This window comes from Citrobacter sp. RHBSTW-00029, from assembly GCF_014104295.1.
Lineage (GTDB): Bacteria > Pseudomonadota > Gammaproteobacteria > Enterobacterales > Enterobacteriaceae > Citrobacter > Citrobacter youngae.
This window is the reverse complement of sequence record NZ_JABXRT010000001.1, coordinates 3443782-3559124: the sequence shown is the minus strand read 5'-3', so window position 1 is coordinate 3559124 and position 115343 is coordinate 3443782. Positions and strand designations below refer to the sequence as shown.

The 115343-nt window shown below is 52.7% G+C and carries 105 protein-coding genes, 3 tRNA genes, 2 pseudogenes and 1 other annotated feature (2 of these 111 only partly in view); of the genes and pseudogenes, 61 read left to right on the top strand and 49 right to left on the bottom strand.

The genetic code is table 11. The annotated features are described in order from the left end of the window. A protein-coding gene (locus HV041_RS17275) for an aromatic amino acid transporter (RefSeq protein ID WP_061067148.1) crosses the window boundary here: on the top strand, nucleotides 1–151 show its end. Its footprint begins 1115 nt before the window's first position; the window shows 151 of its 1266 coding nt (coding positions 1116–1266); the start codon falls outside the window, past its left edge; the stop codon is at nucleotides 149–151. Between the two features lie 458 nt (nucleotides 152–609). Here HV041_RS17275 and HV041_RS17270 read toward each other — a convergent pair whose 3' ends face one another. Beyond that, nucleotides 610–2163 (bottom strand): L-lactate permease, encoded by a 1554-nt coding sequence (locus HV041_RS17270; protein ID WP_115643950.1) that lies wholly within the window; start codon nucleotides 2161–2163, stop codon nucleotides 610–612. Between the two features lie 556 nt (nucleotides 2164–2719). Between HV041_RS17270 and HV041_RS17265 the strand changes: the two genes are divergently transcribed. Genes HV041_RS17265 through HV041_RS17255 form a run of 3 tightly spaced genes read left to right on the top strand, consistent with a single transcriptional unit; the run spans nucleotide 2720 to nucleotide 5562 of the window. Beyond that, nucleotides 2720–3439, top strand: a complete 720-nt coding sequence (locus tag HV041_RS17265; protein WP_005134137.1) for a (Fe-S)-binding protein — start codon at nucleotides 2720–2722, stop codon at nucleotides 3437–3439. 10 nt (nucleotides 3440–3449) lie between these two features. Further along, nucleotides 3450–4877 (top strand): LutB/LldF family L-lactate oxidation iron-sulfur protein, encoded by a 1428-nt coding sequence (locus tag HV041_RS17260; protein ID WP_121585423.1) that lies wholly within the window; start codon nucleotides 3450–3452, stop codon nucleotides 4875–4877. Continuing rightward, nucleotides 4870–5562 (top strand): lactate utilization protein C, encoded by a 693-nt coding sequence (locus HV041_RS17255; RefSeq protein ID WP_121585424.1) that lies wholly within the window; start codon nucleotides 4870–4872, stop codon nucleotides 5560–5562. The genes HV041_RS17260 and HV041_RS17255 overlap by 8 nt, the downstream gene beginning before the upstream one ends. A gap of 49 nt (nucleotides 5563–5611) precedes the next feature. On the opposite strand, the gene gntP is transcribed toward HV041_RS17255, so the two are convergent. Then, on the bottom strand, nucleotides 5612–6955 hold the full coding sequence (gntP, locus tag HV041_RS17250) for a gluconate permease GntP (RefSeq protein WP_003033260.1): 1344 nt from the start codon (nucleotides 6953–6955) through the stop codon (nucleotides 5612–5614). Between the two features lie 259 nt (nucleotides 6956–7214). On the opposite strand from gntP, the gene uxuA reads away from it, so the two are divergent. From uxuA to HV041_RS17225, 5 genes and pseudogenes are all read left to right on the top strand, one after another. Further along, nucleotides 7215–8399 (top strand): mannonate dehydratase, encoded by a 1185-nt coding sequence (gene uxuA, locus HV041_RS17245; RefSeq protein ID WP_003837169.1) that lies wholly within the window; start codon nucleotides 7215–7217, stop codon nucleotides 8397–8399. Nucleotides 8400–8478: 79 nt separating this feature from the next. Then, a complete protein-coding gene (locus HV041_RS17240) occupies nucleotides 8479–9954 on the top strand; it encodes a fructuronate reductase (RefSeq protein ID WP_121585425.1) in 1476 nt (491 codons plus the stop codon). A gap of 132 nt (nucleotides 9955–10086) precedes the next feature. Continuing rightward, nucleotides 10087–10857: pseudogene (gene uxuR, locus HV041_RS17235) on the top strand (Uxu operon transcriptional regulator); the annotation flags it as partial. 642 nt (nucleotides 10858–11499) lie between these two features. Beyond that, nucleotides 11500–11703: a hypothetical protein gene (locus HV041_RS17230; protein WP_071887314.1), complete on the top strand. Its 204-nt coding sequence runs from the start codon at nucleotides 11500–11502 to the stop codon at nucleotides 11701–11703. A gap of 121 nt (nucleotides 11704–11824) precedes the next feature. Then, nucleotides 11825–12817, top strand: coding sequence for a porin (locus tag HV041_RS17225; RefSeq protein WP_121585426.1), 993 nt, complete (start codon nucleotides 11825–11827; stop codon nucleotides 12815–12817). A gap of 642 nt (nucleotides 12818–13459) precedes the next feature. Here HV041_RS17225 and HV041_RS17220 read toward each other — a convergent pair. The 6 genes from HV041_RS17220 to HV041_RS17195 all read right to left on the bottom strand — a co-directional run bounded on the left by HV041_RS17220 (nucleotide 13460) and on the right by HV041_RS17195 (nucleotide 18492). Then, nucleotides 13460–13711, bottom strand: coding sequence for a DUF3343 domain-containing protein (locus HV041_RS17220; RefSeq protein WP_086523573.1), 252 nt, complete (start codon nucleotides 13709–13711; stop codon nucleotides 13460–13462). Further along, nucleotides 13708–14475 (bottom strand): putative 2-hydroxyacyl-CoA dehydratase activator YjiL, encoded by a 768-nt coding sequence (yjiL, locus tag HV041_RS17215; protein ID WP_061067157.1) that lies wholly within the window; start codon nucleotides 14473–14475, stop codon nucleotides 13708–13710. The genes HV041_RS17220 and yjiL overlap by 4 nt, the downstream gene beginning before the upstream one ends. Nucleotides 14476–14484: 9 nt before the next feature. Further along, on the bottom strand, nucleotides 14485–15636 hold the full coding sequence (locus HV041_RS17210) for a double-cubane-cluster-containing anaerobic reductase (protein ID WP_048212810.1): 1152 nt from the start codon (nucleotides 15634–15636) through the stop codon (nucleotides 14485–14487). A 95-nt stretch (nucleotides 15637–15731) separates the two neighbouring features. After that, nucleotides 15732–16196: a GNAT family N-acetyltransferase gene (locus tag HV041_RS17205; RefSeq protein WP_121585427.1), complete on the bottom strand. Its 465-nt coding sequence runs from the start codon at nucleotides 16194–16196 to the stop codon at nucleotides 15732–15734. A gap of 13 nt (nucleotides 16197–16209) precedes the next feature. After that, a complete protein-coding gene (locus HV041_RS17200) occupies nucleotides 16210–17490 on the bottom strand; it encodes a DUF445 domain-containing protein (protein WP_121585428.1) in 1281 nt (426 codons plus the stop codon). A gap of 75 nt (nucleotides 17491–17565) precedes the next feature. Further along, entirely contained in the window at nucleotides 17566–18492 is a 927-nt protein-coding gene (locus HV041_RS17195; RefSeq protein WP_121585429.1) for a LysR family transcriptional regulator, read from the bottom strand. Nucleotides 18493–18711: 219 nt separating this feature from the next. Here HV041_RS17195 and HV041_RS17190 point away from each other — a divergent pair, with 219 nt between their 5' ends. Further along, nucleotides 18712–19944 (top strand): dicarboxylate/amino acid:cation symporter, encoded by a 1233-nt coding sequence (locus tag HV041_RS17190; protein ID WP_121585430.1) that lies wholly within the window; start codon nucleotides 18712–18714, stop codon nucleotides 19942–19944. A gap of 20 nt (nucleotides 19945–19964) precedes the next feature. Next, the gene (metC, locus tag HV041_RS17185) at nucleotides 19965–21155 is read left to right on the top strand and encodes a cystathionine beta-lyase (RefSeq protein ID WP_121585431.1); all 1191 of its coding nucleotides are present in this window, start codon (nucleotides 19965–19967) and stop codon (nucleotides 21153–21155) included. 80 nt (nucleotides 21156–21235) lie between these two features. On the opposite strand, the gene mdtM is transcribed toward metC, so the two are convergent. The 3 genes from mdtM to HV041_RS17170 all read right to left on the bottom strand — a co-directional run bounded on the left by mdtM (nucleotide 21236) and on the right by HV041_RS17170 (nucleotide 24315). Further along, complete coding sequence (gene mdtM / locus HV041_RS17180; protein WP_116360611.1) at nucleotides 21236–22477, bottom strand: multidrug efflux MFS transporter MdtM; 1242 nt, start codon at nucleotides 22475–22477, stop codon at nucleotides 21236–21238. 323 nt (nucleotides 22478–22800) lie between these two features. Next, nucleotides 22801–23451, bottom strand: a complete 651-nt coding sequence (locus HV041_RS17175; RefSeq protein WP_121585432.1) for a LysE family translocator — start codon at nucleotides 23449–23451, stop codon at nucleotides 22801–22803. A gap of 48 nt (nucleotides 23452–23499) precedes the next feature. Further along, complete coding sequence (locus tag HV041_RS17170) at nucleotides 23500–24315, bottom strand: AraC family transcriptional regulator (RefSeq protein WP_101743006.1); 816 nt, start codon at nucleotides 24313–24315, stop codon at nucleotides 23500–23502. 185 nt (nucleotides 24316–24500) lie between these two features. Between HV041_RS17170 and HV041_RS17165 the strand changes: the two are divergent. Then, nucleotides 24501–24878: pseudogene (locus tag HV041_RS17165) on the top strand (ISNCY family transposase); the annotation flags it as partial. A 51-nt stretch (nucleotides 24879–24929) separates the two neighbouring features. On the opposite strand, the gene HV041_RS17160 reads toward HV041_RS17165, so the two are convergent. Continuing rightward, nucleotides 24930–26342 (bottom strand): PLP-dependent aminotransferase family protein, encoded by a 1413-nt coding sequence (locus HV041_RS17160; RefSeq protein WP_115601044.1) that lies wholly within the window; start codon nucleotides 26340–26342, stop codon nucleotides 24930–24932. 177 nt (nucleotides 26343–26519) lie between these two features. On the opposite strand from HV041_RS17160, the gene HV041_RS17155 reads away from it, so the two are divergent. The 4 genes from HV041_RS17155 (at nucleotide 26520) to HV041_RS17140 (ending at nucleotide 29423) form a co-directional block, all read left to right on the top strand. Further along, nucleotides 26520–26684, top strand: a complete 165-nt coding sequence (locus HV041_RS17155) for a DUF1127 domain-containing protein (protein ID WP_071887315.1) — start codon at nucleotides 26520–26522, stop codon at nucleotides 26682–26684. Between the two features lie 146 nt (nucleotides 26685–26830). Continuing rightward, nucleotides 26831–27295 (top strand): MarR family transcriptional regulator, encoded by a 465-nt coding sequence (locus HV041_RS17150; RefSeq protein ID WP_121585434.1) that lies wholly within the window; start codon nucleotides 26831–26833, stop codon nucleotides 27293–27295. A 6-nt stretch (nucleotides 27296–27301) separates the two neighbouring features. Next, on the top strand, nucleotides 27302–28369 hold the full coding sequence (locus HV041_RS17145) for an HlyD family secretion protein (RefSeq protein ID WP_165712944.1): 1068 nt from the start codon (nucleotides 27302–27304) through the stop codon (nucleotides 28367–28369). After that, nucleotides 28359–29423: a DUF2955 domain-containing protein gene (locus HV041_RS17140; RefSeq protein WP_121585436.1), complete on the top strand. Its 1065-nt coding sequence runs from the start codon at nucleotides 28359–28361 to the stop codon at nucleotides 29421–29423. The genes HV041_RS17145 and HV041_RS17140 overlap by 11 nt, the downstream gene beginning before the upstream one ends. 99 nt (nucleotides 29424–29522) lie before the next feature. On the opposite strand, the gene symE is transcribed toward HV041_RS17140, so the two are convergent. From symE to HV041_RS17115, 5 genes are all read right to left on the bottom strand, one after another. Continuing rightward, entirely contained in the window at nucleotides 29523–29867 is a 345-nt protein-coding gene (symE, locus tag HV041_RS17135) for an endoribonuclease SymE (RefSeq protein WP_121585437.1), read from the bottom strand. 215 nt (nucleotides 29868–30082) lie between these two features. Then, nucleotides 30083–31843 (bottom strand): restriction endonuclease subunit S, encoded by a 1761-nt coding sequence (locus HV041_RS17130; RefSeq protein ID WP_121585438.1) that lies wholly within the window; start codon nucleotides 31841–31843, stop codon nucleotides 30083–30085. Continuing rightward, complete coding sequence (locus tag HV041_RS17125; RefSeq protein ID WP_121585439.1) at nucleotides 31843–33312, bottom strand: type I restriction-modification system subunit M; 1470 nt, start codon at nucleotides 33310–33312, stop codon at nucleotides 31843–31845. Before HV041_RS17125 ends, HV041_RS17130 begins: the two co-directional genes overlap by 1 nt. A 74-nt stretch (nucleotides 33313–33386) precedes the next feature. After that, nucleotides 33387–35816: a DEAD/DEAH box helicase family protein gene (locus HV041_RS17120; RefSeq protein WP_121585440.1), complete on the bottom strand. Its 2430-nt coding sequence runs from the start codon at nucleotides 35814–35816 to the stop codon at nucleotides 33387–33389. 95 nt (nucleotides 35817–35911) lie between these two features. Beyond that, nucleotides 35912–37078 (bottom strand): restriction endonuclease, encoded by a 1167-nt coding sequence (locus HV041_RS17115; protein ID WP_121585441.1) that lies wholly within the window; start codon nucleotides 37076–37078, stop codon nucleotides 35912–35914. Between the two features lie 244 nt (nucleotides 37079–37322). Here HV041_RS17115 and HV041_RS17110 point away from each other — a divergent pair, with 244 nt between their 5' ends. Further along, nucleotides 37323–37610, top strand: coding sequence for a BrnT family toxin (locus HV041_RS17110; RefSeq protein WP_182294249.1), 288 nt, complete (start codon nucleotides 37323–37325; stop codon nucleotides 37608–37610). Then, nucleotides 37597–37899 carry a BrnA antitoxin family protein gene (locus HV041_RS17105; RefSeq protein ID WP_121585443.1) on the top strand — a complete coding sequence of 101 codons (303 nt, stop codon included), beginning with the start codon at nucleotides 37597–37599 and terminating at the stop codon, nucleotides 37897–37899. Before HV041_RS17110 ends, HV041_RS17105 begins: the two co-directional genes overlap by 14 nt. A 62-nt stretch (nucleotides 37900–37961) precedes the next feature. Here HV041_RS17105 and yjiA read toward each other — a convergent pair whose 3' ends face one another. The 3 genes from yjiA to btsT all read right to left on the bottom strand — a co-directional run bounded on the left by yjiA (nucleotide 37962) and on the right by btsT (nucleotide 41478). Next, a complete protein-coding gene (gene yjiA, locus HV041_RS17100) occupies nucleotides 37962–38918 on the bottom strand; it encodes a GTPase (RefSeq protein ID WP_121585444.1) in 957 nt (318 codons plus the stop codon). A 12-nt stretch (nucleotides 38919–38930) separates the two neighbouring features. After that, nucleotides 38931–39125 carry a YbdD/YjiX family protein gene (locus HV041_RS17095; protein WP_003830038.1) on the bottom strand — a complete coding sequence of 65 codons (195 nt, stop codon included), beginning with the start codon at nucleotides 39123–39125 and terminating at the stop codon, nucleotides 38931–38933. Nucleotides 39126–39327: 202 nt separating this feature from the next. Beyond that, on the bottom strand, nucleotides 39328–41478 hold the full coding sequence (gene btsT / locus HV041_RS17090; protein ID WP_121585445.1) for a pyruvate/proton symporter BtsT: 2151 nt from the start codon (nucleotides 41476–41478) through the stop codon (nucleotides 39328–39330). Nucleotides 41479–41833: 355 nt separating this feature from the next. Between btsT and tsr the strand changes: the two genes are divergently transcribed. After that, on the top strand, nucleotides 41834–43495 hold the full coding sequence (tsr, locus tag HV041_RS17085) for a methyl-accepting chemotaxis protein (protein ID WP_048212794.1): 1662 nt from the start codon (nucleotides 41834–41836) through the stop codon (nucleotides 43493–43495). 85 nt (nucleotides 43496–43580) lie between these two features. Here the strand turns inward: tsr and HV041_RS17080 are convergent, their stop codons facing one another. From HV041_RS17080 to HV041_RS17070, 3 genes are all read right to left on the bottom strand, one after another. Next, nucleotides 43581–44096: a GNAT family N-acetyltransferase gene (locus HV041_RS17080; protein WP_121585446.1), complete on the bottom strand. Its 516-nt coding sequence runs from the start codon at nucleotides 44094–44096 to the stop codon at nucleotides 43581–43583. Nucleotides 44097–44148: 52 nt separating this feature from the next. Beyond that, nucleotides 44149–45510: an MFS transporter gene (locus tag HV041_RS17075; protein WP_061067180.1), complete on the bottom strand. Its 1362-nt coding sequence runs from the start codon at nucleotides 45508–45510 to the stop codon at nucleotides 44149–44151. Nucleotides 45511–45723: 213 nt separating this feature from the next. Continuing rightward, complete coding sequence (locus HV041_RS17070; RefSeq protein ID WP_003019148.1) at nucleotides 45724–46638, bottom strand: GntR family transcriptional regulator; 915 nt, start codon at nucleotides 46636–46638, stop codon at nucleotides 45724–45726. 137 nt (nucleotides 46639–46775) lie between these two features. Here HV041_RS17070 and HV041_RS17065 point away from each other — a divergent pair, with 137 nt between their 5' ends. Next, the gene (locus tag HV041_RS17065; protein ID WP_048212792.1) at nucleotides 46776–47798 is read left to right on the top strand and encodes a zinc-binding alcohol dehydrogenase family protein; all 1023 of its coding nucleotides are present in this window, start codon (nucleotides 46776–46778) and stop codon (nucleotides 47796–47798) included. 13 nt (nucleotides 47799–47811) lie between these two features. After that, nucleotides 47812–49257 (top strand): tagaturonate reductase, encoded by a 1446-nt coding sequence (locus tag HV041_RS17060; protein WP_121585447.1) that lies wholly within the window; start codon nucleotides 47812–47814, stop codon nucleotides 49255–49257. 43 nt (nucleotides 49258–49300) lie between these two features. Here HV041_RS17060 and opgB read toward each other — a convergent pair whose 3' ends face one another. The 6 genes from opgB to HV041_RS17030 form a co-directional block, all read right to left on the bottom strand. After that, nucleotides 49301–51592 (bottom strand): phosphatidylglycerol--membrane-oligosaccharide glycerophosphotransferase, encoded by a 2292-nt coding sequence (opgB, locus tag HV041_RS17055; RefSeq protein ID WP_121585448.1) that lies wholly within the window; start codon nucleotides 51590–51592, stop codon nucleotides 49301–49303. A 240-nt stretch (nucleotides 51593–51832) separates the two neighbouring features. Continuing rightward, complete coding sequence (locus tag HV041_RS17050) at nucleotides 51833–52324, bottom strand: DUF2501 domain-containing protein (protein ID WP_048212789.1); 492 nt, start codon at nucleotides 52322–52324, stop codon at nucleotides 51833–51835. A 69-nt stretch (nucleotides 52325–52393) separates the two neighbouring features. Next, the gene (dnaC, locus tag HV041_RS17045; protein WP_003019133.1) at nucleotides 52394–53131 is read right to left on the bottom strand and encodes a DNA replication protein DnaC; all 738 of its coding nucleotides are present in this window, start codon (nucleotides 53129–53131) and stop codon (nucleotides 52394–52396) included. Nucleotides 53132–53133: 2 nt separating this feature from the next. Further along, nucleotides 53134–53673: a primosomal protein DnaT gene (gene dnaT, locus HV041_RS17040; protein WP_048212788.1), complete on the bottom strand. Its 540-nt coding sequence runs from the start codon at nucleotides 53671–53673 to the stop codon at nucleotides 53134–53136. 120 nt (nucleotides 53674–53793) lie between these two features. Beyond that, nucleotides 53794–54267, bottom strand: a complete 474-nt coding sequence (locus HV041_RS17035; protein WP_048212787.1) for a threonine/serine exporter — start codon at nucleotides 54265–54267, stop codon at nucleotides 53794–53796. Then, entirely contained in the window at nucleotides 54258–55034 is a 777-nt protein-coding gene (locus HV041_RS17030) for a threonine/serine exporter ThrE family protein (RefSeq protein WP_048212786.1), read from the bottom strand. The genes HV041_RS17035 and HV041_RS17030 overlap by 10 nt, the downstream gene beginning before the upstream one ends. A 443-nt stretch (nucleotides 55035–55477) precedes the next feature. Here HV041_RS17030 and HV041_RS17025 point away from each other — a divergent pair, with 443 nt between their 5' ends. Together HV041_RS17025 and bglJ are read left to right on the top strand one after the other, a co-directional pair. Further along, nucleotides 55478–56203: a response regulator transcription factor gene (locus HV041_RS17025; RefSeq protein WP_061067185.1), complete on the top strand. Its 726-nt coding sequence runs from the start codon at nucleotides 55478–55480 to the stop codon at nucleotides 56201–56203. After that, nucleotides 56164–56853 carry a DNA-binding transcriptional activator BglJ gene (bglJ, locus tag HV041_RS17020; protein ID WP_048212784.1) on the top strand — a complete coding sequence of 230 codons (690 nt, stop codon included), beginning with the start codon at nucleotides 56164–56166 and terminating at the stop codon, nucleotides 56851–56853. The genes HV041_RS17025 and bglJ overlap by 40 nt, the downstream gene beginning before the upstream one ends. 45 nt (nucleotides 56854–56898) lie before the next feature. On the opposite strand, the gene HV041_RS17015 is transcribed toward bglJ, so the two are convergent. Next, the gene (locus tag HV041_RS17015) at nucleotides 56899–57357 is read right to left on the bottom strand and encodes a YbaK/EbsC family protein (protein ID WP_116360623.1); all 459 of its coding nucleotides are present in this window, start codon (nucleotides 57355–57357) and stop codon (nucleotides 56899–56901) included. Between the two features lie 365 nt (nucleotides 57358–57722). Between HV041_RS17015 and HV041_RS17010 the strand changes: the two genes are divergently transcribed. After that, a complete protein-coding gene (locus HV041_RS17010; RefSeq protein ID WP_121585449.1) occupies nucleotides 57723–59066 on the top strand; it encodes a PTS sugar transporter subunit IIC in 1344 nt (447 codons plus the stop codon). Between the two features lie 29 nt (nucleotides 59067–59095). On the opposite strand, the gene fhuF is transcribed toward HV041_RS17010, so the two are convergent. Together fhuF and HV041_RS17000 are read right to left on the bottom strand one after the other, a co-directional pair. Continuing rightward, nucleotides 59096–59884 carry a siderophore-iron reductase FhuF gene (gene fhuF, locus HV041_RS17005; RefSeq protein WP_121585450.1) on the bottom strand — a complete coding sequence of 263 codons (789 nt, stop codon included), beginning with the start codon at nucleotides 59882–59884 and terminating at the stop codon, nucleotides 59096–59098. Nucleotides 59885–59992: 108 nt separating this feature from the next. Further along, nucleotides 59993–61069, bottom strand: coding sequence for a GGDEF domain-containing protein (locus HV041_RS17000; protein ID WP_048212780.1), 1077 nt, complete (start codon nucleotides 61067–61069; stop codon nucleotides 59993–59995). A 253-nt stretch (nucleotides 61070–61322) separates the two neighbouring features. Between HV041_RS17000 and HV041_RS16995 the strand changes: the two genes are divergently transcribed. Beyond that, complete coding sequence (locus tag HV041_RS16995) at nucleotides 61323–61559, top strand: DUF1435 domain-containing protein (RefSeq protein WP_086523828.1); 237 nt, start codon at nucleotides 61323–61325, stop codon at nucleotides 61557–61559. Between the two features lie 39 nt (nucleotides 61560–61598). On the opposite strand, the gene HV041_RS16990 is transcribed toward HV041_RS16995, so the two are convergent. The 4 genes from HV041_RS16990 to rsmC form a co-directional block, all read right to left on the bottom strand. After that, a tRNA-Leu gene (locus HV041_RS16990) sits at nucleotides 61599–61684 on the bottom strand. 32 nt (nucleotides 61685–61716) lie between these two features. Continuing rightward, a tRNA-Leu gene (locus tag HV041_RS16985) sits at nucleotides 61717–61802 on the bottom strand. A 28-nt stretch (nucleotides 61803–61830) separates the two neighbouring features. Beyond that, nucleotides 61831–61917, bottom strand: a tRNA-Leu gene (locus HV041_RS16980). Between the two features lie 139 nt (nucleotides 61918–62056). Next, nucleotides 62057–63088, bottom strand: a complete 1032-nt coding sequence (rsmC, locus tag HV041_RS16975; RefSeq protein WP_121585451.1) for a 16S rRNA (guanine(1207)-N(2))-methyltransferase RsmC — start codon at nucleotides 63086–63088, stop codon at nucleotides 62057–62059. 102 nt (nucleotides 63089–63190) lie between these two features. On the opposite strand from rsmC, the gene HV041_RS16970 reads away from it, so the two are divergent. The 8 genes from HV041_RS16970 (at nucleotide 63191) to HV041_RS16935 (ending at nucleotide 69570) form a co-directional block, all read left to right on the top strand. Next, complete coding sequence (locus HV041_RS16970; RefSeq protein WP_115601026.1) at nucleotides 63191–63604, top strand: DNA polymerase III subunit psi; 414 nt, start codon at nucleotides 63191–63193, stop codon at nucleotides 63602–63604. Then, nucleotides 63573–64019, top strand: a complete 447-nt coding sequence (rimI, locus tag HV041_RS16965) for a ribosomal protein S18-alanine N-acetyltransferase (RefSeq protein WP_003829985.1) — start codon at nucleotides 63573–63575, stop codon at nucleotides 64017–64019. The genes HV041_RS16970 and rimI overlap by 32 nt, the downstream gene beginning before the upstream one ends. A gap of 14 nt (nucleotides 64020–64033) precedes the next feature. Next, a complete protein-coding gene (yjjG, locus tag HV041_RS16960; RefSeq protein WP_048212777.1) occupies nucleotides 64034–64714 on the top strand; it encodes a pyrimidine 5'-nucleotidase in 681 nt (226 codons plus the stop codon). 92 nt (nucleotides 64715–64806) lie between these two features. Beyond that, nucleotides 64807–66396 (top strand): peptide chain release factor 3, encoded by a 1590-nt coding sequence (prfC, locus tag HV041_RS16955; protein ID WP_003829982.1) that lies wholly within the window; start codon nucleotides 64807–64809, stop codon nucleotides 66394–66396. Nucleotides 66397–66695: 299 nt separating this feature from the next. Continuing rightward, nucleotides 66696–67313, top strand: coding sequence for a molecular chaperone OsmY (osmY, locus tag HV041_RS16950; RefSeq protein WP_048212775.1), 618 nt, complete (start codon nucleotides 66696–66698; stop codon nucleotides 67311–67313). A 127-nt stretch (nucleotides 67314–67440) separates the two neighbouring features. Beyond that, the gene (locus HV041_RS16945; protein ID WP_003019081.1) at nucleotides 67441–67602 is read left to right on the top strand and encodes a DUF1328 family protein; all 162 of its coding nucleotides are present in this window, start codon (nucleotides 67441–67443) and stop codon (nucleotides 67600–67602) included. 121 nt (nucleotides 67603–67723) lie between these two features. Then, nucleotides 67724–68797: a patatin family protein gene (locus tag HV041_RS16940; RefSeq protein ID WP_048212774.1), complete on the top strand. Its 1074-nt coding sequence runs from the start codon at nucleotides 67724–67726 to the stop codon at nucleotides 68795–68797. Next, nucleotides 68794–69570, top strand: a complete 777-nt coding sequence (locus tag HV041_RS16935; RefSeq protein WP_121585452.1) for a metal-dependent hydrolase — start codon at nucleotides 68794–68796, stop codon at nucleotides 69568–69570. Before HV041_RS16940 ends, HV041_RS16935 begins: the two co-directional genes overlap by 4 nt. Before the next feature lie 37 nt (nucleotides 69571–69607). Here the strand turns inward: HV041_RS16935 and HV041_RS16930 are convergent, their stop codons facing one another. Next, nucleotides 69608–70471, bottom strand: coding sequence for a YjjW family glycine radical enzyme activase (locus tag HV041_RS16930; protein WP_121585453.1), 864 nt, complete (start codon nucleotides 70469–70471; stop codon nucleotides 69608–69610). Then, entirely contained in the window at nucleotides 70443–71993 is a 1551-nt protein-coding gene (locus HV041_RS16925) for a YjjI family glycine radical enzyme (protein WP_182294248.1), read from the bottom strand. The genes HV041_RS16930 and HV041_RS16925 overlap by 29 nt, the downstream gene beginning before the upstream one ends. Before the next feature lie 261 nt (nucleotides 71994–72254). Here HV041_RS16925 and deoC point away from each other — a divergent pair, with 261 nt between their 5' ends. The 4 genes from deoC to deoD all read left to right on the top strand — a co-directional run bounded on the left by deoC (nucleotide 72255) and on the right by deoD (nucleotide 76836). Continuing rightward, the gene (gene deoC / locus HV041_RS16920) at nucleotides 72255–73034 is read left to right on the top strand and encodes a deoxyribose-phosphate aldolase (RefSeq protein WP_003019042.1); all 780 of its coding nucleotides are present in this window, start codon (nucleotides 72255–72257) and stop codon (nucleotides 73032–73034) included. Between the two features lie 156 nt (nucleotides 73035–73190). Further along, entirely contained in the window at nucleotides 73191–74513 is a 1323-nt protein-coding gene (gene deoA, locus HV041_RS16915) for a thymidine phosphorylase (RefSeq protein WP_121585455.1), read from the top strand. A 176-nt stretch (nucleotides 74514–74689) separates the two neighbouring features. Beyond that, on the top strand, nucleotides 74690–75913 hold the full coding sequence (deoB, locus tag HV041_RS16910; RefSeq protein ID WP_003019037.1) for a phosphopentomutase: 1224 nt from the start codon (nucleotides 74690–74692) through the stop codon (nucleotides 75911–75913). A 203-nt stretch (nucleotides 75914–76116) separates the two neighbouring features. Then, a complete protein-coding gene (gene deoD / locus HV041_RS16905; protein ID WP_000224864.1) occupies nucleotides 76117–76836 on the top strand; it encodes a purine-nucleoside phosphorylase in 720 nt (239 codons plus the stop codon). Nucleotides 76837–76931: 95 nt separating this feature from the next. Here the strand turns inward: deoD and lplA are convergent, their stop codons facing one another. Further along, nucleotides 76932–77948 carry a lipoate--protein ligase LplA gene (lplA, locus tag HV041_RS16900; RefSeq protein ID WP_153070222.1) on the bottom strand — a complete coding sequence of 339 codons (1017 nt, stop codon included), beginning with the start codon at nucleotides 77946–77948 and terminating at the stop codon, nucleotides 76932–76934. A gap of 21 nt (nucleotides 77949–77969) precedes the next feature. Continuing rightward, a complete protein-coding gene (locus tag HV041_RS16895) occupies nucleotides 77970–78611 on the bottom strand; it encodes a YtjB family periplasmic protein (protein ID WP_048212768.1) in 642 nt (213 codons plus the stop codon). Between the two features lie 116 nt (nucleotides 78612–78727). Between HV041_RS16895 and serB the strand changes: the two genes are divergently transcribed. The 3 genes from serB (at nucleotide 78728) to nadR (ending at nucleotide 82385) form a co-directional block, all read left to right on the top strand. After that, the gene (gene serB / locus HV041_RS16890; RefSeq protein WP_101741335.1) at nucleotides 78728–79696 is read left to right on the top strand and encodes a phosphoserine phosphatase; all 969 of its coding nucleotides are present in this window, start codon (nucleotides 78728–78730) and stop codon (nucleotides 79694–79696) included. Between the two features lie 11 nt (nucleotides 79697–79707). Beyond that, complete coding sequence (gene radA, locus HV041_RS16885) at nucleotides 79708–81090, top strand: DNA repair protein RadA (RefSeq protein ID WP_001728171.1); 1383 nt, start codon at nucleotides 79708–79710, stop codon at nucleotides 81088–81090. Nucleotides 81091–81155: 65 nt separating this feature from the next. Then, complete coding sequence (nadR, locus tag HV041_RS16880) at nucleotides 81156–82385, top strand: multifunctional transcriptional regulator/nicotinamide-nucleotide adenylyltransferase/ribosylnicotinamide kinase NadR (RefSeq protein WP_121585456.1); 1230 nt, start codon at nucleotides 81156–81158, stop codon at nucleotides 82383–82385. 99 nt (nucleotides 82386–82484) lie between these two features. Here the strand turns inward: nadR and ettA are convergent, their stop codons facing one another. Continuing rightward, nucleotides 82485–84152 (bottom strand): energy-dependent translational throttle protein EttA, encoded by a 1668-nt coding sequence (gene ettA / locus HV041_RS16875; protein WP_061067197.1) that lies wholly within the window; start codon nucleotides 84150–84152, stop codon nucleotides 82485–82487. A gap of 332 nt (nucleotides 84153–84484) precedes the next feature. On the opposite strand from ettA, the gene sltY reads away from it, so the two are divergent. Together sltY and trpR are read left to right on the top strand one after the other, a co-directional pair. Then, on the top strand, nucleotides 84485–86422 hold the full coding sequence (gene sltY / locus HV041_RS16870; protein WP_121585525.1) for a murein transglycosylase: 1938 nt from the start codon (nucleotides 84485–84487) through the stop codon (nucleotides 86420–86422). An 88-nt stretch (nucleotides 86423–86510) separates the two neighbouring features. Next, nucleotides 86511–86837 carry a trp operon repressor gene (trpR, locus tag HV041_RS16865; RefSeq protein WP_003837292.1) on the top strand — a complete coding sequence of 109 codons (327 nt, stop codon included), beginning with the start codon at nucleotides 86511–86513 and terminating at the stop codon, nucleotides 86835–86837. A gap of 55 nt (nucleotides 86838–86892) precedes the next feature. On the opposite strand, the gene yjjX is transcribed toward trpR, so the two are convergent. Continuing rightward, nucleotides 86893–87408 carry an inosine/xanthosine triphosphatase gene (gene yjjX / locus HV041_RS16860; protein WP_101741338.1) on the bottom strand — a complete coding sequence of 172 codons (516 nt, stop codon included), beginning with the start codon at nucleotides 87406–87408 and terminating at the stop codon, nucleotides 86893–86895. 174 nt (nucleotides 87409–87582) lie between these two features. Between yjjX and gpmB the strand changes: the two genes are divergently transcribed. Beyond that, nucleotides 87583–88230: a 2,3-diphosphoglycerate-dependent phosphoglycerate mutase GpmB gene (gene gpmB, locus HV041_RS16855; RefSeq protein WP_005123948.1), complete on the top strand. Its 648-nt coding sequence runs from the start codon at nucleotides 87583–87585 to the stop codon at nucleotides 88228–88230. On the opposite strand, the gene robA is transcribed toward gpmB, so the two are convergent. Beyond that, entirely contained in the window at nucleotides 88227–89096 is an 870-nt protein-coding gene (gene robA / locus HV041_RS16850; protein WP_121585457.1) for an MDR efflux pump AcrAB transcriptional activator RobA, read from the bottom strand. The genes gpmB and robA overlap by 4 nt on opposite strands. A 211-nt stretch (nucleotides 89097–89307) precedes the next feature. Between robA and creA the strand changes: the two genes are divergently transcribed. From creA to creD, 4 genes are read left to right on the top strand one after another with little or no spacing between them, the layout of a single operon-like run. Further along, nucleotides 89308–89781 (top strand): protein CreA, encoded by a 474-nt coding sequence (creA, locus tag HV041_RS16845; RefSeq protein ID WP_048212762.1) that lies wholly within the window; start codon nucleotides 89308–89310, stop codon nucleotides 89779–89781. 12 nt (nucleotides 89782–89793) lie between these two features. Further along, a complete protein-coding gene (gene creB, locus HV041_RS16840) occupies nucleotides 89794–90483 on the top strand; it encodes a two-component system response regulator CreB (RefSeq protein WP_121585458.1) in 690 nt (229 codons plus the stop codon). Further along, entirely contained in the window at nucleotides 90483–91907 is a 1425-nt protein-coding gene (creC, locus tag HV041_RS16835; protein ID WP_165712604.1) for a two-component system sensor histidine kinase CreC, read from the top strand. Before creB ends, creC begins: the two co-directional genes overlap by 1 nt. A 57-nt stretch (nucleotides 91908–91964) precedes the next feature. After that, nucleotides 91965–93311 carry a cell envelope integrity protein CreD gene (gene creD / locus HV041_RS16830; RefSeq protein ID WP_061067200.1) on the top strand — a complete coding sequence of 449 codons (1347 nt, stop codon included), beginning with the start codon at nucleotides 91965–91967 and terminating at the stop codon, nucleotides 93309–93311. Between the two features lie 60 nt (nucleotides 93312–93371). On the opposite strand, the gene arcA is transcribed toward creD, so the two are convergent. Next, nucleotides 93372–94088 (bottom strand): two-component system response regulator ArcA, encoded by a 717-nt coding sequence (gene arcA / locus HV041_RS16825; protein WP_001194359.1) that lies wholly within the window; start codon nucleotides 94086–94088, stop codon nucleotides 93372–93374. A gap of 95 nt (nucleotides 94089–94183) precedes the next feature. On the opposite strand from arcA, the gene yjjY reads away from it, so the two are divergent. From yjjY to thrC, 6 genes are all read left to right on the top strand, one after another. Further along, nucleotides 94184–94324, top strand: a complete 141-nt coding sequence (gene yjjY, locus HV041_RS16820; protein ID WP_001541509.1) for a protein YjjY — start codon at nucleotides 94184–94186, stop codon at nucleotides 94322–94324. A 399-nt stretch (nucleotides 94325–94723) separates the two neighbouring features. Continuing rightward, a complete protein-coding gene (locus tag HV041_RS16815; protein ID WP_048212758.1) occupies nucleotides 94724–95410 on the top strand; it encodes a tRNA/rRNA methyltransferase in 687 nt (228 codons plus the stop codon). A gap of 206 nt (nucleotides 95411–95616) precedes the next feature. Continuing rightward, nucleotides 95617–95743, top strand: a sequence feature (Thr leader region). Then, nucleotides 95622–95687, top strand: coding sequence for a thr operon leader peptide (gene thrL / locus HV041_RS16810; RefSeq protein WP_032337689.1), 66 nt, complete (start codon nucleotides 95622–95624; stop codon nucleotides 95685–95687). Its footprint overlaps the feature before it by 66 nt. A gap of 23 nt (nucleotides 95744–95766) precedes the next feature. Further along, a complete protein-coding gene (gene thrA, locus HV041_RS16805; RefSeq protein ID WP_061067202.1) occupies nucleotides 95767–98229 on the top strand; it encodes a bifunctional aspartate kinase/homoserine dehydrogenase I in 2463 nt (820 codons plus the stop codon). 1 nt (nucleotide 98230) lies between these two features. Continuing rightward, nucleotides 98231–99160: a homoserine kinase gene (thrB, locus tag HV041_RS16800; RefSeq protein ID WP_048212756.1), complete on the top strand. Its 930-nt coding sequence runs from the start codon at nucleotides 98231–98233 to the stop codon at nucleotides 99158–99160. Between the two features lie 3 nt (nucleotides 99161–99163). After that, a complete protein-coding gene (gene thrC / locus HV041_RS16795; RefSeq protein WP_048212755.1) occupies nucleotides 99164–100450 on the top strand; it encodes a threonine synthase in 1287 nt (428 codons plus the stop codon). Between the two features lie 84 nt (nucleotides 100451–100534). Here the strand turns inward: thrC and yaaA are convergent, their stop codons facing one another. Then, on the bottom strand, nucleotides 100535–101308 hold the full coding sequence (yaaA, locus tag HV041_RS16790; protein WP_048212754.1) for a peroxide stress protein YaaA: 774 nt from the start codon (nucleotides 101306–101308) through the stop codon (nucleotides 100535–100537). Between the two features lie 77 nt (nucleotides 101309–101385). Further along, the gene (locus HV041_RS16785) at nucleotides 101386–102816 is read right to left on the bottom strand and encodes a sodium:alanine symporter family protein (RefSeq protein ID WP_101741343.1); all 1431 of its coding nucleotides are present in this window, start codon (nucleotides 102814–102816) and stop codon (nucleotides 101386–101388) included. Nucleotides 102817–103090: 274 nt separating this feature from the next. Here HV041_RS16785 and tal point away from each other — a divergent pair, with 274 nt between their 5' ends. The 3 genes from tal to HV041_RS16770 all read left to right on the top strand — a co-directional run bounded on the left by tal (nucleotide 103091) and on the right by HV041_RS16770 (nucleotide 106174). Beyond that, nucleotides 103091–104044 carry a transaldolase gene (tal, locus tag HV041_RS16780; RefSeq protein WP_005124064.1) on the top strand — a complete coding sequence of 318 codons (954 nt, stop codon included), beginning with the start codon at nucleotides 103091–103093 and terminating at the stop codon, nucleotides 104042–104044. Between the two features lie 110 nt (nucleotides 104045–104154). After that, complete coding sequence (mog, locus tag HV041_RS16775) at nucleotides 104155–104742, top strand: molybdopterin adenylyltransferase (protein WP_003018973.1); 588 nt, start codon at nucleotides 104155–104157, stop codon at nucleotides 104740–104742. 124 nt (nucleotides 104743–104866) lie between these two features. After that, complete coding sequence (locus HV041_RS16770; protein WP_121584167.1) at nucleotides 104867–106174, top strand: MFS transporter; 1308 nt, start codon at nucleotides 104867–104869, stop codon at nucleotides 106172–106174. A 34-nt stretch (nucleotides 106175–106208) separates the two neighbouring features. Here the strand turns inward: HV041_RS16770 and satP are convergent, their stop codons facing one another. The 3 genes from satP to HV041_RS16755 all read right to left on the bottom strand — a co-directional run bounded on the left by satP (nucleotide 106209) and on the right by HV041_RS16755 (nucleotide 108075). Then, nucleotides 106209–106775 (bottom strand): acetate uptake transporter, encoded by a 567-nt coding sequence (gene satP, locus HV041_RS16765; protein WP_003018969.1) that lies wholly within the window; start codon nucleotides 106773–106775, stop codon nucleotides 106209–106211. A gap of 154 nt (nucleotides 106776–106929) precedes the next feature. Further along, a complete protein-coding gene (msyB, locus tag HV041_RS16760; protein WP_121584169.1) occupies nucleotides 106930–107637 on the bottom strand; it encodes an acidic protein MsyB in 708 nt (235 codons plus the stop codon). 33 nt (nucleotides 107638–107670) lie between these two features. Then, nucleotides 107671–108075, bottom strand: a complete 405-nt coding sequence (locus HV041_RS16755) for a DUF2541 family protein (protein ID WP_048212750.1) — start codon at nucleotides 108073–108075, stop codon at nucleotides 107671–107673. Nucleotides 108076–108459: 384 nt separating this feature from the next. Between HV041_RS16755 and dnaK the strand changes: the two genes are divergently transcribed. The 5 genes from dnaK to HV041_RS16730 form a co-directional block, all read left to right on the top strand. Beyond that, complete coding sequence (gene dnaK, locus HV041_RS16750; RefSeq protein ID WP_003018959.1) at nucleotides 108460–110382, top strand: molecular chaperone DnaK; 1923 nt, start codon at nucleotides 108460–108462, stop codon at nucleotides 110380–110382. A gap of 85 nt (nucleotides 110383–110467) precedes the next feature. Then, a complete protein-coding gene (gene dnaJ / locus HV041_RS16745) occupies nucleotides 110468–111601 on the top strand; it encodes a molecular chaperone DnaJ (protein WP_182294247.1) in 1134 nt (377 codons plus the stop codon). A gap of 441 nt (nucleotides 111602–112042) precedes the next feature. Then, nucleotides 112043–112807, top strand: a complete 765-nt coding sequence (locus tag HV041_RS16740; RefSeq protein ID WP_048212749.1) for an outer membrane protein OmpK — start codon at nucleotides 112043–112045, stop codon at nucleotides 112805–112807. A gap of 20 nt (nucleotides 112808–112827) precedes the next feature. Then, on the top strand, nucleotides 112828–114321 hold the full coding sequence (locus tag HV041_RS16735) for a sulfatase-like hydrolase/transferase (protein ID WP_121584170.1): 1494 nt from the start codon (nucleotides 112828–112830) through the stop codon (nucleotides 114319–114321). 103 nt (nucleotides 114322–114424) lie between these two features. Continuing rightward, nucleotides 114425–115343: the 5' portion of an anaerobic sulfatase maturase gene (locus HV041_RS16730; RefSeq protein ID WP_121584171.1), read on the top strand. The gene runs 278 nt beyond the window's last position; 919 of the gene's 1197 nt are visible here — the first part of the coding sequence; the start codon lies at nucleotides 114425–114427; its stop codon lies beyond the right edge, outside the window.

Below are 115343 nucleotides of genomic sequence, written 5' to 3'. Positions count from 1 at the left end.
CCTGGTGAAAGCCGCGCGCAAGCGTTTTCCAACCAGCAGCTATACCGCGCCCTGTAATAACACCGTGCTTAACCTGGTGATTATCTGCGGAGCGGTTGTCTATCTGACGGTTGTTCTGGATGTATTTGGTCTGCTGCCAACGTTTCGTTAGCGCGGGGGAGTTATGTTTCTGACATTGCTACGATTTCAGCATCCGCTGGTCTACCGTTTTGCATGGCTTCGTTTGTGGGTCAGGGTGTTAAGGGCGTGCAGGCTGCGTAAGTGAAAGAAGGCGTGCTTTATTCTGCGGTCGCTGCCGGATGCGGCGCTTGCGCCTTATCCGGCCTACAAAAGAGCGTTAAACGTAGGCGGGATAAGCGAAGCGCCATCAGGCATTACACCCGGAAGTAGCGTGGTGGGATCAACGCGGAAAAGGCGTCGAACTTCTTCACCATCTTTTTCCAGAACAACATAACAACAATCCTCGATTTGAAACATCGGCGCTATTGTAGTCAGCGCCGACAAATCGTAAAGCCAGTGACGTCGTTCCGATTCCGGGTCGGTGTAAACCTTTTAGTTCACCATTGCGTCAAATACGATTGCCGCGAATTTGACGGGGTTGACAATGGCTTACGCCATAAACCAGTAATAAAAGAGACCGACTTTCAGGCCGAGGATCACTATGTAGGCACAGCAGTATTTCATGGTGCCAGACATAATCTGGTTGGCCTGACCGTCCATTTTTGTGGCTGAAACCGCAATGGCGATACTCTGCGGCGAAATCATTTTCCCTCCCGTTGCGCCAGAGGTGTTGGCCGCCGCCAGCCAGTTGGGGTCGATATGCAGTTTGCTGGCGGCAATAGTTTGCAGTTTGCCGAACAGAATATTCGAGTTGGTATCGCTGCCGGTAACAAACGTGCCCAGTGCGCCAATCACCGGGGCGAGGAAGACGTATGAGCTGCCGGTCAGATCGACAATCGACTGGGCCAGTGTGGAGATAATCCCGCTGAGATCCATCACCGTGGCCAGTGCGACGATCGCCATAATCGCCACAATGGAATTTTTAAGCTGGAAAATGGTTTTGATAAACACTTCCAGCATCCCGCGCGCGGACGCCCCCTGAATAAAGCCGCCGATAATAGTCGCAAAGATGATCAGCATCCCCGGCGTGGTCACCCATTCAACCTTCAGCGCCAGCGTTTTGCCGTCGGCAAGCGTGAAATGCAGCACCGAGGCCAGTTGTGAGGCTGCGCCTTTTATCGTCGGGAACAGCGGCGAACACAGCAGGATAAAGACAAAAATAAACAGATAGATAGAACCCACGCGGAACAACACTTTTGCCGAGCGCGGCGTGGTTTCGCGGGTATGGCTGACTTCAATTCGCCACTCGGGATCGGTTTTCCCTTTGCGCAGGCGGCTAACCATCGCCACGGCAAACAGACTGACCAGGCTACCGGCAAAGGCGGGTAATTCAGCGCCGAGATGAATAGCGACAAAATACTGCGGAACCAGCGTGGTAATACCGCAAATCAGCGTGATTAAAAATACGCCGCGAATGGCTCTCAGACCGCCGCCAATAATGCAGATAATCACAAATGGCAGCAGGATATTAAACAGCGCAAGCTGCAGAATAATGGTTCCGCCCAGAGTATAAACCGGCAGGTTAACCTGTTCCGCCAGAATTGAAACCGGGATCCCGACCGCACCGAATGCGGTGGGAACGGTATTTGCCACCAGAGAGGCTATTGCCGCCTTCAGCGGGTTGAAACCCAGTGCGATAAGAATACCGATCGGAATAGCGACTGCTGTACCATAACCCGCCGCGGCTTCAAGAAATCCACCAAAGCACCATGAAATCAGCAGCACCTGAATACGCTTATCTTCGCTAATGCTTGCGAGAATATCGCGCAGAATATCTAGCGCTTTGGTCGCCTGCATAACGTTATAACTGAAGATGGCGCCGAGGATCACAATCACAATCGGCCATAATCCCTTCAGTGCGCCATAGCCTATCGCGGCTTTTAGATTCTGTACGGGCATCTCCCAGAACACAGCCGACAGCGCCGCGGTGAATACTAAAGAGATCAGCACGGAATAATGGATAGGCATTTTCAATTTCAATATTAAAAATACCATCAGTAGTAACGGAGAGAGTGCCAGGGCAAACATAAAGTATTCGTTCATTGCTATTCCTGATTGGTTTATTAAACCTGATTTATATTTATGGCGGGAAGGCTATATTGCCGTGTAAATAAAAGATGCAAACTGAATCGCTTCAGTGAATAAAGTAATTATGATTAATGGTTTTGTAACTATTGTAATCTTTTAATTAAAATTCAATGCCAGGTAAATATACTTAAGAGCAGGCTAAGTACCTATAAATAGTTATTTAATAACCTTTTTATTAATGGTAGTGACAGGAATAGTCAGCACCTGAAACTATTTTTAAGCTGTTCATAACGCGGTGGTTTTCAATATAAAAATGTGAGCGAGGCCGAAAGAAATAAACCAGGGTATTGCATGTACGAGTTGATTGGAGGATTATTTGATTTTGTCATACAAATGAAAATACAGGCATTTAGGATGGTCCTGATATAAGAAGCGGAAATCGACCATCTCAGGAGCATGATCCAACAAACACCATGAACCCAGACATCGGCAAAACCAGCAAACAGAAGACTGGGCGTGATATAGCGATATCAAGCACAATAAACAGAAATGAAGCAATGGAGTAATTATTGTGAATGTAAATTTCTTTGTTACCTGTATTGGTGACGCCCTGAAATCACGGATGGCACGAGACTCCGTATTGCTGCTGGAAAAACTGGGCTGTCACGTTAATTTCCCCGAGAAGCAAGGGTGTTGCGGTCAGCCAGCCATCAACAGCGGTTACATCAAAGAGGCGATCCCCGGAATGAAAAACCTGATCGCCGCCCTGGAAGACAACGACGATCCAATTATCTCCCCGGCAGGCTCCTGCACCTACGCGGTAAAAAGCTACCCGACGTATCTGGCGGATGAGCCTGAATGGGCGCTGCGCGCCGAGAAGGTTGCCGGACGTATGCAGGATCTCACCTCTTTTATCGTCAACAAACTGGGTGTGGTGGATGTCGGCGCCAGCCTGCAGGGCCGCGCGGTATATCATCCTTCCTGCAGCCTGACCCGCAAGCTGGGAGTGAAGGAAGAGCCGCTGACGCTGCTGAAAAACGTGCGCGGGCTGGAGCTGATGACGTTTGCCGATCAGGATACCTGCTGCGGCTTTGGCGGGACGTTCTCGGTCAAGATGGCCGAGATATCCGGTGAGATGGTGAAAGAAAAAGTCTTACATCTGATGGATGCGAAGCCGGAGTTTTTGATTGGCGCTGACGTCAGCTGCCTGCTGAATATTGGCGGCCGACTGCAACGTGAAGGCCAGCCGGTCAAAGTGATGCATATTGCTGAAGTGCTGATGAGCCGCTGAGGGGAAAGAGATGTCGATAAAAACCAGCGATGTAGAGTTTAAACTGCGCATTCGTCAGCAGATCGACGATCCGATCATGCGCAAAGCCGTGGCCAATGCGCAGGAGCGTATTGGTGCGAATCGGCAGAAAATGGTTGATGAGCTAGGCCACTGGGAAGACTGGCGCGATCGTGCCAGTCAGATCCGCGATCACGTTCTGAGCAACCTCGACGCTTACTTGTATCAACTCTCCGAGAAAGTGACACAAAACGGCGGCCACGTTTATTTCGCAAAGACTAAAGAAGACGCTACCCGCTACATTTTGCAGGTCGCACAAAGTAAAAATGCGAAGAAGGTGGTGAAGTCCAAGTCGATGGTGACCGAAGAGATCGGCGTCAACCATGTGCTGCAGGATGCCGAAATTCAGGTGATCGAAACCGATCTCGGCGAATATATCCTGCAGTTGGATCAGGATCCGCCTTCGCACGTTGTGGTCCCGGCTATTCATAAAGATCGCTATCAGATCCGCCGCGTGTTGCATGAGCGTCTGGGGTATGACGGCCCGGAAACGCCAGAGGCGATGACCTTATTCATTCGCCAGAAGATCCGCGAGGATTTCCTCAGTGCCGAAATCGGTATTACCGGCTGTAACTTTGCCGTGGCGGAAACCGGCTCTGTTTGCCTGGTGACCAACGAAGGCAACGCGCGCATGTGCACTACGCTGCCGAAAACGCACATTGCGGTGATGGGCATGGAGCGTATCGCGCCGACCTTTGCCGATGTGGATGTGCTGATCACCATGCTGGCGCGCAGCGCCGTGGGCGCGCGTCTGACGGGCTACAACACCTGGCTCACCGGCCCACGTGAGGCGGATAACGTCGACGGCCCGGAAGAGTTCCACCTGGTTATTGTCGATAACGGGCGCTCGCAGGTGCTGGGCTCAGAGTTTCGCGATGTGCTGCGCTGCATCCGCTGCGGGGCTTGTATGAACACCTGCCCGGCGTACCGCCACATTGGCGGACACGGTTATGGTTCTATCTATCCCGGCCCTATCGGCGCGGTGATCTCTCCGCTGCTCGGCGGCTATAAAGATTTTAAAGATCTGCCATACGCCTGTTCATTATGCACGGCCTGTGACAGCGTTTGTCCGGTTAAGATTCCGCTGTCAAAACTGATCCTGCGTCATCGCCGGGTGATGGCCGAGGAGGGCATTACGCCGAAAGCCGAGCGACGGGCGATCAAAATGTTCGCCTACGCCAATAGCCATCCGGGGCTGTGGAAAGTCGGGATGATGGCGGGCGCACATGCGGCGAGCTGGTTTATCAACGGTGGCAAAACCCCGCTCAAGGTTGGCGCGATTGGTGACTGGATGGAGGCGCGCGATCTGCCTGATGCCGACGGCGAGAGCTTCCGTAGCTGGTTTAAGAAACATCAGGCGCAGGAGAAAAAGAATGGATAACCGTACCGCGTTTTTAAACACCATCGCCCAGGCGCTGGGTCGCCCGCTGCGCTTCGAACCGCAAGCGGATGCCGCACCGGTTAACAACTATGCTAACGAGCGCCTGACCGAACTTAGCCCGCAGCAGCGCTGCGATGCGTTTGTCCAGTTTGCCAGCGAGGTGATGCTGGCTCGCTGTGAGCTGACTCGCGAAGACCAGGCCGCAGAAGCCGCGCAACGCCTGTGCGAAGAGTTGGGTCAGCCGGTGATCATCAGCGGCGACAGCCGGCTGGCGGCGCTGGGCATTACCGAACGCTTGCAACAGGAATGTAACGCCGTGGCCTGGGATCCGGCGCGTGGCAGCGAAAATATTACTCAGGCCGAGCAGGCGAAAGTGGGCGTGGTGTATGCCGAGTATGGCCTGACCGAGTCCGGCGGCGTGGTGCTGTTTTCCGCACCGGAGCGCGGGCGTTCAATTAGCCTGCTGCCGGAGTCCTCAATTTTCGTGCTGCGCAAAAGCGCTATCCTGCCGCGCGTGGCGCAACTGGCAGAAAAACTGCATCAGAAGGTGCAGGCCGGCGAGCGTATGCCATCGTGCATTAACATCATCAGTGGACCCAGTTCGACGGCGGATATTGAGCTTATCAAGGTGGTTGGGGTGCATGGCCCGGTGAAGGCGGTGTATCTGATTATTGAGGATTGTTGAGGCAGGATGGAAAACCGCTCTGGCGCTGCGGGCCAGAGCGGTATCGACGTTATGCAATCATGCTGATGATCAATACGATAATCAGGCCAACCACGGAGTTCACCAGCTCCAGCAGACCCCAGGTTTTCAGCGTATCCTTCACCGACAGGTCAAAGTAGCCTTTGAACAGCCAGAACGAGGCATCGTTGATATGGGTCAGGGTGTTGGAGCCTGCTGCCGTTGCCAGCACCAGTAACGCCGGGTCAACGCCAACCAGTTGACCGGTTGCCGGGTCGAGGATGGCGGCGCTGATAATCCCTGCCGCCGTCATGGCTGAGACTACGCCCTGACCCGTTGCCAGACGAATCAGCACGGTTATCAACCACGCCATGATGTACGGAGAGATATTGCCGTGCGACATCAGCATGCCGATGGTATCGCCAATGCCGGTATCAATAATGGTCTGCTTCAGTACGCCGCCCGCGCCGATGATCAGGATCACCATGGCGATGCTTTTCACCGCGTTTTCAAAGGCATTCATCACCCACTGCATGTCGTGACCACGCGCGGTACCAAACAGCACGAAGGCGACAACCATAGCGATAAACATTGCAATCGGTGAAGAGCCTAAGAAGTTGACCACTTCCCACGCCTGCGTCCCTTTCACCAGCCAGATGTTGGCGATGGTGGTGGAGATCATGATGATTGCCGGGATCAGCGGCACCAGGATAGAAACCCCGAAGGATGGCAGATTGTTCTGGTCAACCGGTACGTCGGCCTTCATGAATGACGGCGTTGGGCGATCGAGGTTGCCGAGGAACTTCGGCAGGATAAGCCCGGCGCAGATCACGCTCGGAATGGTCACCAGAATACCGTAGATGTAAACCATGCCCATGTCCGCACCGTAGGCGTTAACCAGCGCAACCGGGCCCGGCTGTGGTGGGAACAGCGAGTGAGCGGTGGTGGCGGCGGCAACGGCGGGGATCGCCAGCTTGAGGAACGGGATCTTCGCCTCTGCGGCAATGACGATCACCAGCGGCGCCAGCATAATAAATGCCACTTCATAGAACATCGCCAGGCCGAAGATCAGACCAATAATGATCACCGACAGCTGCACGTAGCGCAGGCCGAGGCGCGCCAGCAGCGTATGGGCAATCTGATGCGCCGCCCCGGAATCAACCATCAGCTTACCGATGACCGCCCCGAATACCACGATAATCGCCAGTTCACCCAGCGTGCTGCCAAAACCGGATTTCATGGTGTGCAGCAGCTCCATTAAATCCATACCCGCCAGCATACCGACCGAGAGCGCCGCCAGCAGCAGGGCGACCATCGAGTTTATTTTGAATCTTAGATTGAGCACCAGCATCAGACCGATGCCGAATACGACCCACAGAATATTGAGAACGTGCATATAACGTCTACCTTTATTGGTTGAACCATTATGATTTTGGTTGAGATGTTACATATATTGGTTAACCATTGATGCGATGAATGTCACATTGCGTTACATGTTTACATTCTTACTGGGCTGCATGGCCGTAAAATGGCGGTATCATCAGCATGAATTGTGATTTGGTTAACCAATTTTGAGCTTCAGGTTGACATGTCATACCAAAAGGAGGAATTTATGTGCCATATCGTCGAGTCCATAACGTAACGAGGAATAAAACATGGAACAGACATGGCGCTGGTATGGTCCTAACGATCCGGTCACCTTAGCGGATGTACGTCAGGCGGGTGCCACAGGCGTTGTCACCGCTTTGCACCATATCCCGAACGGGGAAGTGTGGACAGTTGATGAGATCCTAAAACGCAAAGCCATTATTGAGCAGGCGGGCCTGGTCTGGTCGGTCGTCGAAAGCGTGCCGATCCACGAAGACATTAAAACCCGTTCCGGTAACTATCTGCAGTGGATCGCCAACTACCAGCAAAGCCTGCGTAACCTGGCTCAGTGCGGTATTCGTACCGTGTGCTACAACTTCATGCCGGTTCTCGACTGGACCCGTACCGACCTGGAATACGTCCTGCCGGACGGCTCCAAAGCGCTGCGCTTTGACCAGATTGAATTTGCCGCCTTTGAGCTGCATATCCTCCAGCGTCCGGGCGCGGAAGCGGATTACACCGCCGAAGAGATTGCTCAGGCAAATGAACGCTTCGCCACCATGAGCGATGAAGACAAAGCGCGTCTGACCCGCAACATCATCGCCGGTCTGCCGGGTGCGGAAGAAGGCTACACGCTCGACCAGTTCCGCCAACATCTGGCGCGCTATAAAGATATCGATAAAGCCGCGCTGCGTGAGAATTTCGCCGTCTTCCTGAAGGCGATTATTCCAGTGGCGGAAGAAGCTGGCGTACGCATGGCGGTACACCCGGACGATCCGCCGCGCCCGATCCTTGGCTTGCCGCGCATTGTTTCCACCGTGGAAGATATGCAGTGGATGGTCGATACGGTCAACAGCATGGCGAACGGTTTCACCATGTGCACCGGCTCCTACGGCGTGCGGGCAGACAACGATCTGGTCGACATGATCAAACAGTTTGGCCCACGCATTTACTTCACCCATCTGCGCTCCACGCTGCGTGAAGATAACCCGAAAACCTTCCATGAGGCGGCGCATCTGAATGGCGATGTCGACATGTACGAAGTGGTGAAAGCGATCGTTGAAGAAGAACAACGCCGTAAAGCCGAGGGCAAAGAGGATCTGATCCCCATGCGTCCGGACCATGGCCACCAGATGCTGGACGATCTGAAAAAGAAAACCAACCCAGGCTACTCCGCGATTGGTCGCCTGAAAGGGCTGGCGGAAGTGCGCGGCGTTGAGATGGCTATCCAGCGCGCTTTCTTCAGCCGCTAAAGTGAGTTGCCGGCCACCAGTCTGGCCGGCTTTTTTCTTTTCTCATCCGTTGGCCTTTCAACGGGTTCTGGAGTTCACGATGACAACGACAATTGCCAATAGCGACCTGCCGGTTGCGCGCCCTGCATGGGACCGCTCGCGCCTGCAATCCCGCATTGTTCACCTGGGATGCGGCGCTTTTCACCGCGCGCATCAGGCGCTGTATACCCATCATTTGCTGGAAACCACCGACAGCGACTGGGGGATCTGTGAAGTTAACCTGATGCCGGGTAACGACCGCGTACTGATTGAAAATCTGCGCAAGCAGCAACTGCTGTATACCGTGGCGGAAAAAGGCGCGGACAACACCGTGCTGAAAGTGATCGGCTCAATGAAAGAAGCGCTGCACCCGGATCTTGACGGCTGTGACGGTATTTTACAGGCGATGGCGCGCCCGCAGACGGCAATTGTTTCGCTGACGGTCACCGAAAAAGGCTACTGCACCGATGCGGCCAGCGGTCAGTTAGATCTCAATAACCCGCTGATTAAACACGATCTGGCGAATCCGACCGCGCCGAAATCGGCGATTGGTTACATCGTACAAGCGCTGTACCTGCGCCGTGAGCAGGGGCTGGCGGCTTTTACCGTGATGTCCTGCGATAACGTGCGTGAAAATGGGCATGTGGCGAAAGTCGCGGTACTGGGGCTGGCGCAGGCGCGCGACCCGCAGCTGGCGCAGTGGATTGAAGCTAATGCGACTTTCCCGTGCACTATGGTCGACCGCATTGTTCCGGCGGCGACGCCGGAAACGTTGCAGGAGATTGCCGACCAGTTGGGCGTTTACGATCCGTGTGCTATCGCCTGCGAGCCGTTCCGTCAGTGGGTAATTGAAGACAATTTTGTCAACGGTCGTCCTGACTGGGACAAGGTTGGCGCACAGTTCGTAGCCGACGTGGTGCCGTTTGAAATGATGAAACTGCGCATGCTCAACGGCAGCCACTCTTTCCTCGCATATCTGGGTTATCTTGGCGGCTATGAAACCATCGCCGATACTATGACCAACCCGGCGTACTGCAAAGCGGCGTTTGCGCTGATGATGCAGGAGCAAGCGCCGACGCTCTCGATGCCGGAAGGCACCGATCTCAACGCCTACGCCACGCTGCTAATCGAACGTTTCAGCAACCCGTCTCTGCGCCACCGTACCTGGCAGATTGCGATGGACGGCAGCCAGAAATTACCGCAGCGCCTGCTGGACCCGGTGCGTCTGCACCTGCAAAACGCCAGCGGCTGGCGTCATCTGGCGTTGGGCGTGGCGGGCTGGATGCGCTACACCCACGGTGTGGATGAGCAGGGGCAGGCCATTGATGTTGTCGACCCAATGCTGGCGGAATTTCAGCACATTAACCAACAGTACCAGGGCGCCGAGCGCGTGACGGCGCTGCTGGGGCTGTCTGGTATTTTTGGTCATGATCTGGCGGAAAACGCCGACTTTGTGGAGACCATTATTGCGGCGTATCAACAGTTATGTGAACACGGCGCACGTGAGTGCGTTGCGGCATTAAGCGCTGACGCGTAACTTCCGAACTATGACGGGTCAATCAAAATATTGGTTTGGTTGACCCGTTTTCTGTTTTTGGCTTCCCGCAAATGCTATAGTTCGATACCTATTCCCCGTATCTGACTACACGCATCTGACGGACGTAACATGATGAAATCGAACACTTCTCAGCAAAGACCCTACCAGGAAGTGGGTGCCATGATCCGCGATCTGATTGTTCAGACGCCGTACCAGCCCGGTGAGCGCTTGCCGCCAGAGCGTGAAATTGCCGAGATGCTCAATGTCACTCGTACGGTGGTTCGCGAAGCGTTAATCATGCTGGAAATTAAAGGCCTGGTGGACGTGCGCCGCGGGGCCGGGATCTACGTGCTCGACAACGCGGACGCGCAGACTATCGACAGTACGGATGCAAATCATTGCAATGATGCGGGCCCGTTTGAGCTGCTGCAGGCGCGACAACTGCTGGAAAGCAATATCGCTGAATTTGCCGCGCTGCAGGCTACCCGCGAAGATATCGTCAAAATGCGCCAGGCGTTGCAACTGGAAGAGCGGGAGCTGGCGTCCAGCGAGCCGAACGGTTCTGAAAGCGGCGACATGCAGTTCCATCTCGCCATCGCTGAAGCCACGCATAACAGCATGCTGGTGGAGCTGTTTCGCCAGTCATGGCAGTGGCGTGAGAACAACCCGATGTGGATCCAGCTCCATAGCCACCTCGACGATACTCATTACCGAAAAGAGTGGATGGGCGACCACAAGCAGATCCTGGCGGCACTCATTAAAAAAGATGCCCGCGCGGCCAAGCTGGCCATGTGGCAGCATCTGGAAAACGTCAAACAGCGTCTGCTGGAGTTTTCAAATGTTGATGACATTGATTTTGATGGTTATCTGTTTGATTCCTGGCCGCTGGATAAAGTTAACGCCTGGTTTTCCTTCCCTTTTACAACGTGGGCCATTCCGGCCCGCGTATCACTTCCCGCTGATTTTCGCTGACTATTTTCCCCGTCTGGACGCGACGTAAAATAATGTTTCCATCAATGCTGATGGCATTTTTTGCAGCGTAATTGCGGAGCGAAAATTGATATATATCAATTAAAAATAACTTATTTTCGCGTGCAAAAAAATGCACCATTTACCTTATTTTTACCTTTTCGTGCTTATTTTTCGACAAAACAGGTCAATGCGAAGTGAGAATCACACTGATTTGCCCAACGGTTAGTGCCGTTAATGTGTACTTAAGGGCGTATAAAAACAGAGGGTTTAGATAAAAGTAGACATTAATCACGCTCTGTAACTTATTGGTCAGAATGATGTTTTGTTTACGCAGGTTGATTACTCGTCCAGCCTCTCCCATTTTAATCAAATGAGTAAGAACAAATATTCGTAAAGTAAAAATTACACATTATTCTACAATCAAGTTATCTTTCATTTGAAATATCGTTCCACTTTTTTTTGTGTTTATTAACAGTTTCATTACTATTGTGATTTTTTTTTGCCGTTGACATGTTTTTACACTGACTGCATATTTCATCGCCATAAGCGTGTTATTGCGTTCAGGAGTTAAAAATGCCTTCTCGAGATTATCCCGATATCCGAAAAGCCAGAGGGACCCGATCTAAAGATATGGTTCTTTTAAGTGCCCGTGTTGATACTTCTCTTTGGGAATATGTCCGAACACTGGCATTTGAAACGCGTAAAAGTAAACAAGATATTATTGCTGAAGCATTAATGTTGCATCGCTCAGTTAATGAGAGTGAAAGTCTCGAGTAATTATCGCTGTCCGGTTTTGATTGAAAATCCAAAAATGAATTATGTCTTGCCACTTCATTATTACCTTCATTGGTATTTTTTTTGGTGTGTTATTGGTATTGCCCCTTAATCCATAGCTGCAATGGCATTAGGGGTAACCTCCGTTCATGCAGCGGAAATTTATAATAAAGATGGCAACAAGCTGGATCTCTACGGCAAAGTAAAAGCAGCCCATTCCTGGACTGATGGTACTAATGCTGATGAAACCTACACACGTCTGGGTTTTCGCGGTGAGACGCAAATCAACGATCAACTTACCGGTTACGGCCAGTTTGAAAGTCAGTTTGATGCCGCTAAAGCAGAAGGTTCTCAGAATGGCGTTAATACACGTCTGGCGTTTGCTGGCCTGGATTATGGTCATGACGTCAGTTTTGACTACTGTCGTAACTATGGCATCGCTTACGATGTGGGAGCTTATACTGATACTCTTTCAGAGTTCGGCGGCGACTCCTTTGAGGATACTGACCGTTTCCTTACTACACGCACTTCTGGCGTTGCAACACTCCGCACCAAAAATCTGTTTGGTGCCGTTGATGGTCTGAACATCGGCGCGCAATACCAGGGTCAGGATGACACCAATGGAAATCCGGCTAAGCAGCACGGTAACGGCTACGGCTTCTCCCTGGGCTATGACAATATTGCGGATTCCGGTGTTTCTGCCATTGCGACCTACACAAATAGCTCAATTACCGCAGACCAAAAGAAAGGCAATAAAGACGGTAAGTGGGAAGGTAATAACGCTGAATTCTGGGGCGCTGGCCTGAAATATGACGCGAATGCTATCTACGTTGCGACCCTGTACGGCGAGTCCCATAATCTGATTCAGGGTGTTGATAAAGCACAACATTTTGAAGAGATGGCTGCCTATGTGTTTGATTTTGGCCTGCGTCCGAACGTGGCATACGTGCATACGCGTGACACCAATAACAACACGGATAAGACCGAATACGTTGCGCTGGGTACTGATTACTACTTCAACAAAAACATGGTGGCTGATGTGGGTTACAAAATTAACCTGCTTGATGGCAAAAACGACGATAACCAGGTTGTTGCTGGTCTGACTTACCAGTTCTAAGTTTTTGTGATGATTGAACAAGGCGTCTTTAGTAAGACGCCTTTTTTACATATGCTTTTGAGGCTCATATCGGTTGGTTTTGTTCCGACTGCAGATCGCTAAATAGCCATTTCCAGATATCCACTTTTACCCATGCAACGGCACAGAGAATGAGGTAAAAAAGAGGATTATGCGTAATGGAAATACGCATGACTTCCATCGGAAACTTTCCAGAAGCCCATTGCCACAAGAAAACGGTTGTTAACAGAAATATAATCAACAATCCTGCTGCACCAAATAGACCAAAGTTTTTATAATCGCCTACCGTGCTAATTAAACCAGCCAGAATAATCAACCCAAGTATGAGTTTTTTAACCTCGACATGTGCTCTTCCCGCAAGTGCTGTTGCAATTTAAGTAATATGTCCATTTTTACGCATGTGCTATCAGCAAATGTATATACGTAAAAGTAAATCATAAAGTTTTTAGAGCGGTGTTTGACTGTTATTTACAGGTCATTAAATGCTGACATTTAATTGCAGAACAATCTGATGAAAATATATCTATGGCGTTAGCGGAGTGATGGTCTTTACAGACTATAAGCGGTTGTTTATACCCTGGATAATTCGAGTATATATCAGCGTTTCGCGCTAATCAGGCGTGTTCAGGAGGCGGGGAACGCGGCTATACAGCGCCAGTTTCCGTTTTCCTGGCGGTAGATAGATTCGGTATGCCCAGGGATCACCCATTCTTCTTCCATGCCAGTAGCACAGTCGATGTAGATGCAGAGTCCGCAACCACCGCGTAGCTCGCGGGGAATATCCGCCACCCGAAAGCGGACCCCTGCGGCCTGTAGCGCCTTGCGCATTTTGATGACACCGACAGTGGAATGAAACAAGAACAGCGTTTCCTTCACTGACGTTTCCCCTGACGCTGGCCTATCAACGCCGCTCCGATTGCACCGGCAAACTGTGCGTCGGGATGCGTGTGTACGGGAATGCCTACATGACCTTCGAGCATACGGGCAAAGGCGTGACAGTGGCTGACTCCGCCGGTAAATAACAGCGGTGCTTGTGCTGAAAGCCGCCCGATGAAGTTAGCGCTGCGTCTGGCCATTGCGTTGATCACGCCAGCCAGAATCGCCTCTGGCGCGATGCCCGCAGAGCGCAGGCTAATGACTTCTGACTCGGCAAATACTGTACACATGCTGGTGATAGCATGCGGTTCGACGCCAGCAGTGATCGTATCCAACTGCTCTACGCTGGCTCCGAGGGTGCGTGAGATAACATCCAGAAACCGCCCGGTTCCGGCAGCGCACTTGTCATTCATTAAGAAATCGCTGAGATTGCCATCGTCATCCAACTGGATGACTTTACTGTCCTGACCACCAATATCAATCACTGTGCGGGTGCCGGGAGCCAGCAATCGCGCACCAAGCCCGTGGCAGGAAATTTCAGTGACCTGTTTGTCGGCATAATCGACGAGCTGCCGTCCGTACCCGGTGAGGGTTAAAAATGGTCGGTTCTCCAGCCCAGCCTGCAACGTTTCCCATGCCTGCGCGATCGCGTCCGCGGGGCGAAAAGGCGTTGGGCAAAGGAAGCGGCGTCTGATGACGTTACCTTCCAGCAAAACGCCTTTCGTCGCCGTGGATCCAGAATCAATCCCAATTGAGTATGTCATCTGCGTTTCTCACAACATCTCAATGAATGCGGCGACGCGGGTACTGAGCTGGCCGATATCTGCGCTGGAATAGTCGGTTTCAATCGCGATATAAGGAATGTTGTGCTGTTGGCGTACGTGACGCTTAATAGCGAGTGATTCAACGGCGTAGGTGTGGCAAGCCTGCAAAATGACATCGACGACGCCGTCAGCCTGGTACTCTTCAACCATTTGACTGAGCATTTTCAGGCGTTGATCGTTAGGAGAAATACAGGAGCAGCCGATGGCGAGGTATTTATCAGTCAGCGCGTCGTAGACATCGCCGGTTTCCGCCACGCATTGTTCGGTGGCCTTTGCGCCGGTGCAGTTTTCATAACCCACGACCCAACCACCGTTTTCTTCAATGGCACGAACGACTTTCTCTGCCGCGCCGCCAATGGGGCAGCCGGTTATCAGGATGCGCGGACGTGACGCCAGACGTTTCCCTGCCTGCCATTCCAGATGTACGCGCTCGGCCATGCTATTAAGCTCGTCGATCAACGCTTCTTTATCAAAACGGAAGGTGGCGCCGTAGACGACTTTCAGAATGTCACTGCCGCTAAGCGCGGGTGGGTTAAGTTGGCCAACGCGGTAGAAATTCGCCAGCGCCCGGCGTTCCTGGTTTTTGAGAATAACGGCTTCACGCAGCGCAGCTTCGGTAATGGCTGTGCCAAAACGGGCTTCGACGACCTGCTGCAGACGCCGGATCTCGGCTTTCCATAGCGCACGGGAAGCTGCATCGCTGGCGCTGTTGGGCAGTTGCATTACATGTACCGCTTTAAATTCGGCCATGTACTCGTACATTTTCTTTTTACCATCGCAGGTGGTTTCGCCCACCACCAGGTCAGAGAAATAGAAGTAGGGGCATTTGTCGGTTTTGCCAAACCCGTAGCTGCTTTTGATTAGCGGACACAGGTTCCGCGGCAGATCTTTTTCGGCCTCTTCAATGGTTTCATCAGAGGTCGAGCACAGGGAAACGACGACCGCGCCCGCCGCCATCGCAATCTCCTGCGGCATAAAGGTGCAATAGGTCCCAACGAGCGGAATACCTTGCTCTTTAAGATCCATTACGGTGAGAAAACCTTTCTGACGGGCGTCGGAGAATTGATTGAAAATAGCGGGTAAATCGGTGATTAGCGACATGATTTTCCTTCCCCGTAACACGGGAGACAGTAAAAAGACGCCGCATTATAACCCTGTAATATGTCAGGTTTTATTGATGTGCAACAATTGCGCGTTTACAGATTACGGCTGTAGACCCGCGAGACTTCCCCCCACGGATGATAGCCTGGCCCGTCAAAGTAAAATCCCGCTTTCTCGTATAAACCTTCCAGGTCAGTACACAGATGGAGCTGCGTAAAACCCAGCTGTCTGGCCTGCTGTGCAATATGTTCGATCAGGCGAAACGCCAGACCGTGACCACGATAGCGAGGATCGATATAGAGCGCGCATAGCCACGGCCACAGTTCGCCGCGACTAATAAAATCATTGGTGATCAATCCAGCGCAGCCAACAATGCTGCCACCATCCTGTAGCCAGTACCACTGCGGTAGCGGGTTCTTTGCGCCAATACAACGGCGCAATGCATCCTCGTATACCGCCATGGAGTCTTCTGAGGCCCATTGCTGCTGAAAGTAAGCGGTGATCTCGTGCAGCTTTTCTGGCATCTCGCGCAGGGAAAAAATGCGGATGCTCATCGTCATTGAATCTTCCTCCTTAAAAACTCGCCAGCGTCAGCAGGGACGGAATTTGCGACAACAGATATAACACCAGCCCGATTGAACCGCCAACCAACGTGCCGTTGACGCGAATAAACTGCAAATCTTTACCGATGTTTAACTCAATTTGCTGCGACATATCGCGCGCATCCCAACTTTTCACCGTGTCGCTGATATGGCGCGTCAGGAAGCTGGCGAACTCTGGCGCTACTTTATGCGCGGCCTGCTCCAGATGCCCATTCAGTGAGGCGCGCAGGGCGCTGTCGGCTACCAGCGTTTCGCCGAACCACTGCCCGGCGCTGACGATGCGCTGCTTCACGCGGGAATCGTCGGCGTTAATGTCGGTTTTCACCCACTGACGCAGGTCTGCCCACAGCTCGCCAAGATAACGGTTGAAGGCTTCATCTTCCTTCAGATAGCTTTTCATGCTTTCGGCCCGCGTGGCCATCTCAGGATCGTGTTTGAGCTTGTCGATGAGCTTAAACGTGGCGCGATCGAACGCGTGGCGGATCTGATGCGCCCGATCGTGGCTGATGTCATCCAGCAAGGAGTTAACGGCATCAGACACCAGCTCGGCGCTGTGCTCGCCCAGCCATTCGGTCGGCAGGATCTTTGCTTTCAGCGGATGTTCGGTTTCTAGCCAGTGCACTACCTGTCTGGCGATAAACGCCCGTGAACTGTCGCGCTGGAGCAGGGCGATAAGTTGGGCGATCAGCGTGTCGAGCAGCACCTGATGGCGATTGTTTTTGGTCATGCTTTCCAGCATCAGCGCGCTGGTTCCGGAGAGATCGACCTTGTCGATGGCCTTGTGCACCGCCCGCTTGATCAGCCGCTGAATGCGCGAGTCGTCGGTCAGTTCGAGAAAACCGCTCATGATCTGCAACAGATGCTGGCCGATGCGCTGGGCGTTTTCCGGCTGGCTGAACCAGTTGCCGATCAACAGCGCCGGTTCATGGCGGCGGATCAGGGCTATCAGCGACTGGGTATCGAGGAATTTTTCTTGTACAAACTGACCAAGATTTTCGCCGATTCGGTCTTTATTACGCGGGATAATCGCCGTATGGCGCGAGATAAACGGGATCGGCACCCGACGAAAAAGCGCTACCACGGCGAACCAGTCCGCCAGCGCGCCGACCATCGCCGCTTCAGCAATCGCTTTGATCCCGAGTACCCAGAAGTTGGGCGGCAAAAACAGCGTGATGACGAACGTCGCGGCAGCGATCAGCAGCAATGAGAGCGCCAGGCGCTTGGCACGTTTGAGTTCAGCAATTTTATTCATAGGCTTAAGGATAGAGCCAGACGGGGGGATCGCGCAAAAATTGTGGCGCGTCTCCCATTTTCAGGTGGGAAGCGTTTATCCTGGGATCCAGTTATCCCACGCCGGTAAGGGACCAAGTTCTGCGACCAGAAAATCGATAAACGAACGCACCTTCGGATTGCTGTACTTACTGGGAAAATAGAGCGCATACAGGGCATGAGTTTCACAGGTGATGGTGCCGTCGAGCATCAGCGGTGTTATCTCTTCTTTTTGAATATGATCGCCAATCAGATAAGTGGGCAAATACGCCACCCCCTGATCTTCTAGCACCGACTTCAACAGCACCAGGCTGCTGTTGGCCTGGATCGGCATATGCAGTTTTAACTGATGCAGTCGATCCTGTTCATCTGCCACCTTCAGTACCGGCGTGAGGCCCGGGTAAACCAGGCAATCATGATCTACCAGATCGCTGCGACGCTGGGGCATGCCTTTTTTGGCAAGGTAGCCGGGTGAGGCGCAGTACGCCCAGCGCACAGGCACCAGCTTGCGCATCGCATAGTTTTGCGGCGGCGCGGTGGAAATTCGCAGGGCAATGTCAAAATCCATTTCGTTCAGATTGACGAAGTTATCGTTGAGGTCGATATACAGATTCACATCCGGGAACTGGGAGCGATATTTATCCACCAGGTTCACCAGCCGGGAATAACCAAACGCAATGGAGCAGGTTATACGTAATTCACCCTGCGGGTTATGGTAATAACCGGAGGTGGTGTTCAGGGTTTCGTCGAATTCTTTCAACAGCTTGTTAGCGCGATTAAAGAGATATTGCCCGGCATCGGTCAGGGTAATACTGCGGGTGGTGCGTTTAATTAATGTCGTGCCTAACGTATCTTCCATCGCCGCCAGGCTTTTACTGACCGCAGACGGCGAGACGTTGAGCTGCGCCGCGGCTTCTGACAATCCTCCGCAGTCGACGATTTTAGTAAAAAACTCCAGATGCTTGAGTGAAATCGGCGTACTCATAATTTCCTTAAATTCACAAGTGATTTGCAAAAACGGTACGAATAGGCCGTTACATTCGCCTTTTAAACATGCAACTATTGAATCACAGGAAACAACTTGCTGGCAAAATGAAAAAATAACAACTTAGGTGAGTTACGTCACAAAATAAAAGGAGGCGAAACGGAAACTCATCACATTGTGAATTTAATCTCATTAATTATTATTCTAAAGGTACCGATTATGTGGTCACGACTCGAACCCTACAGATCGTCGATTATTTTATTAGTTGCTCTGGTGATTGGCGGCTTATTAGGTATTTATGCCCCATCGTTTGCAGGTAAACTCCAGCCGATAGGTCAGATATTCCTGAACCTGTTATTTATGATTATTGTGCCGCTGGTGGGGATCAGCGTCATGTCTTCCATCGCCAGTATGACCGACCTGAAAAGGTTGGGACGTATAATGGCGATTATCTTTATTGTTTCGATCGCAATGGCCTTTATTCCGGCGGCCGGGATCGTCGCGCTGGCGCTCTGGTATAACCCGGCGCAGGGCGTCACTATCGATCTCTCGCAGTCGGTGCAGGCGGGCAGTGGCAAGATGGATTTTGTCAGCATGATCACCACCAGCGACTTTATTGGGCTGTTCTCTAAGTCCAATATTCTGGCACTGATCGTAATGGCGATCATCGCCGGTGTGGCGATTGGGCAATCGGATCAGGCGGGTAAACGCATTGCATCGCTGCTGGAAGATGCCAATACCGTGATCATGAAGATTGTCTCCATCATTATGAAAGTGGCGCCGATTGGCCTTGGCTGCTATTTCGCCGCCACCATGGCCAGCCAGGATTCTGCTCTGCTGTTAACTTTCGCCCGCGCCATCGGCCTGTTTATGGTCGCCACGCTGGTCTACTTCGTTTTCGGCTCGATTCTCTATTCGTATATTGGTGGCGGTGTTCCGGCGGTCAGAGCGTTCTGGCGTAATGCGATTGAACCTTCAGCCACTGCGCTTGGGACCTGTTCTTCACTGGGGACGCTACCTGTAACTCTGCGCGCCGGTAAGGCGATGGGGATTAACCCGGAAATCGTGGATGTGTCCATTCCGCTGTTGGTTAATCTGAACAAAGGCGGCGTGGCGATGATTGCCGCGCTGAAAATCGTCTTTATCTATTCCGTGCTCGGCATGGAGTTCACCACCGAGACCTTCTTCCTGACGATGCTGATTGCGGTGCTCTCCGCCATTATCGTCGGCGGTGTACCGGGCGGGGCGTTCCTCGGTGAGATCTTTATCGTGACTACGCTCGGCCTGCCGATGGAAGCGATCCCGATGCTGGTGGTGTTGGGCACCATTACCGATGCGCCAGCCACGCTGATTAACGTAATCCACGATTTGAATGCGGCACAGATTGTCGAACGGTTCGCTGGAAAAAAGCAGACCAACGCTGAACTGAATTCAACTGCCGCCGTTGTATAGATTAAGAAACAGGAGATGTTATGAAAGACGCAATGAAGCTTGAAACACAATTGGTGGTTGCGGGTCGCGACAAACGTTACACCCAGGGTGCGGTGAATCCGGTTATCCAACGCGCCTCTTCGCTGGTGTTTGATACCGTGAAGGACAAGAAATTTGCCACCGCCAATCGTGCAAATGGCGAACTGTTTTACGGTCGTCGCGGCACTTACACGCACTTTGCTTTCCAGAAGGCCATGAGTGAGCTGGAAGGCGGCGCGGGCTGCGCGCTGTACCCGTGCGGCGCGGCGGCGGTCACCAATGCGATTCTGGCGTTTGTCCAAAGCGGCGATCATATCCTGATGACCGGCGCGGCCTACGAGCCAACCCAGGATTTTTGCAATAAGATCCTGAGTAAATTCAACGTGGAAACAACGTATTACGATCCGCTGATTGGTGCAGGTATCGTCGATCTTCTGCGTCCGGAAACGAAGGTTGTATTCCTTGAGTCACCAAGTTCTATCACCATGGAAGTCCAGGACGTGCCGGGGATGGTGAAGGCGATCCGCGCGGTGAATCCGGAGATTGTCATTATGATCGACAACACCTGGGCGGCGGGCGTGCTGTTCAAAGCGCTGGATTATGGCGTGGATATTTCCATTCAGGCGGGAACGAAGTACACCATCGGTCATTCGGACGGCATGCTGGGCACGGCGGTGTCTAACGCCCGTTGTTGGGATCGTCTGCGCGAGAACTCCTACCTGATGGGGCAAACGCTGGATGCCGATACCGCCTACAACGGCAGCCGCGGATTGCGCACCCTGGCGGTACGCCTTAAGCAGCATCAGGAGAGCAGTATCCATATTGCTCGCTGGCTGTCGGCAAGACCGGAAGTGGCGCGGGTGAACCATCCGGCATTACCGGAGTGTCCCGGCCACGAGTATTTTCAGCGTGATTTTACCGGAAGCTCAGGCCTGTTCTCATTTGTGCTGAAAAAGAGACTGACCGACGAACAGATGGCGAATTTCCTCGATAACTTCTCGCTGTTCCATATGGCCTATTCGTGGGGTGGATTTGAGTCGCTCATTCTGGCGAACCAGCCGGAAGAGCTGAACAGCATCCGACCGGCTGGAGAGGTGGATTTCAGCGGCACGCTGGTCAGGGTGCATATTGGCCTGGAGGATATTGGCGACCTGATTGCCGATCTCGAAGCGGGATTTGCACGCATTGCGTAAGGTGATGTGATTAGTGCCGGATATGGCGCAAGCGCCTTATCCGGCCTACATAGTTGTCGTAGGCCGGATAAGCGGGCAGGTTAGTTTTCAGTGGCTAACGTCGTTGCCTCATGCTGGCGCACCCGTTTGAGCAAGGCTGCCAGCGTGAACACGACAGCGATCCCCGCCACAACCGCCAGCAGATGAAACGAAATCCTGCCGCCGTTAAACCATAGCCAGCGTCCAATTTCGACAGAAACCGCCATCACCGTCAGGATCACCATATTCAGCGACGCGGAAACCGTACCCTTCGGTAAGTTGTTGGAAAACAGCGTAAAGCGGAACAGCGTCGGGAAGATCATTCCAATGCCAAACGCATACAGGCTCGTTCCCAGCACTGACCACAGCCAGACGTGCGGCCACAGCAAATTACCCGCGATCAGCACCGCTAACCCGCTCAGTTGAACAGGCACGGCGCGCCAGATAAAACTGGGTTGGGTTGGATCCTTCACAAAACGAACCACCACCATATTGGCGACGATCACCGCGCCAAACACCGGCGCCTGCGCCCAGGCAAACTGCGATGTAGTCATGCCGCCCGCATCAATCAGGATCACTGGTGAGACTGCCACCCAGCTCATCATCGGGATATAGCTTAGCGATAGCGTGGCTGCGCCAAACAGGAATACCCGGTTGCGGAAAACGTCGCGGAAATCGCGCAGTACGCCGCGTGCACTGAACGGCACCGTGCCGCGCTGGACGGTTTCTGGCATGGCTAACGCTAACCCAATCAGGGCGATAAACCCCATGACGGCAATAATGGCAAACAGAAACTTCCAGTGGACAAAGTGCATCAGCGCTGCTCCGGAGAGCGGGCCAATAACCGGCGCAACCAGTACAATGGAGGTGATTATCGCCATCAGTTTGATGGCCTTCGTTTGCCCAAACGCCTCCTGCACCGTGACGTAGCCTACGGTTGCGATAAAGCAGATGCTGGTGCCCTGCACAAATCGGGCAACCAGAAATTGCGTCATTGAGGTGGTGAACAGCGTGGCCGCGCAGGCGAGCGTAAAGATGAACGCCCCCGCGATCAGCACCGGCCGGCGGCCAATCCGGTCGGAAAGCGGGCCTAACAACCATTGCAGCGCCATGCCGCCTGCCAGATAAAGGCTCACCGCAGCCGGTGCCAGGCTGACATCGGCGTTGAAATCGCGCACGACATTAATGATGCCGGGCTGGATCAGGTCCGTCGACAGATAGGCGGCGAAGTCATATAAAATCAACGCGATGGGGAAAAATAGCGTCGTGGCGCGTTGGGAGAAAAACGCGAGAATCCGTTGCATAAAACAGCTCCTTGTCGGGAGAAAACCCTCAACGGGAATAGCGAAATTCAATACCGTCTTTGAGACGTCAGGCCGATGACAGAAAAAAGCAGACTGCAAATGTACTGAATTTCATGTAATCAAAAACGCTGCCCGCGCGAGGCGCAAACAGGAGAAACGTTTTCAGACCCGGGTCAGAAAACGTAACGATTACAGGTAACAATCAGCACATCGCACCTCGGGAAGAATTGGTTGAATGGATAATAGCCACCCAAAGTGTAATGCGAACTGGATATTAATTAAACGGGTTTATCCGCTTTATTTGCAGAAATTCGTCACGCTTATCAGAAAGTGACGCTCTGCAGAAAACGCAGCGCGATCGCACCGCCGAAGACGATCAGTACGCCCCCGGCGATGCGTTCGATCCACACGATCCCCAAGGTTAACCGCCGCTGGATCTGCGGCAAGCCGATGAACATCACAATCAGCAGATCCCATAACAGCACCACGCTGGTCATCCAGATCCCGCTCACGGCTTGTTGCAGCAGCGTTACCGATGGGCCGATCAGGGCGGTCATCAGCGCCAGATAAAACAGCGCATTTTTTGGGTTAAGCAGTGACGAACCTAGCCCCAGCAGCAGCTGTTTACCAAATCCCGGGCAGGCAGACAGGGCGTCTGCTCCGGTCAGAGCTTGCGGGCGGCTGCGTATCAGCAGGCTGCCTATCCACAATAAATAGAGCGCGCCCAGCAGCTCAATAACCGTAAACAGCAGGGGAAGCTGGCGCAGGATCCCCCAACCGATAATTGCCAGCAGGATATATAGCCCATTGCCGACGGCGATACCCACACACAGCCCGGCGCTGCCGCGCATCCGGTAACGGGCGGCGTAACCGACCAGTAAAAAGAAGTCCGGTCCGGGGCTTAGCAGAGCAACAAAATGCGCCAGCGCCAGCGCGGGAAAAGCAGACGGAAAAAGTACAGAAAGCAGTGACATAGTGACCTCAGACAATGAATCTGAGAGAACTGTACGCCTGACGCAGCGCTAATTATTGTCTGATATTGATCGTCCCAACGCGTACTGGCGCGGCGTGGCTGCGGTGTAGCGGACAAAGGTGCGATGGAAATGGCTCTGGTCGGCAAACCCGCTCTGATAGCCGACATCGGCAATCTCATCCCCGGCACGAAGCCGCTGGCGGGCATAGTCAACCCGCAAGATGTTCAGATAACTTGCCGGTGTGAGTCCGGTGTCCTGCTTAAAGGTACGGATCAGCGTTTCTTTACGCATGCTGCACTCTTGCGCCAAATCGCCCAGCGAGGGCGGAGCCTGCAGGTTGGTCTGCAACCGCTCGCGCAGATACTGGCTGGCGGCGCTTAGGTTTTCCGGTGCTACCGACTGCAATGGCAGCGAGCGCAGCAATGCTTGTGCGGCATCCGTTACCCGCGTCGTTTGCCGTTGCTGCATAAGTGCCACAAGATCCAAATAGCGCTGGAATAATTGCGGATCGCGGATAACGGGATCGCGCGAACAAAGCAGTTGGTTGTTGTTCTGCGCAGGAAGACTAGCAAGACACCACTGGGTATCAAGATAAAGCATGTGATAGCTGCGAAACTGCCCGTTAACGGGGTTGCAGCTGTGGGGTGCCAGTGGCGGGATCACAATCAGATCGCCCACTTTCAGACGGTATTCCTTGCCATTGCACTGGCAGCATGTTTCCCCCTCAAGAATTGCCCCGATTGAGAGCTGAGAGTGGTGATGTCGTTTATAGGCCTGCTGGCTTTGCCAGGTGCTGCGTAGCTCCAGCCACGGGAGCTGTTCATCACGCCAGAACGACTGTGGAATATCCCGGGTGTATGTCATATCGCGTCCTCCCTGAAAGTGATGATTTGTTATAGCACAGGCTGCGCGGTCAAAAAGCGGGAATGCGTATTGAGATAGCGATTCTGCGTGACGGGTTCCAGACAAATGCAGACGTTACATAGGGACGTTTTTATCCCGGAAATCGCCTCGCAAACAGAGAAAGTTGCAGATGAGGGTGTAGCTTCCTTATGGGACTGGTTGAGCAAATTGTTTCTCTGTTAGTTACTGGGTCCACTAATGACAGCCAGATAAAGACGCTGTTTAATTATATTTTGCGAACCGGCGATGCACCTCGATTCAATGAGTTTATTCGTGGGGTTGCCGAACGTTCACCGCAGCATAAGGAGCATTTGATGACGATCGCGGACAGATTGCATGAGGCTGGATTTCAAAAAGGGTGGCTCGAAGGTCAGCAAAAAGGTAAGCAGGAAGGTCTAATTCAGGGACGACGTGATGAAGCGCTCCGTATTGCCCGCACTATGCTGACCGACGGTATCGATATCAATACGGTACAACAAATTACCCGGCTTTCCGCCGACGATATTCACGGCTTAAGCCATTAAATATGACTTGAACCGCGCAATCGCCAGCCCGGTAGCACCGGGTGGTCTGATTTACTCCATTGCCGCCTTTACTGCTTCCCCGAGCTTTTGCATCACTTCCTGATGCTTCTCGTTTGGCGGCAACGCGCAGTTGATGCGCACACAGTTACGATACTTTCCGGATGCGGAGAACAGCGATCCCGGGGCGACCTGTATTTTCAACCGACAGAGCTGTTTAGCAACGCAGACCATATCGACCTGCTGCGGCAATTCTACCCACAGCATAAAGCCACCTTTTGGTCGGGTGACGCAGATCCCGCAGGGGAAGTACTCCCGTACCCAGCAGGTGTAGATCTCCATATTGCGCTGATAAATCTGGCGCATGCGTCGGATATGACGATGGTAATGCCCCTCGCGCACGAAGGTGGCGGCCGCCAGTTGCGTGGCAGGAACGTTGGTGCCAATGACGGCGTACTTCATGTGCAGCAGTTTGTTGTAATAGCGACCGGGAACCACCCAACCGACGCGCAGACCGGGGGCGACGGATTTTGTAAACGAACTGCAGAGTATTACACGGCCGTCGCTGTCCCAGGAATGGATGGTGCGCGGCCGCGGATACTCTGTAGCCAGTTCACCATACACATCGTCTTCAAAAATGACGATGTCGTGACGCTGGGCGAGGGCGAGCACCGCCCGCTTACGCGTATCCGGCATAATGAATCCGAGAGGGTTGTTGCAGTTGGGAACCAGCAGCACGCCTTTGATCGGCCACTGATCCAGCGCCAGCTCCAGCGCTTCAATGCTGATCCCGGTGTCAGGATCGGTTGGGATCTCAATCACCTTGATCCCTAAGCCGCGCAGTAGCTGCATCGTGCCGTAGTAGGCCGGTGATTCAACGGCGACAATATCTCCGGGCTGGCAGACCGTCAGCAACGCCAGCGACATTCCGCTCTGACTGCCGCTGGTGATCACAATATCATCTGCATTAACCACCGAACCGCTGTCCAGCATCAGGCGCGCAATCTGACTGCGCAGTTCACGGCACCCGGAGATTTCATCGTAGCCCAAAATCGCTTTCAGATTATGCTGCGCCACGCGGCTTAACTCGCGCCAGAGCGGCTTCAGGCTGGGTTGATTGATATCGGGCACGCCACTGCTGAAAGGCGTGATGGATTTGTCCGCGTTGCCTTTCAGCATATCCAGCACCTGATCCCACTGGGTTATCTCCACTGGACGCTGGACCGGTCGCGACATCAGCGGCACCGGAGGCTGCGCTTTTTGCGGCGCGACAAAGTAGCCGGAACGTGGCTGGGGGGTGATCAACTGGCGCTGTTCCAGCGTCTGATACGCCTGCTGAACGGTGCTGATGCTGACCCCGTGCTCCTGGCTCAGGCTGCGTACCGAAGGCAGTTTTTCGCCATGGCGATACAGCCCTTGCTCAATGCGTTCGGCCAGCAGATTGGCCAGATGTTGGTAACGGGTCATGCTGTATCCCTCATGGGTACCATACAGATTAAAAAACCAGTACAGATTGGCGTAATTAATGCGATGCAGAATCCTTTTTAACCAATCTGTATGTTAAAGAAAAGTACTTTGTGAGTCTGTATTGTGCCTGGCCAAATCCGTGAAGATAAAGCCTCTGGCAAGACGGGGAGGCAAGGTATGGAATTTCACGAAAATAAAGCAAAGCAGCCGTTTATTGGATTTGTGCAGATCTGGCAGGTGATAAAACGCTGGCATTTGCGGGCGCAAACGCGGCGCTTATTGCAGCAGATGAGCGACGAGCGGTTGCGGGATGTCGGGCTGCGACGCGATCAGGTGGAGTGATTTTTCTTCACCAACAAAGGCCGGGGGCTACCACCCGGCCTCTTTTTCATTCATGGTATTTATCAATTCATGCTTCTGATTAGTCTGTTTCTTGATACTTACCCTGATAAGTATTATTTTCTTCTCAGCGATGAGGGGAAGAAAACATGACTGAAGATGAACGGTTTGTCCGCCGCCCGATGGGGATGCGCATGGCAATGGTGGTGCGGCAGTGGCGGGCCATTATTGATGCAGCCATTACCGACACAGGCCTGACGCAGTCAAGCTGGACGGTACTGATGCAACTGTATCAACTGGGAGACAACGTCTCGGTCAGTGAACTGGCACAGGTGCAGGGTATTGAACTGCCGCCGCTGATGCGCACCCTCTCACAGCTGGAAAAGCACGGCTATCTGCTGCGTTCCACATCGCCTTATGACAAACGCATTCGCCTGCTCAGGCTGACCGAGCAAGGCCGCGCAAGGCTGGACGAACTCAACCGGGTGATAGAGACATACCAACATCGCGTCACCTGCACCATCCCTGAGGCGGAACTCGCTTCCTTCAGCGCCACGCTCAATCAAATCGCCTGCAATCTGCGGACAATCCGCGAAGAAGACAATCAACACTAAAAAACTATGATGACCCCAGAACAAAAATTTGCCCGTTGGGTAAGGGTGAGTATTGCCGCTTTCCTGGTAATATTCGCCTGGTTTATCGTTGCCGATATCTGGATCCCGCTGACGCCGGACTCCACGGTGATGCGCGTGGTAACGCCTGTTTCCTCACGCGTTTCCGGCTACGTCTCGCAGGTGCATGTACACAATAATAGCCAGGTGAAAAAGGGCGACTTGCTGTACGAACTGGATCCGACGCCGTTTATCAATAAGGTTGAGGCCGCGCAAATTGCTCTTGAGCAGGCAAAGCTGAGCAACCAACAGCTGGATGCGCAGATCGCCTCTGCGCGTGCCAATCTGCGCACCGCGCAATTCAACGCCCGGAACGATAAGACCACCCTTGACCGCTATCAGCGCCTGAGTGCCATGCAGAACGTGTCGCAAGCCGATCTCGACAAGGTGCGCACCGCCTGGCAAACCAGCGAGCAGTCGGTGTCGGCGCTCAATGCCAGTATTCAGAACCTGCTGATCCAACGCGGCGAGCGCGATGAAAACCGCAACGTGACGCTGCAAAAATACCGTAACGCGCTGGAAGAGGCACAACTGAACCTCGGCTGGAGCAAAGTGTATGCACAGACCGACGGCACGGTGAGCAACCTCCAGCTTAGTCCCGGACTTTACGCCACTGCCGCCACGCCATTGCTGGCGTTGGTCAGCCACCAGACCGACATTGTGGCTGACTTTCGCGAGAAAAGCCTGCGCCACACCCGGGTGGATACCGATGCCGCCGTGGTGTTCGACGCCATGCCGGGCAAAGTTTTCTCTGCCCGCGTCACCAGCAGCGATGCCGGTATTCTGGCGGGCCAGGAGCAGGTTAACGGCCAGCTGTCGCAACCGGAACAATCTACCCGCTGGGTGCGCGATGCCCAGCGTATGCGTATTCACGTCGCGCTGAACGAACCGCTCAACACGCCGTTGCCGACCGGGGCACGCGCCACGGTGCAGTTGTATAACAGCGAGGGGATGTTCGCCCGCACCTTTGCCGGAGCGCAGATCCATCTCGTTAGCTGGCTGCATTATGTCTATTAACACCCTGGCTCACGTCTTTACGCCGCACGGGAATATTGTCTACACCGCCAATGATTTTCGCCAGACCCTGCGTATCTCGGTTGCCGGGACAATCGCGCTGAGTATCTCGACCTTTTATAACGTGCAGTACGGCGTGTTCTTTGTGGTTTATCCGCTGATGCTGCTGTCGCTGGTGCCGGTGTTCAACCGCCATGTGGCCAAACAGTTTGTGTTCAGTGCGGCGGTGAACTGCGTCGAAATGGTAATGATTGTCGGCTATCTCTCACAATGGCCGCTGATTATGACGCTGGTGGTATTTGGCCTGTACGTGATGCGTTTTCGTTTGATGAGCAAAGGACCGCTGTTTCTGTTCGGCTCAATGGGCGTGGTGTGCCAGAGCACGATGCTCAACTTTATGAGCTATCCCACCACCAACTGGCATACGCTGATGTTCTCCAATATGGAAGCCTGCGTCATGGCGGTGGCGCTGAGCGCGTTGCTGCATTATCTGATCCCGGACGTGGAACCCCGCCAGCCGCCGCCGCGCATTGAGAAAGATGACGCCCGGGTTCGTCACGAGTCGCTGCTTTCCGGTTCGGTGGCGACAATGATTTTTGTGGTCTTTCAGGTTTGTGACCTGAGCGATTCGCTGTCGGCGCTGATGGCGGGCATTTTGATCCTGTTTCCGATGCATTATCGCGGCGCGGTGTTGAGCTCTCTCTGGCGTGTGGTCGGCGTGGTGCTGGCTTGTCTGTACATTCTGCTGGTGCAACTGCTGGTGTATGATTTCAGCAATCATATGCTGCTGATGATGCCGCTGATTGGCCTTGGACTGGCGTTCAGCGCCCGCCTGCACGTGATGGAAAAAGTCGGTGCGGGCGTGGGTTTTGCCAGTATCACCACCATCGGCATTATGTTTGGCCAGAACCTGCATCCGGACAGCGATCTGGTGTTCAGCGATCTCTACCGCATCACTTCCGTTACCGTCGCGCTGGTGGCAACGCTAACGATGGTATTTCTGGTGCACCGGGTGCTGAACTGCTTTGCCGCGACGCGGTTTGTGATCACCGAGTGAGTGGCTGGAATGCCGGATGGCGGCTGCGCCTTATCCGGCCTACAGAAGAAGGCTTCCAGGCCCGGTAAGCGTAGCGCCACCGGGCGTTTTCAGCGGGGATTATTTTTGCCTGCGTGTTTTGACTGAAATCACGTCGATAAACTCCTGTACCTGCTGTTGCTTACGCGCGGACAGCTTGCACACCCGACGCAGCGACTGCAATAACGCCGGTTCTTCCGGCTCCGGCAGTTTTGCCGTCAGCACGATGCAGCCTGGCATTACTCTGACATCGAATGGGGTTCCGGTGGTAAAACCGGCGGCGGCCAGCCACTGGCCTTTCATAATAATTGCCGGAACATGCGTGTAATCCGGATAACGACTCGCATAGCTGACGGTACCCAGGCGATTATTTGCCGGGGAGACTTCTGGATCGGTGAATTCTGCAATAGAATGCGGGGTAGTCATGATGGCTATTTCCTATGAATAGTGATTGTGATTAGCGAGGCGCTCGTGTTGCAGCACGGGCGTCTTGCGAAAAATACCTGTACATATCATCAGGGAATAGAAGGAAAGTCCAGCTGAAAATGAATGAAAATAACGGCGTGGATGCTGGGATGGATTATTTCTGGTGATGGGAATAAAGCGGCTATTTAGCCGCTTTATTGGTTTGTGGGGGTGGGTTAATTTATGGCGGCGTCGGTGAGGGCGTCGGCCAGGTGGAGCTGGGTTTGCTGGGCGGATTTAATTTGTAATTTAAGTTTTTCACATAATTCATTAAAATCATTCAATTTGAGCATGATTTCTTCTGCTTCACTACTTGGAGGGATCGCTACAGGGCAACCTCTTAACTGAGTCTTATTTATAGATGCTAAGTTGGTTGTTTGCTTGCTTGCACTAGCAAAATAATCTCTTGAATAAGGACTATTCATGTATGTCTCAAGCCAGTAAGGATCAATGTCTTTTCCTATAATTCGTCCTTTGAAAACATGGTTTTGATTTGCTATATACCAATCATGGCACCACACAGTTGTTCTACCAACAGTATCCCAGTCACCACCTTCTGTTATTAAAAGGTCTCCTTTAATAACATGATATTTATCCTTCTCTTCTTCAGGGATATCAATTTCTTTAACTTCTGAAAGGTCAAGATAACCACGCTGAACGTTAGCCACACGTAGATAAGGGATTGAAATCAGCTTTCGGTTGGCTAAATTTCTTCCTTTAGTTATTCCACTTTGAATATCAACGATGTTTTCGAATAGGCACCATTCCCACCCATCCGGCAGTTCAAACGGTTTTTCCTCATCACTAATCGGTGGCAACGGTTTTTGCTTTTTCATTTTCCCGTCTTTCACCAGTTGCGCTTTTTCCTGCGCAATACGTTTGAGCAGTTCAGAGGCTGGTTCGTCGTTCGGATCCTGCGGCACCAATTTGCCCATCACCGCCAGTTGTAGAATGGTCTTTTTTAAGGCGTCAATGCTGGCTTCGGTGGTAAACAGCGTGTCGAAATGCTCGCTGATACGCGCCCAGTTTTCGGCCAGTTTATCGGCGTTCTGGCTGTCGGTTAGCGTGGTTAGCAGGGTTTCAACCAGCTGTTGATGGGCGTCCAGGCTGGTCAGGGAGTGCTGTTCCAGTTGGTCGCAGAGGGATATTAACTCAAATACTGTATTTTTTATCTTTTCTTGTTCTATCTCTGGTGGAAAAGGAATTAATGTATTCTTCAGATTTGATTGAGTAATCTGATTTATTGTGGTTGTATCAACTCCGTCTAGATTACGTCTAAATGATGGAGAATCTAAGAAAATTTTGACGTAATTATTATAGTTGCATCTAAATATTGCCATAAAGGCACCGAAGGCCATTGGTTCGGAAAGTGAACTAATTAGAGCATTTTTCCCTACAAGGGCCTTACTTCCATTTCTCGCACAAATTAATAGGTCTCCATCTTCAACATAAGATGAACTTTTTATTTCCATGTCAGAAACACGGACTAGATCTGTAAAATCTAATATGCCATTTTGTATATTTGATGATCTTAATACTGGAATACCTGTTTCTTTTACGTTATTAGGTGAATAAGTTAAGCCTATATTAGTTTCACCAATATCTCCCAGTCGTACCCACTCCCACCTCGCCGGCAGCTCAAACGGTTTTTCCTCCTCGCTAATCTCCGGCAGCGGCTTGGGCTTTTTAATTTTTCCCTGCTTCACCAGCTCGGCTTTTTCCGCCGCAATGCGTTTCAGCAATTCCGACGCCGGTTCATCGTTCGGATTCTGCGGCACCAGCTTGCCGCGCACCGCCAGCTCCAGAATCAGCTCGCGCAGCTTCTTAATCCCGTACAGATCAATCTTACCCGAGCTGCCGCGCCCGGTGGTGGAGCGGGTTTGCAGCGCCGTGGTCCAGGTATCGATATGGTCGACAATCAGTTTTTCCACCGCCATCAGTTGGCCTCCTTACCGGAGAGCGCTGCGCCGAGAATATCGCGCAGCTGGTGGCGCAGGGTCTGGATCTCCTGCTGCTGCTTGGCGTACTGCGCCAGCAGTTCATCCGGATCGTGGCTGACGGTTTCCGCCTGGTGCGGGTTCTTGATATCGAGGTTAAAGTTGCGGGCAATCACCTCGTCGATGCTGACCTTCCACGCCTGCTCGTTCTCGACGCGGCTGGCGAAGCCGTCGGCCTCATTACCCCACCAGTCGATCTCGGCCTGGAATTCTTCAAACTTCATCGGTTTGGTTTTGCTGTAGTTCTTCACCCCCGCCGGATACGGATGCTCGTAGAACCAGATGTCTTGGGTCGGCTGGCCTTTGGTAAAGAACAGCAGGTTGGTTTTGATCCCGGTATACGGGTTAAACACGCCGTTCGGCAGACGTACGATGGTGTGCAGGTTGCACTCCTCGGTGAGCAGCTTTTTGATCTTGGTTTTCACGCCTTCGCCAAACAGCGTACCGTCCGGCAGCACCACCGCCGCGCGGCCGTTTTTCGCCAGCACTTCAACGATCAGTTGCAGGAACAGATCTGCCGTTTCGCGGGTCTGCATCTCTGCCGGGAAGTTCTTCTCGATGCCGTCTTCTTCGGTGCCGCCGAACGGCGGGTTGGTGACGATCACATCCAGCTGTTCATCCCACGACGACAGCGGTTTGTTGAGGGTGTTGTCGTGACGAATTTGCACCGGCACTTCAATGCCGTGCAGCAGCATATTGGTGGTCGCCAGCAGGTGCGGGAGCTGCTTTTTCTCCACGCCGTGGATCTGCTGTTGCAGCGCCTGGTGATCGGCCACGCTTTTCACGTACTTATTTTTCACGTGATCGAACGCGCAGGCGAGGAAGCCGCCGGTGCCGCAGGCCGGGTCCATAATCGACTCGCCGAGCTTCGGATCGACGCGATCGACCATAAAGCGGGTGACGGCGCGTGGGGTATAAAACTCACCGGCATTGCCCGCCGATTGCAGATCTTTGAGGATCTGTTCGTAGATGTCGCCGAACAGGTGGCGCTCGCTGGAACTGGTGAAGTCGATTTCGTTGAGCTTGTTGATCACCTGACGCAGCAGGGTGCCGTTTTTCATGTAGTTATAGGCATCGCTGAACGCCTGCCTGACCACAAAGCCGCGCGGGTTCTTATCGATAGGCGCGGTGAGGTTTTTCAGCGCCGGGAACAGGTCGTCGTTGACGAACTCCAGCAGGGAATCACCGGTAATGCCTTCGGCGTTCGCCGCCCAGGTGCGCCACAGGTAGCGCTGCGGAATAGGGTACTGATAGTTATCCTGCTCCAGTTCCAGCGCCTCTTCCTGGGCGTCAAAGATTTTCAGAAACAGCAGCCAGGAGAGCTGGCCGAGGCGCTGCGCATCGCCGTCCACACCGGCGTCTTTGCGCATAATGTCCTGTAATGATTTGATAACTGAGCTGATTGACATGATGTGTTCCATGTTTCATTAACAATAAGGCCTTCTGCTACGCGATGGCAGCAGAAGGCGCAAAAGGGGAGTGGTTACGCGGAGCGGGGCGGTAAGTGGTAGATTTCGCTCTCCAGCTCGCTGATGGCCTGATTATACCCGTTACGGTCGCCGAATCCGCTTTTAATGATCTCCGGCAGCGTACCCATGCTGTCGAACGGCTTGAGCTTCAGCACCTGAATACTCTCTATCTCCTGCACGCCCGCATCGGCGTATTTATCCAGCAGCGTATTCAGCACCGCCTGCGCGGCGTCGGAGTATTTGGTGAAGTAGTTGCGCTTACGCACGTTCTCCGCCCGCTCTTTGCGGGTTAACGGCGGCTGACCATACACCACGTGGCACAGCATGTCGAACGGGTCGAGCTCTTTACCGACCTCTTCCGCCAGCACTTCCCAGATAATCCCCTGCTGCTCCAGTTCCTTGATGATGGCCTCTTTGCGCTCAGCGTCCTGCCACTTGCGGGTGAAATCATCCAGCGAGGCGTACTCTTTGAGTAGCGTTTTGCGGGTGTAGTCTTTGAAGGATTCGGTGACCAGCTTGCCGTCGGCGTCGTAATACTGCACGCGCTGGGCGATCACGCCGACGGCGACGCCGTTGACGTGGAACTTGCGCACTTTGTTCTCGTCGTCTTCCGGCAGCGGGCCGACATCGTCTGTACCGGTGACGGTATACGGCGCGGGATCTTCATCGGCACCGGTAACAACGTCCCCAACCTCTTCATCGTGCTCGTCGAACTGCTCTTCAAAATCAGACTCCGGGTCGGCGATATCTTGCGGCGTGGTGTCCATCACCTTTTCCGGGATGCCGTCGAAGCGTTCGTCGGCGAACAGCTCGGTGGCCTTTTTGAAATCGAGGATGGTGAACCATAGCTTGCCGTAGCGTTCATCGATACGGGTGCCGCGGCCGATGATCTGCTTGAATTTGGTCATCGACTGAATGTTTTGGTCCAGCACCACCAGTTTGCAGGTCTTTGCGTCCACGCCGGTGGTCATCAGTTCGGAGGTAGTGGCGATCACCGGATAGGCCTTTTTGGGATTAATAAAGTTATCCAGTTGGGCTTTGCCAATGTCGTCATCGCCGGTGATTTTCATCACGTACTTGTCGTTCTTCTTGACCTGTTCCGGGTTGAGATTGACCAGCGCGCGGCGCATCCGCTCCGCGTGATCGATGTCGTTACAGAAGATGATGGTTTTATCCATCGGGTTGGTGCGCTTGAGGTAATCGGTGATGGTTTTCGCTACCAGTTCGGTGCGCTCATCAATCACCATCGTGCGGTCAAAATCTTTCTGGTTGTAGATGCGGTCGTCAATCAGCTCGCCGTTTTTATCCGTCTGGCCTTTGGTCGGGCGCCAGCCCTGAAGATCAACGTCGATGTCGACGCGCACCACTTTGTAGGGGGCAAGGAAGCCGTCTTCGATGCCTTCTTTCAGCGAGTAGATATACACCGGGTCGCCGAAGTAATCGGTGCTGGAGACTTCATGGGTCTCTTTCGGCGTGGCGGTTAAGCCAATCTGCGTGGCGGCGCTGAAGTAGTCGAGGATTTCGCGCCACGCGCTGTCTTCGGAAGCGCTGCCGCGATGGCATTCGTCAATCACAATCAGGTCAAAGAAATCCGGCGCCACTTGCTTAAAGGCTTTTTGATCTTCTTCCGGGCCGGTGATGGCCTGGTACAACGCGAGGTGGATTTCAAATGCCGGGTCGATGGTGCGCCCGGTGACCTTGGTCATCGCCGTGCCAAACGGCAGGAAGTCGTTATTTTTGGTCTGATCGACCAGAATGTTGCGATCGGCGAGGAACAGGATCCGCTTCTTACTTTTCGCTTTCCATAAGCGCCAGATAATCTGGAAGGCGGTATAGGTTTTCCCCGTCCCGGTTGCCATCACCAGCAGAACGCGGTTCTGCCCGGCGGAGACGGCCTCAATGGTTTTGTTGATGGCCTGTAGCTGGTAATAACGCGGTGCTTTGCCGCTGCCGTCGTCGTAGTAGTCCTGAGTAATCACCGGAAGTTGAGCTTCGGTGTAGCCTTTTGATAAGCACAATTTTTGCCACAATTCCGAGGGAGAAGGGAATTCGCCGAGGGTAATCGGTTTTTCCATTAATTCGCCGTCAGCAACCGTGGCATCGCGGAAGATAAAGCCATCGCCGTTGGTAGCAAAGACAAAAGGAACGTCCAACAGGCGAGCGTATTCGATCCCCTGTTGCATCCCTTTGCCGATTTCGTGTTTGTTGGCTTTGGCTTCAATGACCGCCAGAGGAATCCCCGGCTTGTAATACAGTACGATATCGGCGGATTTCACCGTTCTACGCGCTGCGACTTTGCCGCGCACAATGACCTTACCGTCCCGGAGTTTGACCTCTTGTCTGATTTGCGTTGTGTCGTTCCAGCCAGCATCAAGGATGGCGGGCATAACGCATTTGGTGATGATGTCTGCTTCCGTCAGGGTACTCAGGTTCAGGTCAGCCATGTCCGTTCTCTACCGATAATGGGATTGCTCTGATTTTACACAATATTGTTATGCAAGCCATGAACAGAAATGGCTGTGCTACAGCGTCTGGCACGTTATTCAATCTCCAGTTCATCAAACAGCTGTAAATCCACATCCAGCAATTCCACCGCGTTGCTGCGTCGAATGCCGACGTTGTTTTCAATCAACAGCTCCAGTAGGCGGTCACCGTCGATTAACGTGATAGGGGCTGCCCCCGGGAACAGCGCTGCTTCCGCGCATCTGGCGGCAAATTTGCCAGTAGTGATCAGCGTGCCGCGAATGGCTTTGTGGTAAGGCAGTGCGCCGCGTAGCTGGTCGATATACGGACGCGTGATGGTGTTCTGCATCCGTTTTACCTGCACCACTTCGGTGATGGTGGTAATGCCCACCTGTACCTGACCAATCACGTCCACGCCTTTATCGCCGGAGGCTTTGGTCACTTCAACCTGTTCGTAGCCCATGGCTTCCAGCAATTGTCCGACAAGATGCTCAAACTTGTATGGATTCATGGTGCTGATTTGTTCGCGCAGCAGCTCTTTTTGCTGCTCGTTGTAGCGCTTCACGGCGTCCAAAAGCTCTTTACGCGGATCGCTTTTTCGGGCCGGCAGCGCTTTGCCGAGCCAGGCTCGCCCGGCATCGGTGATGCGATAGCTCATGCCTTCGCGGTTCACCATTTCGCGGTCGATCAGGTTATTGAGGCGAGAGTAGAGTGTGCTTTTTACTGAACTGGCAGATGCGAATTTGGAGTGCTGGTGCAAAAAGGCCTGCCATTCGGGAAGTAAATCCGCGCGACGCGACATTTCCCGGCCTGCCAGTAGCTCCAGAAGCTGCAGGATGCCTTCCTGATCGTCTAACGAACGCAATGTCTTTTCGTCATCTTGCAGAAATTGTTGCCCACGAGGGGTGGGTTGCCAGGCATCTTCTGGCGTGCTTTTCATCAGGTCAAACTGAGGATAGTTAAGGAATAAATAGCAGCCGTAGCTGTGGCGTGGGTTCAGAATATGGTTATCGGTATCCCAGATGCGGCGGGCGATTTCGGCATCTTCACCTGACAAGCGCTCGCTGATCCACAGATCCGGTTCTGACCAGTCAACGGGTTGTTGTGGTGTTCCTGTTTGCTCGTGAATGGCGGTAATCATATCGCGCACTGCTTTCAGGGAATAGCCTGAAACGGCTTTTATCATCGCTTTTACCTGGGCGTAGGTCGGAAAAAGCGGGGTAATCACTTTGTAATTTTTCACGTTGGTCCCTTAACGAGTGCAATGGCAATAGCTTGCCATACCAGATGAAAAATTCCATAGCATGAATCACTTATCGGAATGAAAACTGCGAGTGCCGGATGGCGGCTTCGCTTTATCCGGCACACTCTCCCGCTCACTTTTCCCTTCTGTCGAATGTGCAAAATGTGAAGCTATTTCCAACAATTTCACTATAATGAAAAGATAATTGTAGATACATTTTTGTATATACAATTAAGGAAAGCACATGCCAATGGAGTTTGAATGGGATGCAAACAAGGCAAAAAGTAACCTGAGGAAACACGGTGCCCGGTTTGAAGATGCAGTGCTGGTATTTGACGATCCCCAACATCTGTCGCGGCAGGATCGATATGAGAATGGCGAGTATCGCTGGCAGACCATCGGTCTTGTTCATGGCATTGTGGTTATTCTGGTTGCCCACAGCGTTCAGTTCGAAAGTGGTCATGAAGTGATTCGCATCATCAGCGCCAGAAAGGCAGACCGTAAAGAGAGGAGTCGTTATGAACATGGTTAAGCATAAACGCGGCAGCGTATCCACGCTGAGTCCTCAGCATGAGGCTGAACTGAAAGCGCTGGCGAATAAATCGGATGATGAAATTGATTACAGTGACATTCCTGCGACAGAAGATGAGCAGTGGTCAGAGGCTAATCGCGGTAAGTTTTTCCGGCCGTTGAAAACGCAGGCATCCGTGCGCATTGATGCTGACGTGATGGAATGGTTGAAACGCCCTGGAAAGGGTTACCAGACGCGGCTCAACGCCATTTTGCGCGAAGCGATGCTGCGCGAGCAAAATAAGAAATAGTCAGAATATACTGGGGCAGTGAGTGCCGGATGGCGGCTGCGCCTTATCCGGCCTACAAAAATCTACTTTTTCAACCCCGCAAACGCCGCTCTGATCTCGTCTTCCGGCAGGTTAATACCGATAAACACCAGTTGGCTGTACGGTTGTTCGTCGCCCCACGGGCGGTCCCAGTCGGCGCTGTACAGGCGCTGGACGCCCTGGAACAGCAGGCGGTTTGGTTCGCCTTCAATCCACAGCATACCTTTGTAGCGCAGCAGTTTCTCGGCAGATTCCAGCAGCAGGTTTTCCATCACCCGGGATACGTCGCTGATGTTGACCGGGTAATCCAGCTCGACGACGATCGAGGAGATATCGTTTTGCTTGTCGGCGATAAAGTGGAAGCGCGGTTTGGTGCTGACCACGTTCTCTTCCAGCATAAAACCGTTGGTGTCGAACAGCAGGGAGAGGTCGATATCGCCATGCGTGACGGTATACACCGGGGCGCGGGCATTGATGCGCGCCAGGCGCTCACGCAGTTTTTCGCTTTCACCTGCTACGTCGGTTTTGGTCAGCAGGATGCGGTCGGCGTAGCCCACCTGCGACTGAGCGATGGTGAACTGGTTCATCTGTTCGTCGGCATGTACCGCATCAACCAGAGCAATTACGCCGTCCAGCAGGTAGCGTTCGCAAATGACTTCGTGGGAGAAAAAGGTCTGAATAATCGGGCCAGGATCGGCCATGCCAGTGCACTCAATCACCAGACGGTCGAAATTGATCGCGCCTTTGTCGAGGTTGTCGAGCAGATCTAACAGTGTGTCTTCCAGCTCACTGGAGCGGGTACAGCAAATACAGCCGTTGGTCAGGGTTTTGATCTGCGTGGCACGGTCGCCAATCAGCTGATCGTCCACTGAGACTTCGCCAAATTCGTTTTCGATAACGGCAATTTTGTAACCGTGCTGCTCGTTGAGAATATGGCGCAGCAGGGTGGTTTTACCCGCGCCAAGAAAACCGGTGAGTAGGGTAACTGCAATCGGGGTCATTCATTTCTCCTTCTAACAGCAACTGCTTCCGCCGCTACCGTAGCGGGCTTCCTGGCGCTCGCGGAAGAATTCTTCGTAGGTCATGTACGGCTTATCGGGATGGTTGGTCTTCATGTGCTCGACGTAGTTGTCGTAGTCCGGAATGCCAATCAGCATCTTCGCCGCCTGACCGAGATACTTTTTTGCCTGACCTAAAGTACCAAACATAAAACGCCCCGGATATATGTTGAGCTCGTAGATGCAGGCTATTTCACTTGCCATTTTGACCGCGGGCAGTGCTCGCAATCCTCACGTACAGCGTGTACGCTCCGGTTGCTGCGCGCTGTCCGCGGCCAAACTGACTGCGCCAATTACGCCTGCGGCACTAAGTGATCCAGGCCGGGAGCGCAGCGCGCCACCCGGCTTCAGGTTAGTGGTGTGAAGAGGTCTTCACGCCGCCTTCCGGTACCGGTACATACGGCGTCTCTTTATCAGAGCGACCGTCGATGGCGCGGGCTTTCTGCCAGGTACGGAACCCGTAGAAAATGATGCTGTACACCACCACCAGGAACAGAATACTCAAGCCTGCGTTGGTGTAGTTGTTGACGACGATGTGGTTCATGTTGGCAATCTGCTGAGCGGTCAGTTCGCCGCCGTTAGCAATCTTCTCTTTGTACTGATTCGCCATGAAGAAGAAGCCTTCCATCTGCGGGTTGGTGCTGAACAGTTTCAGACCCAGCGCCCAGGTGGTGCAGATAAGCAGCCATACTGCCGGAACAACGGTAACCCAGATGTATTTGGTGCGCTGCATTTTAACCAGTACCACGGTGCCCAGAACCAGCGCCACGGCAGCCAGCATCTGGTTAGAGATACCGAACAGCGGCCACAGGCTCTTAACGCCGCCCAGCGGGTCAACCACGCCTTGATACAGCAGGTAACCCCACAGACCTACGCAGCCCGCAGTACCAATGATACCCGCAACCAGAGAGTCGGTTTTCTTCAGGAATGGGACGAAGTTACCCAGTAAATCCTGCAGCATAAAGCGGCCAGAACGGGTACCCGCATCCAGTGCGGTCAGGATGAACAGTGCTTCGAACAGGATACCGAAGTGGTACCAGAAGCCCATGTCAGCCATCGGCAGCACTTTGTGGAACACGTGGGCGATACCCACAGCCAGCGTCGGTGCGCCACCTGCGCGGTTCAGAACGGACGGCTCACCGATGTCTTTCGCGGTTTGCAGGATCTGCTCAGGCGAAATCACGAAGCCCCAGGAACTGACGGTTGCCGCCGCGTGTGCGGTGACGTCTTTCAACTGCGCCATAATCAGCGGCGCGTTCTCGCCACCCATTTCATGCAGGTTCGGCATGGTGATGCCAAGGCCCGCAGGCGGGGTGTTCATTGCGAAGTACAGACCCGGTTCGATGATGGACGCAGCAACCAGCGCCATAATCGCCACGAAGGATTCCATCAGCATCGCGCCGTAACCAATGAAACGCGCGTCGGTTTCACAGGCCAGCAGCTTCGGTGTAGTACCTGAAGCGATCAGCGCGTGGAAGCCAGATACCGCACCACACGCGATGGTGATGAACAGGAACGGGAACAGTGCGCCTTTCCACAGCGGGCCAGTACCATCAACGTACTGGGTCATCGCCGGCATTTTCAGTTCCGGGTTGAGAATAACAATCCCCACCGCCAGACCGACGATAACGCCGATTTTCAGGAAGGTCGCCAGATAGTCGCGCGGGGCGAGGATCAGCCATACCGGCAGCAGCGCAGAGATAAACGCGTAACCGATCAGGGTAAAGGTAATGGTGGTGTCTTTAAAGGTCAGCGCCGGGCCCCAGTACGGGTCGTGCGCAATCACGCCGCCGAAGTAGATGGAGGCAACCAGCAACACAATACCAATCACCGACACTTCGCCCACGCGTCCTGGGCGCAGGAATCGCATGTAGATCCCCATGAACAGCGCGATAGGTACGGTTGAGCAGACGGTGAACACACCCCACGGGCTTTCAGCCAGTGCTTTCACCACGATCAACGCCAGTACCGCGAGGATGATGATCATGATTAAGAAGCAGCCAAACAGCGCAATGGTTCCCGGCACCGGGCCCATCTCTTCTTTGATCATCTCACCCAGAGAGGCGCCGTTACGGCGAGAAGAGATAAACAGCACCATGAAGTCCTGCACCGCACCGGCCAACACTACGCCAGCCAGCAGCCACAGCGTACCGGGCAGGTAGCCCATCTGCGCGGCCAGTACCGGCCCAACCAGCGGACCCGCACCGGCGATAGCGGCAAAGTGGTGACCAAACAATACGTTACGGTTGGTTGGAACGTAGTTCAGACCATCATTGTTGATGACCGCCGGCGTGGCGCGCGTCGGGTCAAGTTTCATCACCTTTTGGGCGATGTAGAGACTGTAGTAACGATAGGCCACCAGATAAACGGAGACAGAGGCGACCACGATCCACAGGGCGCTGATGTGTTCACCCCGACGTAATGCCACTACCGAGAGGCAGAATGCACCGATGATTCCGAGAATGACCCAGGGTATGTGCTTGAATATCTTTTTCGTATCCATAGTAAAACCTAATAATTGGCCGAGGCCGCTGGGGGGTTGATTGTGTGTTTGAGGAGATAAGTTGACTGCTATGTTAGGAGGATCTTGCCAGAGAGTTACGCGCGTAAAGTAAGGTAAATAAGTGAGTGGTTGTATGTCAGCTTAAGCGGTCCCAAGTGTCAGTGAGCGGTTCCTGGTGCCGGTGAGTGGGGATAATTATGTGATTGAGATCACTGATAAACGCCTTTAGATCCTGGGCTGACTGCGGGGATCGACGAATCGTCGATGCTGAGATCGATTCAGTTAGCACGAATTCCATAAAGTTTTCCCTTTCCAGGCCGAAAATTCTGACATCTGTCTAGCGGAAAGAGAAAACATGTTAAAACGAATGAAGATTGTTACCAGCTTACTGCTGGTATTGGCGCTATTTGGCGTTTTACAACTGGCCTCGGGCGGGTTGTTCTTTAACTCACTGAAGAATGACAAAGAGAACTTTACCGTTCTGCAAACCATTCGCCAGCAGCAGTCTGCGCTGAATGCCACCTGGGTTGAACTGCTGCAAACGCGAAACACCCTTAACCGGGCGGGTATTCGCTACATGATGGATCAGAACAATATCGGCAGCGGTGCGACCGTTGCTGAACTGATGCAGGTAGCGAGCACGGCGCTGAAACTGACGGAAAAAAACTGGGCGGTTTATGAATCTCTCCCGCGTGACCCGCGTCAAAGTGAAGCCGCTTTCCAGGAGATCAACCGCACCTATGACATCTATCATGGTGCGCTGGCGGAGCTGATCCAACTGTTGGGTGAAGGGAAGATCAACGCATTCTTTGATCAACCGACGCAAAGCTATCAGGATGGTTTTGAGAAGCAGTATGTCAATTACATGCAGCAGAATGACCGTCTGTATGACATTGCGGTTGAAGATAACAACAGCTCTTACAGCCAGGCGATGTGGGTACTGGCGTGCGTGCTGATTACCGTGCTGGCGGCGATTGTTGCGGTCTGGTTCGGCATCAAACTTTCTCTTATCTCTCCGATGAACCGTCTGATTGACAGCATTCGCCATATCGCCAGCGGCGATCTGGTAAAGCGCATTGATGTAGAAGGGTCCAACGAGATTGGGCAATTGGCAGAAAGCCTGCGTCATATGCAGGGTGAACTGATGAACACCGTGGGTGATGTGCGTAATGGTGCTAACGCTATCTATAGCGGTGCCAGCGAGATTGCGATGGGTAACAACGATCTCTCTTCACGCACTGAGCAACAGGCGGCTTCTCTGGAAGAAACTGCGGCCAGCATGGAACAGCTGACGGCGACCGTGAAGCAGAACGCCGAAAACGCCCGTCAGGCCAGCCATCTGGCGCTGAGTGCCTCAGAAACGGCGCAGAAAGGCGGCAAAGTGGTGGATAACGTAGTGCAAACTATGCGTGATATCGCTTCCAGTTCGCAGAAAATCGCCGACATTATTAGCGTCATCGACGGCATTGCCTTCCAGACCAACATTTTGGCACTCAACGCCGCGGTAGAAGCCGCACGTGCGGGTGAGCAGGGCCGTGGATTTGCGGTGGTTGCGGGTGAAGTGCGTAACCTGGCCCAGCGTAGTGCGCAGGCCGCGCGCGAGATTAAGAGCCTGATTGAAGACTCGGTCAGCCGCGTGGATGTCGGTTCAACGCTGGTTGAAAGCGCCGGTGAAACCATGGATGAGATCGTCAATGCGGTGACCCGCGTGACCGATATCATGGGTGAAATCGCCTCCGCTTCTGACGAGCAGAGCCGCGGGATCGACCAGGTCGGTCTGGCCGTCGCCGAGATGGATCGCGTGACGCAGCAGAACGCCTCGCTGGTGGAAGAATCCGCCGCCGCAGCAGCAGCGCTGGAAGAACAGGCCAGCCGTTTGACTCAGGCCGTTGCGGTGTTCCGTATTCAGCATGACCAGCAGCGCGCGCGTGACGTTGCCGCTGCAAAGCCGGTGTCCACGGTCCAGCCGCGTAAAGCCGCGGTAGCGGATGCCGGGGATAACTGGGAAACGTTCTAAGACTGTGATGCCGGATGGCGCTATCGCTTATCCGGCCTACGGGAAAGTTATGTCGACCCGATAAGGCGTAGCCGCCATAGGGCAATTAGCGCAACATCAGGCGCATGGCGCAGCGTGATTCATATGCCAGGCCATGCGCCGCTTCCTCTTCTCTTTTCTGGCGCAACTTTGCAGGAAGTGTCTCGTCAGCCAGCAGTTCAAAACCCAGTCGCGCGTACAATGGCGCATTCCACGGCACATCGCGGAAGGTGGTCAGCGTAAGCGACGTATAACCTTTTGCGCGCGCCTGTTCGGCAACATAGTCAAGCAATCTGCGGCCAATGCCTTTTCCCTGCAACGCCTGATGCAGCGACAGTTCCGCAATAAACAGCGATGAATCCAGCGTTTCGGCGACTAAAAAGCCGACCGGATGCTCATCGGCCTGCGCCAGCCAGCTCAAGCCAGCGGCGGCAAATGCCTGATGCTGAGCAACTGATATAATCTGGTCGTCAGCAATCCACGCCAGTTCCGGGATCTGTAAAAAACGTTGGCTCGCCGATCGTTCGATGGCGGGAAGCGCGGCAGTGTCTGCCAGAGTAGTAGCGCGTAAGATGATGTTCATTTGTCGAGCATAACATGCCCGATAAGCGCGGTGTTATCGGGCATTGTGAGGATTAATCTTTACGCGGATCGCTGATGGGCTGGCGCACCAGGAAGATGTAGGCGAGAGCGCCCACCATGGTGACGCAGCCGCAGATGATCAGCGCCAGACGGAAAGAGTTGGTGGTATCAACAATAAATCCGGTGACGATCGGGGCGAATGACGCGCAGATGAAGCTGGCGAAGTTCTGGATGCTTCCCACGGAGGCGGTCATGCGTGAAGCCACCGCAACATGGATCAGACCCCAACAGGACGTTCCGGCGAAGTGGATGCAGAACAGCGCCATGCCGATCAGTAACACCGCGGCCATCGACGTTGTGGCCTGCGGGACCACGAAGGTGAAGGCCGCAGAACAGAACATCCCGGCAATAATACAAATCTTACGACTCTTAATCGGCGCCATACCGCCTTTCACCAGCCAGTCGGTGACAAAACCGTTGATCAACATGCCGGCTGCGCCAAACAGGAACGGGATCGCCGCCATTAATCCGGTGCTTTTTAAATCCAGGTTATAGGAGGTTTGCAGGTAGCCCGGCAGCCAGGCCAGATATAACCATGCGGTGTAGTTGATGCCGCTAAAGCCCAGCATCATGCCCCACATCGTGCGATTACGAAACAGGCTGCGCCATTCAGCAAAGCTCAGGGGATCGCGGCGGGCATTAACGCTACCGGCGTTCAGGTACGCCTGTTCGGTGGCGCTCAACTCAATTTGCTCGCGGTTGCGATACAGCATGTACCAGCCGATGGCGAGGAAAATACCCAGCACGCCGATGGTAATAAACATCCAGCGCCAGCCCATTACCAGCATCATGGCAGCCAGAATCGGCGGGCTAATGGCCACACCGATGGTGGAAGCGGCGTTGAATAACCCCATCGGGCGACCGCGCTCTTTGATGTTAAACCAGTCGTTGATGACCTTTACGCCGCACGGGTTCATCGGCGCTTCGCCGATCCCCATCCCGATACGCACCAGCACAAACTGAGTGAAGCTGTGTACCATGCCGGACATCGCCTGAAACAGCGACCAGAAGAACATCCCCAGTCCGAGCATAATGCGCGGACCTTTGCGATCCAGCAGCGGGCCGCAGGGGAGCTGGGCAATACCGTAAGCGAGAGAAAAAACCGACAGCAGCACGCCGATTTGCGTGGCGCTCAGCCCCAGTTCTTCACGAATCGTTAAGTTAGCGACCGACAGAGAACTGCGGTCGAGATAATTAATTACCGCAGCAAGAAATAATAAAATCATTGCCGTGGTCTGAATACGTTTTATTCGGCTACTGCGTTGCACCATGCCTTCAGGCGGAACATTAATATCCGCAGATGACGACGTGCCAAACGAAGAACTCGGGTCGAGGGTAATATTATTTTTTTCCACGCCGGACTCCTGAACCTCAATAATTTATTATTCACACAGCCGGGCTGTGCAGTATTGAAAAAATACCAGTGATGAAACAATTTACTCATCACCGCTCACAAAATTTTTTAATGCAGTCGACTTAGCGTGAGCATAGGCAAGAGGTATTTTTCCGGCGTTTTTATTTTTATAAAATCGTGCTCCCGGTAATAGTTTGCTGTTTTTTATCGGTACTTAATGTGCTGCGCTATGACTTTGGTTGATGGAGCGAATCATCGATTGTTTGGCTGAATTCAAATGGTTACACAGCGCCAGAGTGGCATCCAGGTCGCTGCGGCAAATCAGCGCGCTGAGGATGGTCATATGCTCATCGATGGCAATGATGTTGCGCTGCTTAAGGTCGCTTTCGTCCCATTGATAGTGGAAGTGGAAAATCACGGAGATGATTTCAAGTGATTGATTGAAAAATATATTATCGGCAGCAGAGAGCAGTAAAGCATGAAACTCGCGGTCTAACTGCGAGAACATACGAAAGCTGCTGCCGATGCTGTCGCGCAGGATCCGGTGGCGCTCGAGTAGCGTTTTTGCCTGCAGCCAGCGTGGGTCATCGTCGGGCAGATTGAGAAAATGCTGCAGGGAATGGGTTTCCAGCATTTCTCGCAGTTCAAACAGCTGCTCGGCGTAGGCCTGATCGAACTGCTTCATGCTCCACTGACCGCGTTTTTCGTTTTTTATCAGGTTGTAACGTTCGAATTTTAAAAGATATTCCCGTACCACTACCGGGCTTACCCCCGCGGCTCTGGCAAGCTGCAGTTCGGAGAAACTCTCGCCCGCGCGCAGCTGGCGCTGGTTGATCATGGTGAAAAACGCCTGCTCAAAAATCCGGTTTTGCTCGGTCATGGAGGCGGTGGTGCAGGCAAAACCGTCGTCATGGTCAGGTTTACGCACGATGACATAGTGGCTACCGACCTGGGTCAGCACCCCGCATTCGCCTAAGTGGCTCAGCATATGGCGCACGGTGGTGCGGCTGATGTTGTACATCTCCGCCAGCGCGCTTTGCGAAGGAAGTGGGGAAGGGATATGACCCCGCGCCATATCATCGATTATCTGGTTAATCACGTTGTGGCGTAAGTTTTGTGAACGGCTCATGGCTTCTCCTTTTTGGCTATTAAAACCCGATTTAAAACATTTTTATGCGCTGGAATTCACAGATTGTGTTTCTGCTTTCTCCGGCTTTTTTATTTTCGTTGATATCTGAGGCAACAGAAAAAAAGGAGAGCAGAATCATGTCTACGATGAATACGTTGATTTGCCAGGAACCTAAAAAATTAGTCTGGAAAGAGCGCGAAATACCTATTCCGGGTGAGGGTGAAGCACTCATTAAAATTAAGTCGGTAGGAATTTGTGGTACCGATATTCATGCCTGGGGCGGCAATCAACCTTTTTTCAGTTACCCACGAGTGTTAGGTCATGAAATATGTGGGGAAATTGTCGGGCTGGGAAAAAATATCCAGAATATGAAAAATGGACAGCAGGTGGCGGTTATTCCTTACGTGGCCTGCCAGCAGTGTCCGGCATGCCTGAGCGGGCGTACCAACTGCTGCGAGAAGATTTCGGTGATTGGCGTCCATCAGGATGGCGGTTTCAGTGAATATCTTTCTGTTCCGGTTACCAATCTGCTGGATGCGCAGGGGATTGACCCACAGGCGGCGGCGCTGATTGAGCCTTATGCCATCAGCGCGCATGCGGTACGCCGGGCGGCGGTGGCACCAGGTGAGCAGGTGCTTGTGGTTGGCGCCGGTCCGATTGGCCTGGGGGCTGCAGCGATTGCCAAAGCCGATGGCGCACAGGTGGTGGTTGCCGATACCAGTCCCGCGCGCCGGGAGCATGTGGTTTCTCGGTTGGGACTTCCGGTTATCGACCCATCCGCTGACGATTTTGATACGCAGCTGCGAAACCAGTTTGGCGGTTCGCTGGCGCAAAAGGTGATTGATGCCACGGGGAATCAGCATGCGATGAATAACACGGTGAATTTGATTCGCCATGGCGGCAGCATCGTTTTTGTTGGGTTGTTTAAAGGCGATTTGCAGTTCTCAGACCCTGAGTTCCACAAGAAAGAGACCACCATGATGGGCAGTCGCAACGCCACACCGGAAGATTTCGCCAAAGTGGGCCGCCTGATGTCGGAAGGCAAATTGACCGCCGACATGATGCTTACGCACCGTTACGCATTTGCCACACTGGCAGAAATTTACGAGCGGGATGTGATCAACAACCGTGAACTGATTAAAGGCGTGATCACGTTCTGAGAGGGAAAACAGGATGAAGACATTAAATCGACGTGATTTTCCGGGAGCCAGCTACCCAACGCGCGTGATCCAGTTTGGAGAAGGTAACTTTCTGCGGGCGTTTGTCGACTGGCAACTGGATATCCTCAACGAGCATACCAGTCTGAACGCGGGCGTGACCATCGTTCGGCCAATTAATACCGATTTTCCGCCGTCGCTGAATACCCAGGACGGGCTGTATACCACACTGATTCGCGGGCTAAACGAGCAGGGTGAGGCGGTAAGCGAGGCGCGGCTGATCCGCTCGGTAAATAACGAAATCAATCCCTATCAGGACTTCGCGGCGTATCTGGCGCTGGCGCACAATGCGGATATCCGCTTTGTGTTTTCAAATACTACCGAAGCTGGAATTAGCTATCACGCGGCAGACAGTGTGGATGATGCGCCGCCGGTGAGCTTCCCAGCCAAACTGACGCGCCTGCTGCTGGAGCGCTTTAACCACTTTGAGGGCGCGGTGGATAAGGGCTGGGTGATTATCCCGTGCGAGCTTATCGACTATAACGGTGAGGCGCTTAAAACACTGGTGCTGCAGTATGCGCAGGAATGGCAGCTTCCCCCGGCGTTTGCCGACTGGGTGGAGACGGCAAACACGTTCTGTTCCACGCTGGTCGACCGTATTGTCACCGGCTACCCGCGCGAAGAAGCCGCCGCGCTGGAAGCTACGCTTGGCTATCACGATGCGTTTCTCGATACCGCGGAGCATTTTTATCTGTTTGTTATTCAGGGGCCGCAGTGGCTGGCAGAGGAGCTGAAGCTGGCGCAGTGTCCGCTGAATATCCGTGTGGTGAGCGATATCAAACCGTACAAAGAGCGTAAGGTCGCTATTCTCAATGGGGCGCATACGGCGCTGGTGCCGGTGGCGTGGCTGTGCGGACTGGAGACCGTCGGTGAGGCGATGCAGGATGCCGATGTCCGCCGCTTTGTCGAACAGGCGATTAGCGAGGAAATCATACCGGCATTGGATCTCCCGGCGGATGAACTGCATGAATTTGCCGACGCGGTAAGCGGGCGTTTTCAGAACCCCTACATCCGTCACCAGTTGCTTTCCATTGCGCTTAACGGGATGACTAAATTCCGTACCCGAATTTTGCCGCAACTGCTGGTGGGTGAGCAAAATGGGCGCTGGCCCGTGCGGTTAACGTTTGCCCTCGCTGCGCTGCTGGCATTTTATCGTGCAGAGCGCGACGGGGAACGCTATCCAATCCAGGATGATGAACAGTGGGTAAGCCTGTATGCCAGCCTGTGGCCGCGAGTAGGTAATGATTTAACGCTGCGTGAACTGGTGGATACCGTGCTCGGCGATACGGCGCACTGGGGTGAAGATTTAACGTTGCAGCCAGGGCTTGCCGGACAGGTGACGGCTAACCTGGAGATGATTCTGGTGCAGGGTATGCGCCAGGCGGTGAACGGTCTGGAATAAGGTTGCCATGCAGCGCCCGGTGTGGTGTTGGGCGCTGTTTTTTTTATCCCTGAGCAGCCACTACTTTGATTTCAACCATCCCGATCCCCAGCTTACGCGGCGAGTGGCCGAGAATGTTGCCCTCGTTAGTGGCGACCGGATCGGGCGGGACAATCACCAGCGTATTGGCGTCCGTTGGATTATCAAAATGCAAGGTGGTCGTGCTGACCTCCTGGCTTAATACCAGCGTTTGTTCCTGGCCGCCGACGCGTACGGGAATAGGGCGATTCGCGTTGTCACCAAAAGCTTTCGCGGTGATAACCAGATCGAATTTCTTCGGTAGCGGAGTTTTGTATTCGATTTTGACTTCTTCACTCAACTGGGCGTTAGACCAGCGTCCCCAGGACTCAGGGCGTGAAATTCCGCTAAACTGTTTCACCTCTTCCGGCGCGCCCGCTACGTTGAAAATGAAGCTGTCAGCTTTGTAGCGAATATCGTTATCGACAATTTTTAGCGTATCGACGTTACCTTTATAGCGTTCGATGTCGATCACCGTGTCTTTAAATGTCGTCTTCCCTTTCCAGCTGGTTTTATCGACATGCTGCACGATCTGCTGCCCGCCCAGTTGCCCCTGTGATACGCACCAGTCGGTAGAGAGTGCCAGTTCTGGTGCCCACAGTTGCGCCATTTTGTAACAGCGGTCTATCCAGACGAAGTTATCGCGTGGGGCGAAATCCGCCAGCTGGAAGCGCAGCGGGGCTGAGTACTCACTTTCCGGCAGCGGTTCGACGCGTTGATCCGAGACCCGGAGCAGCAGCGGCAGACGGAAATGGCTCCCTGAGAAAGAGATCATCTCTTTGTCCCGATCGATGGTGAATGCTTTCATCTCTTTCGGGAAATTCCACAAACGGATGATATTGGGCTTCCACGCCAGCATTTTCTCTTTGATGTTCAGGAACACTTCCGATACGGATTCGCTAGACAGGCTGCTGCGTCCAAGGCCGATAAAGTTATCGCCGCCGAGAATATCCAGTACCGTTGCGCCGTTATCCATGGTGTTACGCTTCACCGCCAGCGTATCCTGCTGTGGCTGGTCGCCGCGCAGCACGAAGAACAGGTTGTTGCGATCCTGCTTGTTCAGGTACTTCCATGCGGTGTTGTTCATCGCCAGATGATCGGAAGATACCACGATCACGGTGTCTTTGAACCACGGTGATGCTTTGATTTTATTGATAAATTCGGCGATATTTTCCTGGCTGCAGCTGACCGCGCTGAACGACTGGTTGGCCTTCCCGTCGATGTCATAACGTTTACGGTTGCAGCTACGTGAGATAAATCCATCCGGATGATGGGTATCCACGGTCAGGGTAAACAGTGAAAAACGCTGGCCCGAGCGCGAAAGCTCTTCGAATTTTTTCCATGCTTCGTCCAGCACGGTATCGTCGTAGAAGCCCCAGTCGTTACGATAGGCCGGGTCCGCCACCACGCTTTTTAACTCTTGTGCACCGTACAGATGGTCAAAGCCGTGAGATTTCAGGAACACGTCTTTGCCGGCAAAGCGCAGGTTGGCACCCTGCACAAAGTAGTTCTGATAGCCGGAGTTTTTCAGGATATCGCCCAGACAGATATTGTTAGGGAAGAAACTTGAGACCGACGCCGAGGCGTTGCCTTCAAATGGTGCAAACAGCGGAATACCGCACTGGGAGGCGACCATCCCGGCGATGGTGTAATCGGTACCCGGAAGCTGCATGGTATTGCTGAAATCCAGACCTTCATTTTTTAACGCGCCGAGTTCCGGGGTCAGATCCGGGAATGCGTCGTTGTTAAAATAGGTGCGCTCCAGACTTTCGCCGTAGATATAAACCAGGTTCAGCTTCGGATTGGGGATCGTTTTTGATGGCTCTTTGTAATAGGCCGCAAAATCGGGATCGCCATCGCGTGACTGGGATTTAACCAGTTCAGTTATCTGGTGGAACGCCGGGCTGGCATCAACAGAAGCCAGCGCCAGCAGCAGGGCCAGCAGACTGTAACCCACATGATGCGGATGATGGCGACGGCGACGCAGTATCCAACCCAGCGTGACAAAAACGGTGGTCAGCGCCAGGGCTATCCCAACGCCCGGCAGGATATATTTTCCAATCCCCGCGCCGGTCAGGCTGTTGGTCAGGGTGTACAGGACCGCATCGTTGATGCCGTCACCCGTGAAATAGTCACTGGCATACAGCGTGATGTTTAAGACAATAAAGATCCCCAGCACCGTTAACGTGGCGGCAAACCACCAGGTGTTGCGACCCGCTTTCCAGGCGTAAATCAGCACTGAAGCGAGAAACAAAGTGATGGAGATGAATTCTGACAACGGTCGATCCTCAGTAAACCCGGCACACGCCTGGCAGGCTAATCATTTCTGGACAGTACAATGTAATAGCGTTGTTATATTGCTGCAATTGTAGTGACATTTAATTACGTTGTTATTCAGAATTGGTTTAGATATGCGGGTTTTTGCGGGCAATCACTCCGCATTTGGTAGGTAAATATCTTCGTGGGATTGATTGCTGCCGCGCCGGTGGTGAAATGGCCGGGCGCGGCATTTGTGGCATCAGGAAATGAAGTTCATCCCCTGTTTTAACACCAGATCGCAGGCCTTGGTTTTAACTTTCTGCGCCAGGGAGCTGTTACCGATGGTGTTCAGGTCCAACTGTTGACCATCTTTGGCGTTGAGCAGACCCTGAATACCGTCCATATAGTTGGTATCTTGTTTCTGTTCAGGCGCGCTGAGGCCCAGTTTATCCAGCACCTGGTTTTTGACGTTTTGCGTGTCGGTGACCGAGGCCAGCTTCTGTTTCGCGCAATATTCCAGGATCCCGGCGGCGTTATTCATGCTGCTGGAGGTCAACGACTGATTGCTGCCATTCAGCAGGCTGGTCAGGGAAGAGAGCGATGAGCTGCTTTGTGAGCCGGAGCTTTGTTTGCTCAGCTCACTGGCCGCGCTGGAGAGCGAATCCTGCCAGGAGGCGGCGAAAACGCTGGTGGAGATGAGCGTGCCGGCGGCAAGCGCACAGCACAGCAGACGTTTGGTAGTTTTCATCATTATATGCAACTCGTGTTATGCCTTTCAGCGCAGTATAGCGCTGGCAGTCTTAGGAGTGGTCCTAATACGTTAATACTCTTTACCGGTTACCCGACTACGGTAGCTTTCCCAGTTAAAGATAACCCACAGGCTATTGCCAAGGCGCATACGGTCCATTACGCGCTCACCCAGCAGTTTGTTCATTTCATCCATATTGCTGTTAGTTAACATGCCGGTTGGACGTTTAGACGACGAACGGCGATCGACGATCTGGTTGATGATCACTTTCTCGTAGCGGGATTCTGTCTGCATGCCGATCTCGTCGATCACCAGCAGATCCACATTACTCAGATCGTTGAGCAACTGTTCTTCGCTGGTTTCACGATTGCTGAACGTTTCTTTCATCGCCGACATGATATCGGCGACGGTAATAATCAGTACCGACTTGCCGCGCAGCAGCAGTTCGTTGCAGATGGCGGCGGCCAGATGGTTTTTACCCGTGCCGGGTTTGCCAGAGAAGATAAAACTGGCGATGTTGCCGTCAAACTCTTCAACGTACTGGCGAGCTTTGCTCAGGGCATTCATCTGACCTTCGCACTCAACCCGATAGTTTTCGAACGAACAGTTCTGATGCAGCGGACGGATACCGGAACGGTTGAATGTACGCTGCATTTTCATGGCCCGGTTTTCGCGGGCCAGCGCGGCGGCGCGAATTTCACCTTGCTCTTTTTGCCATGCCAGCAGTTCTTCACCTGTTTTGAAGGCTGGCTCAACATTGGGTGGCATCATTTTTTGCAAACGTTTCATCAGGTCGCCAACGTTTTTCATCGTTATCCTCTAAAACCCGGTGGAATGTGGCTGTCAGGTTCACTGACGCTGTTCACATCGCGCTTTGGCATTCCGCCATTGCTGGCCCGTCCAATCTGAATGCTGCGCGCCAGTTTTTGCTGCCACTGAATATGGTGAAAGACTTTGCCTTCGGCTTGCCAGTAGGCAACAAATGAAGCCAGTTCCTCGGCGGTGACGGGCTCTCTTAACGCCACGCCCCACAAGGCGGCCTGACGCTGGAAGTCAGCATCTGGCTGCCAGTCAGCGTACATAGCAAATTTACCCATTGGCACGGCAACCGGTACCGCTTGCGGCTCTTCATAAAATTGGGCATCTAATGTTACATCGCTTCCCGGGCGTGACAGCTTCTCCTCAAGTGCCAGCAACTCTGCCAGCCGTGCAGGCGTCACCGCGTAAAACGCTGGCGCGTTGTTGGCGAATACGGCTACGGCACCGCCCGCAGACCTGGCCAGCACAGTTTGGTGATCGTGTAGTAAGGCGTCAATGCTCGTGACGTCCGGCGTCAAAATTTTGCAGGGCATAATGTTTCTCAATACTGAACAACAACCGAGAAGGAACTGCTTTTATAGTAACACAGAGAGAGGAGAGCAGCAGATGAGGGAAGGTTCCCCCATCTGCAAAGGGGTAAACAGGTTCATTCGTTATACGCGCGGACGTTTGCGATACAGCCATAATCCTGGCACGGAAAGTCCAATTGAGAGTGCGCCCACAATCGATGAGGCTTTAAGAAAATTGGTCAGCAGGGTGATCATCAGCGCTTCGCTATAACCGAAATGACCGATCTTTACGGCGGATATCATGGCGGTGTAGGCGGAGATCCCCGGAAACATAGGGATCACTGCCGCAACGGTGAAGACTTTCGGATGCGCCAGATACCAGCGCGACCACTGGATCCCAATGCAGCCGACCAGCAGCGAGGCCATAAAGGTGGACCATTCGATATTAAACCCTGCAGTCATCATGACCATCCGTGAACCGTGCCCAAGCGCGCCGAGTAACGCACACCAGGGGAGTGCCCGATGCGGTACGTTAAATACCATAGCAAAGCCAAGCGCCGGGATCGCCGACAGGATCATGTCCTGCATCAGCGCCAAAATGAAATCGATCACGCCCATCCGCGCAGCCCCCATAAGGTCATCGACACGATCACGCCAATACAGGTCGCCAGCGTAAGCAGACTGGCAATCGCCCAGCGAGCGAGCCCGGTATTAATGTGCCCTTTAAACATATCCGCAACCGAATTGATTAACGGAAAACCGGGGACCAATAACAGTACGCTGGCGGCCATGGCTACGGTAGGCGTGTGATTAAACGTCGGTAGCGTAAGCAGCAGGCCGGATATGGTGGTCGCGACAAAAGCGGTAATACAAAAGTTGATTTGTGGATGCAAATGCCGGGAAGCCAGGATCTGGCGAATGTACATGGCGATCATGCTGGCGAAAAAGGTGATCATCGCGCCATCCCAGCCGCCGTTATTGAGTTTACAAAAGCAGGCGCAGGACAATCCTACCATGAAAGCAACCAGCCATCTGGGATAGCGTAGCGGTTTGATTTGGTTAAACCGTTTCTCTACCCCTTTTTCATCCAACAGATTATGCTCTGCCAAAATAACGATGTGTTGCACTTCCGTCACGACGTGCATGTTGATGCCACGATCCTGATTTTTTCGGGTCGATGTCAGGCATTGTCCGTCTTTGATCGTCGTCAGGACGATGGCATTCGATGATATGGCACTTTCTACACTGTCCATCCCAAGCGCCAGACCCAGGCGGGTGGAGAGTTCATCGACCAACGCGCTTTCTGCGCCATGTTGCAGTAAAAAAAGCCCGCATTGTATACATAACCGTGTAACCGTTCTTTGTGACGACTGCTCTGTTTGCATAGCTCGCTCTGACTAAAAGATGCTCTCTTAATGAAGAATATCTTCTTTTTATCATGAAGCGTGAGTCGGTTGGCTCTGGATAAGATCAATTTTTGTGTTGAAAAAAGAAACAGGTCACTTGGTGGTTGTAGGAAATCGTATCGTGGGACACACTCCTGAACCAGGGCTAAATTTTTCGAGATGAACAGTAATTACGTAAGGAATGCTAATAATTTAATGTAGTTATTTTAATTGTACAATGAATGTACATGTGCGTGATTATGGCATGATAAATTTATAGTGTGATGCTATTGGGAACGTAGCATTGCCATTTTCTATTTAGAATAAGGATAAATAATTCATCCTGTCTATTGTTTAACGCATGTCTATTTATTAATTATTTTATTTGATTGTAGGTGATACTTGCGCGCGCAAGATTGAAGACATGTGAATATGGAGGAGTTATGTTGCCAGGACGCTGCAAGAACGCAATTATTATTAGTAAATTACCTATCATACAAATTGGGCTTAAAGGGGTAATGCAAGCGCATTTCTCTGATTACAAACTGACCTACTGCCGCGCCGTAGAAGAACTGACATTGATGCAACTGCGACGTTCAGATCTGGTTATCGCTGATTTAACCGGAGACTGCAGTCATCCGCGTGCGGTCTGCGAACAATATTATTCTTTGTTACCTCAATATCGTGATATTCACTGGGTCTTTCTCGTTTCTCGAAATTATTATCCTGTGGCCGTTGAGATGCTGATGTGTCCAATCAGTACGCTGTTATCTGATGCTGAACCGATTGATAGTTTAGTAAATGCTATTGATGCAGGGAATGTTTATGCCGACAGAATTAGCCCGGTATTGCTCTCTCCGGTAATAGCACCAGAAAAACAGGATCATAGCGTACACTCAATTATTCTGACGCTATCTGAACGGAAAGTGTTACGGCTTCTGGGAAAGGGCTGGGGGATTAATCAGATTGCCACATTACTTAAAAAAAGTAATAAGACAATCAGCGCCCAGAAAAATAGTGCGATGCGTCGTCTGTCAATACACAGCAATGCGGAGATGTATGCCTGGATAAATAGTTCTCAAGGAGCACGAGAGTTGAATCTACCTTCAGTTTATGGAGAGACCACGGAATGGAAGACAGAAGTATCAAAAGAAATGTCGCACTGGTAGAAAAGTGTGTAATGAGCAGCGTGGGTATTTATAATTTATTTAATGCCAGACCGAACAATCAATACCAACTTCATCCCTTTTCAGGACAGCCAGCCTTAAGCCAGGCGATGTCACAGACGTCATTTTCCGCGGTTATTTTTTCACTTTCCGCGAAAAGAACCGATCGCCGCACCGGACTGGCTTATCTGACAGAGCTGGCGGTGAAACACCCTCGCATCAAGCGAGTGGTCATTGCCGATGATGATGACGAGGCGCGGCTAATTGGCTCGCTGTCACCGCTACCACTGGATGCCGTGATTAGCAAAGCATCCACGCTGAGTATGTTGCAGGAAGAATTATTTGCAGCGCTGGATTGCGCCAGAGGGGAAACAGAAGACACGAAGAAGCTCTGGTATATCAATCAATGCCGTATGCTTAGCCCAACCGAGCGCGAAATTCTGCGCTATATGTCGAATGGTTATTCGATGCTGCAGATCGCGATTGAGCTTGAGCGAAACATTAAAACGATTCGTGCGCATAAATTTAATGTGATGTCCAAACTGGGCGTTAGTTCGGATGCCGGATTACTGAATGCTGCCGATATCCTGCTGCATGTGCGCTCTGCAGAACCGTCATCTTTTCGTCGTACTGCCCCGTTATGGCGTGCTTGAGAAGATGCGTACCGGCGTAGTCATTGGCATGGAAAGGTAAATCGATCACTGGCACACATCAACCCAGGTTGCCGCAGTCAGTTCTGCTATTCTTTCTGGCGCAATGCGAACCGCGCTGTGAGTGGCTCCTGCTGCAGGGAGCACTTCTGTATAGTGTTTCAACGAGACATCACAGTACACCGATATGGGTGTCTCCAACCCGAAAGGACATACGCCTCCTACGGGATGACCTGTTGCGTTGACTACTTCATCGCTACTCAGCATGCGCGCTTTGGCGCCAAATGTATTTTTCAGTTTTTTATTATCGAGGCGAGCATCTCCTCTGGCGACGATCAGGATAATGTCGTTTTTCACCTTTAGTGACAGCGTTTTTGCTATCTGCCCTGGTTCGACATTATGGGCCTTGGCTGCCAGATCGACGGTGGCGGTGCTTTGATCTAATTCGATGATTTCAATATCTGGCGCATGTTGCGCTAAAAACTGCCGTACTGATTGTAAACTCATTCTTCTCTCCCTCTCGCTTATCCGCAGTCCTGCATAGCAGAAAACCGCCTGGCGTAATTTGTCATAGGGGCAGCGTTACTGTAAATATTTTATTGTAACAATACAGCAACATTGGCAGTTTCTCGATCACCTTCACAATCAAAGAAACCGGTTACAGTAACCGGTTGCGGAATACTGAAATGGCGATTAATACTGAAGCTGTCACTCCCTCTGTATCACATAATAAGAGCCATCTATGAAACTTAACTCAAAAAGCGGTAAGGCTGGTTTTTCTCCCGGCACGGTTGCGAAAAGTAGGAATGGGTTTTACGTGGTGGTGTTGATACCAGCACGGTTGCAGGGTTTAGCACAACGGGAGAACGGCTATGTCTACTAACCATGCTGTATTTAATGTGATTTTCCGCTTTGTTGAAAGCTACGTTAGCCCTGTCGCCGGGCGCATTTCTTCACAACGCCATGTGATGGCAATACGTGATGGTTTCATTTCGGCGATGCCGTTTATGATTGTAGGGTCTTTTCTGCTGGTTTTTGCCTATCCGCCTTTTTCGCCGGATACCACCTGGGGGTTTGCCCGCACATGGCTGGATCTGGCAAAACAATTTGAAGGCCAGATACTCACGCCGTTTGATATGACGATGGGGATCATGTCGGTCTACATATGTGCGGCTATTGCCTATAACCTGGGCAAGCACTATGTGAAGTCGCATCAGTTAGATCCGTTTATGTGCGCGATGCTGTCGATCATGGCGTTTTTGTTGATTGCCGCACCGAAAACCAAAGGTACGATGCCGGTTGATAGCCTCGGCGGTACGGGAATTTTCACTGCCATCCTGGTGGCAATTTATTGCGTTGAAATGATGCGCTTCCTGAAGGCGCACAACATCGGGATCCGCTTACCCGATCAAGTGCCGCCGATGATCAAAAACTCATTTGATCTCCTGATCCCGGTACTGGTGGTGGTGCTGACGCTGTACCCGCTGAGCCTGGTGATACAGTCGCAGTTTGATATGCTGATCCCGCAGGCCATTATGGCCATCTTTAAACCACTGGTGTCCGCAGCGGATTCTCTGCCGGCGATACTGCTGGCAGTACTGATCGGCCATCTGCTGTGGTTTGCCGGTATTCACGGTGCGGCGATTGTGTCGGGTATGCTGCAAATGTTCTGGTTGACCAACCTCGGCATGAACCAGTCGGCGCTGGCGCAGGGCGCGCCTTTACCGCATATCTTTATGGAAGCGTTCTGGACGTTCTTTATCGTCGTGGGGGGATCGGGGGCGACGATGGGGCTGGTGATTTGCTATCTGCGCAGCCGCTCGGCCCATCTACGATCGATTGGGCGTTTGAGCGTGGTCCCCAGTATTTTCAACATTAACGAGCCGGTGATTTTCGGTACGCCGATTGTCATGAATCCAGTGTTCTTTATTCCCTTCCTGCTGGCCCCAATGGTGAACGCGGTGCTGGCCTGGGCGGCGATGAAACTGGATCTAATTGGGCGGGTGATTTCAGTGGTTCCCTGGACCGCACCGGCGCCCGTTGGCGCGGCATGGGCATTAGGCTGGGATTATCGTGCGGCGATCCTGGTGGTCGTGTTGGCGCTGGTTTCTGCCATCATCTACTTCCCATTCTTTAAGGTTTATGAGAGGCAACTGTTGGCGCAGGAAAAAGAAGAAGCACAGCGGATAGAAGAGGAAAATCAGCAGGTTGCATAAAGTGTTGGCGGGGGGCTATGGCTCCTCGCTTATTTTAGCGTGCAGTCGCCGCATTGCTGAACATCGGGCAGGCGATAGCGCTGGCAGCAGGTTCTGCGTACTAACAGTCCCTCGCGTGGAACGACGGTGCGCCACAACGGATTATCCTGGCCACAGGATAGTTGTTTCTCAAAGAAGCAGGTCTGGCGCAGCGTGTTCAACAGTTCTTCACCTAACAACGGCTTCATTTCCGTTAAGTACCAGTGAATTAAGTATCCCGTATTGCTCCAGACAAGTTTCGCGTTGATCTCACCCGTTGATTCCAGTGCCTGAACGACCGGTGTCAGGGCTGACAAAATCAGCGTTTCCATACGTTGTTGCGGTGAGAGTGCCGTGGTCTGGTGATCCTGATGCACGTCGATCCAGAAGCAGGCGGCACGCCCGGTTTCGTGAAACTCCACGTGCATATGTTCAGGAGAGACGTCGATAGCCTCTTTTTGCGTCAGCAGAGCCACCATAAGCGGGGGCATCATCAGGCCGATATACCATTGCGCCCAAAGGGAGATCAGCGGTTTATTTTCGCGTACTAACGTGGGGTGGTTGCGGTAGATGTGGTCTGAATAAACGGCCAGAAGCGAACTTAACGTTGTCGGTTGCGTCCATTCATGTAATGTCATTGCACCTTGCGGCGGGGTCTCGTCAAGGCGAATGAAATCCAGCAAGTGTTCGCGGGTTTGGGCTATGGTCGCACGCACGGAAGCCGCCAGCGAGGGCATCTCTGAAGGGAGATGGCTGTGCCAGATGACATCTTCAACGATGGGTGCGGAACGGTAAGCCATGGCGATATAAGGATGTTAATCTAAATGATAATGATTTCTAATCCTATAGATGGGGGTAAACGATGGCAAGATCTTTGTCGCAAGATCGGGCAGTTCCGCACGGAAAACTCAGGAAGAGGTGCAGTTTATCCGCAGCTCATCGCTGACCAGAGTGTTGTTTCGACCCATATTCTTGGCCTCATAAAGCGCTTTGTCTGCTCTGGTAATCGCGGAGTCAATATCCTGTTCCACCAAAGGCGCAATACCGATGCTGACCGTCACATTGGTTGCTACGCTCTCATTAAACATATGTGGAATTTTAAGATCGTACACTTTCTGGCGAATACGCTCGGCGGCAGCCTGGGCCTGTTGGGGGTCGACCGCGGTCAGCAAAACCATAAACTCTTCGCCACCAAAACGTGCCACCACGTCCCGGGAGCGTACGGAATCACGAATCGCGGCAGAAACGCGAATCAGCGCCTGATCGCCCATCATGTGCCCGTAATGATCGTTATAGGCCTTGAAATGGTCGATATCCATCAGCAGGACGTAGTGCTTCGAGTTGCTCAGGGCCAACAGCGTATCGAGTCTGTGTTGCAGCCCCCGGCGATTGTACAAACCGGTTAGCGGGTCGAGCATGCTGAGTCCGTTCAGGGTTTCCCGTTCTTCCAGTAGTTTGTACATCAGCTGCTGGGCGAAGCCGTCGTAGCGCTTTTGTATCACATGCTGGATGGCGATCCCGGCCATGGGTAGCGCCATAAAATAGAAAATTCGCAGACCATGCTCGCTGCCGTTAAGCCATAAACAGACGACGACTGAGGGTAACGAATGCAGCGTAAAGGCGATGATATTGTTGGCAAAAGCGATAGAACCAATAAACAGCACGCTGAGAAGTGCGATTAACAGAAAATAATAATCATTATGACCTAGCGCGTTATATTTCAGAAAAATATGTAATGCCCATAGCAAGCCAAAAACGATTGAAATAAAAGGAAGATTAATTTTTTTATTCGCATATTTGCCATGCCATGCCAACAGCAATGTACTGGCGGCCAGGATGAGCAACGCCGGGACAGATACGGCTTTGACGGCAAAAAGTGGGAAAACAAGCGTAAACAGCGCGGAGACTGCATTGAGAAGCAGAAACAGACGTAAAGAAAGTTGATATTTCTTAGTGCGCAGAGTTCGCCAGGATTGTACTGTCATAGGTAAATATTGTTATTTATCTGCAATATACGAAGGTGTGTTTGTAAGGAAAAAATGATGAGCGAAAAATCATTCGTTCAGGTCGTTATTGTTTTTTGATGAAAAGCTAACCGGCGAGCAATTTATCACCTTAAACTATTTATGTCATCAATCGTTAAGTAAAACTCATAGAATTGATAGCCTTTCCTGGCTGACAAATGAGAAATTTTATCATATGATATTGGTTATCATTATCAATGTCATAGGTGAAACCATGTTGCAACGTGCGCTGGGCAGTGGATGGGGGGTTTTGCTGCCGGGGATAGTGATTGCCGGGCTGGCATTTACTGATCTGTCACTCGACGCATGGAAGGCGATGATTGTATTAGGATTACTACTGACTTCACTCATGTTATACCACAAGCGTTTACGGCACTTTGTCTTATTACCTTCATGCGCGGCGCTGATCGGCGGCATTGTTTTGGTAATGATGAACTGGAATCAGGGATGAGCAAAACAGGGAAGAAAATCGAAGGAAAGATAAGATAATTGGTGCGAGGGGGGGGACTCGAACCCCCACATCCTAAGGACACTAACACCTGAAGCTAGCGCGTCTACCAATTCCGCCACCTTCGCACAGTCATCTTATTTTTTTGATATCGCCTCGTTGGTGCGAGGGGGGGGACTCGAACCCCCACATCCTAAGGACACTAACACCTGAAGCTAGCGCGTCTACCAATTCCGCCACCTTCGCCCAGTGCGAACAATATCAACGTGGATTATGGTGCGAGGGGGGGGACTTGAACCCCCACGTCCGAAAGGACACTAACACCTGAAGCTAGCGCGTCTACCAATTCCGCCACCTTCGCATACCATCGACACTCAAAAAGTATCGTTACCACGGAGGCGCATTCTAGTTGTTTTCAACTTTTCGTCAATAGTTAATTGTCCAGGCTGGGCCGATTGATGCAAAAACGGCCACGTGAATGGCCGTTCGCTGCGAGACAATTACGCTTTTTTCGCCTGGCGCGTCATGATGGTGCGATAGACCTTGAAGCGCCCGGTCTGCGCGATAACTTCGTGGAAGCCAAACACTTCATCCAGTACTTTCGGATAAGGCAGGAAGGCGTTGGCTACAATTCGCAGTTCACCGCCGCTGTTCAGGTGACGAACCGCCCCGCGAATCAGCGTTTGCGCGGCATCCAGGCTGGTCTGCATGCCGTCATGGAACGGCGGGTTGGAGATGATCATATCAAATCGCCCCGTTACGTCAGAAAAGACGTTACTGGCGATGACGTCACCTTCAATACCGTTGGCGGCAAGCGTTGCGCGGCTGGCTTCAACAGCGGCTGCGCTAACATCGCACAGGGTTAAGCGCACTTTTGGCGAGTGGCTGGCAAGCGCGACGGAGAGAACGCCTGCGCCACAGCCGACATCCAGCACTTTGCCTTTGGTGTGCGGTGTCAGCGTGGAGAGCAGCAGTTGGCTGCCAACATCCAGGCCGTCACGGCTGAATACGCCCGGCAGCGTTTTGATGGTCAGATTGTCTGTCTGGTATTCGTCCCAGTATTTTTCAGCATCAAAGACCGGCTGCTTTTCCAGACGACCGTGGTACAGGCCACAGCGACGTGCGCTGTCGACTTTGTTCAGCGGCGCGTATTCGGCCAGCATCTGCTCTGCGCTACGTACGCCGCTGCGGTTTTCGCCAACAACAAAAATATCGGTACCCACCGGTAACAGCGAAAGAAGGTTCATCAACTGGAACTGGGCTTCAGGTTTATTCTTCGGCCAGTAGTAGATCAGCGTATCGCTATCGCCGACGTCATCGGCTTGAGCGATGAGGCTGAAGCGGACGTTGTCGCCCATCTGGCGGTTAAGCACCTGCCAGTGGTGAAGCTGCTGAGTATGCGCACGGCTGGCGGCGCTTTCAAAATGGGCAGGCAGGTCATCCTGCAAATCACCGGCAAACATAATACGGCTTTGTTCGAAATCATCACTGTGGCGCAGCAAGACTTCACTTGCCGGGGTAAAAGCAGACATGGAGTGCTCCTTAAATTGTACAGCGGGGGATTATAGTTGTTTGATGGCACGGATTCGACAAATTTGCTATATTTGCGCCCCTGATTACAGGAGCGTTTCGCTATGACATCCCGACGAGACTGGCAGTTACAGCAACTGGGCATTACGCAGTGGTCGTTGCATCGTCCTGGCGCACTGCAGGGCGAAATCGCGATTTCCATTCCTGCGCATGTCCGTTTGGTGATGGTTGCGGAACAGTTACCCGCGCTAACCGAACCATTGATGAGCGATATTTTACGCTCATTAACCGTCAGCCCGGATCAGGTTTTACAACTGACGCCTGACCGTGTCGCCATGCTGCCGCAAGGTAGTCGCTGTAATAGCTGGCGGCTGGGAACCGAAGAGCCGCTGCTGCTGGAGGGCGCTCAGGTCGCGAGTCCTGCGTTTAATGAATTACGGGAAAACCCCGCGGCACGCGCCGCGTTATGGCAACAAATCTGCGCATATGAACACGATTTCTTCCCTCGAACCGACTGATTTACCCGCAGCATTTCAGATTGAAAAACGCGCCCACGCTTTTCCCTGGAGTGAAAAAACATTTGCCAGCAACCAGGGCGATCGTTACCTCAATTTTCAGTTGAGGGTTGATGACGTGATGGCGGCCTTTGCGATTACGCAGGTCGTGCTGGATGAAGCTACGCTGTTCAATATTGCCGTCGACCCTGACTTTCAGCGCCGTGGGCTGGGGCGTGAGCTGCTGGAGCATCTGATCGATGAGCTGGAAAAGCGTGGCATTTTGACGCTGTGGCTTGAAGTGCGCGCCTCAAACGCCGCCGCTATCGCGCTGTACGAAAGCTTAGGCTTTAACGAGGCGACGATCCGTCGCAATTACTATCCAACGGCCGATGGTCACGAAGACGCCATCATCATGGCGTTGCCAATCAGCATGTAAGACAAGGTGTAATGATGAAGAAGTGGGACTGGATTTTCTTTGATGCCGACGAAACGCTGTTTACATTTGACTCGTTTACCGGCTTACAGCGGATGTTTCTCGACTATAGCATTACCTTTACCGCTGAAGATTTTCAGGACTACCAGGCCGTGAATAAACCGCTGTGGGTGGATTATCAAAACGGTGCAATTACCTCATTACAGCTGCAGCATGCCCGTTTTCAGAGCTGGGCCGAACGCCTGAAGGTTGAACCGGGCCAGCTTAATGATGCATTCATCAATGCGATGGCGGAGATCTGCTCGCCGTTGCCGGGGGCGGTTTCTCTGCTCAATGCGATTCGTGATAAAACAAAAATTGGCATTATTACCAACGGCTTCACGGCGTTACAGCAAATCCGCCTTGAGCGGACGGGGCTGCGCGATTATTTCGATCTGCTGGTGATTTCTGAGCAGGTTGGGGTGGCAAAACCCGATCCCCGTATTTTTGACCATGCGCTGGCGCAGGCGGGCAATCCTGACCGTTCTCGCGTGCTAATGGTGGGTGACACCGCAGAGTCCGATATTCTTGGCGGCATTAACGCCGGGCTATCCACCTGCTGGCTCAATACGCATCATCGCGAGCAGCCAGCGGGCATTCAGCCGACCTGGACGGTCACGTCATTAAGCGAACTGGAGCAGCTCCTGTGTAAACACTGATTGCCTCCCCCCCGTTGATGGGTAAAATAGCCGCAATTTTTCGTATTCAACTTGCCCGGCCCGTTGCCGTGCTTACCTAAGAAGATTTGACTATGACGTTGTCTCCTTATTTGCAAGAGGTGGCCAAACGCCGCACTTTTGCCATTATTTCTCACCCGGATGCCGGTAAAACGACAATTACTGAAAAGGTGCTGTTATTCGGACAGGCCATTCAGACCGCCGGTACGGTAAAAGGCCGTGGTTCCAGCCAGCATGCAAAATCTGACTGGATGGAAATGGAAAAGCAACGTGGTATCTCCATTACCACCTCTGTGATGCAGTTTCCGTATCATGACTGCCTGGTGAACCTGCTGGACACCCCGGGGCACGAAGACTTCTCCGAAGATACCTACCGTACTCTGACGGCGGTGGACTGCTGCCTGATGGTTATCGATGCTGCGAAAGGTGTTGAAGATCGTACCCGTAAGCTGATGGAAGTTACCCGTCTGCGCGATACGCCGATCCTGACCTTTATGAACAAACTCGACCGTGACATCCGCGATCCGATGGAGCTGCTGGATGAAGTTGAGAACGAACTGAAAATCGGCTGTGCGCCGATCACCTGGCCGATTGGCTGCGGGAAGTTGTTCAAGGGCGTCTATCACCTTTATAAAGATGAAACGTATCTGTACCAGACCGGTAAAGGCCATACGATTCAGGAAGTGCGTGTTGTTAAAGGTCTCAACAACCCGGAACTTGATGCTGCCGTGGGTGAAGACCTGGCGCAGCAGCTGCGCGACGAGCTGGAGCTGGTGCAGGGCGCGTCCAACGAGTTCGACCATGAGTTGTTCCTTGCGGGCGAAATCACCCCGGTCTTCTTCGGTACCGCGTTGGGTAACTTCGGCGTTGACCATATGCTTGACGGCTTAGTGGAGTGGGCGCCTGCGCCGATGCCGCGTAAAACCGATACCCGCGTTGTGGAAGCCTCTGAAGAGAAGTTCACCGGATTCGTGTTTAAAATTCAGGCCAACATGGACCCGAAACACCGCGACCGTGTCGCTTTCATGCGTGTGGTTTCCGGCAAGTACGAGAAAGGCATGAAAATGCGCCAGGTGCGCATTGGTAAAGACGTGGTGATCTCCGATGCGCTGACCTTTATGGCCGGTGACCGTTCTCATGTGGAAGAAGCGTATCCGGGCGATATTCTTGGTCTGCACAACCACGGCACCATCCAGATCGGCGATACCTTTACCCAGGGCGAAATGATGAAGTTCACCGGTATTCCGAACTTCGCACCGGAACTGTTCCGCCGTATCCGTCTGAAAGATCCGTTGAAGCAGAAACAGCTGCTGAAAGGTCTGGTTCAGCTGTCAGAAGAGGGGGCTGTGCAGGTATTCCGTCCGATCGCCAACAACGATCTGATCGTAGGTGCCGTCGGTGTGCTGCAGTTCGACGTGGTGGTTTCTCGTCTGAAGAGCGAATACAACGTTGAAGCGATTTATGAATCCGTCAACGTGGCGACTGCGCGCTGGGTAGAGTGTTCTGACGTGAAAAAATTCGAAGAATTTAAGCGTAAAAACGAAATTCAGCTGGCGCTGGATGGCGGTGATAACCTCACCTATATCGCGCCGACCATGGTTAACCTGAATCTCACCCAGGAACGTTACCCTGACGTTCAGTTCCGTAAAACACGCGAACACTAATCTGTCCCCCAGGGCGCGGTACTCACCGCGCCCTGCAACTTTTCCTGTCTTTTAAATCCCTTGCGGAATGTTCTTAAATCCCCTGACTTTTGTTTGTTTTTTAATCAATACAGGCAACAACCGCGAAATCGTGAACTATATTTAACAATGTGATGACATAAATATCGGCTTTTAATGCTCTTCATTAAGCATTTCGCAGCCCCTTTAGCTGATATTTATTTCAGTCACGAGATTAGTTGCTGGTTCTGACCGCTAAGCGGCAGAACATCGCTATAAGTACAACAAACAGGAATACATCGATGACAATGACAGGACTTAAGATTTCTAAAACGCTACTGGCCGTGATGCTGACTTCCGCTGTTGCAACGGGTTCTGCTTATGCAGAAAACGCCACAATGGATAAAGCGCAATCCGGGCTCGAAAGTGCGGGGCAGAAAGTCGATAGCTCTATGAACAAAGTCGGTAATTTCATGGATGACAGCACCCTCACCGCCAAAGTAAAAGCCGCGCTGGTGGACCACGAAAGCATTAAGAGCACCGATATTTCCGTCAAGACCGATCAGAAGGTAGTAACGCTAAGCGGCTTTGTTGAAAGCCAGGCGCAGGCCGAAGAAGCGGTTAAAGTGGCGAAAGGCGTTGAGGGTGTAACCTCCGTTAGCGACAAACTGCACGTGCGTGACAGCAAAAATACCTCCGTAAAAGGCTATGCCGGTGATACGGCCATCACCAGCGAAGTGAAAGCTAAGCTGCTGGCCGATGACATTGTCCCTTCCCGCAAGGTGAAAGTTGAGACCACCGATGGCGTTGTGCAACTTTCAGGCACTGTCGATTCACAGGCTCAAAGCGATCGCGCTGAGAGCATCGCCAAAGCGATTGATGGCGTGAAAAGCGTCAAAAACGATCTCAAAACTCAGTAATTAGACTTAATTCGCCCTCCTGACGTTTGTCGGGAGGCGTATTGTGCACCACACTGAAAATATCGCAGATGGGTAGCCTGAGCGCTCATATCAAGCGGTGAAATTAACTATGGTAAAGGAGAAGCATATGTTTCGATGGGGCATCATATTTCTGGTTATCGCGTTAATTGCCGCTGCACTGGGTTTTGGTGGACTGGCGGGTACCGCTGCAGGTGCTGCAAAAATTGTTTTTGTGGTGGGTATCATTCTGTTCCTGGTCAGCCTGTTTACCGGGCGTAAACGACCCTAGTACGTAAACCGTAAAGATAACTTGCTACTGAGCCAGTCCAGCGGACTGGCTTTTACGGTTTTAGCAGCAGGCAATTTGCGTTACTTTGTTGTCCTATTACAAAAACAACAGGAAGGCAGAGGTGGGGCAGAGAATACCCGTCACGCTCGGTAATATCGCGCCGTTATCGTTACGTCCGTTTCAACCAGGCAGTATGGCGCTGGTGTGCGAGGGCGGGGGACAAAGAGGCATCTTCACTGCAGGCGTACTGGATGAATTCATGCGCGCACAGTTCAATCCCTTTGATCTCTTCTACGGGACGTCCGCTGGCGCGCAAAACCTTTCAGCTTATCTCTGTAACCAGCCCGGTTACGGTCGTAAAGTCATCATGCGTTACACTACCCGACGTGAGTTTTTTGACCCGGTGCGCTTTGTGCGCGGGGGAAACTTAATCGACCTCGACTGGCTGGTGGATTCGACCTCGTCCCAAATGCCGCTGGCAATGGATAACGCCGAGCGCCTGTTTGAGGCAGGTAAAGCGTTTTATATGTGCGCCTGCCGGGGAGATGACTACACACCGGGCTATTTTTCGCCGAACCGGCACAATTGGCTGGATCTCATTCGTGCATCCAGCGCGATTCCCGGATTCTACCGCACAGGGGTTGCGCTGGATGGCGTGAACTATCTGGATGGTGGCGTCAGTGACGCCATTCCCGTGCAGGAAGCGGCGAAGCAGGGTGCAAAAACGCTGGTGGTTATCCGCACGGTGCCTTCGCAAATGTACTACACCCCGCAGTGGTTCAAGCGTATGGAACGCTGGCTGGGGGAGAGCAGTCTGCAGCCGCTGGTGAATCTGGTTCAACATCATGAAGCCAGCTACCGCGCTATTCAGCGCTTTATTGAGAAACCGCCGGGCAAGCTGCGTATCTTTGAGATCTACCCACCAAAGCCACTCCATAGTATGGCACTGGGGAGCCGTATTCCGGCATTGCGTGAAGACTACAAAACCGGACGCCTGTGCGGGCGCTATTTTTTGGCAACGATTGGTAAACTGCTGGCGAAAAACGCGCCGCTGCCTCGTCAGACGCCGAAGATTGTGGTGCCGGGACCGGTGGTGGTTCCACCTGCACCCGTTGCCAACGATGCCCATGCGTCCGTTGCAAGCAGCGCGCCCCAGGCTAACGACACCACGTTTGATAATGAGGATTTGGCGTGAGTTTTCGCTTTATCGATACGCATTGTCACTTTGATTTCCCTCCGTTTACTGGCGACGAATCCGCCAGCCTGCAGCGCGCCTGTGAAGCCGGTGTGGGCAGTATTATCGTCCCGGCTACCGAGGCGGCGAACTTTTCCCGCGTGCTGGCGTTAGCGGATAATTACCCCCCGCTGTTTGCCGCGCTGGGCCTGCATCCCATTGTGATTGAACACCACAGCGATGACTGCCTGGACCAACTGCAGCAGGCGCTGGATAAGCGTCCACAAAAGCTGGTGGCAGTAGGTGAGATTGGATTGGATCTGTACCGGGACGATCCGCAATTTGACCAGCAAGAGTGGATTCTGGAGGCGCAACTGAAGCTGGCGAAGCGTTACGAACTGCCAGTGATCCTGCATTCACGACGTACCCATGACAAGCTGGCTATGCACCTGAAACGCCATGCTTTGCCGCGAACCGGCGTGGTGCATGGATTTTCCGGGAGTTTTCAGCAGGCTGAACGCTTTGTGCAACTGGGCTACAAAATTGGCGTGGGCGGCACCATTACTTATCCACGCGCCAGCAAAACCCGCGAGGTAATGGCGCGATTGCCGCTGGAGTCACTGCTGCTGGAAACCGATGCGCCGGATATGCCGCTCAACGGATTTCAGGGCCAGCCCAACCGCCCGGAGCAGGTAGTCAGAGTGTTTGACGTCTTATGCGAGCTGCGCCCGGAACCTGCGGACGTGATTGCTGACGCGCTGTATCGGAATACGACGGCGTTGTTTGATTTTTGATTTCCGGATGCGGCGCTTTCGCATCTCATCCGGCATTTCACAGATACAAAGCCGGGAAGATCAAATTATCCACCCCGCGCTCGCGCAATCTTTGCGCCAGGTGCTCCACATCCTCCGGCGTGGCGCTCGGCCAGTCTTTTGCTTCGCCGTATACCCCGTGCGCATGAAAGGCATTCAGCCGCACCGGTACATCACCTGAACGCTTGATAAACGCCGCCAGCGCATCGATATGCTGGAGATAATCCACCTGACCAGGGATAACCAGTAGGCGCAGTTCCGCAAGTTTCCCTTGCCCGGACAGAAAGGTAATACTTTGTTTAATCAGCGTGTTATCGCGCCCTGTCAACTGACGATGACATGCGCTATCCCAGGCTTTTAAATCCAGCATTACGCCGTCGCACACCGGCAACAGCTTTTGCCAGCCGGTTTCGCTCAGCATGCCGTTGCTGTCTACCATGCAGGTCAGGTGTTGCAACTGCGGATCGGTTTTGATCGTGCTAAACAGCGCCACAATAAACGGTAGCTGGGTCGTTGCTTCGCCGCCGCTGACCGTTATTCCTTCAATAAACGGCGAGGCTTTGCGAACATGCTGCAGTACCTCATCAATGCTCATGGTCTGCGCCATCGGCGTAGCCTGCTGGGGGCACATGTGCAGGCAGGTGTCGCATTGCTGGCAAATATCAGATTGCCACCATACTTTTCCCGCGCTCAGACTTAACGCTTCATGTGGGCAATGCAGTACACACTCCCCGCAGTCATTGCAGCGTCCCATCGTCCACGGGTTGTGGCAATTCTTACAGCGCAAATTGCATCCCTGCAGGAACAGGGCCAGGCGACTCCCCGGCCCGTCGACGCAGGAGAAGGGAATCAGCTTACTTACCGAAGCGCATCTGCTGTTCATGGCTAATCACGCGAGGTTGTCGTTCCAGAATGCGCGTATTACGCGCGGCTTCTTCGCCAAGCCAGGTGGTGTTGGTGCGAGAACCTGCGGCACGATATTTTTCCAGATCCGACAGGCGCACCATATAACCGGTGACGCGGACCAGATCGTTACCGCTAACGTTAGCGGTAAATTCACGCATCCCGGCTTTAAATGCGCCGAGGCACAATTGCACCAGCGCCTGAGGATTACGCTTGATGGTTTCATCCAGCGTGAGAATGTCGCTGATACCGGCGTGATAATACGCGTGATGCGGCGCAACGGTCTGCAGGTGGGTGATCGGGTCCGGTTCATCACCATAAGGCAGGCGAGCGCCCGGCGTGGTGCCGATGTCAGAACTGATCCCCGACTGCGCATGCAGCATCGCGCGTTGATTCCAGCCATATTTCACCGGCGTGCTTTCTACAAATTCCGCCAGTTGGGCGCTAATGCGGTAGCCTAGCTGATTGGCAAACGCATCTTTCCCGTAACGCGCGCATTGCCCTGCTTTTTCACACAGCAGATTTACCGCCTCCGCCAGACCATACATCCCGAACATAGGCACAAAACGTTTGGGATCAATCAACCCTTCCTGCACCAGGAAGCTATTCTCAAAGAAATGTGATTTTTCATAGAGGAATTCACATCGTGCATCAATGATGGCGATTTGCTGCTGGCAGTAATGCGGTAGGGTGCGCGTAAAGAAGTCATCGACAGAGGTGCTGCGCTCTGCGATGGCTTTCAGATTGAGCCTGACCAGCGTGCTACCACCCCCGGCGAGCGGCAAAGAGTTGTAACAGCTGACGACGCCGTAGTGGCCTTTTGTGAAAATTTTATCATTTTCAGGGCCGTTAGAAATGTGCGGTTTACTGCATTCGCAAATATTTTGCGCCACGTTGAGCAGCAGATCGTCAGGGGTAATTTGCGGATCATAAATAAAGGTAAGATTAGGTGAAACCTGCTTTAACTCTGCATCTGCGCGTAAAATTGCGCGTGTAATCGGCGTGTCGGCGGGGCCAATGTTGGCATGCATAAAGGCATCTGGCAGGGTACGGTCGAGATAACGCCAGAAACGTTTTATTCGAATATCGATCTCATCTTGTGTTAGAATTCTAACATGCGGTTGCAGCAGAGCATCGAGCTGGCCGAGATAAACCGGCATCGACGTCACGGACGGAACGTGGTGGTACAGGATGGTGAGTAAGGATAACGCATCATCAAGATCGCTTGCGCCTTCCAGCTCCAGCCACGATGAACCATTGGCCAGAAAACGCGCGTAATCGGGTAAAACGTAGCGCGGTTTGAACGGGGCATGACCTTCGTACATATCGCAGATTACCCCATCATCCAGCGCCTGACGTGCCTGTGCAGGTAGTTGCGGATAAGGCAGCGCGTTTTCAGCTTCCAGCGCCAGAAAGTGGCGTTTCTGCTCAGGGCTGAGCACCGGACTGGTCACGATTTGTTGGCAACGCTGTTGCAGCGCGAGTTCGCTTGACGTGGGCATCGTTGATTCCTTTTTATCCCGAAGGTGTAACGCCATTGTAGAAAGCAACGCCGCCACAACCTTTGATCCGGATGCGCCTGATGCCACCGCATCCCTTTAGAAAAGGTAATTTATTTGAAGTAGATCTCATTAGAGTAATGCAAATCTGTATGTGGTTTTCATTAACTGTGATGTATATCGAAGTGTAATAGCGAGCGGATGTTAGAATACTAACAAACTCGCAAGGTGAAATTTTATACGGCGATGCCGTTGGAGAATGTTATGACCGATTTAACAGCAAGCAGCCTGCGTGCACTGAAACTGATGGACCTGACCACCCTGAATGACGACGACACCAATGAAAAAGTGATCGCGCTGTGTCATCAGGCGAAGACCCCGGTTGGCAACACTGCCGCAATCTGTATCTATCCGCGTTTCATCCCTATTGCGCGTAAGACTCTGAAAGAGCAGGGTACGCCGGACATCCGCATTGCAACCGTCACCAACTTCCCGCACGGCAACGACGACATCGAGATTGCGTTGGCGGAAACTCGCGCGGCGATCGCCTACGGTGCCGATGAAGTTGACGTGGTGTTCCCGTACCGTGCGCTGATCGCCGGTAACGAGCAGATTGGTTTTGATCTGGTTAAAGCTTGCAAAGACGCGTGTGCGGCGGCAAACGTGCTGCTGAAAGTGATCATCGAAACCGGTGAGCTGAAAGAAGAAGCACTGATTCGCAAAGCGTCTGAAATCTCCATCAAAGCCGGTGCTGATTTCATCAAAACTTCTACCGGTAAAGTGCCGGTCAATGCGACGCCGGAAAGCGCACGCATCATGATGGAAGTGATCCGCGACATGGGTGTTTCTAAAACTGTAGGTTTCAAACCGGCTGGCGGCGTGCGTACTGCAGAAGATGCACAGCAGTTCCTGGCGATTGCCGATGAACTGTTTGGCGCTGACTGGGCTGATTCTCGTCACTACCGTTTTGGCGCATCCAGCCTGCTGGCTAGCTTGCTGAAAGCGCTGGGTCACGGCGACGGCAAGAGCGCAAGCAGCTACTAAGCCCGTAGGCCGGATAAGGCGCAGCCGCCATCCGGCATCAGTACGACTGCCGGGTGCGCGTTGCTTACCCGGCCTACAACGGCTTGGATTATTAAGAGTAATCATTCATTGCAGTGGGTTTTCCGCAGCATTTAACCTGATTAATCGGGGGTTACCGTGTTTCTCGCACAAGAAATTATTCGTAAAAAACGTGATGGTCATGCGCTGAGCGATGAAGAAATTCGCTTCTTTATCAATGGTATTCGCGACAACACCATCTCTGAAGGGCAAATCGCCGCCCTGGCGATGACCATTTTTTTCCACGATATGACAATGCCTGAGCGTGTTTCGCTGACCATGGCAATGCGTGATTCAGGAACCGTGCTGGACTGGAAAAGCCTGCAGTTGAACGGCCCGATTGTGGATAAACACTCTACCGGCGGCGTAGGTGACGTAACGTCACTGATGTTAGGCCCGATGGTTGCTGCGTGCGGCGGCTATATTCCGATGATCTCCGGGCGTGGCCTGGGGCATACCGGCGGTACGCTCGATAAACTGGAAGCTATTCCAGGATTTGACATCTTCCCGGACGACGCCCGTTTCCGTGAAATTATTAAAGACGTGGGTGTGGCGATTATTGGGCAAACCAGCTCGCTCGCACCGGCGGATAAACGTTTTTATGCCACCCGCGATATTACCGCGACGGTGGATTCCATCCCGCTGATTACCGGTTCCATTCTGGCGAAAAAACTGGCGGAAGGGCTGGATGCGTTGGTGATGGATGTGAAAGTGGGCAGCGGTGCCTTTATGCCGACCTACGAGCTCTCTGAAGCCCTTGCTGAAGCGATTGTCGGCGTGGCAAACGGTGCGGGTGTACGTACCACCGCGCTGTTAACTGATATGAACCAGGTGTTGGCCTCCAGCGCAGGTAACGCGGTAGAAGTTCGCGAGGCTGTGCAGTTCCTGACCGGTGAATACCGCAATCCGCGTCTGTTAGACGTCACTATGGCGCTGTGCGTGGAAATGCTGATCTCCGGCAAGCTGGCGAAAGATGACGCCGAAGCCCGTGCGAAATTGCAGGCGGTGCTGGATAACGGTAAAGCGGCAGAGATTTTTGGTCGCATGGTTGCGGCGCAGAAAGGCCCGACCGATTTCGTCGAAAATTATGCGAAGTACCTGCCGACGGCAATGCTCAGCAAAGCGGTATATGCTGATACCGAAGGTTTTGTCAGCGCGATGGATACCCGTGCGCTGGGGATGGCGGTCGTTTCCATGGGCGGCGGTCGTCGTCAGGCCTCGGACACCATTGATTACAGCGTTGGCTTTAACGACATGGCGCGTCTGGGCGACAGCGTAGACGGACAGCGTCCGCTGGCGGTGATCCACGCCAAAGACGAAGCCAGCTGGCAGGAAGCGGCGAAAGCGGTCAAAGCGGCAATTAGCCTTGACGATAAAGCGCCAGAAATTACACCGACAGTCTATCGTCGTATAACCGAATAACTGTATACTGATCTGATCGCTTTTTTGCGGCGCAAGATAGATGCCCTAAATAATTCGAGTTGTAGAAAGGCGACAAACGAGTGAATCCCCGGGAGCGTACATCAGTACGTGACTGGGGTGAATGAGTGAAGTCAACGCATCGACAACTTGAAGTATGACGGGTAATGGAGAACAAGATGAAACGTGCATTTATTATGGTGCTGGACTCCTTTGGTATTGGTGCGACTGAAGATGCGGATCGCTTTGGCGACGTAGGCTCAGACACTATGGGACACATTGCAGAAGCCTGTGCGAAAGGTGAAGCTGACAATGGTCGCAAAGGCCCACTGAATCTGCCTAACCTGACCCGTCTGGGCCTGGTGAAAGCTCACGAAGGTTCTACTGGTAAAATTGCTGCCGGCATGGACGGTAATGCGGAAGTGATTGGTGCTTACGCCTGGGCGCATGAACTCTCTTCCGGGAAAGACACACCGTCTGGCCACTGGGAAATCGCCGGTGTACCGGTTCTGTTTGACTGGGGTTACTTCTCCGATCATGAAAACAGCTTCCCGCAGGAACTGCTGGATAAACTGGTAAAACGTGCCAACCTGCCGGGCTACCTCGGTAACTGCCACTCTTCCGGTACCGTGATTCTGGATCAGTTGGGTGAAGAGCATATGAAAACCGGCAAGCCGATTTTCTATACCTCCGCTGACTCCGTGTTCCAGATTGCCTGTCACGAAGAGACTTTTGGCCTGGATAAACTCTACGAACTGTGCGAAATCGCTCGTGAGGAACTGACCGAAGGTGGTTACAACATCGGTCGTGTTATCGCGCGTCCGTTTATCGGTGATAAAGCCGGTAACTTCCAGCGTACCGGTAACCGTCACGATCTGGCCGTTGAGCCGCCAGCACCGACCGTGCTGCAGAAACTGGTCGACGAGAAAGACGGCCACGTGGTTTCCGTGGGTAAAATCGCGGATATCTATGCGAACTGCGGCATCACCAAAAAAGTGAAAGCCACCGGTCTGGACGCGCTGTTTGACGCCACCATCAAAGAGATGAAAGAAGCCGGTGATAAGACCATCGTCTTCACCAACTTCGTTGATTTCGACTCTTCCTGGGGTCACCGTCGCGATATCGCCGGTTATGCCGCAGGTCTGGAACTGTTCGACCGCCGTCTGCCTGAGCTGATGGAGCTGGTGGGGGAAGATGACATTCTGATCCTGACCGCTGACCACGGCTGCGACCCGAGCTGGACCGGGACTGACCACACCCGTGAACACATTCCGGTACTGGTTTACGGCCCGAAAGTGAAACCAGGTTCTTTAGGTCACCGTGAAACCTTCGCGGATATCGGCCAGACGCTGGCGAGCTACTTTGGTACGTCGCCGATGGACTACGGTAAAAACATGCTGTAATACCCGTTGTCTTTCGCGCTGTAGATGCGTTGACTTCATTCGCTCACCCCGGTCACATAGTTAATCTATGCTCCCGGGGATTCACGAATTCGTCGCCTTCCTACAACGCGAAATCCTTAGGGTATTTCACTGTTTTGCATACGTTTTGTAGGCCTGATAGGCGTAGCCGCCATCAGGCAATAACAACGAAATAAGGATAAAAAATGGCAACTCCACATATTAATGCAGAAATGGGTGATTTCGCTGACGTCGTATTGATGCCGGGCGACCCGCTGCGTGCGAAACATATTGCTGAAACTTTCCTCGAAGATGTTCGTGAAGTGAACAACGTTCGCGGCATGTTAGGCTTCACCGGTACCTACAAAGGCCGTAAGATTTCCGTAATGGGCCACGGTATGGGTATCCCGTCCTGCTCCATCTATACCAAAGAGCTGATCACCGATTTCGGCGTGAAGAAAATCATTCGCGTAGGCTCCTGCGGCGCTGTGCGTATGGACGTTAAACTGCGTGACGTGGTTATCGGTATGGGGGCTTGCACCGACTCCAAAGTTAACCGTATCCGCTTTAAAGATCATGATTTCGCTGCTATCGCTGACTTCGACATGGTGCGTAACGCCGTTGATGCAGCAAAAGCGCTGGGCGTAGACGCGCGCGTGGGTAACCTGTTCTCCGCTGATCTGTTCTACTCTCCGGACGGCGAAATGTTCGACGTGATGGAAAAATACGGCGTGCTGGGCGTGGAAATGGAAGCGGCGGGCATCTACGGCGTTGCGGCTGAATTTGGTGCGAAAGCGCTGACCATCTGCACTGTATCCGACCATATCCGTACTCACGAGCAGACCACTGCCGCTGAACGTCAGACGACCTTCAACGACATGATCAAAATCGCACTGGAATCCGTTCTGCTGGGCGATAAAGAGTAAGTTGTTTGTGCCCGGTGGCGCTATGCTTACCGGGCCTACAGCAGTATGTAGGCCGGATAAGGCGCAGCCGCCATCCGGCAATTTCAGGCCAGTGCTTAACGCACCGCTCCGGCAATCCATGCCGACAGCTCGCGTAACTCTTTTTCTTGCTCCGGGAAATCAACCAGAAGCGCCTCGCACTCTTGTTGCAGCATATCCGCACGATACAAGCATCCTTGCAGACGACCCGCCAGCGCTTCCAGCGGCGCGGGATTGAGGCTATCGGTGTAGACCTGGGTGCGGGTAATCACGCCTTTTTCAACGTCGAAATGCAGCTCAACGCCGCCCCAGGTGAAACGCTCATCCAACAGGTGCGAGAAGGCCGGCGCCTGACCAAAGTTCCACTCCCAACTGCTCTGGCGGGCAAAGGTTTCGGCAAAGTTCGGCAGATCCGGCGCTTTGTCCGGGGAGATTACCTCGGCTTCTACGCGTTCGCCGTAGTGGGCTAAAAAGGCTTCCGTGATGGCCTGACAGACCTGTTGATGAGTGATGCCCGGTAACAGCTCGGTCAAATTCGCCACGCGCGAGCGAACCGAAGTGATGCCTTTAGCGGCAAGTTTCTTTTTATCGGGATTGAGATAGTTTGCCAGGCGGCTGAGATCGGCATTCAGCAATAGCGTGCCGTGGTGGAATCCGCGGTCTTTCGTTTCACGATAAGCAGAACCAGAGACTTTACGATCGCCATCCGGCGTTTTCACCACCAGATCGTTACGCCCGGAGGCATCAGCTTCTACGCCCAGCGTATTCAGCGCATTGAGGACTATTGCCGTGGAGATGGTTTTGTCGTATTCCGGTTTACCAGCCATAAAGGTAAAGCAGGTATTACCCAAGTCATGGAACACCGCGCCGCCGCCGCTGCTGCGACGGGCGAGCCGCACGTTGTCTTCCTCCATCCGGCGGGTATTACACTCTTTCCACGGGTTTTGCGCCCGGCCAATCACCACCGTATCGGCGTTACGCCACAAGAACAGGACGCGCTGCGTGGCGGGCATCTGGCGAAAAATGCACTCTTCAACCGCCAGGTTAAACCACGGATCGTAAGAGTCTGAGATAAGCAGGCGTAGTGTGGTCATGGTCGATTTCCTTTCTTTGAATTACTCTTTTTTCTCGTTGTCTTCTTCCTGCACCGGTTTGTTGGCGGTCAGCAGGAAAGGGGATTGCTGCCAGCGGGTACGCTTGCCTTGCAATAATGTACGTGTGAGGACTACACCAATAGCCAGTGACAGAAGCAGCATCAGGCGTAAGATGTTGGTGGTGTTGTCTACCTGCTTCGCTTCGGTGGCAAGCGTGTGGGTGTCGAGTGTCAGGCGCAGATAACCCAGCGGGCCGTTTCTCCCCTGAATGGGCTCAACGATTTGCTGATTAAAATAGCCCCCGGCTTTTTTGCCATCGAGCGCCAGCCGGTCACGGACATCGACACTCTCACCAGTGCGGGTAATCAGATCGCCCTGTTCATCGTACACGCCCGCATCCAGAATACGGCTACTTTCCGTTAACTGCGTGAGTACGGCTTTGATGCGCTTTTCATCCGGTGTTTCGGTGCGCATCAGCGGCGCGATGTTTAAGGTGACCTGGCGGGCCAGTGTACGCGCCAGTTCTTCCAACTGCGGATTACGTTGCTGCTGGTGGCTTTGACTAAACCAGGATGCACCCTGCATCAGGGCGACAAGCAACGCGAGACAGAACAATACAATCACTGCACGATGAAGTCGGAATTTCAGTTTTGCGCGAGCCATATTCCACCTGCTGAAAATTTGAGGCTTAATGTTGCCAGAAGCGCTGGTTACAGGGTAGCCTCATGCGTTATTTTCCGCTGGATGATTCCGACCCGAACGATTTTACAGGAGCTTTAATGCCTAACATTACCTGGTGCGATCTACCTGAAGATGTCTCTCTGTGGCCAGGTCTGCCCCTTTCTTTAAGCGGTGATGAAGTCATGCCGCTGGATTACCACGCGGGCCGCAGTGGCTGGCTGCTGTATGGTCGTGGGCTGGATAAACAACGTTTAACGCAATACCAGAGCAAACTGGGTGCGGCGATGGTGATCGTAGCCGCCTGGTGCGTTGAGGATTATCAGGTGATTCGCCTCGCGGGCTCGTTAACGCCGAGAGCGACAAAACTGGCGCATGACGCCAAACTGGATGTTGCCCCATTAGGTAAAATTCCGCATCTGCGCACGCCGGGTTTACTGGTGATGGACATGGATTCAACGGCTATCCAGATCGAATGCATTGATGAAATTGCCAAACTGGCCGGGACCGGCGAAATGGTTGCCGAAGTCACCGAACGCGCGATGCGCGGCGAGCTGGATTTTACCGCCAGCCTGCGCAGCCGCGTGGCGACGCTCAAGGGTGCTGATGCCAATATTCTGCACCAGGTGCGCGAAACATTGCCGCTAATGCCAGGCCTGACGCAACTGGTGTTAAAACTGGAAACGCTTGGCTGGAAAGTGGCTATCGCTTCCGGCGGGTTTACTTTCTTTGCCGATTATCTGCGTAACAAGCTGCGCCTGACGGCAGCTGTGGCGAATGAGCTGGAGATCATGGACGGTAAATTCACTGGCAACGTGATCGGCGATATTGTCGATGCGCAGTACAAAGCCAGTACTCTGACCCGCCTGGCGCAAGAATATGAGATCCCGATGGCGCAGACGGTGGCGATCGGCGACGGTGCCAACGATCTGCCGATGATCAAAACGGCCGGGCTGGGCATTGCGTATCATGCGAAACCCAAAGTGAATGAAAAGACGGAGATTACTATCCGTCACGCTGACCTGATGGGCGTGTTCTGCATTCTCTCTGGCAGCATGAATCAGAAATAATGAGGTAAAACGTGGCAAAAGCTCCTAAACGCGCCTTTGTTTGTAATGAATGCGGGGCCGATTACCCGCGCTGGCAGGGGCAATGCAGCGCCTGTCAGGCCTGGAACACCATAACCGAGGTGCGCCTTGCCGCGTCGCCAACGGTGGCGCGCAACGAGCGACTCAGCGGCTACGCCGGAAATGCGGGCGTCGCAAAAGTGCAGAAGCTTTCTGACATCAGCCTTGAGGAACTGCCGCGTTTTTCTACCGGATTTAAAGAGTTTGACCGCGTGCTCGGCGGCGGTGTGGTGCCTGGCAGCGCTATTCTGATTGGCGGTAACCCCGGCGCGGGGAAATCAACGCTGCTGCTACAAACGCTGTGCAGGCTCGCTGAGCAGATGAAAACCCTGTACGTCACTGGCGAAGAGTCGCTGCAACAGGTGGCGATGCGCGCGCATCGACTTGGCCTGCCGACGGCGAACCTGAACATGCTGTCGGAAACCAGTATCGAACAAATTTGCCTGATTGCTGAAGAAGAACAGCCGAAACTGATGGTGATCGACTCCATTCAGGTGATGCATATGGCGGACATTCAGTCTTCGCCGGGCAGCGTGGCGCAGGTGCGTGAAACTGCGGCTTACCTGACGCGTTTTGCCAAAACGCGCGGCGTAGCGATTGTGATGGTCGGCCACGTCACCAAAGATGGCTCATTGGCCGGGCCGAAGGTGCTGGAGCACTGTATTGACTGCTCGGTGTTGCTCGACGGTGACGCTGATTCTCGTTTCCGCACTCTGCGTAGCCACAAAAACCGCTTTGGCGCGGTGAATGAGCTGGGCGTCTTTGCCATGACCGAGCAGGGGCTGCGCGAAGTCAGCAACCCGTCTGCAATCTTCTTAAGCCGTGGCGATGAAGTCACTTCCGGTAGTTCGGTGATGGTGGTTTGGGAAGGCACGCGCCCACTGTTGGTAGAGATTCAGGCGCTGGTCGATCACTCAATGATGGCGAATCCGCGTCGCGTGGCGGTCGGTCTGGAACAAAACCGTTTGGCGATTCTGCTGGCGGTGTTACATCGTCATGGCGGCTTACAGATGGCGGATCAGGACGTGTTCGTCAACGTGGTCGGCGGCGTAAAGGTTACCGAAACCAGCGCCGACCTGGCACTGCTGTTGGCAATGGTCTCCAGCCTGCGCGACAGACCGCTGCCACAGGATTTAGTGGTCTTTGGCGAAGTGGGGTTGGCAGGCGAAATCCGTCCGGTACCCAGCGGGCAGGAGCGTATTTCGGAAGCTGCGAAGCACGGCTTTCGCCGGGCGATTGTTCCTGCCGCTAACGTTCCGAAAAAAGTGCCGGAAGGGATGCAGGTCTTTGGCGTTAAGAAGCTTGCAGATGCGTTAAGCGTGTTTGACGACCTATAATCAAATACCCGCCGTCTTTCCGACGGCATTGGGTATTACGTTTATTTTTACAGCAGGAGGCTCTTGTGTCATTTGATTATCTGAAAACCGCCATTAAGCAAAAGGGCTGTACCCTGCAACAGGTGGCGGATGCCAGTGGCATGACCAAGGGATATCTGAGCCAGCTTCTGAATGCCAAAATTAAAAGCCCCAGCGCGCAAAAGCTGGAGGCGTTGCACCGTTTTCTCGGGCTGGAGTTTCCGCGCCAGCAGAAAAATATCGGTGTGGTATTCGGTAAGTTTTATCCGCTGCATACCGGCCATATCTATCTTATCCAGCGCGCCTGTAGTCAGGTTGATGAACTGCATATCATCATGGGCTATGACGACACGCGCGATCGTAGCCTGTTTGAAGACAGTGCTATGTCGCAACAGCCTACGGTGCCCGATCGTCTACGCTGGCTGCTGCAAACCTTTAAATATCAGAAAAATATCCGTATTCATGCCTTCAACGAAGAGGGCATGGAGCCGTATCCACACGGTTGGGACGTGTGGAGCAACGGAATAAAAACGTTCATGCAGGAGAAAGGGATCCAGCCAAACTGGATCTACACCTCTGAAGAGTCAGATGCCCCGCAGTATCTCGAACATCTGGGGATCGAAACCGTGCTGGTGGATCCCAAGCGGACGTTTATGAGCATCAGCGGCGGGCAAATCCGTGAGAACCCGTTTCGCTATTGGGAGTATATTCCGACCGAAGTGAAGCCGTTTTTCGTGCGCACCGTGGCGATCCTCGGCGGGGAGTCGAGCGGTAAATCGACGCTGGTGAACAAGCTCGCCAACATCTTTAACACCACCAGTGCGTGGGAATATGGGCGTGATTACGTTTTCTCCCATTTGGGCGGCGATGAGATGGCGTTGCAGTACTCGGACTACGATAAGATCGCACTGGGACAGGCGCAGTACATTGATTTCGCGGTGAAATATGCCAATAAAGTGGCGTTCATCGACACTGACTTTGTGACCACTCAGGCCTTCTGCAAAAAGTACGAAGGGCGTGAACACCCGTTTGTGCAGGCGCTGATTGACGAGTATCGCTTTGACCTGGTGATCCTGCTGGAAAACAACACCCCGTGGGTGGCAGATGGTTTGCGCAGCCTTGGCAGCTCGGTTGACAGAAAAGCGTTTCAGACGCTGCTGGTGGAGATGTTACAGGAAAACAACATCGATTTTGTGCACGTTCAGGAGTCGGACTACGATGGTCGCTTCCTGCGCTGCGTGGAGCTGGTGAAAGAGTTGATGGGCGAACAGAGATAGTTTACATGCCGGATGGCGCTGCGCTTATCCGGCCTACAAGTCGCACTAACCTCGTAGGCCAGATAAGGCGTCACGCCGCCATCCGGCGCTTAACGGTAATTACTTAGCAATACGCTTGTACTTAATACGCTTCGGCTCCAGCGCATCTGCGCCCAGCGTGCGTTTCTTGTACTCTTCGTATTCGGTAAAGTTACCTTCGAAGAACTCAACCTTACCCTCATCCTGGTAATCCAGAATGTGGGTCGCGATACGGTCAAGGAACCAACGGTCGTGCGAGATAACCATCGCGCAACCCGGGAACTCCAGAAGGGCGTTTTCCAGCGCGCGCAGGGTTTCGATATCCAGGTCGTTGGTTGGTTCATCGAGCAGCAGCATATTACCGCCAACCTGCAGCAGCTTCGCCAGGTGCAGACGACCACGCTCACCGCCGGACAATTCGCCGACGCGTTTGCCCTGATCCACCCCTTTGAAGTTAAAGCGGCCTACGTAGGCGCGGCTTGGCATCTCGGTGTTGCCGATCTTCATGATATCCAGCCCGCCGGACACTTCTTCCCACACGGTTTTGCTGTTGTCCATGGCATCACGGAACTGGTCAACGGACGCCAGCTTCACGGTTTCACCCAGCTCAATGGTGCCGCTATCAGGCTGTTCCTGACCGGACATCATGCGGAACAGGGTGGATTTACCTGCACCGTTCGGGCCAATGATACCGACAATAGCGCCTTTCGGTACCGAGAAGCTCAAATCGTCAATCAGTACGCGATCGCCGTAGGATTTACGCAGATTGGTGACTTCAACGACTTTATCGCCCAGACGAGGTCCTGGTGGAATAAACAGTTCGTTGGTTTCGTTACGTTTCTGGTATTCGGTATTGTTGAGTTCTTCAAAGCGCGCCAGACGGGCTTTGCCCTTAGACTGGCGGCCTTTCGCGCCCTGGCGTACCCACTCCAGCTCTTTCTCAATGGATTTACGGCGAGCCGCTTCCTGAGAGGCCTCCTGGGCCAGACGCTGATCTTTCTGCTCCAGCCAGGAGGAGTAGTTGCCTTCCCACGGAATACCTTCACCGCGGTCAAGCTCCAGAATCCAACCCGCTACGTTGTCGAGGAAGTAACGGTCGTGGGTAATGGCCACCACGGTGCCTTCGAAGTCATGCAGGAAGCGTTCCAGCCACGCCACGGATTCGGCGTCCAGGTGGTTAGTCGGTTCGTCGAGCAGCAGCATGTCTGGTTTTTCCAGCAGCAGGCGGCACAGCGCGACGCGGCGGCGTTCACCACCGGAAAGCTTCTCAATTTTGGCATCCCAGTCCGGCAGACGCAGGGCATCAGCGGCACGCTCAAGCTGCACGTTCAGGTTATGACCGTCGTGCGCCTGAATGATCTCTTCAAACTTGCCCTGTTGCGCGGCCAGCTTATCGAAGTCAGCGTCCGGTTCGGCGTACTTGGCGTACACTTCATCCAGACCTTTCAGCGCGTTAACCACTTCGGCAACCGCTTCTTCAACGGATTCGCGAACGGTATGTTCCGGGTTTAGTTTCGGTTCCTGCGGCAGGTAACCGATTTTAATGCCAGGCTGTGGGCGAGCTTCGCCTTCGATATCGGTATCAATGCCGGCCATGATGCGCAGCAGGGTAGATTTACCCGCGCCGTTCAGACCGAGTACACCGATTTTGGCGCCAGGGAAGAAGCTCAGTGAGATGTTTTTAAGAATATGACGTTTCGGCGGAACGACTTTGCCGACACGATGCATGGTATAAACGAATTGGGCCACGTTGGACTCGCCTCTAATGTTTATCCCGTCATACTTCAAGCCGCAGATGCGTTGGCTGTGTTCGTTCACCCCAGTCACGTACTTTTGTACGCTCAGGGGATTCACTCCCTCGCCGCCTTGCTGCAACTTGAATTATTTAGGGCTAATTATTGGTAAATAGTTATCAAAGGCGAAGTGTAGCCTTTTTCATTGCCCAATCCCAGCCAGCAGATCTCACTCGCAACAAAAGTAAAAAAGTGTCCGTGACGTGGCGCATTCTGCAATGTCTGGTTAGCATGAATGAATTAAGCGGCATGATGCTGCACAGACGTAAACGACAAGAGGAAGAGCTTGTGGACAAAGCCAAACAATTTACCTGGCGCCTGCTGGCGGCAAGCGTATGTCTGCTGACGGTCAGTCAAGTGGCGCGAGCCGATTCCCTGGATGAGCAGCGCAATCGCTATGCGCAAATTAAGCAAGCCTGGGATAACCGACAAATGGACGTCGTAGAGCAGATGATGCCCGGGCTGAAGAACTATCCTCTGTATCCTTATCTGGAATATCGCCAGATCACTGACGATCTGATGAATCAGCCCACCATTACCGTCACCAATTTTGTGCGCGCCAACCCGACGCTGCCCCCGGCGCGTACGCTGCAATCGCGTTTTGTGAACGAACTGGCGCGCCGCGAAGACTGGCGTGGGCTGCTGGCGTTCAGTCCGGAAAAACCGGGCACCACCGAAGCGCAATGTAACTACTACTATGCGAAATGGAGCACCGGACACACTGAAGAAGCCTGGCAGGGCGCAAAAGAACTGTGGTTGAGCGGAAAAAGTCAGCCGAACGCCTGTGACAAATTATTCGGCGTATGGCGTGCCTCAGGCACTCAGGATCCGCTGGCGTATCTGGAACGTATTCGTCTGGCGATGAAAGCCGGGAATACCGGACTGGTCACGGCGTTGGCCGGACAGATGCCCGCGCAATACCAAACCATTGCTTCAGCGATCATCGCGCTGGCCAACGATCCTAATTCGGTGATGACCTTTGCGCGGACAACTGGAGCAACAGATTTTACGCGCCAGATGGCGGCGGTGGCTTTTGCCAGCGTGGCGCGCCAGGATGTGGAAAACGCCCGCCTGATGATCCCCTCGCTGGTGCAAGCGCAGCAGCTGAATGACGAGCAAACCCAGGATCTGCGCGATATTGTTGCCTGGCGCCTGATGGGTAATGACGTTTCCGACGAGCAGGCCAAATGGCGTGATGATGCGATTATGCGCTCCAACTCCACCTCGCTTGTGGAGCGCCGGGTGCGCATGGCGCTGGGAACCGGCGATCGCCGTGGCCTGAATACCTGGCTGGCGCGTCTGCCAATGGAAGCCAAAGAAAAAGATGAGTGGCGCTACTGGCAAGCGGATCTGCTGCTGGAGCGCGGACGCGATGCGGAAGCCAAAGAGATCCTGCACCAACTCATGCAGCAGCGCGGTTTCTATCCGATGGTGGCGGCACAGCGCCTGGGCGAAGAGTACGAGCTGAAAGTGGATAAAGCACCAGCGAACGTTGATTCTGCGCTGATTCAGGGCCCGGAAATGGCACGCGTACGCGAGCTAATGTACTGGAACATGGATAATACCGCGCGCAGTGAATGGGCGAATTTGGTCACCAGCCGTACCAAGTCTGAACAGGCACAACTGGCGCGTTACGCGTTCAACAATCACTGGTGGGATCTGAGCGTTCAGGCCACGATCGCCGGTAAGCTGTGGGATCATCTGGAAGAGCGATTCCCGTTGGCCTATAAAGATCTTTTTACCCGTTACACCAGCGGCAAGGATATTCAGCCAAGCTATGCGATGGCGATAGCGCGTCAGGAAAGCGCCTGGAACCCGAAAGTGAAATCACCGGTTGGCGCCAGTGGGCTGATGCAGATTATGCCGGGTACGGCGACGCATACGGTGAAAATGTTCTCGATTCCGGGTTACAGCAGTCCGAGCCAGCTATTGGATCCTGATACCAACATCAACATCGGAACCAGCTATTTGCAGTACGTGTATCAGCAATTTGGCAATAACCGCATCTTTGCGTCAGCAGCCTATAATGCCGGTCCGGGGCGCGTTCGCACCTGGCTTGGCAATAGCGCTGGCCGCATTGATGCCGTCGCGTTTGTCGAGAGCATTCCATTCTCAGAGACGCGAGGATATGTGAAGAACGTGCTGGCATACGATGCGTACTATCGCTATTTCCTCGGCGATAAACCGGAGTTGATGAGCGACGCAGAATGGCAACGTCGTTACTGATCGCGTCGGTTGTGTTATGCTATCGTACTCGTTAAAGAGTACAAAGGGGGAAGCAAGCACGCTTCCCCCGCAACGATGGCGATAACTTATGACTCAGCAATCACCCTATTCAGCAGAGATGGCAGAACAGCGTCACCAGGAGTGGTTACGTTTTGTCGATCTGCTTAAACACGCCTACGAACAAGACTTACACCTGCCGCTGCTCAACTTGATGTTAACGCCGGATGAGCGTGAAGCGTTGGGCACGCGTGTGCGTATCATTGAAGAGCTGCTGCGCGGTGAGATGAGCCAGCGTGAGCTTAAAAACGAGCTTGGGGCGGGGATTGCTACTATTACGCGAGGGTCGAACAGCCTCAAATCCGCGCCGGTGGATCTGCGTCAGTGGCTGGAGCAGGTGTTGCTCGGGAAAAATTGATCCGCCGGATGTGGCTTTGCCTTATCCGGCCTACGATTGAACATCCGGCACAATGCTATAAATACACCGCGTTATGAAACGGGCTGAGCGCCAGAATCACCGCCTGGTGGTAAACGCTCGAGCGCGTCAGCTTACCCGCGGTAAAGACGCCGATTGCGCCCTCTTTACGGCCAATCTCATCAATACCTGTATAGTCCGACATCACCGGGCCGAGTGCTTCACCTTTGCGGACTCTGTCGAGAATGACAGCAGGCAATGGCAGCGTGGCTGAACGGGCTTCACCGCGCTGGTTGCCGTTATCAATCACCACCCAACTGAAGGTGGCGTCATCGTCAATTCCTGCTTCAATGGCGACCCAGAAATCAGCCTGCGGGTGCTGGCGGCGAGCGTTATCAACGCGATTTCGTGCGCCAGTGCGCGTTTCCTGGTTTCCGAAAGGTTGTTCCGGCACGCCACTCTCGACGGCGACGGGTTCAATATGGCAGGATCCTTCCCCGAAAATCTCTTCAAATGCCCGCAGAATTGCCTGAATTTTGGCAGGATTGGTGGTCGCAGAGATAACCTTGTGCATAATTAAGCTCAGTTTGAAAATTCATCGCAGAGTCTACTCTAAATAATTTGAGTAACAGAAAGGCGGTAAGCAAGGGAATCCTCAGGAACATAGATAACTATGTGACTGGGGTGAGCGAGCGAAACCAACGCATCTGTTACTCAAAGTATGACGAGTATATAACGGAAAAAAAGCATGTTACAGGTATACCTTGTTCGCCATGGCGAAACGCAGTGGAACGCCGAGCGACGTATTCAAGGCCAGTCAGACAGCCCACTGACCGCTAAAGGTGAGCAGCAAGCCATGCAGGTGGGTGAACGCGCCCGCTCGTTTGGTATTACGCATGTCATCAGTAGCGATTTAGGTCGTACACGACGCACCGCAGAAATCATCGCCCAGGCCTGCGGCTGTGATATCACCTATGACTCACGTCTGCGTGAACTGAATATGGGCGTGCTGGAGCAACGTCATATTGATACGCTGACGCCGGAGGAAGAGGGCTGGCGTCGTCAGTTGGTGAACGGTACGGTGGATGGCCGTATTCCTGAAGGGGAATCGATGCAGGAACTGAGCGATCGCGTTAACGCGGCGCTGGCATCCTGTCTGGAACTGCCGCCGGGGAGTCGACCGCTGCTGGTCAGTCATGGTATCGCGCTGGGTTGCCTGGTGAGTACGATTCTGGGATTACCGGCATGGGCTGAACGTCGCCTGCGTCTGCGCAACTGCTCTATTTCTCGTGTCGATTACCAGGAAAGTTTATGGCTGGCACCGGGATGGGTAGTTGAAACGGCAGGGGACATCTCTCATCTGGACGCCCCTGCGTTGGATGAACTGCAGCGCTAGCGGCGAATCGGAATCAGGAATTCGCAGCGCAGGTTAATAGGGCGATCTCCCGCTTTGGCATCTTCTGCCGGGTAGTATCGCTCGATATCCTGCCCTTTACGGCGCGTCAGGTTCAGCATCGGCATGCAGGTGCCGTAAACCGTCAGGATAAACTCCTGCACGCCCGTCCCCAGACCCTCATAGGTAAACATCACATATTCGCCGCCCTGTAACAGGATGGGTTGCGCCGACTGCACGTATCCGTTGGCCTGCTCTGGTGTGAGCGCGGTGGTATAAAACACTTCCTGTTCGTCATCTTTCTCAATGCTGGGGCGTGTTTCATTGAGTCCGTACAGAACCTGCGGGATTGCAGGAGCATGAGCAAGGAAGTCGCGCCAGAACTGGATCCGCATTTCATGACGGAAATCTGAAATCTGTTCCAGCGAGCAGGAATAGCTTTGCGTAGTGCCAAGCAGTTGCGTATCTTCAAGCGTGACAAACTCATGCGCAGGCATCGCAAATTCACCCAGTCGCATCGGCGGGCGAATACCGAAAGCGCTCCATTCCGGCGAACGACGATACAGCGCAGGCGTCTGAGAAAACTGTTTCTTGAACGCGCGGGTAAAGGTTTGTTGAGAGTCAAAGCGATACTGCAGGGCGATGTCCAGAATCGGACGCGCAGTCAGGCGTAGCGCCACTGCGGACTTCGATAAACGGCGGGCGCGGATATAGGCGCCAATAGCATGGCCCGTCACGTCCTTGAACATTCTCTGCAGATGCCACTTGGAATAGCCTGCTTTTGCCGCCACATTGTCAAGCGACAAAGGCTGATCCAGATGGCCTTCCAGCCAGATTAAGAGGTCGCGAATAATGCCAGCCTGATCCATAAAATATCCTCATCCTTTCAACAACGAGTACCTGACGTCAGGTATGAGGATAATAGCATTTTTTGCTGTTTTAGCATTCAGTGTTTTTTTTGCTCATAAATGCTTTTTTCGGACATACGAAAGCGTGATTATTGTAATCCTGTGATCTATATACGTTTTATCTTAGAATGTCGAATAATTGCACAGAGTAACTTTTAAAAATGGTAACAATATGAAATATAAGAGCTTAGTCATTTCCTCAATTCTGCTGATGATGGCGCAGGTTGCCCATGCGGAGCAGATTGGATCTGTCGATACCGTGTTCAAAATGTTTGGACCGGATCATAAAATTGTGGTCGAGGCATTTGATGATCCTGATGTCACCAATGTGACCTGCTACGTTAGCCGCGCCAAAACCGGTGGAATTAAAGGTGGACTGGGTTTGGCTGAAGATACTTCCGACGCGGCTATCTCCTGTCAGCAGGTGGGGCCGGTGGAGCTGAGCGACAGAATTAAAAACGGCAAAGCCCAGGGCGAGGTGGTCTTTAAGAAACGTACATCGCTGGTGTTTAAATCCTTACAGGTCGTGCGTTTTTATGATGCAAAACGTAATGCGCTGGCCTATCTGGCCTATTCAGATAAGGTGGTTGATGGATCGCCCAAAAATGCTATCAGCGCGGTACCTATCATGCCGTGGCAGCGATAACAGGCAGGCAAAATGCAACAGGCGCTGATCTGGTTGGTTGAGGACGAGCAGGGGATTGCGGATACGCTTATCTACATGCTGCAGCAGGAAGGTTTTAGCGTTGAAGCTTTTGAGCGTGGATTGCCCGTGCTGGAAAAATCACGCCAGAGATGTCCGGATGCGATCATTCTGGATGTCGGACTCCCGGATATCAGTGGTTTTGAACTGTGCCGACGCTTGCTGGAACGCCATCCGGCATTACCGATCCTCTTTCTGACTGCGCGTAGCGATGAAGTCGATCGCCTGCTGGGGCTGGAAATTGGTGCGGATGATTATGTGGCGAAACCCTTCTCTCCGCGTGAAGTGTGCGCCCGCGTGCGTACATTGCTGCGGCGGGTGAGAAAATTCTCCACGCCTTCACCGGCGACGCGCTGTGGGGATTTTGAGCTCAATGAACTTGCCGCACAGATTACCTGGTTTGGGATGCCGTTAAATCTGACGCGCTATGAATTCTTGTTGCTGAAGACATTACTGTTGTCGCCGGGACGCGTCTACTCACGCCAACAGTTAATGGATTTAGTCTGGGCCGATGCCCAGGATACCTTTGACCGAACGGTTGATACCCACATCAAAACGTTGCGCGCCAAGCTGCGGGCCATCAGCCCCGAGCTTTCCCCCATCAATACGCATCGCGGTATGGGATACAGCTTGAGGAGCGTCTGATGCGCATTGGCATGCGTTTGCTGCTCGGCTATTTTCTGATTGTTGCCGTCGCCGCCTGGTTCGTTCTGTCTATCTTTGTGCAGGAAATTAAGCCAGGCGTGCGCCGGGCGACCGAAGGCACTTTAATTGATACCGCCACGCTGCTGGCCGCGCTGGCACGTGATGACTTGCTCTCTGACTCTCCCGCCAACGGCAGGCTGGCACAGGCCTTTTCGCAACTGCACGATCGTCCTTTTCGCGCCAATATCAGTGGCATTAACAAAGTGCGCAATGAGTATCACGTCTACATGACGGACGCGCAGGGCAAGGTGGTATTTGATTCCGCCAACCAGGCCGTCGGCGAAGATTATTCTCGCTGGAACGACGTATGGTTAACGCTGCGTGGGCAGTATGGCGCACGAAGTACGCCACAGAACATGGCCGATCCGGAAAGTTCGGTGATGTATGTTGCCGCACCGATTGTTGACGGCGGACGTATTATCGGGGTGCTGAGCGTTGGTAAACCGAATGCGGCAATGACGCCAGTGATTAAACGCAGTGAACGGCGGATGCTGTGGGCCAGCGCCGTGTTACTGGGGATCGCCTTAGTGATTGGCTTTGGGATGGTATGGTGGATAAACCGGTCTATCGCGCGGCTGGCACGCTATGCTGATTCTGTCACTGAGGATCGCCCCGTTGCGCTTCCTGATCTTGGTAGCAGTGAGCTACGCAAGTTGGCGCAGGCGCTGGAAAGTATGCGTCTGAAGCTGGAGGGCAAGAATTATATTGAGCAGTACGTCTATGCGTTGACGCATGAGTTAAAAAGCCCGTTGGCGGCGATCCGCGGCGCGGCTGAGATTTTGCGCGAAGGGCCGCCGCCGAACGTGGTTGCGCGTTTCACCGATAATATTCTGACGCAGAATGCGCGCATGCAGGCGCTGGTCGAAACTTTGCTACGCCAGGCACGACTGGAGAATCGACAGGACATTACGTTGACGCCGGTGGCGGTAGATGCGCTTTTTACCCAGCTTAAAGAGGCGCGTAGTGTGCAACTGGCGGCTAAAAACATCACGCTTACCGTTGTACCTTCATCGCTGACGGTTGCCGCCGATGCCGCACTGTTGGAGCAAGCGTTGGGTAATCTGCTGGATAACGCCATCGACTTTACGCTGGAGAACGGAACAATTGTATTGAGCGCGCATTCGCAGGAGGACCGCGTCACAATACAGGTCAGTGATAACGGTAGTGGCATACCTGACTTTGCGTTGCCGCGTATTTTTGAACGCTTCTACTCGCTGCCCCGTGAGAATGGGCATAAGAGTAGTGGGCTGGGGCTGGCGTTTGTCAGTGAGGTTGCGCGATTGCATCGAGGTGACGTGACGTTATGCAACCGACCAGAAGGCGGGGCGCAGGCCTCGTTTACACTTCACCGTCACTTCACATAACTTCAAATTCCCCGCACATAGCTGTTCTACCTTGCTGATATCGTAAAGGAGAACGCTATGTTTAAATCCCCCCTGTTTTGGAAAATAGTCACCTTAGGTGGCGCTATGCTGCTGCTGTTAATTCCACTGACGATGATCAGGCAGATTATTGTTGAGCGGTCGGACTACCGTAGTGAGGTAGAAGATGCTATTCGACAGAGCACCAGTGGGCCGCAAAAGGTGGTAGGCCCGCTGATTGCCGTCCCGGTGACGGAACTGTATACCGAGCTGGAAGGTGACAAACAGATCCAGCGAAAGCGCAGCTACATCCACTTCTGGTTGCCGGAATCGCTGGTTGTTGAGGGTAACCAGAACGTTGAAGCGCGGAAGATAGGTATTTATGAAGGACAGGTTTGGCACAACGATTTATCGGTGAAGGCTGAGTTTAACGCCGAACGGCTGAGCGATTTAAACCATCCCAATGTCAGCGTCGGTAAACCGTTTATTGTGGTTGGCGTGGGCGACGCGCGCGGGATTGGCGTCGTGAAGGCTTCGCAGATTAATGGAACATCGCTGGCGGTCGAACCCGGTACTGGGCTGGATGGCCGTGCTCAGGGGATCCACATTCCGCTACCGGATGCCGGCTGGGCGGAAAAAAATCTCAGTGTCGTGTTGTCGCTTAATCTGAGTGGAACCGGTGATTTTTCTGTCGTCCCGGTTGGTCGTAATAGCGAAATGACTGTGACCAGCAACTGGCCACACCCTAACTTTCTCGGCGATTTTCTTCCGGCTAAGCGTGAAATCAGTGAGTCAGGGTTTAAGGCGCAATGGCAAAGTAGCTGGTTCGCGAATAATCTGGGAGAACGCTTCGGCGATGAGAAGATTGGCTGGCAGGGCATGCCTGCGTTTAGCGTCGCTGTGGCTACGCCTGCGGATCAGTATCAACTGACAGATCGGGCGACAAAGTATGCCATTTTATTGATTACACTGACTTTCATGTCTTTCTTTGTGCTCGAGAGTATGACCAGTCTGCGTCTGCACCCGATGCAATATCTGTTGGTGGGATTATCACTGGTGATGTTCTATTTGCTGTTGTTGGCGCTGTCGGAGCATGTGGGTTTTACTGCGGCGTGGATTACTGCAAGCCTGGTAGGCGCGCTGATGAACGGCGTGTATTTACAGGCGATACTACAGGGATGGCGTAACAGTCTGTTTTTTACCGCAGCATTGCTGGGACTGGATGGCGTGATGTGGGTACTGTTGCGTTCGCAGGACAGCGCGTTACTGCTGGGAACGGGCGTGCTGTTACTGGCGCTTTGTGGGGTGATGTTCCTGACGCGTCATCTTGACTGGCACCGGCTTGCACAGCCAAAGCCCAAAAAGGAGAACGCAACTGAGGACGATGAATTACGGTTGTGGAAATAGGGGCGTAGTAGAATGAAAAACGGCGCATAAAGCGCCGTTTTTATACCAGTCAGGATGACATTAATCCTGCAGATCGCCGCAGAAACGGTAGCCTTCACCGTGAATGGTAGCGATGATTTCTGGTGTATCCGGCGTGGATTCGAAATGCTTACGAATACGGCGGATTGTTACGTCAACGGTACGGTCATGCGGCTTCAGTTCGCGGCCGGTCATTTTTTTCAGCAGTTCTGCGCGAGACTGGATCTTGCCCGGATTCTCGCAGAAGTGAAGCATGGCACGGAATTCGCTACGTGGCAGTTTATACTGCTCGCCGTCAGGGCCAATCAGAGAGCGGCTATTGATGTCCAGCTCCCAACCATTGAACTTGTAGCTTTCGACGCTACGACGCTCTTCGCTCACTGTGCCCAGATTCATGGTGCGGGACAGCAGGTTACGAGCACGGATAGTCAGTTCGCGTGGGTTAAACGGCTTGGTGATGTAATCGTCAGCGCCGATTTCGAGGCCGAGAATTTTATCGACTTCGTTATCACGGCCCGTCAGGAACATCAGTGCAACGTTAGCTTGTTCGCGAAGTTCACGCGCTAACAGAAGACCATTTTTACCTGGCAGATTGATATCCATAATCACAAGGTTGATGTCATATTCAGAGAGGATCTGATGCATTTCCGCGCCATCTGTCGCCTCGAATACATCATAGCCTTCCGCTTCGAAAATGCTTTTCAACGTGTTACGTGTTACTAACTCGTCTTCAACGATAAGAATGTGCGGGGTCTGCATGTTTGCTACCTAAATTGCCAACTAAATCGAAACAGGAAGTACAAAAGTCCCTGACCTGCCTGATGCATGTCGTAAATTAACATGATCGGCGTAACATGACTAAAGTACGTAATTGCGTTCTTGATGCACTTTCCATCAACGTCAACAACATCATTAGCTTGGTCGTGGGCACTTTCCCTCTGGACCCGACAGTGTCAAAAACGGCTGTCATCCTAACCATTTTAACAGCAACATAACAGGCTAAGACGTACCGGACACCCAATAAAACTACGCTTCGTTGACATATATCAAGTTCAATTGTAGCACGTTAACAGTTTGATGAAATCAACGTATCTAAATGATAGCTTTCATCACAAAATTGCAATATTACAACTAGTTGCACGCGCTAATTAATAAATGTAATGAATCCAATCTATGAGAACCATTCTAAATCAAATTATCATGGATAAACAGAAGGATATGCAACTTCTGTTAACATAAAAAGCAATAGTACATGCAGGAAATAGTTTAGCATTTTTTACTGAATGTAAAATGCTTTTTCAGTGATTTCTGTTAAAAATATGTAAATTCGCGCTGCGTAATATGTTGATGCACATCACATAATTATCTGCAGGCCGGTCAAAAAGAGTATCAAAATGCGTTTAACAATTATTCTGGTTGCTCCCGCCAGAGCCGAAAATATTGGCGCGGCAGCTCGTGCTATGAAAACCATGGGATTCACACAAATGCGGATCGTTGATAGCGAGGCTCATCTGGCGCCTGCGACGCGATGGGTTGCGCATGGCTCGGGTGATATTATTGATAATATTAACGTTTTCCCAACATTAGCGGAGGCGCTTCACGACGTGGATTTTACCGTCGCCACCACGGCGCGCAGCCGGGCGAAGTTTCATTATTACGCCACGCCGGTCGAATTGGTTCCCCTGTTGCAGGAAAAATCAACGTGGATGGATCACGCCGCGCTGGTTTTTGGTCGTGAAGATTCGGGGTTGACCAACGAAGAATTGGCTCTGGCGGATGTACTCACCGGTGTACCTATGGTGGCTGACTATCCATCACTCAATTTGGGGCAGGCGGTGATGGTGTATTGCTATCAATTAGCAGGTTTAATACAACAACCGGCCAGAAACATTGAGGTGACGGATGAGCATCAGCTACAGGCATTGCGCGAACGTGTTTTGCGTTTATTAGCCACGCTGAACGTTTCTGACGACATTAAGCTGACGGACTGGCTGCAACAGCGAATGGGTCTGTTAGAGCAGCGAGACACGGCAATGTTGCACCGTTTTTTACATGATATCGAAAAAAATATTACAAAATAAAATGTCTTGTTTGTTATATTTTTTAGTGTTTGATTCTGACTTCAAGTGGGGTGCGCACGCTGTATTGGTTGAAAATAAAAGGGCAAGCAGTCGCTCGTGAACAAGTTTCGGAATGTGATCAATTTAAAAATTTATTGACTTAGGTCAGCAGATACTTTAACCCTAAAAGAATACAAGACAGGTCATAAATAATTACAGAGCACACAACATCATGAAACGCATCAGCATCACCATTACAACAACCATCACCATTACCACAGGTAACGGTGCGGGCTGACGCGTACAGGAAACACAAGAAAAAGCCCGCACCTAAACAGTGCGGGCTTTTTTTTCGACCAAAGGCAATGAGGTAAACCATGCGAGTGTTGAAGTTCGGCGGTACATCAGTGGCAAATGCAGAGCGCTTTCTGCGAGTTGCCGATATTCTGGAAAGCAATGCCAGGCAGGGGCAGGTCGCGACCGTGCTCTCTGCCCCCGCAAAAATTACCAACCATCTGGTGGCGATGATTGAGAAGACCATCGGTGGTCAGGACGCTTTAGCCAATATCAGTGACGCCGAACGTATTTTCTCAGAGCTTTTGGTTGGTCTCGCCGCCGCGCAGCCGGGTTTTCCGCTGGCTCCGCTCAAAGCCTTCGTTGAACAAGAATTTGCCCAAATTAAACATGTCCTGCACGGTATCAGCCTGCTGGGACAGTGCCCGGACAGCATCAATGCCGCGCTTATTTGCCGTGGCGAAAAAATGTCGATCGCTATCATGGCTGGCCTGCTGGAGGCGCGCGGGCACCACGTTACCGTTATCGATCCGGTCGAGAAATTGCTGGCGGTAGGCCATTACCTCGAATCTACCGTTGATATCGCCGAATCTACGCGCCGCATTGCCGCCAGTCGTATTCCTGCGGACCACATGATTTTGATGGCAGGCTTTACTGCCGGGAATGAAAAAGGTGAGTTGGTGGTGTTGGGGCGCAATGGCTCCGACTACTCTGCCGCCGTACTGGCCGCCTGTTTACGCGCGGACTGTTGTGAGATCTGGACCGATGTTGACGGCGTATATACTTGCGATCCGCGCCAGGTACCCGACGCCCGATTGCTGAAGTCGATGTCTTATCAGGAAGCGATGGAGCTTTCTTACTTCGGCGCCAAAGTTCTGCATCCGCGCACCATTACCCCAATTGCTCAGTTCCAGATCCCGTGCCTGATTAAAAATACCGGCAATCCACAAGCGCCTGGCACGTTGATCGGCGCCAGCGGTGATGAAGACGATTTGCCGGTGAAAGGTATTTCTAACCTTAATAACATGGCGATGTTTAGCGTCTCCGGCCCGGGAATGAAAGGCATGGTGGGCATGGCGGCGCGCGTTTTTGCCGCGATGTCGCGTGCGGGTATCTCGGTGGTGCTGATCACGCAATCCTCTTCTGAATACAGCATCAGCTTCTGCGTTCCGCAGGGCGACTGCGCGCGTGCGCAACGCGCGATGCAGGATGAATTCTATCTCGAACTGAAAGAAGGCCTGCTGGAGCCGCTGGCGGTGACTGAGCGTCTGGCTATCATCTCAGTTGTGGGTGATGGCATGCGCACGCTGCGCGGCATTTCGGCGAAATTCTTTGCTGCGCTGGCCCGCGCCAACATCAATATCGTGGCCATCGCGCAAGGCTCGTCTGAGCGTTCTATTTCGGTGGTGGTGAATAACGACGATGCAACCACTGGCGTACGCGTTACCCATCAGATGCTGTTCAACACCGACCAGGTGATTGAAGTCTTTGTCATTGGCGTAGGCGGGGTGGGCGGTGCGTTGCTGGATCAGCTTAAACGTCAGCAAACCTGGCTTAAAAAGAAGCATATTGACCTTCGCGTGTGCGGCGTGGCGAATTCGAAGGCTCTGCTGACCAACGTCCATGGTTTGAATCTGGAAAACTGGCAGGCGGAGCTGGAAAGCGCGAAAGAGCCATTCAACCTTGGGCGCTTAATTCGTCTGGTAAAAGAATATCATCTGCTTAATCCGGTGATCGTCGACTGTACGTCAAGCCAGGCGGTGGCGGATCAATATGCTGATTTCCTGCGCGAAGGCTTCCATGTGGTTACGCCGAACAAAAAGGCCAACACCTCGTCGATGGATTACTACCATCAGCTGCGTTTTGCAGCGGCGAAGTCCCGGCGTAAATTCCTCTACGATACCAACGTGGGCGCGGGCTTGCCGGTTATTGAAAACCTGCAAAATCTACTCAGCGCAGGTGATGAATTGCAGCGTTTCTCCGGTATTCTTTCCGGCTCGCTGTCGTTTATTTTCGGCAAGCTGGATGAAGGAATGAGCTTCTCGCAAGCCACCAGCATGGCGCGTGAGATGGGTTACACCGAACCTGACCCGCGTGACGATCTTTCCGGTATGGACGTAGCGCGTAAGCTGCTGATCCTCGCCCGTGAAACCGGTCGTGAGCTGGAGCTTTCTGACATTGTTATTGAGCCGGTCCTGCCAAAAGAGTTTGATGATTCCGGTGATGTTTCCGCGTTTATGACGAAATTGCCGCAGCTGGATGACGAGTTTGCCGCGCGCGTGGCGAAAGCCCGTGATGAGGGTAAAGTATTGCGCTATGTTGGCAATATTGAAGAAGACGGCGTCTGTCGCGTGAAAATAGAGGCAGTAGACGGCAACGATCCGCTGTTCAAAGTGAAAAACGGTGAAAACGCGCTGGCGTTTTACAGCCACTATTATCAGCCGCTACCGCTGGTGCTGCGTGGATATGGTGCGGGTAACGACGTGACGGCTGCGGGCGTATTCGCCGACCTGCTACGCACCCTTTCATGGAAGTTAGGAGTCTGACATGGTGAGAGTTTATGCCCCGGCTTCCAGTGCCAATATGAGCGTCGGGTTCGATGTGCTTGGCGCGGCGGTAACCCCCGTAGATGGTTCACTGTTGGGTGACGTGGTCTCGGTTGAGACGGCTGACCAGTTCAGCCTGAACAATCTCGGGCGTTTTGCTAACAAGCTGCCGTCTGAGCCGCGAGAAAATATCGTCTACCAGTGCTGGGAGCGTTTCTGTCAGGAGTTGGGTAAAAACGTTCCGGTGGCGATGACGCTGGAAAAAAATATGCCGATTGGCTCCGGGTTAGGCTCCAGCGCCTGTTCCGTTGTGGCGGCGCTGGTCGCGATGAATGAGTACTGCGGTAAACCGCTCAACGATACGCGACTGTTGGCGATTATGGGTGAACTGGAAGGGCGTATCTCCGGCAGTATTCACTACGATAATGTCGCCCCGTGCTTTTTGGGCGGCATGCAGCTAATGATCGAAGAAAACGGCATTATCAGCCAGCAGGTGCCAGGCTTTGATGAGTGGCTGTGGGTGCTGGCATATCCAGGTATTAAAGTTTCCACAGCGGAAGCGCGGGCGATTTTACCTGCGCAATATCGTCGTCAGGACTGTATTGCCCACGGGCGACATCTGGCTGGATTTATCCATGCCTGCTATTCCCGTCAGCCTGGGCTTGCCGCGAAGCTGATGAAGGACGTCATTGCTGAGCCGTACCGTACCCGCTTGCTGCCTGGCTTTAGCCAGGCGCGTCAGGCGGTAGCGGAAATCGGCGCGCTGGCCAGCGGCATCTCCGGCTCGGGGCCGACGCTGTTCGCCTTATGCGATAAGCCGGATACGGCACAGCGCGTAGCAGACTGGCTGGGTAAAAATTACCTGCAAAATCAGGAAGGCTTTGTTCATATTTGCCGGCTGGACACGGCGGGCGCACGGGTACTGGGATAATCAATGAAACTCTATAATCTGAAAGATCACAACGAACAGGTCAACTTTGCGCAGGCCGTCACGCAAGGGCTTGGCAAGAATCAGGGATTGTTTTTTCCACACGAGCTGCCGGAATTTAATCTGACAGAAGTGGATGAGATGCTGAACCAGGACTTCGTCAGCCGCAGCGCTAAGATCCTTTCCGCATTTATTGGCACGGAGATCCCACAAGAGATCCTGGAGGAGCGCGTGCGTGCGGCGTTTGCCTTCCCGGCACCGGTCGCTCAGGTCGAAGGTGATATCGGCTGTCTGGAGCTGTTCCATGGTCCGACACTGGCGTTTAAAGACTTTGGCGGGCGCTTTATGGCGCAAATGCTAACGCACATCAGCGGCGACAAACCGGTGACAATCCTGACTGCGACATCCGGAGACACCGGGGCCGCAGTTGCACATGCTTTTTATGGCCTGAAAAATGTGCGTGTGGTGATCCTCTACCCAAATGGCAAGATCAGCCCATTACAGGAAAAACTGTTCTGTACGCTGGGCGGCAATATTGAAACTGTCGCCATCGACGGTGATTTTGATGCCTGCCAGGCGCTGGTGAAACAGGCGTTTGATGATGAAGAGCTGAAGGCTGCTCTGGGGCTGAATTCCGCAAACTCCATCAACATCAGTCGCCTGCTGGCGCAAATCTGCTACTACTTTGAAGCCGTGGCTCAACTGCCGCAAGAGGCGCGGAATCAGCTGGTTATTTCCGTTCCCAGCGGTAACTTTGGCGATTTGACCGCCGGGCTGCTGGCGAAATCACTGGGCTTACCGGTGAAGCGCTTTATTGCGGCAACTAACGTCAACGATACGGTTCCGCGTTTCCTTGCTGAAGGTGAGTGGGCGCCGAAAGCGACTCAGGCGACGTTATCGAATGCCATGGATGTCAGCCAGCCGAACAACTGGCCGCGCGTGGAAGAACTGTTCCGCCGTAAAATTTGGCGTCTGAATGAGCTGGGTTATGCCGCCGTTGATGATGCAACGACGCAGGACACCATGCGCGAACTGCAGAAGATTGGTTACACCTCAGAGCCGCATGCGGCGGTGGCGTATCGTGCACTGCGTGACCAGTTGAATCCGGGCGAATATGGCCTGTTCCTTGGCACCGCACATCCGGCGAAATTTAAAGAAAGCGTTGAACAGATTCTGAATGTCACGCTGGATCTACCAAAAGAGCTGGCTGAACGTGCAGACTTGCCGCTGCTTTCGCATCATCTGCCCGCTGATTTTGCGCAACTGCGTAAGCTGATGATGACTCGCGGTTAATGGTGGTGCCCGCTGGCGCTTTGCTTAGCGGGCCTACAAAACCTGCAGGCCGGATAAGGCGTTAGCCGTCATCCGGCATGTAAATTATTGCTCGTGGCGTTTAAACACCAGTTCGCCGTTTCCTGACGCTTCTTCATCAAAGAAATAGCCTTCGCTGTTAAAAGCGGTCAACTGTTCTGGCTGCGTTAAGCGGTTTTCAATGATGTAGCGGCTCATCAGGCCGCGGGCTTTTTTGGCATAGAAGCTGATGACTTTGAATTTGCCGTTCTTCTCATCAAGGAATACCGGTTTAATCAGTTCTGCGTTCAGCTTTTTCGGCTTCACGGATTTAAAATACTCGTCTGAGGCGAGGTTAATCACCACGCTGTCGCCTTGTGCTCCCAGCGCTTCGTTAAGTTTATCGGTGATGGTATCTCCCCAGAACTGATAGAGATCTTTACCCTTCGCATTGGCCAGACGAATGCCCATCTCCAGACGGTAGGGTTGCATCAAATCCAGCGGGCGCAGAACACCATACAGCCCGGACAGCATGCGTAAATGCTGCTGAGCGAAGTCGAAATCCGCCTCGCTGAAGGTTTCAGCCTGCAATCCGGTATACACGTCGCCCTTAAACGCCAGAATGGCCTGGCGCGCATTGTCCGGCGTGAAGTCAGGCTGCCAGTCATGGAAACGCGTGGCATTCAAATCCGCCAGCTTGTCGCTAATTCCCATCAGCTTACCAATCTGTGGCGCAGAGAGCTGGCGCGCCACATGGATAAGCTGCTGAGAGTGATCCAGCAGTTCGGGTAGCGTATGGCGTGTCGTTGCCAGCGGACTTTGGTAGTCGAGCGTTTTTGCAGGTGAAATCAGAATCAGCATATCCAGTCCTTGCAGGAGATTTACTGCGACTTTAGCAAAAAAAACGACAGAATTGATCGATGGTTGTGATTGCCGCGCTAGCTGCGCGGCGTTTCATCCCATGTATCCGGTGCAAGCTGTTGTCTGATATCAGGATAACGGTGCGGATCAAATTCCGGGCGCACACCGAGTTTGCGCTGGCGCAGATAGTCGCTGGCGATGGTATGGACAACCGGAGAAAGCAGCAGAATTGCCGTCAGGTTAGTGATGGCCATACAAGCCATAATGATATCGGCCAACTGCCAGACCAACGGGAAGCTGACTAATGTTCCGCCGATAACGGTGCTAACGGTGGCGATGCGCAATAGCCAGATGACACGCATATTGTCCAGTTTCAGGAAGACGAGATTGTTTTCCGCATAGATGTAGTTGGCGACAATTGAGCTAAAGGCAAACAGAATCACAATAAATGCGACAAACCCAGCCCCCCATTCGCCGGTCAGTGAGACCATGGCCTTCTGCAGCAACTGGATGCCTTCCATGGGCACATAGCCGGCGCCATTGCCTGCCAACAGAATAATCATGGCGCTGGCCGTACAGACAACGAGAGTGTCGCCTAACACACCGATCATTTGCACAATGCCTTGTGCCGCAGGATGCGGTGGCCAGGAGGCTGCCGACGCGGCTGCATTCGGCGTAGATCCCATTCCGGCTTCGTTAGAAAACATGCCGCGCTGAAAACCGTTGGCAATAGCCTGACTTAGCGTATATCCGGCCGCACCCGCCGCGGCTTCCTGCCAGCCAAAGGCGCTTTTTATAATGGTGACGATAATGTCGGGAAGCTGCCCGATATGCCACAGGCAGATGATGATGCTACATCCAACCCACAGCAGCGCCATCATCGGCACAAACCATTGCATCAGACGGGCAACACCATTAATACCGCCAATGATCACCAGGAATGACAGTATCGCCAAAGCGATGCCGGAAGCGAGGGGAGGGATGTCGAACGCAAATGCCAATGCGCGGGAGACAGAGTTTGCCTGAACGCTGTTAAAAATCAGTCCATAGGCAATAAGTAAAAAGATGGCAAAGAGTACGCCCATCCAGCGCATGCCCAGCCCACGTGCCATATACCACGCAGGGCCACCGCGGAACTGTCCTTTGCTATCGCGTTCTTTATACAGTTGCGCGAGTGAGCACTCGGCGAATGACGTTGCCATACCAATGACTGCTGAAACCCACATCCAGAAGACGGCCCCTGCGCCGCCAGCGGCGATCGCCAACGCTACGCCGGCCAGGTTCCCGCTACCAATACGTGCGGCAAGACTGGTGCACAATGCCTGAAACGAGGTTAAGCCACCCGGCTGCGGGCTAATGCTGTTTTTAAGACTTGTGCCAAACTGGCGAATGTAGCGGAACTGCACGAACCCGGTACGCCAGGTGAACCAACATCCTGCACCAAGCAGGAGGTAGATCATCACCGAACCCCAGAGTATTTCATTAATAAACAAGAAAAAATCAGGCATTAACATCCCTCTTGTTGATGCCGGTACGCGCGAATATTCCCATGTAAGCGCTACCAATTATCGAACAGTATATACCTTGTCAGGAGAGTGATTGCGGGAGTTTACCATAACAATGGGGATAACCCTTAATTGCGCATCAGGGGCTTTAAGATGCGTAATCGGGAATGAGCAGTGAGTTGGACAATCCCGGCGGTTGCGCTGAGAGTGCGTCGTGCTATCATCAGGGAAGATCGGTTACATCCCCCTAACAAGCTGTTTAAAGAGAATCGCTATCATGACGGACAAATTGACCTCCCTTCGTCAGTTCACCACAGTAGTGGCCGACACCGGAGACATCGCGGCAATGAAGCTGTATCAGCCTCAGGATGCCACAACTAACCCTTCTCTCATTCTTAACGCAGCGCAGATCCCAGAATACCGCAAGCTGATTGATGACGCTGTAGCCTGGGCTAAGCAGCAGAGCAACGACCGCGCTCAACAGGTCGTCGACGCGACCGACAAACTGGCCGTCAATATCGGTCTGGAGATCCTGAAACTGGTCCCGGGTCGTATCTCTACTGAAGTTGATGCTCGCCTGTCCTACGACACCGACGCGTCTATCGCGAAAGCAAAACGCCTGATCAAACTGTACAACGATGCTGGCATCAGCAACGATCGTATTCTGATCAAACTGGCTTCTACCTGGCAGGGTATCCGTGCCGCTGAGCAGCTGGAAAAAGAAGGTATCAACTGTAACCTGACCCTGCTGTTCTCCTTCGCGCAGGCGCGTGCATGTGCAGAAGCTGGCGTATACCTGATTTCTCCGTTCGTTGGTCGTATTCTTGACTGGTACAAAGCCAACACCGACAAGAAAGAGTATGCACCGGCAGAAGATCCGGGTGTGGTTTCCGTAACGGAAATCTACGAGTACTACAAACAGCACGGTTACGAAACCGTGGTGATGGGCGCGAGCTTCCGTAACATCGGCGAAATCATCGAGCTGGCAGGCTGCGATCGTCTGACGATTGCTCCGGCACTGCTGAAAGAACTGGCGGAAAGCGAAGGCGCTATCGAACGTAAACTGTCCTTCTCCGGCGAAGTGAAAGCGCGTCCTGCACGCATCACCGAAGCTGAGTTCCTGTGGCAGCACAACCAGGATCCGATGGCTGTAGACAAACTGGCGGACGGTATCCGTAAGTTTGCTGTAGACCAGGGTAAACTGGAAAAAATGATCGGCGATCTGCTGTAATCATTAGAGCGTGGCCCTGATATGGGTCACGCTACCTCTTCTGAAACCTGTCTGTCCTTCCTTTCGCAGTGTATCATTCTGTTTAACGAGACTGTTTAAACGGAATAATTATGAATACTTTACGCATTGGCCTGGTGTCCATTTCTGACCGTGCTTCCAGCGGCGTTTACCAGGATAAAGGTATCCCGGCCCTGGAAGAGTGGCTGGCGTCTGCCCTTACCACCCCCTTTGAACTGCAAACGCGGTTGATCCCGGATGAACAGGCGATCATCGAACAGACCTTATGCGAGCTGGTGGATGAAATGAGCTGTCATCTGGTGCTGACTACCGGCGGAACGGGTCCGGCACGTCGCGACGTGACGCCTGATGCCACGCTTGCCGTCGCTGACCGTCAGATGCCGGGCTTTGGCGAACAGATGCGCCAGATAAGTCTGCACTTTGTGCCAACGGCGATCCTCTCTCGTCAGGTCGGCGTGATTCGTAAACAGGCGCTGATCCTGAATCTGCCGGGGCAACCGAAATCAATCAAAGAAACGCTGGAAGGCGTGAAAGATGCCGACGGTAAGGTTATCGTACCGGGTATTTTTGCAAGTGTACCGTATTGTATACAGTTGCTGGATGGACCGTATGTGGAAACTGCACCGGCTGTTGTAGCATCTTTTCGTCCTAAAAGCGCAATTCGCGATACAAACGCCTGAAAGTAGCCCGATCATGACATAAGTGCCAATCACAGTGGAGTATTGAATTGTTTACGATATAGTAATTTTTGCTTTACATATATCGACAGACAGATTCAATAACTCCACTGACTGATGGTTTGCTATGTCACAACACACTCGACCGCTGAATCGCCAGGATTATAAAACTCTTACGCTTGCTGCCCTCGGCGGTGCGCTTGAGTTTTATGATTTCATTATCTTCGTCTTCTTTGCCGCTGTTGTTGGTGAACTCTTCTTTCCGGCAGACATTCCTGAGTGGCTACGTCAGGTGCAAACCTTCGGCATTTTTGCCGCCGGATATCTGGCGCGTCCGCTGGGTGGCATCATCATGGCGCACTTTGGCGATCTGGTCGGGCGTAAGAAAATGTTCACCCTGAGCATTTTGCTGATGGCGATACCGACGCTGGCGATTGGTCTTTTGCCTACCTACGCCTCAATGGGGATCCTCGCACCGCTGCTGTTACTGCTGATGCGCATTTTGCAAGGCGCTGCCATCGGCGGAGAAGTGCCGGGCGCGTGGGTGTTCGTGGCGGAGCACGTACCGGAGCGCCGCATCGGCATTGCCTGTGGCACGCTGACCGCCGGGCTGACGGTGGGGATTCTGTTGGGATCGGTGGTTGCGACGCTGGTGAATACCAACCTGACGCAACAGGCGGTGCATGACTACGGCTGGCGTATCCCGTTCCTGTTGGGGGGCGTTTTTGGGCTGGTGGCGATGTACCTGCGCCGCTGGCTGCAGGAAACGCCCATCTTTCTCGAGATGCAGCAACGTAAGGCGCTGGCGCAGGAACTGCCGGTAAAGTCGGTGGTGAGCAAACATAAAAAAGCGGTGGTGGTGTCAATGCTACTGACCTGGCTGCTCTCGGCCGGGATTGTAGTGGTGATCCTGATGTCGCCCGTCTGGTTGCAAAAGCAATATGGCTTTGCACCCGCGCTAACGTTACAGGCCAACAGTGTCGCTACCATTATGCTGTGCGTCGGCTGTCTGCTGGCCGGATTTATTGTCGACAGGGTTGGTGCCAGCAAAACCTTTACTGTCGGCAGCCTGTTGCTGGCCTGCTCGAGCTGGTTTTTCTATCACCTGACCGGCAGCCATCCTCAGCACTTGTTCCTGTTATACGGGCTGGTGGGATTATGCGTTGGCGTGGTCGGCGCAGTGCCTTATGTTATGGTGCGGGCGTTTCCGGCGGAAGTCCGTTTTACCGGTATTTCCTTTTCCTATAACGTCTCATATGCCATTTTTGGTGGTCTGACGCCAATCGCCGTGACGATGTTAATGAGCGTGTCGCCAATGGCTCCATCCTGGTATGTGCTGGCGTTATCGCTGGTGGGGTTAGGTCTGGGGATTTGGCTGCGACAGGATATTTATCATCGCGATACGAGCGTACAGGGAGAGTTACAGCGTTTGTAAGGAATATCCCCCCGTAAGGGGGGATATTGTCAGATTAGTGCGCTTCACCAATCGGCAGGATGGTACGGCCAAACTGTTCGTTCAGCACTTCACCCATCGCCAGGTAAATGGCGCTTGCGCCACACACTAAGCCAACCCAACCCGCTACGTGAATGATTGCTTCGTTACCTGCAATGTTGCCAACGGCCAGCAGGGCGAACAGCACGGTCAGGCTCAGGAACACGAACTGCAGCATGCGCGCGGCTTTCAGCGTACCGAAGAACATGAACAGAGTGAACACGCCCCACAGACCCAGGTAAGCGCCCAGGAACTGACCATTGGTTGCATCCGCGAGGCCCATTTTCGGCATCAGCAGAATCGCAACCAGCGTCAGCCAGAACGAACCGTAGGAGGTAAAGGCGGTTAAACCGAAGGTGTTGCCTTTTTTATATTCCAGAAGACCGGCAAAAATTTGCGCGATACCGCCGTAGAAAATGCCCATCGCCAGAATAATAACGTCTAAAGCGAAGAAACCCGCGTTGTGCAGGTTAAGCAGAATGGTGGTCATGCCAAAGCCCATCAGGCCCAGCGGTGCCGGATTAGCCAACTTAGTGTTGCCCATAATTCCTCAAAATCATCATTGATTGAATGGTGAAATAGTTTCCCCAAATAACGATCACTGTCTTCGGGGCGCGGCATAATAATCAGGGGAGAGGGCACTGTCTATGATCTCACGAAGGGAAAATGAATTATTTTCCCTGTGATGGGCATCACGCTTATGTGTGGTTGAGCATTCTGCGCAGGCAGGCGATGTGGAGTACCGCTGGGATCGTCACGCGATAAGCGCTGCCGCTCACCGCTTTAACTCCGTTTAAAGCCGCACCTACCGGGCCGCCAAGTCCGGCTCCGCGCAGTAATCCGTGCCCGATTACGCTGACAGCGGCGTGGGTTCGCAGAATTTTGGTTAACTGGCCGGAGAGCAGGTGAGAGACGCCTTTTGCCAGGTGACGATCTTTCAGTAATAACGGTAGCAGTTCTTCCAGTTCAGAAACTTTTGCATCGACAGCCTGCAGAAATTCCTGCTTTTGTCCGGCATCCATTTTTTGCCAGGCGTTGCGTAAAAAATGTTCCAGCAGATATTGTTCAATTTCGAACGTAGACATTTCTTTATCTGCTTTGAGCTTTAGCCGCTTTGAGACATCCAGCAAAATCGCCCGATACAGTTTTCCATGTCCACGGAGTTTATTGGCAATGCTGTCACCGCCGTAATGTTGAAGCTCGCCTGCGATTAATTGCCAGTTGCGGCGGTGCTGTTCCGGGTGTCCTTCCATCGATTTAAATAAATCGTTGTGGTTGAGAACGCTCGACAGACGGGCTTTCCCCTTTTCATTATGCGTAAGCAGGCGGGTAATATTGGCGAGCTGCTCCTCACTGCAATGCTGAAGAAAATCGAGATCGTCGTCATTCAAATAGGTGACATTCATGTTTCTATGGCTTTTGAATAAAAGTATGGGGAATTAGTCGTCGCCGATGATTTTCAGCGTCGCCATATCAGAAGAGTTCACCGTATGACCGGAGAAGGTAATTTTTTTCACGCAGCGCTTATTGTCGTTGTCGCTATTGATGTTGATCCAATTGGTCGTTTGCCCTTCTTTGATGGAGGAAGGCACGTTCAGACTCTGGCTGGACATGCGGGCAGCCTTGAAATAAACCGATGCACCACTGAGCTGTAAATCACCATGATCGGCCGTAAGTTGAATGCGTTTCACCACGCGGCAAACGGGAAGTTTCAGCGTCAGATCGTTGGTTTCATTACGGGGCATGGCGATCACGCCGAGGACTTTATGATCGTTAGCGTGTGCGGCGTTGCTCAGCAGCAGGCCCATAAGCAGGCTGGCGGAAAGGGTTAATACGGATTTCATGGAATTTCTCTTTGACGGCTGTAAAAGTGTGTCGTTTCAGACCATCTTACCGCTGTCAGAATCACGATTCATGCTTGTAATCTTTTCTTTTTATTACAATTTTTCCGTGAATAATTTTACAGTTTTCATTGGTTTTATGAATTAATTTTAATTGGCGACTATTCATTTTTTCAGCTTTCTGCCTTTTCTCTACGATTTTATCGCCACTGCGCTAAAAAAAAATTTTCATGCCCCCCTTGATGACGTGGGTTACGACCCCATCTTGTAAGCAACCGCAGTGGTGAGTCTGAAAAAAAACGATTCAGGGTAGTTGAAACCGCACGTTTCGCCCTTATTACAGATTCACAACCACATGATGACCGAATTTTTAGTGGAGACGTTTAGATGGGTAAAATTATTGGTATCGACCTGGGTACTACCAACTCTTGTGTAGCGATTATGGATGGCACTACTGCACGTGTGCTGGAGAACGCCGAGGGCGATCGCACCACGCCTTCTATCATTGCTTATACCCAGGATGGTGAAACTCTGGTTGGTCAGCCGGCTAAACGTCAGGCAGTGACAAACCCGCAAAACACCCTGTTTGCGATTAAACGCCTGATTGGCCGCCGCTTCCAGGACGAAGAAGTACAGCGTGATGAAGCTATCATGCCGTACAAAATCATCGGTGCTGACAACGGTGATGCATGGATTGACGTAAAAGGTCAGAAACTGGCACCGCCGCAGATTTCTGCTGAAGTGCTGAAAAAAATGAAGAAAACGGCTGAAGATTACCTGGGTGAGCCGGTAACTGAAGCAGTTATCACCGTACCTGCATACTTTAACGATGCTCAGCGTCAGGCAACTAAAGACGCCGGTCGTATCGCAGGTCTGGAAGTAAAACGTATCATCAACGAACCAACCGCAGCTGCGCTGGCTTACGGTCTGGATAAAGAAGTCGGCAACCGTACTATCGCGGTATATGACCTCGGTGGTGGTACTTTCGATATCTCTATTATCGAAATCGACGAAGTTGACGGCGAAAAAACCTTCGAAGTTCTGGCAACCAACGGTGATACCCACCTGGGTGGTGAAGACTTCGACAGCCGTATGATCAACTACCTGGTTGACGAGTTTAAGAAAGATCAGGGTATCGACCTGCGTAATGACCCGCTGGCGATGCAGCGTCTGAAAGAAGCCGCTGAGAAAGCGAAGATTGAGCTGTCTTCCGCTCAGCAGACCGACGTGAACCTGCCGTACATCACTGCAGACGCGACCGGTCCGAAACACATGAACATCAAAGTGACCCGTGCGAAACTGGAAAGCCTGGTTGAAGACCTGGTTAACCGTTCTATCGAGCCGCTGAAAGTTGCTCTGCAGGATGCTGGCCTGTCCGTATCTGATATCAACGACGTTATCCTCGTTGGTGGTCAGACGCGTATGCCGATGGTGCAGAAGAAAGTCGCTGAGTTCTTCGGTAAAGAACCGCGTAAAGACGTTAACCCGGACGAAGCCGTAGCAATCGGTGCTGCTGTTCAGGGTGGTGTATTGACCGGTGATGTTAAAGACGTGCTGCTGCTGGACGTTACCCCGCTGTCTCTGGGTATCGAAACCATGGGTGGCGTAATGACTCCGCTGATCGCGAAAAACACCACTATCCCGACCAAGCACAGCCAGGTGTTCTCTACCGCTGAAGACAACCAGTCTGCGGTAACCATCCACGTGCTGCAGGGTGAACGTAAACGCGCTGCTGATAACAAAGATCTTGGTCAGTTTAACCTGGATGGCATCAGCCCGGCTCCGCGCGGTATGCCGCAGATCGAAGTGACTTTTGACATCGATGCCGACGGTATCCTGCACGTTTCCGCGAAAGACAAAAACAGCGGTAAAGAGCAGAAGATCACCATCAAGGCTTCTTCTGGTCTGAACGAAGAAGAAATTCAGAAAATGGTTCGCGAAGCAGAAGCGAACGCAGAATCTGACCGTAAGTTTGAAGAGCTGGTTCAGACCCGTAACCAGGGTGACCATCTGCTGCACAGCACTCGCAAGCAGGTTGAAGAAGCAGGCGACAAGCTGCCGGCTGACGACAAAACTGCCATCGAGTCTGCACTGACCGCGCTGGAAACTTCTCTGAAAGGTGAAGACAAAGCGGATATCGAAGCGAAAATGCAGGCGCTGGCACAGGTTTCCCAGAAACTGATGGAAATCGCTCAGCAGCAGCACGCACAGCAACAGGCTGGTGCAGCAGGCGCTGATGCTTCTGCAAATAACGCGAAAGATGACGACGTTGTCGACGCCGAGTTTGAAGAAGTGAAAGACAAAAAATAATCGCCCTTTGAACGGGTAATTACTGGCACGGGCGAAGAGGTTTCCTCTCCGCCCGTGCACGCATGTTAGGGGCAGATAAAAAGAGATGGCTAAGCAAGACTATTACGAGATTTTAGGCGTTTCCAAATCAGCGGAAGAGCGTGAAATCAAAAAGGCCTACAAGCGCCTGGCCATGAAATATCACCCGGATCGCAACCAGGGTGATAAAGAGGCCGAAGCCAAGTTTAAAGAGATCAAAGAAGCGTACGAGATCCTGACCGATGCGCAAAAACGTGCGGCCTACGATCAGTACGGTCATGCTGCGTTTGAGCAAGGCGGCATGGGCGGCGGCGGCGGTTTTGGCGGCGGGGCTGACTTCAGCGATATCTTTGGTGACGTGTTTGGCGATATCTTTGGCGGCGGTCGTGGTCGTCAGCGCGCCTCACGTGGTGCTGATTTACGTTACAACATGGATCTCACTCTGGAAGAAGCCGTGCGTGGCGTCACCAAAGAGATCCGTATCCCTACGCTGGAAGAGTGTGACGTTTGCCACGGCAGCGGCGCGAAGGCAGGCACTCAGCCACAAACCTGTCCAACCTGTCACGGTTCTGGTCAGGTACAGATGCGCCAGGGCTTTTTTGCCGTACAGCAGACCTGTCCGCACTGTCAGGGCCGCGGTACGCTGATCAAAGATCCGTGCAACAAATGCCACGGGCATGGTCGCGTTGAGAAGAGCAAAACGCTGTCTGTTAAAATCCCGGCTGGGGTTGATACCGGCGACCGTATCCGTTTGTCTGGTGAAGGCGAAGCCGGTGAGCATGGCGCGCCAGCAGGTGATCTGTACGTGCAGGTGCAGGTTAAACAGCACCCAATCTTCGAGCGTGAAGGCAATAACCTGTACTGCGAAGTGCCGATTAACTTTGCAATGGCAGCCCTGGGTGGCGAGATTGAAGTCCCGACGCTGGATGGTCGCGTGAAGTTAAAAATTCCGGGTGAAACGCAGACCGATAAACTGTTCCGCATGCGTGGTAAAGGCGTTAAGTCTGTACGCGGCGGCGCACAGGGCGATCTGCTGTGCCGTGTGGTGGTTGAAACCCCGGTGGGCCTCAACGACAAACAGAAACAGCTGTTGAAAGATCTGCAGGATAGCTTTGGTGGCCCGACGGGTGAACAAAACAGCCCGCGTTCCAAAAGCTTCTTCGACGGCGTGAAGAAATTCTTTGACGATTTGACGCGCTAAAATAAAAGTAGAGAAAAGGCCATTTCAGCGATGAGATGGCCTTTTTTTTACCTGGCAGATGGATATCCAGACCCTTACCGGCATCGGATATATTATTTTACCTTGTTGGAATAGTATGATGTGTGGAGCAGTGCTACGGTTTTAGAACTAACATCTTTTTTGACTATTCACAACCGCATACCTGGTTGATGTGATTGTTTTAACATCAATAAATAATCACGGCCAACCTAATTTAAAAGGCAACTACAGTCATATTTCTGGCGAAATAATTACTTATCTCCTCTCAAACAACATATTCTGACACACTACCAGTAATAACGATTCACCTTCCTTGATGTGAGATTTACATCACTATCCTGTCATTCTATTTCATTATTATTTGTCACCGCGGTAACACAATATTTATTGATGGATTAATTATAATTATGGGGAATACATTCAATGCCTCGGATAAAAAATGGACTATTAGCTTGTCTTATACTTATAGTGCCTTCTCTTTTTAGCCATGCAGCACAAGCTCTGGAGTATAAAAATTCTTTTGGGTCGATTAATGCCGGTTATGCCGACTGGAATAGCGGATTTGTCAATGTACATCGTGGCGAGGTTTGGAAAGCAACAGCGGATTTTGGTGTCAATTTTCGAGAAGCCGAATTTTACTCATTTATTGAAAGTAATGTGTTAAATCATGCTGTAGCCGGTCGAAATCATACGGTGTCGGCGATGACCCATGTGCGTCTCTTTGATTCTGATTATACCTTCTTTGGCAAGATTTATGGCCAGTGGGATAACTCCTGGGGCGACGATCTGGATATGTTTTATGGTCTGGGTTATCTCGGCTGGAGCGGAGATTGGGGGTTTTTAAAACCCTATATAGGTTTGCATAACCAATCTGGTGATTATGTATCACAACGATACGGACAAACCAGCGGCTGGAATGGCTACGTTATTGGCTGGACTGCGGCTTACAATTTTACTTTATTTGGTGAGAAATTTGTTTTATCTGACTGGAATGAAATTGAGCTTGATAGAAATGATGCTTATGCGGAACAGCAATTTGGCCGGAATGGATTAAATGGCGGATTAACACTGGCGTGGAAATTTTATCCACGATGGAAAGCTACAGTGACGTATCGCTATTTTGAAAACAAACTGGGTTATGACGGTTACGGGGATCAGATGATTTATATGATTGGGTATTCATTTTAAATAAAACCAAAGGATCGGAAATGAAAAAAACAGTCGTGGCGAGTTTGGTTGGGCTGGCATTATGTGCCGGGAGCGCATTACAAACAACATATGCAGCTTCAGCGAAACAGCCTAATTTAGTGATTATTATGGCTGATGATTTGGGCTATGGCGATCTCGCGACTTATGGCCATCAAATCGTCAAAACGCCTAATATCGACAAGCTGGCACAGGAAGGGGTGAAATTTACCGACTACTATGCGCCCGCGCCGCTGTGCTCTCCTTCTCGTGCGGGTTTATTAACGGGACGTATGCCATTCCGTACAGGGATCCGTTCCTGGATCCCTGAAGGCAAAGATGTCGCGTTGGGACGGAATGAACTGACGATTGCCAACCTGTTAAAGCAACAGAGGTATGACACGGCGATGATGGGGAAATTGCACCTGAATGCCGGGGGCGATCGCACCGATCAACCGCAGGCGAAGGACATGGGGTTTGACTACACCCTGGTAAACCCGGCGGGATTCGTCACGGATGCTACGCTTGATAACGCAAAAGAACGTCCCCGCTATGGCATGGTGCATCCCACTGGCTGGATCCGTAATGGACAGCATATTGGTCGTGCGGACACCATGAGCGGCGAGCTTGTCAGTTCTGAAGTCGTCAACTGGCTGGATAACAAGAAAGACGACAAACCGTTCTTCTTATATGTCGCGTTCACGGAAGTTCACAGTCCGCTGGCCTCACCGAAAAAGTACCTCGACATGTATTCGCAATATATGAGCGCTTACCAGAAACAGCATCCGGATCTGTTTTATGGCGACTGGGCGGATAAGCCGTGGCGAGGAACAGGCGAATACTACGCGAACATCAGCTATATGGATGCTCAGGTCGGTAAAGTAATGGATAAGATCAAGGCAATGGGTGAAGAAGATAACACCATTGTCATTTTCACCAGTGATAACGGCCCAGTGACACGCGAGGCTCGCAAAGTATATGAACTGAACCTGGCGGGTGAAACGGATGGGCTTCGCGGCCGTAAAGATAACCTTTGGGAAGGCGGTATCCGTGTTCCGGCAATCATCAAGTACGGTAAACATATTCCGCAGGGGATGGTAACGGATACGCCAGTTTATGGTCTTGACTGGGTGCCGACGTTAGCAAACATGATGAATTTTAAACTGCCAACAGATCGTACCTACGATGGGCAGTCTCTGGTTCCATTACTTGAACAGAAAACGTTAGCACGTCAGAAACCACTCATCTTTGGCATTGATATGCCGTTCCAGGATGATCCTACTGACGAATGGGCGATCCGTGATGGCGACTGGAAGATGATTATCGATCGTGAAAATAAACCCAAATACCTCTACAACCTGAAAAAAGATCGCTTTGAAACGCTTAATCAGATTGGGAAACAACCTGAAATCGAGAAACAACTGTATGGCAAGTTCCTGAAATACAAACAGGACATTGACAACGATTCGCTGATGAAAGCTCGCGGTGACAAGCCAACGCCAGTCACCTGGGGCTAACTGAATAATTATAAGAAACATAAGGTATGCCACTTAGGGCTATGCCCGCCTGGTTCAACGCTTTTGTGCTGAGCCAGGTTCTTTTATTTATGGAGCTATCACAATGCAGACAAAAAGTTGTCAGGTCATGATTAAACCGACAGGCTCGGTATGTAATCTGGACTGTAAATACTGTTTTTATCTGGAAAAGGAGATGCTTTATCCGGATAGAAAAGCGAATTACAGAATGTCAGATGACATGCTCGAGTTATTCATCAAACAGCATATTGCCGCGCAGGATGTGAATGACGTGATTTTTGCGTGGCAGGGGGGAGAACCTACGCTGATGGGGTTGGCATTTTATCGGCGAGCGCTGGCATTGCAGCAGCGTTATTCTGGCGGTAAAACGATTATAAATACCTTCCAGACTAACGGTATATTGATTGACGACGAATGGGCTATTTTTTTTAAGCAACACGCCTTCCTGGTGGGCGTTTCTATTGATGGTGATGCCGCGTTACATGATGAATGGCGGGTTACTCGTTCGGGTAAACCGACGCATGGGAAAGTTGAACAGGCCGTTAAATGTCTGGTACGCCACGGTGTAGAATTTAATACGCTGACGGTGGTGAATCGCACGAATATGCATCACCCGGTGCGAGTCTATAACTATCTGAAAAGCATTGGCAGTCGCTATATGCAGTTTATTCCGCTCATCGAAAGAAGCGCTGAAGAGGGGGGTATTGGTCTGGCACATCCTGAAGGCGGACAAACAAGAATGATGCCGTGGTCGGTTGATTCACTGCAATTTGGCCATTTTCTCAACGCTATTTTTGATGTCTGGGTCCGTAACGATATTGGTGATATCGGCATACAGATGTTTGAGCAGACGCTCGCGGCGTGGTGCGGGTTACCACCGCAGGTATGCGTGTTTGCACCAACCTGCGGTAGCGCATTCGCCATGGAAATGAACGGCGATGTGTATAACTGCGATCATTTTGTGTATCCGCAGTACAAGTTGGGGAATATTCAGGATTCGACGC

Bases quoted from the DNA above. Each gene is read 5' to 3' on its own strand.
- HV041_RS17270 (WP_115643950.1), bottom strand. From the start codon at position 2,163: ATGAACGAATACTTTATGTTTGCCCTGGCACTCTCTCCGTTACTACTG.
- HV041_RS17260 (WP_121585423.1), top strand. From the start codon at position 3,450: ATGTCGATAAAAACCAGCGATGTAGAGTTTAAACTGCGCATTCGTCAG.
- HV041_RS17255 (WP_121585424.1), top strand. From the start codon at position 4,870: ATGGATAACCGTACCGCGTTTTTAAACACCATCGCCCAGGCGCTGGGT.
- gntP (WP_003033260.1), bottom strand. From the start codon at position 6,955: ATGCACGTTCTCAATATTCTGTGGGTCGTATTCGGCATCGGTCTGATG.
- uxuA (WP_003837169.1), top strand. From the start codon at position 7,215: ATGGAACAGACATGGCGCTGGTATGGTCCTAACGATCCGGTCACCTTA.
- HV041_RS17240 (WP_121585425.1), top strand. From the start codon at position 8,479: ATGACAACGACAATTGCCAATAGCGACCTGCCGGTTGCGCGCCCTGCA.
- HV041_RS17230 (WP_071887314.1), top strand. From the start codon at position 11,500: ATGCCTTCTCGAGATTATCCCGATATCCGAAAAGCCAGAGGGACCCGA.
- HV041_RS17225 (WP_121585426.1), top strand. From the start codon at position 11,825: ATGGCATTAGGGGTAACCTCCGTTCATGCAGCGGAAATTTATAATAAA.
- yjiL (WP_061067157.1), bottom strand. From the start codon at position 14,475: ATGACATACTCAATTGGGATTGATTCTGGATCCACGGCGACGAAAGGC.
- HV041_RS17210 (WP_048212810.1), bottom strand. From the start codon at position 15,636: ATGTCGCTAATCACCGATTTACCCGCTATTTTCAATCAATTCTCCGAC.
- HV041_RS17205 (WP_121585427.1), bottom strand. From the start codon at position 16,196: ATGACGATGAGCATCCGCATTTTTTCCCTGCGCGAGATGCCAGAAAAG.
- HV041_RS17200 (WP_121585428.1), bottom strand. From the start codon at position 17,490: ATGAATAAAATTGCTGAACTCAAACGTGCCAAGCGCCTGGCGCTCTCA.
- HV041_RS17195 (WP_121585429.1), bottom strand. From the start codon at position 18,492: ATGAGTACGCCGATTTCACTCAAGCATCTGGAGTTTTTTACTAAAATC.
- HV041_RS17190 (WP_121585430.1), top strand. From the start codon at position 18,712: ATGTGGTCACGACTCGAACCCTACAGATCGTCGATTATTTTATTAGTT.
- metC (WP_121585431.1), top strand. From the start codon at position 19,965: ATGAAAGACGCAATGAAGCTTGAAACACAATTGGTGGTTGCGGGTCGC.
- mdtM (WP_116360611.1), bottom strand. From the start codon at position 22,477: ATGCAACGGATTCTCGCGTTTTTCTCCCAACGCGCCACGACGCTATTT.
- HV041_RS17175 (WP_121585432.1), bottom strand. From the start codon at position 23,451: ATGTCACTGCTTTCTGTACTTTTTCCGTCTGCTTTTCCCGCGCTGGCG.
- HV041_RS17170 (WP_101743006.1), bottom strand. From the start codon at position 24,315: ATGACATACACCCGGGATATTCCACAGTCGTTCTGGCGTGATGAACAG.
- HV041_RS17160 (WP_115601044.1), bottom strand. From the start codon at position 26,342: ATGACCCGTTACCAACATCTGGCCAATCTGCTGGCCGAACGCATTGAG.
- HV041_RS17155 (WP_071887315.1), top strand. From the start codon at position 26,520: ATGGAATTTCACGAAAATAAAGCAAAGCAGCCGTTTATTGGATTTGTG.
- HV041_RS17150 (WP_121585434.1), top strand. From the start codon at position 26,831: ATGACTGAAGATGAACGGTTTGTCCGCCGCCCGATGGGGATGCGCATG.
- HV041_RS17145 (WP_165712944.1), top strand. From the start codon at position 27,302: ATGATGACCCCAGAACAAAAATTTGCCCGTTGGGTAAGGGTGAGTATT.
- HV041_RS17140 (WP_121585436.1), top strand. From the start codon at position 28,359: ATGTCTATTAACACCCTGGCTCACGTCTTTACGCCGCACGGGAATATT.
- symE (WP_121585437.1), bottom strand. From the start codon at position 29,867: ATGACTACCCCGCATTCTATTGCAGAATTCACCGATCCAGAAGTCTCC.
- HV041_RS17130 (WP_121585438.1), bottom strand. From the start codon at position 31,843: ATGGCGGTGGAAAAACTGATTGTCGACCATATCGATACCTGGACCACG.
- HV041_RS17125 (WP_121585439.1), bottom strand. From the start codon at position 33,312: ATGTCAATCAGCTCAGTTATCAAATCATTACAGGACATTATGCGCAAA.
- HV041_RS17120 (WP_121585440.1), bottom strand. From the start codon at position 35,816: ATGGCTGACCTGAACCTGAGTACCCTGACGGAAGCAGACATCATCACC.
- HV041_RS17110 (WP_182294249.1), top strand. From the start codon at position 37,323: ATGCCAATGGAGTTTGAATGGGATGCAAACAAGGCAAAAAGTAACCTG.
- HV041_RS17105 (WP_121585443.1), top strand. From the start codon at position 37,597: ATGAACATGGTTAAGCATAAACGCGGCAGCGTATCCACGCTGAGTCCT.
- yjiA (WP_121585444.1), bottom strand. From the start codon at position 38,918: ATGACCCCGATTGCAGTTACCCTACTCACCGGTTTTCTTGGCGCGGGT.
- HV041_RS17095 (WP_003830038.1), bottom strand. From the start codon at position 39,125: ATGTTTGGTACTTTAGGTCAGGCAAAAAAGTATCTCGGTCAGGCGGCG.
- btsT (WP_121585445.1), bottom strand. From the start codon at position 41,478: ATGGATACGAAAAAGATATTCAAGCACATACCCTGGGTCATTCTCGGA.
- tsr (WP_048212794.1), top strand. From the start codon at position 41,834: ATGTTAAAACGAATGAAGATTGTTACCAGCTTACTGCTGGTATTGGCG.
- HV041_RS17080 (WP_121585446.1), bottom strand. From the start codon at position 44,096: ATGAACATCATCTTACGCGCTACTACTCTGGCAGACACTGCCGCGCTT.
- HV041_RS17070 (WP_003019148.1), bottom strand. From the start codon at position 46,638: ATGAGCCGTTCACAAAACTTACGCCACAACGTGATTAACCAGATAATC.
- HV041_RS17065 (WP_048212792.1), top strand. From the start codon at position 46,776: ATGTCTACGATGAATACGTTGATTTGCCAGGAACCTAAAAAATTAGTC.
- HV041_RS17060 (WP_121585447.1), top strand. From the start codon at position 47,812: ATGAAGACATTAAATCGACGTGATTTTCCGGGAGCCAGCTACCCAACG.
- HV041_RS17050 (WP_048212789.1), bottom strand. From the start codon at position 52,324: ATGATGAAAACTACCAAACGTCTGCTGTGCTGTGCGCTTGCCGCCGGC.
- dnaC (WP_003019133.1), bottom strand. From the start codon at position 53,131: ATGAAAAACGTTGGCGACCTGATGAAACGTTTGCAAAAAATGATGCCA.
- dnaT (WP_048212788.1), bottom strand. From the start codon at position 53,673: ATGCCCTGCAAAATTTTGACGCCGGACGTCACGAGCATTGACGCCTTA.
- HV041_RS17035 (WP_048212787.1), bottom strand. From the start codon at position 54,267: ATGGGCGTGATCGATTTCATTTTGGCGCTGATGCAGGACATGATCCTG.
- HV041_RS17030 (WP_048212786.1), bottom strand. From the start codon at position 55,034: ATGCAAACAGAGCAGTCGTCACAAAGAACGGTTACACGGTTATGTATA.
- HV041_RS17025 (WP_061067185.1), top strand. From the start codon at position 55,478: ATGTTGCCAGGACGCTGCAAGAACGCAATTATTATTAGTAAATTACCT.
- bglJ (WP_048212784.1), top strand. From the start codon at position 56,164: ATGGAAGACAGAAGTATCAAAAGAAATGTCGCACTGGTAGAAAAGTGT.
- HV041_RS17015 (WP_116360623.1), bottom strand. From the start codon at position 57,357: ATGAGTTTACAATCAGTACGGCAGTTTTTAGCGCAACATGCGCCAGAT.
- HV041_RS17010 (WP_121585449.1), top strand. From the start codon at position 57,723: ATGTCTACTAACCATGCTGTATTTAATGTGATTTTCCGCTTTGTTGAA.
- fhuF (WP_121585450.1), bottom strand. From the start codon at position 59,884: ATGGCTTACCGTTCCGCACCCATCGTTGAAGATGTCATCTGGCACAGC.
- HV041_RS17000 (WP_048212780.1), bottom strand. From the start codon at position 61,069: ATGACAGTACAATCCTGGCGAACTCTGCGCACTAAGAAATATCAACTT.
- HV041_RS16995 (WP_086523828.1), top strand. From the start codon at position 61,323: ATGTTGCAACGTGCGCTGGGCAGTGGATGGGGGGTTTTGCTGCCGGGG.
- rsmC (WP_121585451.1), bottom strand. From the start codon at position 63,088: ATGTCTGCTTTTACCCCGGCAAGTGAAGTCTTGCTGCGCCACAGTGAT.
- HV041_RS16970 (WP_115601026.1), top strand. From the start codon at position 63,191: ATGACATCCCGACGAGACTGGCAGTTACAGCAACTGGGCATTACGCAG.
- rimI (WP_003829985.1), top strand. From the start codon at position 63,573: ATGAACACGATTTCTTCCCTCGAACCGACTGATTTACCCGCAGCATTT.
- yjjG (WP_048212777.1), top strand. From the start codon at position 64,034: ATGAAGAAGTGGGACTGGATTTTCTTTGATGCCGACGAAACGCTGTTT.
- prfC (WP_003829982.1), top strand. From the start codon at position 64,807: ATGACGTTGTCTCCTTATTTGCAAGAGGTGGCCAAACGCCGCACTTTT.
- osmY (WP_048212775.1), top strand. From the start codon at position 66,696: ATGACAATGACAGGACTTAAGATTTCTAAAACGCTACTGGCCGTGATG.
- HV041_RS16945 (WP_003019081.1), top strand. From the start codon at position 67,441: ATGTTTCGATGGGGCATCATATTTCTGGTTATCGCGTTAATTGCCGCT.
- HV041_RS16930 (WP_121585453.1), bottom strand. From the start codon at position 70,471: ATGAACAGCAGATGCGCTTCGGTAAGTAAGCTGATTCCCTTCTCCTGC.
- HV041_RS16925 (WP_182294248.1), bottom strand. From the start codon at position 71,993: ATGCCCACGTCAAGCGAACTCGCGCTGCAACAGCGTTGCCAACAAATC.
- deoC (WP_003019042.1), top strand. From the start codon at position 72,255: ATGACCGATTTAACAGCAAGCAGCCTGCGTGCACTGAAACTGATGGAC.
- deoB (WP_003019037.1), top strand. From the start codon at position 74,690: ATGAAACGTGCATTTATTATGGTGCTGGACTCCTTTGGTATTGGTGCG.
- deoD (WP_000224864.1), top strand. From the start codon at position 76,117: ATGGCAACTCCACATATTAATGCAGAAATGGGTGATTTCGCTGACGTC.
- lplA (WP_153070222.1), bottom strand. From the start codon at position 77,948: ATGACCACACTACGCCTGCTTATCTCAGACTCTTACGATCCGTGGTTT.
- HV041_RS16895 (WP_048212768.1), bottom strand. From the start codon at position 78,611: ATGGCTCGCGCAAAACTGAAATTCCGACTTCATCGTGCAGTGATTGTA.
- serB (WP_101741335.1), top strand. From the start codon at position 78,728: ATGCCTAACATTACCTGGTGCGATCTACCTGAAGATGTCTCTCTGTGG.
- trpR (WP_003837292.1), top strand. From the start codon at position 86,511: ATGACTCAGCAATCACCCTATTCAGCAGAGATGGCAGAACAGCGTCAC.
- yjjX (WP_101741338.1), bottom strand. From the start codon at position 87,408: ATGCACAAGGTTATCTCTGCGACCACCAATCCTGCCAAAATTCAGGCA.
- gpmB (WP_005123948.1), top strand. From the start codon at position 87,583: ATGTTACAGGTATACCTTGTTCGCCATGGCGAAACGCAGTGGAACGCC.
- robA (WP_121585457.1), bottom strand. From the start codon at position 89,096: ATGGATCAGGCTGGCATTATTCGCGACCTCTTAATCTGGCTGGAAGGC.
- creA (WP_048212762.1), top strand. From the start codon at position 89,308: ATGAAATATAAGAGCTTAGTCATTTCCTCAATTCTGCTGATGATGGCG.
- creB (WP_121585458.1), top strand. From the start codon at position 89,794: ATGCAACAGGCGCTGATCTGGTTGGTTGAGGACGAGCAGGGGATTGCG.
- creC (WP_165712604.1), top strand. From the start codon at position 90,483: ATGCGCATTGGCATGCGTTTGCTGCTCGGCTATTTTCTGATTGTTGCC.
- creD (WP_061067200.1), top strand. From the start codon at position 91,965: ATGTTTAAATCCCCCCTGTTTTGGAAAATAGTCACCTTAGGTGGCGCT.
- arcA (WP_001194359.1), bottom strand. From the start codon at position 94,088: ATGCAGACCCCGCACATTCTTATCGTTGAAGACGAGTTAGTAACACGT.
- yjjY (WP_001541509.1), top strand. From the start codon at position 94,184: ATGACTAAAGTACGTAATTGCGTTCTTGATGCACTTTCCATCAACGTC.
- HV041_RS16815 (WP_048212758.1), top strand. From the start codon at position 94,724: ATGCGTTTAACAATTATTCTGGTTGCTCCCGCCAGAGCCGAAAATATT.
- thrA (WP_061067202.1), top strand. From the start codon at position 95,767: ATGCGAGTGTTGAAGTTCGGCGGTACATCAGTGGCAAATGCAGAGCGC.
- thrB (WP_048212756.1), top strand. From the start codon at position 98,231: ATGGTGAGAGTTTATGCCCCGGCTTCCAGTGCCAATATGAGCGTCGGG.
- thrC (WP_048212755.1), top strand. From the start codon at position 99,164: ATGAAACTCTATAATCTGAAAGATCACAACGAACAGGTCAACTTTGCG.
- yaaA (WP_048212754.1), bottom strand. From the start codon at position 101,308: ATGCTGATTCTGATTTCACCTGCAAAAACGCTCGACTACCAAAGTCCG.
- HV041_RS16785 (WP_101741343.1), bottom strand. From the start codon at position 102,816: ATGCCTGATTTTTTCTTGTTTATTAATGAAATACTCTGGGGTTCGGTG.
- tal (WP_005124064.1), top strand. From the start codon at position 103,091: ATGACGGACAAATTGACCTCCCTTCGTCAGTTCACCACAGTAGTGGCC.
- mog (WP_003018973.1), top strand. From the start codon at position 104,155: ATGAATACTTTACGCATTGGCCTGGTGTCCATTTCTGACCGTGCTTCC.
- HV041_RS16770 (WP_121584167.1), top strand. From the start codon at position 104,867: ATGTCACAACACACTCGACCGCTGAATCGCCAGGATTATAAAACTCTT.
- satP (WP_003018969.1), bottom strand. From the start codon at position 106,775: ATGGGCAACACTAAGTTGGCTAATCCGGCACCGCTGGGCCTGATGGGC.
- msyB (WP_121584169.1), bottom strand. From the start codon at position 107,637: ATGAATGTCACCTATTTGAATGACGACGATCTCGATTTTCTTCAGCAT.
- HV041_RS16755 (WP_048212750.1), bottom strand. From the start codon at position 108,075: ATGAAATCCGTATTAACCCTTTCCGCCAGCCTGCTTATGGGCCTGCTG.
- dnaK (WP_003018959.1), top strand. From the start codon at position 108,460: ATGGGTAAAATTATTGGTATCGACCTGGGTACTACCAACTCTTGTGTA.
- dnaJ (WP_182294247.1), top strand. From the start codon at position 110,468: ATGGCTAAGCAAGACTATTACGAGATTTTAGGCGTTTCCAAATCAGCG.
- HV041_RS16740 (WP_048212749.1), top strand. From the start codon at position 112,043: ATGCCTCGGATAAAAAATGGACTATTAGCTTGTCTTATACTTATAGTG.
- HV041_RS16735 (WP_121584170.1), top strand. From the start codon at position 112,828: ATGAAAAAAACAGTCGTGGCGAGTTTGGTTGGGCTGGCATTATGTGCC.